Source organism: Serratia sp. J2 (assembly GCF_046269175.1).
Taxonomy (GTDB): Bacteria; Pseudomonadota; Gammaproteobacteria; order Enterobacterales; family Enterobacteriaceae; genus Chania; species Chania fonticola_C.
The window spans coordinates 56,568-171,910 of record NZ_JBKABN010000010.1 but is presented as its reverse complement, the minus strand read 5'-3'; the positions used below and the strand labels follow the sequence as shown (position 1 = coordinate 171,910).

At 54.6% G+C, this 115,343-nt stretch carries 99 protein-coding genes, 2 tRNA genes and 6 pseudogenes (2 of these 107 cut by a window edge); 57 read left to right on the top strand and 50 right to left on the bottom strand.

The annotated features are described in order from the left end of the window. Positions 1-668: the 3' portion of a hypothetical protein gene (locus tag ACKWMY_RS12965; protein ID WP_409486406.1), read on the top strand. The gene continues 205 nt to the left of window position 1, outside the view; the window shows 668 of its 873 coding nt (coding positions 206-873); its start codon lies off the left edge, out of view; its stop codon occupies positions 666-668. Here ACKWMY_RS12965 and yafC read toward each other — a convergent pair. Further along, on the bottom strand, positions 665-1,555 hold the full coding sequence (gene yafC / locus ACKWMY_RS12960) for a DNA-binding transcriptional regulator YafC (RefSeq protein ID WP_074031743.1): 891 nt from the start codon (positions 1,553-1,555) through the stop codon (positions 665-667). The genes ACKWMY_RS12965 and yafC overlap by 4 nt on opposite strands. A gap of 105 nt (positions 1,556-1,660) precedes the next feature. Here yafC and ACKWMY_RS12955 point away from each other — a divergent pair, with 105 nt between their 5' ends. Together ACKWMY_RS12955 and ACKWMY_RS12950 are read left to right on the top strand one after the other, a co-directional pair. Continuing rightward, positions 1,661-2,836: an MFS transporter gene (locus tag ACKWMY_RS12955; RefSeq protein WP_074031744.1), complete on the top strand. Its 1,176-nt coding sequence runs from the start codon at positions 1,661-1,663 to the stop codon at positions 2,834-2,836. 229 nt (positions 2,837-3,065) lie between these two features. Next, positions 3,066-3,860 (top strand): endonuclease/exonuclease/phosphatase family protein, encoded by a 795-nt coding sequence (locus ACKWMY_RS12950; protein WP_024483606.1) that lies wholly within the window; start codon positions 3,066-3,068, stop codon positions 3,858-3,860. A 55-nt stretch (positions 3,861-3,915) separates the two neighbouring features. Here ACKWMY_RS12950 and mltD read toward each other — a convergent pair whose 3' ends face one another. Together mltD and gloB are read right to left on the bottom strand one after the other, a co-directional pair. Beyond that, complete coding sequence (gene mltD, locus ACKWMY_RS12945; protein WP_037434951.1) at positions 3,916-5,289, bottom strand: murein transglycosylase D; 1,374 nt, start codon at positions 5,287-5,289, stop codon at positions 3,916-3,918. Positions 5,290-5,360: 71 nt separating this feature from the next. After that, on the bottom strand, positions 5,361-6,116 hold the full coding sequence (gene gloB, locus ACKWMY_RS12940; protein ID WP_074031745.1) for a hydroxyacylglutathione hydrolase: 756 nt from the start codon (positions 6,114-6,116) through the stop codon (positions 5,361-5,363). Positions 6,117-6,159: 43 nt separating this feature from the next. On the opposite strand from gloB, the gene ACKWMY_RS12935 reads away from it, so the two are divergent. Further along, complete coding sequence (locus tag ACKWMY_RS12935; RefSeq protein ID WP_024529025.1) at positions 6,160-6,879, top strand: class I SAM-dependent methyltransferase; 720 nt, start codon at positions 6,160-6,162, stop codon at positions 6,877-6,879. On the opposite strand, the pseudogene rnhA reads toward ACKWMY_RS12935, so the two are convergent. Further along, a pseudogene (gene rnhA / locus ACKWMY_RS12930) lies at positions 6,876-7,462 on the bottom strand (ribonuclease HI). The gene ACKWMY_RS12935 and the pseudogene rnhA sit on opposite strands and share 4 nt — an antisense overlap. Between rnhA and dnaQ the strand changes: the two are divergent. Beyond that, positions 7,416-8,162 (top strand): DNA polymerase III subunit epsilon, encoded by a 747-nt coding sequence (gene dnaQ / locus ACKWMY_RS12925; protein ID WP_021181966.1) that lies wholly within the window; start codon positions 7,416-7,418, stop codon positions 8,160-8,162. The pseudogene rnhA and the gene dnaQ sit on opposite strands and share 47 nt — an antisense overlap. A 154-nt stretch (positions 8,163-8,316) precedes the next feature. Beyond that, positions 8,317-8,393: transfer RNA gene (locus tag ACKWMY_RS12920), tRNA-Asp, on the top strand. 111 nt (positions 8,394-8,504) lie between these two features. Here ACKWMY_RS12920 and ACKWMY_RS12915 read toward each other — a convergent pair. The 6 genes from ACKWMY_RS12915 to ACKWMY_RS12890 form a co-directional block, all read right to left on the bottom strand. Further along, positions 8,505-8,654: a hypothetical protein gene (locus ACKWMY_RS12915; protein WP_161629486.1), complete on the bottom strand. Its 150-nt coding sequence runs from the start codon at positions 8,652-8,654 to the stop codon at positions 8,505-8,507. Positions 8,655-8,685: 31 nt separating this feature from the next. Further along, the gene (locus tag ACKWMY_RS12910) at positions 8,686-9,690 is read right to left on the bottom strand and encodes a LacI family DNA-binding transcriptional regulator (protein WP_074031746.1); all 1,005 of its coding nucleotides are present in this window, start codon (positions 9,688-9,690) and stop codon (positions 8,686-8,688) included. Between the two features lie 30 nt (positions 9,691-9,720). Next, positions 9,721-11,121, bottom strand: coding sequence for a sucrose-6-phosphate hydrolase (locus tag ACKWMY_RS12905; RefSeq protein ID WP_409486405.1), 1,401 nt, complete (start codon positions 11,119-11,121; stop codon positions 9,721-9,723). Continuing rightward, on the bottom strand, positions 11,121-12,491 hold the full coding sequence (locus ACKWMY_RS12900) for a sucrose-specific PTS transporter subunit IIBC (protein WP_074031748.1): 1,371 nt from the start codon (positions 12,489-12,491) through the stop codon (positions 11,121-11,123). Before ACKWMY_RS12900 ends, ACKWMY_RS12905 begins: the two co-directional genes overlap by 1 nt. A 137-nt stretch (positions 12,492-12,628) precedes the next feature. Next, a complete protein-coding gene (locus ACKWMY_RS12895) occupies positions 12,629-14,146 on the bottom strand; it encodes a carbohydrate porin (RefSeq protein WP_211136343.1) in 1,518 nt (505 codons plus the stop codon). A gap of 165 nt (positions 14,147-14,311) precedes the next feature. After that, the gene (locus ACKWMY_RS12890) at positions 14,312-15,235 is read right to left on the bottom strand and encodes an aminoimidazole riboside kinase (RefSeq protein ID WP_024529020.1); all 924 of its coding nucleotides are present in this window, start codon (positions 15,233-15,235) and stop codon (positions 14,312-14,314) included. Positions 15,236-15,731: 496 nt separating this feature from the next. On the opposite strand from ACKWMY_RS12890, the gene ACKWMY_RS12885 reads away from it, so the two are divergent. Beyond that, on the top strand, positions 15,732-17,054 hold the full coding sequence (locus ACKWMY_RS12885; RefSeq protein ID WP_409486404.1) for a condensation domain-containing protein: 1,323 nt from the start codon (positions 15,732-15,734) through the stop codon (positions 17,052-17,054). Between the two features lie 43 nt (positions 17,055-17,097). Here the strand turns inward: ACKWMY_RS12885 and ACKWMY_RS12880 are convergent, their stop codons facing one another. Next, positions 17,098-21,453, bottom strand: coding sequence for an amino acid adenylation domain-containing protein (locus ACKWMY_RS12880; protein WP_409486403.1), 4,356 nt, complete (start codon positions 21,451-21,453; stop codon positions 17,098-17,100). 188 nt (positions 21,454-21,641) lie between these two features. Between ACKWMY_RS12880 and fepB the strand changes: the two genes are divergently transcribed. The 7 genes from fepB to speD all read left to right on the top strand — a co-directional run bounded on the left by fepB (position 21,642) and on the right by speD (position 31,130). Then, positions 21,642-22,610, top strand: coding sequence for a Fe2+-enterobactin ABC transporter substrate-binding protein (gene fepB / locus ACKWMY_RS12875; protein WP_074031753.1), 969 nt, complete (start codon positions 21,642-21,644; stop codon positions 22,608-22,610). 1 nt (position 22,611) lies between these two features. Then, positions 22,612-23,607 carry a FecCD family ABC transporter permease gene (locus tag ACKWMY_RS12870; protein ID WP_409486402.1) on the top strand — a complete coding sequence of 332 codons (996 nt, stop codon included), beginning with the start codon at positions 22,612-22,614 and terminating at the stop codon, positions 23,605-23,607. After that, complete coding sequence (locus ACKWMY_RS12865; protein ID WP_409486401.1) at positions 23,604-24,590, top strand: FecCD family ABC transporter permease; 987 nt, start codon at positions 23,604-23,606, stop codon at positions 24,588-24,590. Before ACKWMY_RS12870 ends, ACKWMY_RS12865 begins: the two co-directional genes overlap by 4 nt. Before the next feature lie 305 nt (positions 24,591-24,895). Next, a complete protein-coding gene (locus tag ACKWMY_RS12860; protein ID WP_370505614.1) occupies positions 24,896-26,917 on the top strand; it encodes a TonB-dependent receptor in 2,022 nt (673 codons plus the stop codon). Positions 26,918-26,969: 52 nt separating this feature from the next. Continuing rightward, positions 26,970-29,198 (top strand): condensation domain-containing protein, encoded by a 2,229-nt coding sequence (locus ACKWMY_RS12855; RefSeq protein ID WP_409486400.1) that lies wholly within the window; start codon positions 26,970-26,972, stop codon positions 29,196-29,198. Continuing rightward, positions 29,195-30,355, top strand: coding sequence for a hypothetical protein (locus ACKWMY_RS12850; RefSeq protein WP_309047960.1), 1,161 nt, complete (start codon positions 29,195-29,197; stop codon positions 30,353-30,355). The genes ACKWMY_RS12855 and ACKWMY_RS12850 overlap by 4 nt, the downstream gene beginning before the upstream one ends. Before the next feature lies 1 nt (position 30,356). Continuing rightward, a complete protein-coding gene (speD, locus tag ACKWMY_RS12845) occupies positions 30,357-31,130 on the top strand; it encodes an adenosylmethionine decarboxylase (protein ID WP_024529011.1) in 774 nt (257 codons plus the stop codon). A gap of 72 nt (positions 31,131-31,202) precedes the next feature. Here the strand turns inward: speD and ACKWMY_RS12840 are convergent, their stop codons facing one another. The 11 genes from ACKWMY_RS12840 to ACKWMY_RS12790 all read right to left on the bottom strand — a co-directional run bounded on the left by ACKWMY_RS12840 (position 31,203) and on the right by ACKWMY_RS12790 (position 46,016). Then, on the bottom strand, positions 31,203-31,745 hold the full coding sequence (locus ACKWMY_RS12840; protein ID WP_308870533.1) for a hypothetical protein: 543 nt from the start codon (positions 31,743-31,745) through the stop codon (positions 31,203-31,205). A gap of 13 nt (positions 31,746-31,758) precedes the next feature. After that, entirely contained in the window at positions 31,759-32,877 is a 1,119-nt protein-coding gene (locus tag ACKWMY_RS12835) for a fimbrial protein (protein WP_409486399.1), read from the bottom strand. 29 nt (positions 32,878-32,906) lie between these two features. Next, positions 32,907-35,465 carry a fimbria/pilus outer membrane usher protein gene (locus tag ACKWMY_RS12830; RefSeq protein WP_409486398.1) on the bottom strand — a complete coding sequence of 853 codons (2,559 nt, stop codon included), beginning with the start codon at positions 35,463-35,465 and terminating at the stop codon, positions 32,907-32,909. A 49-nt stretch (positions 35,466-35,514) separates the two neighbouring features. Beyond that, complete coding sequence (locus ACKWMY_RS12825) at positions 35,515-36,249, bottom strand: molecular chaperone (protein WP_024529007.1); 735 nt, start codon at positions 36,247-36,249, stop codon at positions 35,515-35,517. 72 nt (positions 36,250-36,321) lie between these two features. Further along, positions 36,322-36,900, bottom strand: coding sequence for a fimbrial protein (locus ACKWMY_RS12820; RefSeq protein ID WP_051372359.1), 579 nt, complete (start codon positions 36,898-36,900; stop codon positions 36,322-36,324). A 123-nt stretch (positions 36,901-37,023) separates the two neighbouring features. Continuing rightward, the gene (locus ACKWMY_RS12815) at positions 37,024-37,479 is read right to left on the bottom strand and encodes a transcriptional regulator (RefSeq protein ID WP_024529005.1); all 456 of its coding nucleotides are present in this window, start codon (positions 37,477-37,479) and stop codon (positions 37,024-37,026) included. Between the two features lie 574 nt (positions 37,480-38,053). Then, positions 38,054-40,249, bottom strand: a complete 2,196-nt coding sequence (locus ACKWMY_RS12810) for a TonB-dependent siderophore receptor (RefSeq protein ID WP_261160948.1) — start codon at positions 40,247-40,249, stop codon at positions 38,054-38,056. Positions 40,250-40,271: 22 nt separating this feature from the next. Further along, positions 40,272-41,597 (bottom strand): lysine N(6)-hydroxylase/L-ornithine N(5)-oxygenase family protein, encoded by a 1,326-nt coding sequence (locus ACKWMY_RS12805; RefSeq protein ID WP_074031761.1) that lies wholly within the window; start codon positions 41,595-41,597, stop codon positions 40,272-40,274. Beyond that, the gene (gene iucC, locus ACKWMY_RS12800) at positions 41,594-43,342 is read right to left on the bottom strand and encodes an aerobactin synthase IucC (protein WP_308870537.1); all 1,749 of its coding nucleotides are present in this window, start codon (positions 43,340-43,342) and stop codon (positions 41,594-41,596) included. The genes ACKWMY_RS12805 and iucC overlap by 4 nt, the downstream gene beginning before the upstream one ends. Further along, positions 43,339-44,289 (bottom strand): GNAT family N-acetyltransferase, encoded by a 951-nt coding sequence (locus ACKWMY_RS12795; RefSeq protein ID WP_409486397.1) that lies wholly within the window; start codon positions 44,287-44,289, stop codon positions 43,339-43,341. Before ACKWMY_RS12795 ends, iucC begins: the two co-directional genes overlap by 4 nt. Then, positions 44,286-46,016, bottom strand: coding sequence for an IucA/IucC family protein (locus ACKWMY_RS12790; protein ID WP_409486396.1), 1,731 nt, complete (start codon positions 46,014-46,016; stop codon positions 44,286-44,288). Before ACKWMY_RS12790 ends, ACKWMY_RS12795 begins: the two co-directional genes overlap by 4 nt. Positions 46,017-46,149: 133 nt before the next feature. Between ACKWMY_RS12790 and ACKWMY_RS12785 the strand changes: the two genes are divergently transcribed. The 12 genes and pseudogenes from ACKWMY_RS12785 to ACKWMY_RS12730 form a co-directional block, all read left to right on the top strand. Continuing rightward, complete coding sequence (locus ACKWMY_RS12785) at positions 46,150-47,376, top strand: MFS transporter (RefSeq protein WP_409486395.1); 1,227 nt, start codon at positions 46,150-46,152, stop codon at positions 47,374-47,376. Position 47,377: 1 nt separating this feature from the next. Further along, positions 47,378-48,256 (top strand): siderophore-interacting protein, encoded by an 879-nt coding sequence (locus ACKWMY_RS12780; protein ID WP_409486394.1) that lies wholly within the window; start codon positions 47,378-47,380, stop codon positions 48,254-48,256. Positions 48,257-48,389: 133 nt separating this feature from the next. Beyond that, positions 48,390-49,229: a MurR/RpiR family transcriptional regulator gene (locus ACKWMY_RS12775; RefSeq protein WP_024528997.1), complete on the top strand. Its 840-nt coding sequence runs from the start codon at positions 48,390-48,392 to the stop codon at positions 49,227-49,229. A gap of 191 nt (positions 49,230-49,420) precedes the next feature. After that, the gene (locus ACKWMY_RS12770; RefSeq protein ID WP_024528996.1) at positions 49,421-50,662 is read left to right on the top strand and encodes a pyridoxal-phosphate-dependent aminotransferase family protein; all 1,242 of its coding nucleotides are present in this window, start codon (positions 49,421-49,423) and stop codon (positions 50,660-50,662) included. Further along, the gene (gene hpxK, locus ACKWMY_RS12765; protein ID WP_409486409.1) at positions 50,662-51,948 is read left to right on the top strand and encodes an allantoate amidohydrolase; all 1,287 of its coding nucleotides are present in this window, start codon (positions 50,662-50,664) and stop codon (positions 51,946-51,948) included. Before ACKWMY_RS12770 ends, hpxK begins: the two co-directional genes overlap by 1 nt. Positions 51,949-52,000: 52 nt before the next feature. Next, positions 52,001-52,075: pseudogene (locus ACKWMY_RS12760) on the top strand (reverse transcriptase); the annotation flags it as partial. After that, positions 52,075-52,269, top strand: a pseudogene (locus tag ACKWMY_RS12755) (group II intron reverse transcriptase/maturase); the annotation flags it as partial. The pseudogenes ACKWMY_RS12760 and ACKWMY_RS12755, both read left to right, overlap by 1 nt. Positions 52,270-52,668: 399 nt before the next feature. Further along, entirely contained in the window at positions 52,669-52,815 is a 147-nt protein-coding gene (locus ACKWMY_RS12750; protein ID WP_161629485.1) for a hypothetical protein, read from the top strand. Between the two features lie 75 nt (positions 52,816-52,890). Beyond that, positions 52,891-53,223 (top strand): STAS domain-containing protein, encoded by a 333-nt coding sequence (locus ACKWMY_RS12745; protein WP_409486393.1) that lies wholly within the window; start codon positions 52,891-52,893, stop codon positions 53,221-53,223. 34 nt (positions 53,224-53,257) lie between these two features. Beyond that, positions 53,258-54,421, top strand: a complete 1,164-nt coding sequence (locus tag ACKWMY_RS12740; protein ID WP_024528992.1) for a sugar phosphate nucleotidyltransferase — start codon at positions 53,258-53,260, stop codon at positions 54,419-54,421. Positions 54,422-54,519: 98 nt separating this feature from the next. Then, positions 54,520-54,621 (top strand): annotated as a pseudogene (locus ACKWMY_RS12735) (IS6 family transposase); the annotation flags it as partial. Continuing rightward, positions 54,604-54,903 (top strand): annotated as a pseudogene (locus ACKWMY_RS12730) (IS4 family transposase); the annotation flags it as partial. The pseudogenes ACKWMY_RS12735 and ACKWMY_RS12730, both read left to right, overlap by 18 nt. A gap of 42 nt (positions 54,904-54,945) precedes the next feature. On the opposite strand, the gene ACKWMY_RS12725 reads toward ACKWMY_RS12730, so the two are convergent. Continuing rightward, on the bottom strand, positions 54,946-55,719 hold the full coding sequence (locus ACKWMY_RS12725) for an amidohydrolase (protein WP_409486392.1): 774 nt from the start codon (positions 55,717-55,719) through the stop codon (positions 54,946-54,948). Further along, positions 55,707-56,864, bottom strand: coding sequence for a pyridoxal phosphate-dependent aminotransferase (locus ACKWMY_RS12720; RefSeq protein ID WP_409486391.1), 1,158 nt, complete (start codon positions 56,862-56,864; stop codon positions 55,707-55,709). Before ACKWMY_RS12720 ends, ACKWMY_RS12725 begins: the two co-directional genes overlap by 13 nt. A gap of 176 nt (positions 56,865-57,040) precedes the next feature. Here ACKWMY_RS12720 and ACKWMY_RS12715 point away from each other — a divergent pair, with 176 nt between their 5' ends. Genes ACKWMY_RS12715 through ACKWMY_RS12705 form a run of 3 tightly spaced genes read left to right on the top strand, consistent with a single transcriptional unit; the run spans position 57,041 to position 58,880 of the window. After that, positions 57,041-57,655 carry a methylthioribulose 1-phosphate dehydratase gene (locus ACKWMY_RS12715; RefSeq protein WP_409486390.1) on the top strand — a complete coding sequence of 205 codons (615 nt, stop codon included), beginning with the start codon at positions 57,041-57,043 and terminating at the stop codon, positions 57,653-57,655. Then, on the top strand, positions 57,652-58,338 hold the full coding sequence (mtnC, locus tag ACKWMY_RS12710) for an acireductone synthase (protein WP_409486389.1): 687 nt from the start codon (positions 57,652-57,654) through the stop codon (positions 58,336-58,338). Before ACKWMY_RS12715 ends, mtnC begins: the two co-directional genes overlap by 4 nt. Then, positions 58,338-58,880, top strand: a complete 543-nt coding sequence (locus tag ACKWMY_RS12705) for a 1,2-dihydroxy-3-keto-5-methylthiopentene dioxygenase (RefSeq protein ID WP_409486388.1) — start codon at positions 58,338-58,340, stop codon at positions 58,878-58,880. The genes mtnC and ACKWMY_RS12705 overlap by 1 nt, the downstream gene beginning before the upstream one ends. A 181-nt stretch (positions 58,881-59,061) precedes the next feature. Here the strand turns inward: ACKWMY_RS12705 and mtnA are convergent, their stop codons facing one another. Continuing rightward, complete coding sequence (gene mtnA, locus ACKWMY_RS12700) at positions 59,062-60,090, bottom strand: S-methyl-5-thioribose-1-phosphate isomerase (RefSeq protein WP_409486387.1); 1,029 nt, start codon at positions 60,088-60,090, stop codon at positions 59,062-59,064. 142 nt (positions 60,091-60,232) lie between these two features. Between mtnA and mtnK the strand changes: the two genes are divergently transcribed. Beyond that, positions 60,233-61,432, top strand: coding sequence for an S-methyl-5-thioribose kinase (gene mtnK, locus ACKWMY_RS12695; protein WP_309206038.1), 1,200 nt, complete (start codon positions 60,233-60,235; stop codon positions 61,430-61,432). Positions 61,433-61,507: 75 nt separating this feature from the next. Here the strand turns inward: mtnK and fadE are convergent, their stop codons facing one another. After that, positions 61,508-63,964, bottom strand: coding sequence for an acyl-CoA dehydrogenase FadE (gene fadE / locus ACKWMY_RS12690; RefSeq protein ID WP_024483640.1), 2,457 nt, complete (start codon positions 63,962-63,964; stop codon positions 61,508-61,510). A gap of 256 nt (positions 63,965-64,220) precedes the next feature. Between fadE and lpcA the strand changes: the two genes are divergently transcribed. Further along, positions 64,221-64,802, top strand: coding sequence for a D-sedoheptulose 7-phosphate isomerase (lpcA, locus tag ACKWMY_RS12685; RefSeq protein ID WP_021181931.1), 582 nt, complete (start codon positions 64,221-64,223; stop codon positions 64,800-64,802). A gap of 84 nt (positions 64,803-64,886) precedes the next feature. Beyond that, entirely contained in the window at positions 64,887-65,687 is an 801-nt protein-coding gene (locus tag ACKWMY_RS12680) for a class II glutamine amidotransferase (protein WP_024528984.1), read from the top strand. Here the strand turns inward: ACKWMY_RS12680 and dpaA are convergent. Continuing rightward, positions 65,625-66,395 (bottom strand): peptidoglycan meso-diaminopimelic acid protein amidase, encoded by a 771-nt coding sequence (gene dpaA / locus ACKWMY_RS12675; protein ID WP_024528983.1) that lies wholly within the window; start codon positions 66,393-66,395, stop codon positions 65,625-65,627. The two genes, ACKWMY_RS12680 and dpaA, sit on opposite strands and share 63 nt — an antisense overlap. A 673-nt stretch (positions 66,396-67,068) precedes the next feature. On the opposite strand from dpaA, the gene ACKWMY_RS12670 reads away from it, so the two are divergent. The 10 genes from ACKWMY_RS12670 to ACKWMY_RS12625 all read left to right on the top strand — a co-directional run bounded on the left by ACKWMY_RS12670 (position 67,069) and on the right by ACKWMY_RS12625 (position 76,715). Further along, positions 67,069-68,418: a Na(+)-translocating NADH-quinone reductase subunit A gene (locus ACKWMY_RS12670; RefSeq protein ID WP_409486386.1), complete on the top strand. Its 1,350-nt coding sequence runs from the start codon at positions 67,069-67,071 to the stop codon at positions 68,416-68,418. 3 nt (positions 68,419-68,421) lie between these two features. After that, positions 68,422-69,663 carry an NADH:ubiquinone reductase (Na(+)-transporting) subunit B gene (locus ACKWMY_RS12665; protein WP_024528981.1) on the top strand — a complete coding sequence of 414 codons (1,242 nt, stop codon included), beginning with the start codon at positions 68,422-68,424 and terminating at the stop codon, positions 69,661-69,663. Then, entirely contained in the window at positions 69,653-70,447 is a 795-nt protein-coding gene (locus ACKWMY_RS12660; protein ID WP_074030679.1) for a Na(+)-translocating NADH-quinone reductase subunit C, read from the top strand. The genes ACKWMY_RS12665 and ACKWMY_RS12660 overlap by 11 nt, the downstream gene beginning before the upstream one ends. Beyond that, on the top strand, positions 70,440-71,069 hold the full coding sequence (locus tag ACKWMY_RS12655) for an NADH:ubiquinone reductase (Na(+)-transporting) subunit D (RefSeq protein WP_024528979.1): 630 nt from the start codon (positions 70,440-70,442) through the stop codon (positions 71,067-71,069). The genes ACKWMY_RS12660 and ACKWMY_RS12655 overlap by 8 nt, the downstream gene beginning before the upstream one ends. 6 nt (positions 71,070-71,075) lie before the next feature. Further along, positions 71,076-71,672: an NADH:ubiquinone reductase (Na(+)-transporting) subunit E gene (gene nqrE / locus ACKWMY_RS12650; RefSeq protein ID WP_021181925.1), complete on the top strand. Its 597-nt coding sequence runs from the start codon at positions 71,076-71,078 to the stop codon at positions 71,670-71,672. Between the two features lie 15 nt (positions 71,673-71,687). Continuing rightward, a complete protein-coding gene (nqrF, locus tag ACKWMY_RS12645; protein ID WP_024483648.1) occupies positions 71,688-72,911 on the top strand; it encodes an NADH:ubiquinone reductase (Na(+)-transporting) subunit F in 1,224 nt (407 codons plus the stop codon). A gap of 24 nt (positions 72,912-72,935) precedes the next feature. Then, positions 72,936-73,949 (top strand): FAD:protein FMN transferase, encoded by a 1,014-nt coding sequence (locus ACKWMY_RS12640; protein ID WP_233169401.1) that lies wholly within the window; start codon positions 72,936-72,938, stop codon positions 73,947-73,949. A 5-nt stretch (positions 73,950-73,954) separates the two neighbouring features. Next, the gene (gene nqrM / locus ACKWMY_RS12635) at positions 73,955-74,182 is read left to right on the top strand and encodes a (Na+)-NQR maturation NqrM (RefSeq protein WP_074030683.1); all 228 of its coding nucleotides are present in this window, start codon (positions 73,955-73,957) and stop codon (positions 74,180-74,182) included. Between the two features lie 371 nt (positions 74,183-74,553). After that, positions 74,554-75,612 (top strand): DNA polymerase IV, encoded by a 1,059-nt coding sequence (gene dinB, locus ACKWMY_RS12630; RefSeq protein ID WP_409486385.1) that lies wholly within the window; start codon positions 74,554-74,556, stop codon positions 75,610-75,612. An 89-nt stretch (positions 75,613-75,701) separates the two neighbouring features. Then, a complete protein-coding gene (locus ACKWMY_RS12625) occupies positions 75,702-76,715 on the top strand; it encodes a hypothetical protein (RefSeq protein ID WP_199061379.1) in 1,014 nt (337 codons plus the stop codon). 37 nt (positions 76,716-76,752) lie between these two features. Here ACKWMY_RS12625 and pepD read toward each other — a convergent pair whose 3' ends face one another. After that, entirely contained in the window at positions 76,753-78,213 is a 1,461-nt protein-coding gene (gene pepD, locus ACKWMY_RS12620; RefSeq protein WP_024528974.1) for a beta-Ala-His dipeptidase, read from the bottom strand. Between the two features lie 336 nt (positions 78,214-78,549). On the opposite strand from pepD, the gene gpt reads away from it, so the two are divergent. The 5 genes from gpt to proA all read left to right on the top strand — a co-directional run bounded on the left by gpt (position 78,550) and on the right by proA (position 83,363). Further along, a complete protein-coding gene (gene gpt / locus ACKWMY_RS12615) occupies positions 78,550-79,008 on the top strand; it encodes a xanthine phosphoribosyltransferase (protein WP_021805588.1) in 459 nt (152 codons plus the stop codon). Between the two features lie 167 nt (positions 79,009-79,175). After that, on the top strand, positions 79,176-80,423 hold the full coding sequence (gene frsA / locus ACKWMY_RS12610; RefSeq protein ID WP_024528973.1) for an esterase FrsA: 1,248 nt from the start codon (positions 79,176-79,178) through the stop codon (positions 80,421-80,423). Between the two features lie 60 nt (positions 80,424-80,483). Next, positions 80,484-80,885, top strand: coding sequence for a sigma factor-binding protein Crl (gene crl / locus ACKWMY_RS12605; protein WP_024528972.1), 402 nt, complete (start codon positions 80,484-80,486; stop codon positions 80,883-80,885). A gap of 111 nt (positions 80,886-80,996) precedes the next feature. Continuing rightward, the gene (gene proB / locus ACKWMY_RS12600; RefSeq protein ID WP_024483654.1) at positions 80,997-82,100 is read left to right on the top strand and encodes a glutamate 5-kinase; all 1,104 of its coding nucleotides are present in this window, start codon (positions 80,997-80,999) and stop codon (positions 82,098-82,100) included. A 9-nt stretch (positions 82,101-82,109) separates the two neighbouring features. Continuing rightward, on the top strand, positions 82,110-83,363 hold the full coding sequence (gene proA, locus ACKWMY_RS12595; RefSeq protein WP_409486384.1) for a glutamate-5-semialdehyde dehydrogenase: 1,254 nt from the start codon (positions 82,110-82,112) through the stop codon (positions 83,361-83,363). An 87-nt stretch (positions 83,364-83,450) separates the two neighbouring features. On the opposite strand, the gene ACKWMY_RS12590 is transcribed toward proA, so the two are convergent. From ACKWMY_RS12590 to ACKWMY_RS12580, 3 genes are all read right to left on the bottom strand, one after another. Continuing rightward, complete coding sequence (locus ACKWMY_RS12590; protein WP_409486383.1) at positions 83,451-85,082, bottom strand: methyltransferase domain-containing protein; 1,632 nt, start codon at positions 85,080-85,082, stop codon at positions 83,451-83,453. Between the two features lie 10 nt (positions 85,083-85,092). Continuing rightward, complete coding sequence (locus ACKWMY_RS12585) at positions 85,093-85,350, bottom strand: YjhX family toxin (protein WP_024483657.1); 258 nt, start codon at positions 85,348-85,350, stop codon at positions 85,093-85,095. 305 nt (positions 85,351-85,655) lie between these two features. Then, entirely contained in the window at positions 85,656-86,228 is a 573-nt protein-coding gene (locus ACKWMY_RS12580) for a DUF1349 domain-containing protein (RefSeq protein WP_409486382.1), read from the bottom strand. 327 nt (positions 86,229-86,555) lie between these two features. On the opposite strand from ACKWMY_RS12580, the gene ACKWMY_RS12575 reads away from it, so the two are divergent. Continuing rightward, the gene (locus tag ACKWMY_RS12575) at positions 86,556-87,344 is read left to right on the top strand and encodes a glycoside hydrolase family 16 protein (protein WP_409486381.1); all 789 of its coding nucleotides are present in this window, start codon (positions 86,556-86,558) and stop codon (positions 87,342-87,344) included. Between the two features lie 107 nt (positions 87,345-87,451). On the opposite strand, the gene ACKWMY_RS12570 is transcribed toward ACKWMY_RS12575, so the two are convergent. Further along, the gene (locus ACKWMY_RS12570; RefSeq protein WP_024528966.1) at positions 87,452-88,588 is read right to left on the bottom strand and encodes an HlyD family secretion protein; all 1,137 of its coding nucleotides are present in this window, start codon (positions 88,586-88,588) and stop codon (positions 87,452-87,454) included. Positions 88,589-88,592: 4 nt separating this feature from the next. Next, complete coding sequence (locus ACKWMY_RS12565; RefSeq protein WP_024528965.1) at positions 88,593-88,916, bottom strand: DUF3302 domain-containing protein; 324 nt, start codon at positions 88,914-88,916, stop codon at positions 88,593-88,595. Positions 88,917-89,327: 411 nt separating this feature from the next. Here ACKWMY_RS12565 and ACKWMY_RS12560 point away from each other — a divergent pair, with 411 nt between their 5' ends. Then, positions 89,328-90,221 carry a LysR family transcriptional regulator gene (locus ACKWMY_RS12560; protein ID WP_024528964.1) on the top strand — a complete coding sequence of 298 codons (894 nt, stop codon included), beginning with the start codon at positions 89,328-89,330 and terminating at the stop codon, positions 90,219-90,221. 33 nt (positions 90,222-90,254) lie between these two features. Here the strand turns inward: ACKWMY_RS12560 and ACKWMY_RS12555 are convergent, their stop codons facing one another. The 3 genes and pseudogenes from ACKWMY_RS12555 to ACKWMY_RS12545 all read right to left on the bottom strand — a co-directional run bounded on the left by ACKWMY_RS12555 (position 90,255) and on the right by ACKWMY_RS12545 (position 91,969). Then, entirely contained in the window at positions 90,255-91,244 is a 990-nt protein-coding gene (locus ACKWMY_RS12555) for an aldo/keto reductase (protein ID WP_409486380.1), read from the bottom strand. Positions 91,245-91,270: 26 nt separating this feature from the next. Then, a pseudogene (locus ACKWMY_RS12550) lies at positions 91,271-91,348 on the bottom strand (aldo/keto reductase); the annotation flags it as partial. 78 nt (positions 91,349-91,426) lie between these two features. Next, on the bottom strand, positions 91,427-91,969 hold the full coding sequence (locus ACKWMY_RS12545) for a phospholipase D family protein (RefSeq protein ID WP_024528962.1): 543 nt from the start codon (positions 91,967-91,969) through the stop codon (positions 91,427-91,429). A gap of 233 nt (positions 91,970-92,202) precedes the next feature. Here ACKWMY_RS12545 and ACKWMY_RS12540 point away from each other — a divergent pair, with 233 nt between their 5' ends. Together ACKWMY_RS12540 and ACKWMY_RS12535 are read left to right on the top strand one after the other, a co-directional pair. Continuing rightward, on the top strand, positions 92,203-93,522 hold the full coding sequence (locus tag ACKWMY_RS12540; protein ID WP_409486379.1) for a hypothetical protein: 1,320 nt from the start codon (positions 92,203-92,205) through the stop codon (positions 93,520-93,522). 42 nt (positions 93,523-93,564) lie between these two features. Beyond that, a tRNA-Glu gene (locus ACKWMY_RS12535) sits at positions 93,565-93,637 on the top strand. 4 nt (positions 93,638-93,641) lie between these two features. Here the strand turns inward: ACKWMY_RS12535 and fadK are convergent. From fadK to ACKWMY_RS12510, 5 genes are all read right to left on the bottom strand, one after another. Next, entirely contained in the window at positions 93,642-95,327 is a 1,686-nt protein-coding gene (gene fadK, locus ACKWMY_RS12530; protein ID WP_409486378.1) for a medium-chain fatty-acid--CoA ligase, read from the bottom strand. A gap of 257 nt (positions 95,328-95,584) precedes the next feature. Beyond that, positions 95,585-95,878, bottom strand: a complete 294-nt coding sequence (locus tag ACKWMY_RS12525) for a ferredoxin (protein ID WP_024483667.1) — start codon at positions 95,876-95,878, stop codon at positions 95,585-95,587. Next, on the bottom strand, positions 95,875-97,164 hold the full coding sequence (locus ACKWMY_RS12520) for an FAD-dependent oxidoreductase (protein ID WP_409486377.1): 1,290 nt from the start codon (positions 97,162-97,164) through the stop codon (positions 95,875-95,877). Before ACKWMY_RS12520 ends, ACKWMY_RS12525 begins: the two co-directional genes overlap by 4 nt. Positions 97,165-97,223: 59 nt before the next feature. Beyond that, positions 97,224-98,174 (bottom strand): electron transfer flavoprotein subunit alpha, encoded by a 951-nt coding sequence (locus tag ACKWMY_RS12515; protein WP_065683857.1) that lies wholly within the window; start codon positions 98,172-98,174, stop codon positions 97,224-97,226. Positions 98,175-98,196: 22 nt separating this feature from the next. Beyond that, positions 98,197-98,961 carry an electron transfer flavoprotein gene (locus tag ACKWMY_RS12510; protein ID WP_409486376.1) on the bottom strand — a complete coding sequence of 255 codons (765 nt, stop codon included), beginning with the start codon at positions 98,959-98,961 and terminating at the stop codon, positions 98,197-98,199. 361 nt (positions 98,962-99,322) lie between these two features. Here ACKWMY_RS12510 and ACKWMY_RS12505 point away from each other — a divergent pair, with 361 nt between their 5' ends. Continuing rightward, positions 99,323-100,207: an AraC family transcriptional regulator gene (locus ACKWMY_RS12505; RefSeq protein ID WP_024528720.1), complete on the top strand. Its 885-nt coding sequence runs from the start codon at positions 99,323-99,325 to the stop codon at positions 100,205-100,207. A 70-nt stretch (positions 100,208-100,277) separates the two neighbouring features. On the opposite strand, the gene ACKWMY_RS12500 is transcribed toward ACKWMY_RS12505, so the two are convergent. The 7 genes from ACKWMY_RS12500 to ACKWMY_RS12470 all read right to left on the bottom strand — a co-directional run bounded on the left by ACKWMY_RS12500 (position 100,278) and on the right by ACKWMY_RS12470 (position 108,531). After that, on the bottom strand, positions 100,278-101,429 hold the full coding sequence (locus tag ACKWMY_RS12500) for an acyl-CoA dehydrogenase (protein ID WP_074030707.1): 1,152 nt from the start codon (positions 101,427-101,429) through the stop codon (positions 100,278-100,280). Positions 101,430-101,442: 13 nt separating this feature from the next. Continuing rightward, positions 101,443-103,038, bottom strand: a complete 1,596-nt coding sequence (locus ACKWMY_RS12495; protein WP_065683859.1) for an acyl CoA:acetate/3-ketoacid CoA transferase — start codon at positions 103,036-103,038, stop codon at positions 101,443-101,445. A gap of 178 nt (positions 103,039-103,216) precedes the next feature. After that, complete coding sequence (gene aroD, locus ACKWMY_RS12490; RefSeq protein WP_199061365.1) at positions 103,217-103,969, bottom strand: type I 3-dehydroquinate dehydratase; 753 nt, start codon at positions 103,967-103,969, stop codon at positions 103,217-103,219. A gap of 76 nt (positions 103,970-104,045) precedes the next feature. Next, the gene (ydiB, locus tag ACKWMY_RS12485) at positions 104,046-104,912 is read right to left on the bottom strand and encodes a quinate/shikimate dehydrogenase (RefSeq protein ID WP_065683860.1); all 867 of its coding nucleotides are present in this window, start codon (positions 104,910-104,912) and stop codon (positions 104,046-104,048) included. A gap of 62 nt (positions 104,913-104,974) precedes the next feature. After that, the gene (locus ACKWMY_RS12480; RefSeq protein ID WP_024528716.1) at positions 104,975-106,210 is read right to left on the bottom strand and encodes an MFS transporter; all 1,236 of its coding nucleotides are present in this window, start codon (positions 106,208-106,210) and stop codon (positions 104,975-104,977) included. 562 nt (positions 106,211-106,772) lie between these two features. Continuing rightward, positions 106,773-107,981: an MFS transporter gene (locus ACKWMY_RS12475; protein WP_308870550.1), complete on the bottom strand. Its 1,209-nt coding sequence runs from the start codon at positions 107,979-107,981 to the stop codon at positions 106,773-106,775. 193 nt (positions 107,982-108,174) lie between these two features. Further along, positions 108,175-108,531, bottom strand: coding sequence for a YdiL family protein (locus ACKWMY_RS12470; protein ID WP_409486375.1), 357 nt, complete (start codon positions 108,529-108,531; stop codon positions 108,175-108,177). Between the two features lie 350 nt (positions 108,532-108,881). Here ACKWMY_RS12470 and ACKWMY_RS12465 point away from each other — a divergent pair, with 350 nt between their 5' ends. Genes ACKWMY_RS12465 through arsC form a run of 3 tightly spaced genes read left to right on the top strand, consistent with a single transcriptional unit; the run spans position 108,882 to position 111,007 of the window. After that, entirely contained in the window at positions 108,882-109,232 is a 351-nt protein-coding gene (locus ACKWMY_RS12465) for a transcriptional regulator (RefSeq protein WP_024528714.1), read from the top strand. Positions 109,233-109,285: 53 nt separating this feature from the next. Then, positions 109,286-110,575 carry an arsenic transporter gene (locus ACKWMY_RS12460; RefSeq protein WP_024528713.1) on the top strand — a complete coding sequence of 430 codons (1,290 nt, stop codon included), beginning with the start codon at positions 109,286-109,288 and terminating at the stop codon, positions 110,573-110,575. Between the two features lie 12 nt (positions 110,576-110,587). Continuing rightward, the gene (gene arsC / locus ACKWMY_RS12455; protein WP_409486374.1) at positions 110,588-111,007 is read left to right on the top strand and encodes a glutaredoxin-dependent arsenate reductase; all 420 of its coding nucleotides are present in this window, start codon (positions 110,588-110,590) and stop codon (positions 111,005-111,007) included. Positions 111,008-111,046: 39 nt separating this feature from the next. On the opposite strand, the gene ACKWMY_RS12450 is transcribed toward arsC, so the two are convergent. Both ACKWMY_RS12450 and ACKWMY_RS12445 read right to left on the bottom strand, forming a co-directional pair. Continuing rightward, positions 111,047-112,579, bottom strand: coding sequence for a DHA2 family efflux MFS transporter permease subunit (locus ACKWMY_RS12450; protein ID WP_409486373.1), 1,533 nt, complete (start codon positions 112,577-112,579; stop codon positions 111,047-111,049). Between the two features lie 3 nt (positions 112,580-112,582). After that, the gene (locus ACKWMY_RS12445) at positions 112,583-113,752 is read right to left on the bottom strand and encodes an EmrA/EmrK family multidrug efflux transporter periplasmic adaptor subunit (protein WP_409486372.1); all 1,170 of its coding nucleotides are present in this window, start codon (positions 113,750-113,752) and stop codon (positions 112,583-112,585) included. Positions 113,753-114,261: 509 nt separating this feature from the next. Between ACKWMY_RS12445 and evgA the strand changes: the two genes are divergently transcribed. Both evgA and ACKWMY_RS12435 read left to right on the top strand, forming a co-directional pair. Then, entirely contained in the window at positions 114,262-114,876 is a 615-nt protein-coding gene (gene evgA, locus ACKWMY_RS12440) for an acid-sensing system DNA-binding response regulator EvgA (protein ID WP_024528709.1), read from the top strand. 4 nt (positions 114,877-114,880) lie between these two features. After that, positions 114,881-115,343 carry the 5' end (the start) of a transporter substrate-binding domain-containing protein gene (locus ACKWMY_RS12435; protein WP_409486371.1) on the top strand. It continues 3,134 nt past the right edge of the window, so only the first 463 of its 3,597 coding nucleotides appear in the window; it begins with the start codon at positions 114,881-114,883; its stop codon lies off the right edge, out of view.

Below are 115,343 nucleotides of genomic sequence, written 5' to 3'. Positions count from 1 at the left end.
TGCTTATCAACTGGCTGAGACAAAAATTACAGCTGCCGCTGGATGAGCTGGTGGTGGTGGTGGTTCAGGGTATGCAACAGCCGATCTCCCGTGCGGGCTTGGATCGCTATCTGCGCGGTGTGGGCCAGCGTAGTGAGGCAGAAAATAGGGCGCTACGAGGTAAAAAGGCGGTAAAAGCGGGTGAACTGCCGGGAACTCTCGCTCTTTTTTATCAACGAATTAGCCTATCGGCCGAAGATGGCGGCGAGCAACACCTCTTGTGGGCCGAAGAGAAGGTCAGCGGCTGGCTGAGTGCACGAGCCTTTGCGGGAGCCTCGCCGATGCTGGTGGTCAACTGGCTGAAGGAACTGTTACCGCACTGCCCGGGTGATATACAATCTATTGAGACTGAAAATAAAAAGCTGTTCGGCAATAGCGAGTCTCAGGCCCATCCCTTACAGCTATGGTGTCGGGAGCAGGGGATAAGGTTGCAACAACCCGCGCTACCGCAAATGGAGATTGTGCTGCGGCTCGAAAGCCAACTGGCGGACCTGTTACCAGTAGCGGAGAACTCTTCGCTGGATGTTGTGCTGCAAGCGCTCTGTGCCAGCTATAACCAACACTGGCCGCAGAAGAAGCTGGGTGGCCTGACTCCCACCACATTCTGGTTACAACATCGGACAGGTTAGCGAGGTGTGAGGCTTTCACTAAGAAAGTCGATAAAGCTGCGCAGGCGGTTGCTTACGGCGCTGTCGCTGTAATAAACCGCATTGACCGGCACGGCAACCGGCAGTGTCTCCTTGACCAGGATCTGCACTAAATCCCCACGCTGGATATCCTCATCGATCATAAAGTTCGACAGGCAGGCGATACCGTTGCCATGTAGGCAAAGGTGGCGCTGTGTTTCTCCGCTGTTGGTGGTCAACCCCGGAGTGATCTCCAACTGCCGGCCATCGGCGCAGGCTAATGGCCAACGGTTCAGGTTGGGCAGATCGTTGAAGCCGATGCAGCAGTGTTGCGCCAGATCCTCCACGCTTTGCGGGGTACCGAACTGCTGCAGATAGGCGGGTGACGTCACAATTTTTCGATAGCTGGTCATCAGTTTGCGGGCCTTCAAACTTGAGTCTGTCAGTTCCCCCACGCGGATGGCAATGTCGACCTTGCGCTCAATCAGGTTGATAAAGGTTTCTGAAGAGACCAGCGAGAGCGACATTTCCGGGTAGCGGGCACGAAACTCGCCAACCAATGGGGTCAGTACGTGCAACACGACCGGCGTTGCGGCATCCACGCGCAACAGGCCCTGGGGCCGCTGGCGGCTCTCCATCAGCGCATTTTCCGCCGCGGCCATATCGCTCAGGACTTTCTGCACCTGGCGGAAATAGTTTTCTCCCTCCTGCGTCAGGCTTATCTGGCGGGTGGTGCGATTGAGCAGCGTGACCCCCAGCTTGCTCTCCAGCTTTTTTACCGTACGGCTGACCACCGAGTTTGCCTGTTCCAAGTGCTCCGCCGCGCGGCTGAAGCTACCGCATTCCACCACGGTGACAAAGGTGATCAGTTCATCCGAATTTGCCTTCATTGTTGCTCCATCAGCAAAATTTATTTGAAATTTTGAGCATTTTTATCATTTAAGCACAGGCAGATAATCACCGCTATCAACCCGAACGCTATTTTGGAGTTAGCAATGCCTCTCGCTTTACTTGCCTTGACCATCAGTGCCTATGCCATCGGCACCACGGAGTTTGTGATTGTCGGATTGATCCCGACCATCGCCGAGCAGTTGAACGTCACTGTGCCCTCTGCAGGGTTGCTGGTGACCCTTTATGCCATTGGGGTGGCGATCGGTGCTCCGGTACTGACTGCATTAACCGGCCGAGTGCCGCGCAAGATGCTGCTGGTGGGCTTAATGGTGCTGTTCACCCTTGGCAATCTGCTGGCCTGGCAGTCACCGAGCTATGAGTCACTGGTGGTTGCTCGTTTACTGACTGGCCTGGCACACGGGGTGTTTTTCTCAGTGGGTTCAACCATTGCGACTAGCCTGGTAGCCAAAGAGAAGGCGGCAACGGCCATCGCCATCATGTTTGGTGGCTTGACCGTTGCGCTGGTGACCGGCGTGCCGCTAGGCACATTTATCGGCCAGCACTTCGGCTGGCGTGAGACCTTCCTGGCGGTGTCGTTGATTGGAATGGTGGCGATTATTGCCAGCCTGATCCTGATCCCGAACAACATCAAGAACCAGGCCAGTGCCAGCATCCGCGATCAGCTGCAAGTGCTGACTCACCCGCGCTTGCTGCTGATTTACGCCGTGACCGCATTGGGCTACGGCGGGGTATTTACGACCTTTACCTTCCTGGCACCGATGATGCAGGAGCTGGCTGGTTTTTCGGCTCCGGCCGTCAGTTGGATTTTGCTGGCCTATGGCATTGCGGTAGCTATCGGTAACATCTGGGGGGGCAAGCTGGCCGACCGTCATGGCGCGGTACGTGCATTGAGCTTTATCTTTGCCGCGTTAGCCGCCTTGCTGTTGGTGTTTCAGTTTACCGCCAGCCACAGCGTCGCTGCGCTGCTGACGGTGGTGGTAATGGGGGTATTTGCCTTTGGCAATGTGCCAGGCTTGCAGGTTTATGTGGTGCAGAAGGCTGAGCAGTACACGCCGAACGCGGTAGACGTTGCTTCTGGCCTGAATATTGCGGCTTTCAACGTGGGGATCGCACTGGGATCAGTGATTGGTGGACAGACCGTAGCCTCACTAGGGTTGGCGCAAACGCCTTGGATCGGCGCGCTGATTGTGGTGGGGGCGTTGTTGTTGATCGGCCTTAGTGGCCGTTTGGATAAACGCTACCAACAGCAGTTCGCCTGATCCCATCTAGCCCCTTTCTTCTTGGCCCGCATTAGTGGGCCTTTTCGCATTCAGCGCGAACCTTTACAGACACATACACAGCATTGATTGAAATCGGCCCGCCTTGCCCCTATAACTGGATCTCTAAAAGCCATGTTGGCAGAGCCGCTCAGGCGTATACTCAATTTAGTCTTGGTAGCCATGTTGCTATCAACGTGATTTTCATCCGAACGGGAAATAGGCGAATAACGTGCCGAAACGAACTTATGCAATGAGGTATGTTGCGGGCCAGCCAGTTGAACGGATTTTCCCTGGTGCCATCAATCAGCCGCTACCGCCGGGGGCTGCGTTGCCTACGTCTGGTGCGCTGCGGGTGATGGTATGGAATATTTTCAAACAGCAGCGTGCCGATTGGCTTTCGGTGTTGAAAGACTTCGGTAAAGATGCGCAGCTGGTGCTATTGCAGGAGGCGCAGACCACGCCGGAATTGGTCAGCTTTGCCACCTCTAACTATCTGGCGGCCGATCAGGTGCCCGCCTTTGTGTTGCCGCAACACCCTTCCGGTGTGATGACGCTGGCGGCCGCACATCCGGTGTATTGTTGCCCGTTGCGCGAACGGGAGCCGCTGCTGCGTTTGGCCAAGTCGGCGTTGATCACCGTCTATCCTTTATTAGATGGTCAACTGTTGATGGTCGTGAATATCCACGCGGTGAACTTTAGTCTGGGAGTGGATGTTTACAGCAAGCAGCTTGGCCCGATTGGTGAGCAGATCGCCCTCCATCGGGGGCCGGTGATCATGGCGGGGGATTTTAACGCCTGGAGCCGCAAGCGTATCAACGCGCTGTATCAATTTGCCAGCGATATGGCGTTGCACGAGGTCAACTTCGCCGACGATCATCGCCGCAAAGCTTTTGGCCGTCCGTTGGATTTTATCTTTTACCGCAACCTGGGCGTTACAGAGGCCTCGGTGCTGGTGACTCAGGCCTCAGACCACAATCCGCTGCTGGTGGAGTTCCATTCGCAAACCGATAAACCGGTCTGGTAGCGAAATTTGGCCAATAAAAAAGCATCCCGAGGGATGCTTTTTTTGTAGCGAAAACTTAGGTTTCCGGCGACGATTTGTTGCTGACAAACAGCGTCAGCTTCACACCGGGTTGCAGACTGCTGCCTTTGCCGAGCGTTGAGTTCCAACGCATCACGTCGTTAATTTCGACGCCGTGACGACGTGCAATGCTGGATAGCGAATCACCTTTACGTACTTGGTAGGTGATGCTGCTGTTATCTCTGGCATTGCTGGCCACTTGCAGGGTTTGCCCAACTTTCAGCGTGCTCTTGCCACGCAAATTGTTCCAACTCTGCAAATCGCTGGTCTTAACGTTCAACCGTTTGGCGATGGTGGATAACGTATCGCCGGAGCGAACCTTATACGCACTTCCGCCTGACAGGCCGCTGTTCTTCGCCAACTGGGTGGTTGGTAATGTCGCAGCTATCTGTCCGTCGGCCAACGAGTCTTTCAACTGTGCGGCATTCTTTTTGGGAACCATGATGTAATGGGGCCCATTAGGTGCCGTAACGCCTTTCTTGTAGCCAGGGTTATAAGCCTTCATCTTGGTGAGAGAAAGCCCAGACATCTCTGCCGCCTGAGTCAGCTGGATCTGCTGCCCGACATCAATACGCGCCAGTGCACGGGTTTCGTCAGTTTTTGGCAACTTGACGCCGTACTTTTTGCTGTGCTTGATGATATCGCTCAGTGCCAGCATTTTCGGGACATAGATTGACGTTTCACGCGGAAGCGACAATGCCCAGAACTCGGTGGACTTACCCTGACGTTTATTCGCCTTAACCGCCTGCATGACTCGGCCTTCACCACTGTTATAAGCAGCGACGGTCAATAACCAGTCACCGTCAAACATGCGGTTCAAACGCTCCATCATGTTAAGCGCAGCGGTCGTCGAGGCCACAACATCACGGCGCCCGTCATACCACTGATTGTTTTTCAAACCATAATTGCGACCCGTTTGCGGCACGATCTGCCATAGCCCTGCGGCATTGGCACTTGACGTGGCGTGAGGGTCAAAAGCGCTCTCCACTATGGGTAGCAGTACCAGTTCCATCGGCATATTGCGTTTCTTAATCTGCCCGACTATCCAGTACATGTACGGCTCTGCCCGTAATGTTACATCGTGGAGATAGCTCTTACTTTTTAAATATTTTCTTTTCTGTTCACGGATCCGGTCGTTTTCCGGAACCTCCATCTTCAGCTCGTCGCTAATGAAGTTCCACAGGTTCTGCTGAGCGGCGCTACTGTTACTGTCTAGCCACCGTGCCGAACTCGCTGTGTACTCTCCTGCTTCACTTTCTTGACCTGCCGAAGACAGACTCTGTGCATGTTGCTTTGGTGCCGGTACATCCTGCCAGGATGACTGGCAACCAACCAACAAGACCGAGGCGAGAAGTATCGCTTTAGCCTTCATGTGTGTGTCAATATAGTTGCTTAAAAGACGAGCAAGGATACTTTGCTTCGCCAAAAAACACAACTAAAAGCTTAGAAGGCATCCTTGCGCAGGCGTAATTCGGAAAAAACCGAATGAAGCTGGCTCGGTGGCGAATTAAAGCCTATTTCCTTTTGTAAATCAGTGTCATGGCAGCGTAAAAATAGATTAATTTTACGCTCTAATTGCAACGTTGTGGGCACGCTGGGTACGCCTTTTGCCCTTGATTGCTCAATTTGTTGCTGATATGTTTCAATTTGGCGGTCTTGCGGCAAAATTGTCCTGGCAAACTTAAGGTTTGAGAGCGTGTACTCATGTGCGCAACAAATTAGGGTTTCGTCGGGAAGTTGCGCGAGCCGTTGAAATGAGTGGTACATTTGTTCTGCAGTCCCTTCAAAAAGCCGTCCGCAGCCCGCTGAAAAAAGCGTATCTCCACAGAAAAGATAAGGTGCACTGTAGAATGCTACGTGTCCCAGGGTATGCCCTGGAACCGCGATGGTAGTGTAGCTACGCCCACCAATTTCCAGGATATCGCCATCCTGAACCAACCGATTTGCTCCCTTATTGGCGGTTTCCTGGGGGCCATACACCGGCAGATCCGGATATTGCGCAACGATTTCCGCTACGCCGCCGACATGGTCGTGGTGGTGGTGGGTCAATAATATGGCGTCGGGGGTCAGTTGCCGTTGGGACAACGCCGCCAATACCGGGCCAGCTTCGCCGGGATCGACGATCACGCATCGCCCTTGCTGGTTAGCCAATAACCAAATGTAATTGTCCTGAAAAGCGGGAATGCTGATAAGATTCATGGAACACCTCTCGTTGGCAATGGCTTGAAAGAGATACTAAACCATGAAACCAGCCCAGACTCTAGAAAAGCTCACTAGCCCTTACTCCTGGGCCGGGTTGCCGTGGGGCGAATACTATCGTGAGGGGTTGGAGCAGCAGTTGCAGCCCTGGTGGCCCAAGATGTTTGGTTTCCATCTGTTGAAGATCGGCAATCTCAGCGCCGAGTTGGATAGCGAAAAGTGCGCCATCTCGCATCAGGTTAACGTGGGATTGGCCGGGGATAACCTGCATGTTCAGGCCGATCCTTATCAACTGCCCTTTGCAGCCAAGTCCGTCGATGCCTGCCTGTTGGCCCATACGCTCTCTTATGCCGATGACCCACACCGTATGTTGCGTGAGGTCGATCGCGTCATGATTGACGATGGCTGGCTGGTGATCAGCGGTTTCAATCCTTTTAGCCTGCTAGGTCTGGGGAAGCTGATCCCCCGGTTGCGCAAACACCAGCCTTACGTCAGCCGGATGTTTACCCAGATGCGCCTGTTGGACTGGCTCAGCCTGCTTAATTATGAGGTGTTGGATCAGACGCGCTTCCATGTATTGCCTTGGCAGCGCAAGGGAGGGACTTTCTTGAGTACGCATTTACCGGCGCTTGGCTGTATGAGCGTGATTGTAGCCCGCAAGCGAACCTTGCCGCTGACGCCAACGCCGATGAAAGTGGGGGCGAGGAAACACTCTCTCAGCCGCGCAGTGGGCGCGACCAAGAGTTATCGCAAACTGCCTTAAGCTTCGGGCTTGTAGCCAACGTCGTCCTGCGTTGGGCTGCCTGCCGCATCACGTGCCAACACGTCACAACGTTCGTTTTCCGGGTGGCCGGCATGGCCTTTGACCCATTCCCAACGGATGGTATGGCGGGCAATCGCCAGATCGAGGCGCTGCCAGAGATCGACGTTTTTCACCGGTTTTTTGTCGGCGGTTTTCCAGCCGCGCTTTTTCCAGTTGTGGATCCAACTGGTGATCCCTTGGCGGACGTATTGGCTATCGGTGCTCAGCACCACTTCGCAGGGGGTGGTCAAGGCTTCGAGCGCCACAATGGCGGCCATCAGCTCCATGCGGTTATTGGTCGTCAGGTAATAACCCGCGCTGAACAGTTTCTCGTGCTGTTTATAACGCAAAATTGCGCCGTAACCGCCGGGGCCTGGATTACCAAGGCAAGAGCCGTCGGTGAAAATTTCTACCTGTTTAAGCATCTCTGGTAGACTCTTCCTATCAGTTTTATAAAAACCAAGTCTGACATAAACCAGCGCCATGAGCACAGCATTATGATCTCTACACCAACCAGACAGATCGTTCTCGATACCGAAACCACCGGTATGAACAAGCTAGGGGTTCACTACGAAGGCCACCGCATCATTGAGATCGGGGCCGTTGAGGTGATCAACCGTCGCCTGACCGGGCGCCATTTCCACGTTTACGTCAAGCCGGATCGGCTGGTGGATCCGGAAGCCTATGGCGTACACGGTATCAGCGATGAGTTCCTGGCGGATAAGCCTACTTTCGATCAGATCGCCGCTGAATTTATCGACTTTATCCGTGGTGGCGAATTAGTCATTCATAACGCAGCGTTCGATATCGGCTTTATGGATCACGAGTTCCGTATGTTGCAGCGAGATATCCCGAAGACGGAGACCTTCTGCACCATTACCGACAGCCTGTTGATGGCGCGCCGCCTGTTTCCAGGCAAGCGTAACAACCTCGATGCGCTGTGCAACCGTTATGAGATAGACAACACCAAGCGAACGCTGCACGGCGCTTTGCTCGATGCCGAGATCCTGGCGGAAGTCTATCTGGCGATGACCGGTGGCCAGACCTCGATGGCTTTCCAGATGGAGGGGGATACCCAGCAGACGGATTCAGCCCAGGATATCCAACGCATCCAACGCCCGGCTACGGCGATGAAAGTGATCTATGCCAGTGACGCAGAATTGCAGGCTCACGAATCACGTCTGGATCTGGTGCAAAAGAAGGGCGGTAGTTGCCTGTGGCGTGGTGGCGCAGCAGCCGAATAACAGCCTCTCGGGATAGAAATGACGCCTAAGCGGCATAATTAACGCGTGTTCGTTGAAAAACTGTGCAAACGACTCTTTTTATAAGAAAAGACGTTGACGGAATGGCGAGGCAACCGTAATATTCGCCTCGTTCCCCCGCAAGAGGGAACGTTGCGGAGCGGTAGTTCAGTTGGTTAGAATACCTGCCTGTCACGCAGGGGGTCGCGGGTTCGAGCCCCGTCCGTTCCGCCAACATTCAGGGCCATGTTATTAACTAACGTGGCCCTTTTTCTTTGCTAAAATTTCCACTATGCCATTGCCGTCTGGCTCGCATTCGCTTGTATCCTTTTTATTTGGATTCCTTCAGATTTTCATTTTGCCGCTTGGCGTGCTGACAGCATCGCAGGATACCCTCGTCGCCCCTCTGACGTCCGCCATCGAACGTAACTGCAAGGGATCGCCATTCAAAACCGCCTGCTGGCGGAAGACGAAGCCAGCAACATCGCTTTCCATCTAGTGAGGCATACTGGCCTTGATGCGTAAATTAACGATGGCGAATTTGCAGGGCTGCGGGCAGGTAGCGCTGTAGCGGCTCAGGCGTGTTGTCGTCGATAAGCTGGCTGATCAGATCGTAGCAGTGCCAGGCCAACTGGCGGTTGTCCTGCTGCACGGTGTCGATACGCAGCGACAGCGAATCATACAGATAGTGATCGTCAAAGCTCGCCAGATGGATGTCGCAATCGAGCAAATGATGTTGGCTCATATAGCGCAGCACCCCTTCCAGCAGCCCGCAGGCGGCGGTAAACAGCGCCTTTGGCGGACGGCCGAGACGGGCGCAGAGTGCGGCGAACATCTCATAGCCGGAACTGGGATGATAGTTGCCGTTGATCACCCATTCCGGACGCAGTTGAATGCCTGCCTGTGCCAAACCCTGAGTAAAGCCCGCCAGACGGTCGCGTGATGGTGAGAGCCGTGGCTGACCGCCTAAAAACCAGAACTCATCGCTATGCTGAGGTGCGATGCGAGAAATCAGCTCTGCCGTCGGGGTAATAGAATCGGTCATCACCAGCGGCAGGCCACTTTCATTCGGGCAACGGTCAAACAGCACCACCGGCAACTGCTCGCTAAGTTTCAGGTAGTCGGCGTCGTTATGCATACAGGACGCGACGATCAGTCCATCGACCTGACGAGCAATCATATTATTGACCACCATACTCTCCTGACCGGGGTTTTCGTCGGTACAGGAGATAAGCAGCTGGATGCCCGCCTCGCGGCACAGCATCTCAAGCTCGTGGGAAAAGACCGCAAAGCCGTAGTTGGTGATCTCCGGTACTACCAGCCCGATGGTGTGGCTGCGGTTATCGCGCAGCGAGCGGGCGTGAATGCTCGGCTGATAGTGCTGCTCGCGGGCAATTGCCTGCACGCGCTCGCGCGTTTCCTGCGCCACGCGTAGCTCTTTGCCACGCCCGTTAAGCACCAGGCTGGCGGTCGCTTTGGAAACGCCAGCCAGTTCGGCGATATCTTTAATGGTAACGCGTTTGGTTTTCATTACGACGCCATGAGCCTGAAAGCAAAACGCTTATTCTACCATGCATGTCCGCAGCGGCCAGTAACAGAATGCGCCGGGCATTTTGCCCGTGAAAATCAGCTGTGCCGGATAGTTCGGGAAGTAGCGGCTGCTCATCACCCCTTCACCTTCGTTGATGAAAATTTCCACGCTCGACTGGTCGATGAAAATACGCAGCGAGCGGATCGTACCGCGCCAGTAGCGATAGTGCGTTTCGTCGCTGGCGAGGCTGCGTCGCGCCAGGCGGATGCCGTTGGCATCGCACTCCAGGGTTAACGCGCCGCCGAAATCGATGTTTAACGCGTCGTGGCAGGTAGTTTCCAGGGTGATTTCCATCGGAACCAACGGCAGGGCGGCTTCCTGCCAGCCGTGCGCTTTGCCGCGCAGAGCGGTCAGTTCACGCAGTGGGCGCTGATAGAGCCTACCGTCGATAAACTCCAGCTCGCGCAGGCAGGTCATCTGATGGATCCAGCCGTTGGCACGCGTCGGCTGGAGCACCTCTTCGCCGTCCGGCACGCCCATCCAGCCGACCAGCAGGCGGCGGCCGTCGCTAGTCTGCGTAGTTTGCGGGGCGTAAAACTCGAATCCGGCGTCCAGTTCGTGCAGCTCATGGTGTTTGAAGGTGCCGCTGGCGTAGTCGAAAGCACCGGCCATCCACACCGCCGGGTAGGTATTGAGATAGCGCTCTTTCTCTTGAGCGATCCCCTGCGGGCAGCAAATCAGGACATGCTGGTCGCCGAGTGGAAACAGGTCCGGACACTCCCACATATAGCCCGCGTTACGCAGGCCATTGATGCCGCATCCGGCGATTTCACCTTTGGCCATCCACTGATGGAGGTCTGTGGAGCTGAACAGTAGCACCTTGCCGCGTTTTTGCAGATCCTGTGCTCCCAGCACCATGTACCAGCGGCCTTCATGCTGCCAGACTTTCGGGTCGCGCACGTGACCGGTATAGCCTTCCGGCAGCGGCAACACCGGGCCGAGTTTACTGAAGGTACCATCGGCGTTTTCCGTCGCCAGGCATTGCCATGCGGTTCGGCTACCATCGGCAAATTTGACGTTGCCGGTATAACACAGGGTTAGCGTGCCATCGTTATCCACCGCGCTGCCGGAGTAGCAGCCGTTGCGGTCATACTCTTCGTCAGGCATCAGCGCGATCGGTTCATGCTGCCAGTGCAGCAGATCGGCTGAACTCCAGTGCGCCCAACATTTGAACTTGTGATCGCAGGCGAGCGGATTCCACTGATAGAACAGGTGATAGCGTCCGGCAAATTCGACAAAACCGTTGGGATCGTTCATGAGCCCTGTCACGGGCGCAGGGTGCCAACGGGGGTAGTGGCTATCGGCCAGCGCGCGCGGCTGGCCCTGCATAACTGCCTGCAAAATTGCAGGCAAGCGTGATGGAAGTGACATTATTCGGCGTCCGTTTTGTATTTCAGTACCAGAGAGACCACAAAAGCGACGCCAAAGGCGATGGCCATCCCGATAATGTAGTTCAGCAGCGAGCTGGCCTGCACGATGGCCATGCCAGGGATTGCCGTAAGGCCAACCGCGGTCATGTAGACGTGCATTGACACCACCCAAGCGCCGCCCGCCGCGCCGCCGATCAGCGCGGCGATAAACGGCTTCACAAAGCGTAAATTGATACCAAAAATCGCCGCTTCGGTGATCCCCAGCATGGCAGAAAATGCCGAGGGCAGAGTAATGGCTTTGATTTTCGCATCTTTGGTTTTAAACCATACCGCCAGACAGGCGCCGCCCTGGGCGACGTTGGCCATGGCCCAAATCGGCAGCAAGAAATTGACGCCGATGGACGGGTTGCCCAGCAGCCCGGCTTCGATGGCGTGGAAACTGTGGTGAATACCGGTAATCACAATCACCGAATAAAGACCGCCAAACAGCAGCCCGGCCAGCCAACCGGCATGGCTAATCAGTGTGCTGAGGACAAACGAGATGCCGTCGCCGAGCGCGCGACCGGCCGGGCCGATAATCAACAGGGCGATAAAACCGGAAATGATCACCGTCAGGAACGGCGTCAGGATCAGATCCAGCGCATCGGGAATGACGCGACGAAGCTGTTTCTCAACGATGCTCATAAACCACACCGCCAGCAGCACCGGGAACACCGTGCCTTGGTAGCCGATCATGGCAATTTCAAGACCGAAGAAGTTCATGGTGTGGAAACCGGCAGCTACGCCCCAGGCATTGGTCAGCGCCGGGTGGGTCAGAATGCCGCCGAGCGTCGCGCCAAGATAAGGGTTACCGCCAAACTCGCGGGCAGCGGTAAAGCCAATCAGGATCGGCAGAATAATAAACGCCGCCGAGCTGCACATATCCAGTATGATGTAGATGGCGTTGTTTGGGTCAACCCAGCCGTAGGTTTTGACCATTCCCAGCAGGCCCATCAGCAGGCCGGAGGCGACGATTGCCGGGATAATCGGTACGAAGATATTCGACAGCAGGCGGGCGATACGCTGGAAAGGGTTCAGCTTTTTTGCCGCGATGTCGGCGGTTTCCGATTTGCTGGACTCACTAATACCTGCTGCTTGGATAAAGGCGGCGTAGACTTTATTCACCACCCCGGTGCCGAAAATAATCTGCATCTGTCCAGCGTTACGGAAGCAGCCCTTAACCCCTTCGATTTTACTGATGGCCTGCTGGTCGGCCAGTGAATCATCTACCAGCACCAGACGCAGGCGCGTGGCGCAGTGCGCGGCACTGGCGATATTTTCTTTACCTCCCAAAAGCGGAAGCAGCGAGTGGGAGATCTGTTTAAAATCCATAGTACCCTCTGAATGCGTATGATTTACGTGTTTTGTGCCCGTGGCGACGGGTGCGCAGTTTCTGCGTCATTATTGTGTTCGGGGCGACAAAATGCGCTTTGTCGCCCCGGTTGTTTCTGTCGTCAGGTTTTTAACCGTCAGAACCAGGTTTCCATCTGAATACCGAAATTCCACTCACCGCCAGCGGTGAAACCGCTGCTGCCGAAGGAGTCATCGCTGGCGTAGTTATCCAGCTTTTTGCTCCAATCCATCCAGGTGGCGAACAGGCGCAGCTCGGGACGGTTGAAGAAATCACCGATGTTGCCTGCTTTAAACGTCGGGGCGAAGGTGAGTTTATAGAAACTGCCGTTAACAGCGTTGCGATCTTTGTAGCCTTCGGGATGCAGATCCATGTATTGATAGCTGCCTTCGTAGGCGAGTGCGAAGTTCTGGGTGATCTCCTGGATCAGACGCATGTTAAAGGTGACCCATTCGTAGCTATCCCCTTTGACGTAACGGTCTTTGCTGCTCTGTGCCAGTACCGCCGGGGCGATATGCCAGCGTTCGCTAAGCGGCGTGGTGCCGTAGCTGGCAAAACGCCAGGTATTGGCATCAGAGAGGAGCGCACCGTCGGAGCCGATGCCTTTGACTTCCGCTCCCAGACCGTGACCATAGAGCAGCGCGGTTTTGCTGCTGCCTTCACGCAGACCGTAGAAACTGTCGTTATGCAAGCCAACCAGTGCATGCACGCCGTTATTGGCAGCGTCGGTCTGGATGGCATTGCCGTTGTCATCTTTACGGTCGTCGTTATCTTTAGCTCGCAGGCCGCTCACCATTACCTGCACCGGACCGATAAAGTGGTTCATGCTCAGAATGTAGTTCTGCACATTGTTATCGACATTCTCCAGATCGCCGAAGTTACGCCCATAAATAGAGAAATTGCTGCGAACGCTATCGTTCCACTTCACGTCGTAAATACCGCCACCGGTTCCCGCGAGGAACACCACGTCGGAATCGAGCCAGTGGATATCAAAGTTGTCGCGGTCGAAACGTTTACCGGCCCACAGCGTGGAGCCTTTAAACGGTCCCTCAAAGCTCGGTAAACTGCCGAGTTCGGCAAACGCCTGGCGGATATTCAGGTCGCTGGAGTCTGCCGACCAGTCGTTATAGGTTTTTTGTCCATCGGCCAGCATCGCTTTGAAGCGGGTGGTCGTGCCATTATCCAGCGTCTGTTTATGCTCGAGATTCAGTTCGACGTAGGTATCGGCTTCGTTGCCCAAACGGCCGATAGCGCCGCCGGTTTCTCCGGCTGGCGTCAGGTAAGGGCCGCTTTTGCTGCTGGAGGCTGCGTCGTTCATTAACAGACCGGAGCGGGCATAGCCGTGGAACTCAAAGCCGCTTTTCTCATCGGCCTTCTTCTCAAGCTTTGCGGTCCGCTGAGCGACTTCCCGCGTGGTGTCCTGGTTTTTTTGCTGCTGCGTCGTGAGCTGCTGGACTTTTTTCTCCGCCGACTCGGCGCGGTTTTCCGCCGTTTGCGCTCTGTTTTCAGCATCCTGCAGGCGTTTTTCCAGCGCTATCAGACGGGCTTCTATGGTACTGAGATCCGTTTGCGCGTGGGCTGAGCCGGTGCCGGTTAGCAAAGCGATAAGAACCGCGAGTGTGCTTTTTTTATACATGCTGGTCGCATCCCAAAAGTAAAATTGAAAGGTGTGTGTTTTTGCTAAACCGGTTTTATTGCTATGTTAAACATGACCTGCAAGATCTGGGAATATAATTTGCTAAACCGGTTTAATAAGTGTGATAGATGCAACAAAGTGGGCCGCGCAGGGCGGCCTGAAGGATCAACACTGGCGATTAAGATCGCGCTGGTAGGGGAGGGCGGTCATCGCACCTTTGGCCGTTGTGGCCAATGCACCACAGGCTTGTGCCAGAGTGAGCGTGGATTCCAGTGAGGCGATGTCCGTCGGCATCCCTTGCGTAGAAAGGCTGACGAGCAGGCCAGCGACAAAAGCGTCCCCCGCGCCGGTGGTATCCACGCTGGCAACGGGTTTAGTGCGGAAATGGGTGAACTGCTGCTGAAATGCGGCGAGTACCCCCGCTTTACCTTGAGTGACCAGCAACAATTCAGGCTGATAACGTTCAGTTACCTTGGCGATTCCCTGTGTTAGATCATCACTGCCGCTGATCAATACCAGCTCCTCTTCCGAGAGCTTTACCACGTTTGCCAGGCGCAGGGCGCGATCGAGGCAGGCGTGCAACAGGTCCTGCTCTTGCCAGAGGTCCTGGCGAATATTGGGGTCAAAGCTGACCCGGCCTCCGGCTCGTTTGATCTGCTCCATCGCCTTGAAGGTAGTGCTGCGGCTGGGTTCGGCGCTGAGCGCGATGGAACACACGTGTAACCATTGATTGGCGGCAAATTCCGGTAGATCTTCCTCTGTCAGAAACAGGTCTGCACTGGGACGCACCATAAAGGTAAACGTCCGCTCGCCCTGATCGTCAAGGTCGACTACTACGGTGGAGGTGCGGTGTTGACTGTCGAGCCGCATATTGCTGACGTCGACAAGCTCCTGTTGCAGAGTATGGCGCATAAAGCGGCCAAACGGATCGTCGCCGACGCGCCCGATAAAGCCGCTGTTGCCGCCAAGGCGGGCGACGCCTACCGCCACGTTAGCCGGTGCGCCGCCAGGGCATTGCAGCAGGCGGCCCTCACTTTCCGGTAGCAGGTCGACGACTGCGTCACCTAGAACCCAAACTTTTGTATTCATGCTGATATTTCTCTTTAGCTAAACTTAATTAAACCGGTTTAGCACATTAAAGCATAGTGGCAGAATGAGGGGAACGTCACATTCGAAAAATTGCGAGCCAGGGCAAAAATGAGTGGGTCGGCAAAGGGCTGGCATTCTGCAAGCAGGGGGAGCGCCAGCCCAGGCTTATAATCAGGTTCAAAGAGATGCTATCCAGTGGCAGATTCACAAAGCATACGGCTTTGTTTTTCTATTGTACCGTCTTCATCTTTCCTCCCTTCGTTGGTTTTAGCTGAAAATGCAGCAAAGATATTTCATTTTTTATTGATAATGATTACTATTTCCATCAATGGGTGGGCCACTCATCCTGTCAGATCGTGCAACCTATTCTTTTTATTTTCAGTGCTGAGCATGTCGTGAGCCATATATCGTTCTCTGAGGTGAAGCTGGGCGTTCACCGGGTGGTGAATAAAACGCCGCTGTTTCACAACACTGAAAAACTGAAAAGGGATGGAACATGTTGGAAACTGTTCAGTCAGTCCGTTGGTTGCCGCTGACACCGGCACAGTTTGATTTTTGGGAGGAGTTTAGCTTTCACCCGCATCAGCCCGTCTCTACCGTTGCCCACCGCATTACGCTACGCGGCGAACTTGATGAGCTGGGGCTGTTAGCGGCGTTGGAGCAGGTTGTTGCTGAAACCGATGTTTTTACCATCCAGTTTCAACTGCCTGACAATGACGAACTACCGCTACAGCGCTGTAATCCCCAACTGCGTCCTCAGGTACGTCTGCTTGAGTTACAACAGACCGATGTTGCCGAGTCGATGATGCAGGCCGACATCGAGCGTCAGCTCAATTTGCTGAGTCAGCCGCTGGCGGTCGTTTGGTTGATCCGCTTTGCACCTACGCATTACACCGTATATATCCGGGCACATCACATTATTATTGATGGTTTCGGCATGGCGCTAATCGAACATCGTCTCGCTGAGCTTTACCGCGCCCGCCTGCAAAAATCCACCGCTAGCCAACCTTTCCACGCGTTTTATGATTTTCTGGCTGAAGAGCAGCGGTACGCCAGTAGCGAAAAGTCGCGGCAGGACGCCGAGTATTGGCGGCGATATGTTACCAACGCGCCTTCGCTCCCGGTTCTGCAAAAGGGAGGGGAGGACTACGGTGCGGAGTGTCTGCACAGCGAAGCGGTACTACCTGAGCGTTTTAGCCAGCAGTTGAGCACCTTTTCCGAGCGCTGCGGTACAGGCTGGCCGGATTTGCTACTGGCACTTTCCGCTGCCTGGCTGACGTTTCGGCTTTATGGGGAAAACAAGGCTGAGGTACAGCCAATCTGGGTGCCCGTTATGAATCGCCGTGGGATGGTGGCCGCCAGCGTCCCAGCGTTGGCGGTGAATATTCTGCCGCTGTTTGTTCAGGTCGAGCCACTGGAGAGGGTTGTGGACTACGTCAAACGCACCGCGAAATCGTTGCGAGACCTGCGTGCTCACGGGCGTTATCGTATTGAGACACTGGCCGCCGATCAGGGGTTGGGAAAAGGAACGCGTTACTTTTTCTCACCGTTGATCAACGTGCTTCCTTTCGATCCTCCGCTGTTTGCAGGCTGTGAAGCAGAGCGGGAAGTCATGGCGAGCGGCCCAGGGGATGGTTTTAACATTACCTGGCGTGGCCGTACGGATGCGAGCGAACTGCATATCGACATCGATGCCGATCCTGCGATGTATGCTTCGCTGAATGTCGAGGAGATGTTCACACACCTGCGCAGCTTCCTGAGCAGGGCGATGATGCCCGAAGCGGGACAGCAGCCGGTTTACCAACTGCTAAACCAATAAGATCTTCCGCCAGCGGGCTGGTTCGCTGGCGGAGATTGGCTTTTTAACGCAGCAGCGAGCAAACCTCATCGGCGTTTTTGCACTTAATCAAGGTCGCAACTGGCAGTGAAACGCCGAGCTCCACGTTGATCCTCTCTCTAAGCGTGGGCATATGGCTGAGTTTCAGCCCCATGGCAAGAAACGGGGTCTGATGATGCCATTCAGGCCGCAGCGGCTGGCCCATCACGGCGCAATAGATTGCCAGTACCGTTTGCTGAGGTGTCGCCGGGGCGGCGAGCGTTGCCGAATGAGATAGTTCCAGTTCGGTACGTAGCGCATGGCGATCGACTTTGCCATTTGCCGAGAGGGGAAAGCGGGTTTGCACAATGAAGCGGCCAGGGATGTGAGTTGCGGGCAAATAGCGCTGTGCGAAGATGCGCAGCTCCGACATGCTCGGCAGGACCTTATGTGCTGATAGATAGACCGCACCCAACGACTTTTCTGGTGTATCGTCCACCGCGTAATCGAGCACCACAATATCCTCGATGGCTGGATGCTGGCGCAACGCTTCTTCGATTTCCGGCAGTGAAATCCGTACGCCGCGAATTTTAACGTAGCCATTAATACGGTTGGCAAACATGATGACGCCGTCAGGCCGGTAATAGCCAATGTCTCCGGTACGGAACGTTCGCTCGCTAATACCATCTGGAGTCATCACGTCAACAAAGTCGTGCTGCACTAACGCTCCATTCTCCAGATAGCCACAGGCCAGATTGGCCCCGGCTGTGTGGATGCGCCCAGCCACGCCGCAAGGGCAATGTTCACCGCTGTCATGACAGATAAAATACTGAGTACCCGCCAGCGGCTTGCCATAGGGAATTTGTTCCGTGTCGCTAGCGGTGATCTCGTGCCAGATGCTCCAGATAGTCGTTTCCGTCGGGCCGCCGAGTGATATCAGCCGCAGATGAGGATGCCTTGAACGCAATAACCGGATGGTGGCGGGCTTAATGTAATCGCCGCCCTGGGCTACTAGCCGCAGGGAGGAGAGCTGCTCTGGCGTTGCGCAGTCCAGCAGCATTTCCAGGATCGCTGGCACAGAGCACCACAGCGTGATCCGGTGTTGTGCCACCAGGCGGCCCCAACTGATGGCGTCTTTTTCCTCATGCCTGGCTGGCAGCACCAGCGTTGCGCCCACGCTGAGTGAGGCAAACACGTCAAACACCGACATATCGTGGTGCAGCGGCGTTACCGAGATAAAGACATCTCGCTCGGTGATCTGCCAGTGGGCGAGGGTTTGCCCAAGCACGTTGGCCGTTGCCCGGTTATTCAGCACGACGCATTTCGGCTTGCCCGTGGTGCCAGAGGTATAGAGATAATAGGCGGGCTGGCTGCTGTCGCTTTGAGCGCCAAACCGAGGTGGGCTGACGTTGGCGGATTTGAGCTCATCAGGCGTGACTGAGCCTGGGATTGCGGCGTCTTCATCGCATATCACCAGCTCGGGTTGGCAATTTTCCAGTAAAAATGCCGTCCGTTCTGTAGGCGAACTAATATCTATCGGCACCCGGATAATCCCTAACAGGGAGCAGGCTAGCGAGATACCGATATGCTCCAGGCCGCGTGGAAGATAAATTGCCACCACGCTCCCCGCCCTCAACTGACGTGCGAGCAGTCCGTTGGCCATGCTGGCGACGAGCTCACCCAGCGCCTGCCAGCGCAATTGTTGTTTGCCACAGATCACGGCTACCCCATCACGAGTGCCGGAAAACAGATTTTCTGCGATGCGGCCCAGAAAATCGTCGCTTACGGCTGTGCTGGCGGGAGTGTTAGCCCGGTAATGCGGGTAATTCATCGTTTCGTGGACGGGGATATTCAGCGAACCCTGAGAGACTATATGCAACATACGCTGGTGGATTGCATTCAGCATAGCGCTCACCTGTTCGGGCGCGAGAGCCTGCTCAACATAGTCGGCAATTATCAGTAAATTGCGCTGCTCATCGTACATTAGGCGAATATCCAGTGCGACCTGCGGCGTTTGGGTCAGACCGCTTTCGGTACGGATTGACGTGTTGGCCGGAAGCGTTTCCCAGCTCAGGCAGTTGGTCAGGATCACCGGCAGCGCGGGAGCATGTCCGGTTCGCGGTGACAATTGGCGAGCCAGATCCACACCTGACCAGGCAAGGTTTTGCAATCCGCCAAGAATGTCTTCTTGCAAACGTTGGGCATTGTCGACTAACGGCTTGTTATGACGGACGTAGTGAATGGCAATAAACGTCGATCGATTGGTGGCTTGCCCCTCTTTGGCCGGGAAGGCAACGGGGATGCCGACCGTGAGCGCTTCATCTTCCGACCAGAGCGCCAACGTATCGAGTACGATAGCCGACAGAGTAGTGTTGGCAAATAGCCCCCGGGATGCACCAAGGCGAGTGAGCAGCTTCAGGTGGCTGGCATCCAGAATTTGTTGTTCACGCCGCCAGCAGGGTTGCACGATCTCGCCCAAAGGTTGCTGCCAGGGAAGCCGGGAAGGAGTAACGACCTGCGCCAGCTTGTCTTGCCACCAGGCTTTTGCCCGCTCCCGCTCTTCTTCATCTGCTTCGCTCGGTGCAGTGTCATGCTCAAGTGCCGCAAGCGGTTGTTCATCAAATAGCCGGGCGATGATATGCGAGATCCCTTGGCCGTCGAGGATCAGCGCATCAAAGCTGGTGAAAATCTGGTGCTCCGTTGCGCCAGGCAAGGTAATCAGAATGATCCGCCAAGGGGGCGACGACGGATCGTGGCGGCTCTGTTGGTAATGCTGCCGTAGCTGTTGCACTTTTTTAGCTGCGTCTTCTTCACTGGCATCGCGTAGATCGATTTCTTCCAGATGAGGATCCAGCTCAGGCAGAATGTGCTGCTGCTGTGTTTCCTCCTCGATCCAGGTGCGTAACGCGGCGAAGTGATTAACCAACTCTGCCAGCCGACGGCGGAAGTGCGCAGGATCGATGAGCCCCCTAAAGGTCCTGAAATCGTGCATGGCAACGCCACCGAGCGGCCATTGCTCGCTGCTTCCCAGCAGATAAGCCTGCTGGAGCGCCGTTAATGGTTTCCCCATTCGCTTCTCCTTTTGCCGTACTGCCGCTGGAGGTGCCAACCAGCGGGAAACGCTGTCATCAATATGCTGCGGTGTCGCGGCCAGGCGTTCGGCGAGCCTGTGAAAACGCGTAAAGAGTTGATGCAGTTGGCCGGGGGGAAACGCATCTTCACGCACATCCCAGTTGATCAGAATTTCATCGCCAATCCAGGCTACCTGCGCGTCCAACGCGACTTGCGGCCCCTGAGAGATGACCCACGCCAGTTCACCCAATTGCCTGTCGACCCGCTCAGAGAACAGCACGCCACCGGAGATACCGAACCCGGCGGTAAAGACGATGGGGGAGTATTGCAGTTGGCCCTGCTGGCGCGAAAGGTCGCGCATCACGCTCACCCCTGAATAGCCGCCGTGACCCAGGATTTCGTGCAACTGCGTCATGGTGCGCTGGCAATAATGCAGCAGCGTTTCATCGGGTCGCAGCTCGGCGCTGAACAACAGCAGATCGGAAAAATCACCGACGATGTCGTCACCGCCCGCAATCTTGGGAGCGCGGAAAAAGGTCGGTACGTTGATGCGCAACGCGGGTTGCCTGAAACCTTCCATTATCGTCAGGCTGAACAAAGCAAGGAAAAGCGAGCTTAACGTCAGATGGTGGTGACGCGCGCAGCGCTGCAAGGCATGGCTGATTTGGGGATTAAGCTGGATTGCCATTCTGCGGGTTTGACACTGCCTGTCCGTATAGGGAATGGCGGGAGCAGGGGGAATATCCGCTAAACGCTGCCGCCACCAGGCGCGGTCTCGTTCTCTGGCGCTAAGCAGCAGCGGATCGTGAGAACGCTGTGCCAGATAGCGAAACCAGGCGACCTCCATCACTGGGGCGCACTGTGGCGGTGGTTGTTGGTAGAAGCGGGCGAGATCTTCCACCACGATCCGAAAAGAGAGGGCATCCGCGGCGATCATATCCAGATCGATATGCAGCCGGCTGGCCTGCCCTGGCAATATCGTCAGGCTGATTTCGCACGGGTAGCCTTGATCACGCAGCAACTGCTGGTTCTCCATGCGCCGCCGCTTGTCAGCCAGCAATCGTTGTACTTCGGCTGGTGGGTAATGACAAAAATCATCGATGCCCAGTGGTGGATGACTGGCAACCACATGCTGTAGCCCTTCTGCGGTGACATGAAGACGCAGCATTGGGTGCGTGCGATAGAGCGCGTCCACAGCGTGCCGAAAGCGGGGGATATCAGTGATGGTGCTATCGAATTCTGCGTACAAATGTGCGGCAACGCCGCCTAATGCCTGCTCAGAGTGCCTGCCTACCCATGAGGCCGCCTGCATTGGAGTCAATGATTTCATTGCATATCGTTCCTGATTGGCCAACGGAAGCCGCCTAAATATATAACAGAGCTTAATGCGAATGAAAATTATTCTTTTTTATGTTGTTGGCGATACATTGAGCAGGGTAAGGTTATACGAGGCACATAAATTCACTCCGTGGTCACTGAGATGGCACCCCGGGGCTATGCACAGGGAGCAAGCAGAAGATGAGGTTGTTACCGGGTAAACGTCGTCATCCCGTGTTGGGGTTTTTATTATTACTGGCCTTGCTGATGGGCAGCGGCCAGGGCTTTGCACAAGGTTGGCCCAGGGCGTTTCACAACGCGGATGGCTCCTTCACTCAGATCCCGTCCCCTCCGGGCCGTATTCTTTCTACTTCCGTCAGTGTCACCGGAACGTTACTGGCGATTGATGCGCCGGTTGTCGCCAGCGCGACGGCCGTGAACGGCCAGTTCTTTGGGCAATGGGTCAAGGTGGCCGAGCAGCGCAACATTGCTAAAGCCTGGCCTGCGGGCAGTGTTGATCTCGAACTGGCCTATGCCACCGCCCCCGATTTGATCGTCGTCTCAATCAATGGTGCAGACTCATCGCGTGCTCATTTGGCTGAACTGAGGGCCATTGCGCCGGTCATTATCGTGAATTATGGCAACCAGACCTGGCAAGCTCTGGCCCGTGAGCTGGGAGCCGCGCTGGGGCTTGAGGCGCAGGTTGAACGGCGGATCGGCAGCTTTGACTCGCTGCTTACCAACGCCCGCCAGCAAATCCATCTGCCTGATGGACAAGCCAATATTATCAATTTTAACGGCCCGGGAACGGTCAATCCCGTGGCAACACCGGCCAGCGTGCATGCCCGTTTACTCGAGTCGTTAGGGTTTTCGATCGAAGCGCCAAACCCGGCCTGGCAAAGCAATCTTACCCGCTCCGGCGACTTTATCTGGGCTGAATATGAGAATCTGACGCAGTTAACGGCGGGCACCACGTTTCTGTTGAGCGCAGGCGACGTCAGGATTAACGAGTTTCTGCATGACCCTCTGCTTCAGCGGTTGCCTTCGGTACAACAACACCGGGTTTACAGCCTCGGTGCACATGCATTCCGGGTGGATTACTACAGCGCCAGTGAGATGGTGGCAGACATTGTCCGCCATTTTGCCGGTAGCCCAACGCAGGAGCGGTGAAATGCGTGCTTGGCGACAGGCTGGCCTGGTCTCTGGGCTGGTTTTACTGCTGGTTCTCAGTTGCTTTAGCCTCTATTTCGGTGCTCGCCCCATTCCGCCTGCGGTGATTTGGCAGGCGATCACGCAGTTTGATCCGCACAATAGTGAGCATTTACTGGTCTGCTATCTACGGCTGCCGCGCACCTTATTGGCAATGGTGGTTGGGGCGGCACTTGGCGCGGCTGGCGTCATCATGCAGACGCTCACCCGTAATCCACTGGCGGATCCCGGCCTGCTCGGGGTGAATGCCGGTGCCACGTTGGCGATCGTCTTGTCAATTGCGCTGTTTGATGTGACGAATGTCTTTAGCAGTATGTGGTTTGGCGTGGCCGGTGCGGCGATAGTCAGCGTTGTGGTGTTGCTGGTGGGCGGCATTGATGGCAATAACCCGGTAAGGATTGTGCTGGCCGGAGCCGCGTTGACTATTGTGCTGCTTAGCCTGACTCAGCTCGTCATTATCAACAGTGAACCAGAGGCGTTCGATCGCTTCCGGCACTGGGTGATTGGATCGTTACAGGGAAGAGGGTTCGACGTACTGCTCCCGGTTGCCATGCTGGTGGGCGTGGGGCTGTTGCTGGCGCTGGCCAGCAGCAAAATGCTGGATATTGCGGCACTCGGCTCGGATGCCGGCCAGGCACTCGGCGTTAATCCGCGCTGGCTGGTGGTCATGTCCGCGCTGATTATCGTGATACTGGCCGGAGCGGCCACGGCGGCGGCTGGGCCAATCGTTTTTGTTGGCCTGACCGCGCCGCATTTTGCCCGTGCCATTGCCGGATTGCAGCATCGAACGCTATTGCCTTGGGCCATGCTGCTTTCCGCCATGCTGGTGTTGTTGGCTGATATTCTGGGGCGCATCGTTGGCTATCCCGGTGAAGTCAGCGTTGGCGTCATGGTGGCACTAACCGGTGGTCCTTGTTTTGTGTTGCTGGTGAAGCGTTGGCAGGGGGAACGGGTATGAGCGTCAACAGGACGGTGCTGGTATGCCTGGCTTTGGCCTCTCTGCTGTTGGTTGCTGCCGCTTTCGCTCTGACGGTGGGGCGCTTTACGTTGCCGGTATCGAGCGTGCTGCAAGCCATCACGGGGGAAGGAAATCCCATGGCGCAGCAAATTGTCAGGGCGATCCGTCTGCCGCGCGTGTTGACGGCGGTTTTCGTTGGGGGTGCCTTGGGCATCTCAGGGGCGATTTTTCAGTCCGTATCGCGCAATGCGCTCGGATCGCCAGACGTCATTGGCTTTACCACCGGTGCGGCAACCGGTGCGATTGTGCAGATTGTCCTGCTTAACGGTAACACCGTGGCGATTGTGCTTTCGGCCATGGCCGGGGGGCTGGCGACGTCGCTGCTGGTCTACTGGCTAGCCCATCATCACGGTGTGGTAAAGGGATACCGTCTGATATTGATGGGCATAGGTGTTGGTGCGGTACTCAGTGCACTCAATGGTTTGCTGCTGGTTAAAGGCGATATTGATAACGCCGTGATGGCCACTTTGTGGCTGGCGGGAACCACACAGGGGAGAAACTGGCTGCACGTTATCCCTGTGGCCACCAGCATCGCGTTGTTATTGCCGGTGGTGCTGATGTGTGCCAGGGCGTTGAACATCATGACAATGGGGGATGAGGTAGCCCACCAGTTGGGTGTCCGTGTTGATCTCATCCGCAAGATTATGACGTTTTGCGGCGTGATTCTGGCTGCGGTGGCAACCAGCGCGGCAGGGCCGATTGCCTTTATCGCGCTTATGGCCCCACAGCTGGCAATCCGCCTGACACGCAGTCCGAACCTGCCGGTGATCAGTGCGGGTCTGGTGGGCGGCTGCCTGTTGTTAGGGGCCGACATTGTCGCCCAGATACAGCCATCAGGGCTGATGATGCCGGTAGGATTAATGACGGGGATGATAGGTGGCGGGTACTTGCTGGCTCTGCTACTGCGTGGCGGCTGTCGCTAAGGCTAAGGGATGAGTGTCGCAAATATGATCAAATTGATTTGCATTCAATATTGTAAATGATTATCGTTTACGTGCGTTGGCTTACTTGTTTCTTGGCCGACGTACCTCGGGAAATCCTGGTGGATGACGAATAATAAGGTCGTAAAGACCAGCCAATTAAGCAGTGTGTTCTTTGTCGCTCAGTTGAAAAATAAAAATTTAGTGTGCATTTGGCAAAGGAGATATCAATGAGCGAACTAAAGGGTGATAAAAAATGCCCGGTTTCATTATGTAACAGGCCCCAACGTATTTATAAAAAATATCATATGCCCTCCGTCATGCTGGGGTTATGTGTTTTCGCCGCAGCGGATGCGATTGCTGCCGATGATGCTCCAATACGCAATGAGAATAACGAGCCTGATACCATTATTGTTACCGGGGAAAAAGTAAGACGTACTATTTACGATACCGGATCCAGTATTGAGGTGTTTGACGATGCGCGGATAGATTCACTGCCCGGTGCAACACAGGTATCCGATTTATTAAAAATGACGGCCAACGTCCTGGATACGGGCATTGGTAACGATATTCCAACCATTCGCGGTATTGATGGTTCAGGGCCAGCCAATGGCGCCAATGCCTTCCTCAGCGGTACGCGGCCACGTATGAACCTCTCGCTCGATGGGCGTTCCTTAACCTATAACGAATTAGCCGTCGGGCCGCAATCCCTTTGGGATATGCAACGGGTCGAAGTCTACCGAGGGCCGCAAAACTACATTCAGGGTCGTAATGCGATTGCCGGTGCGGTGGTTATGAGCAGCAAGGATCCGACGTTTGACTGGACTTCGGCGGTCAGGGCCGGGGGCGGAAATCAGGATTCTACTCAGGCTTCTGCCATGCTATCGGGGCCGATTGTTGAGGACCAATTGGCGTTTCGCCTGAGCGCCGATCGTCAGCGGCGGGAGAGTTTTGTCGATCTGATCTCCTACGAACCTGTGGGTAATCCACGCGAAATCGAAGTGACCAACATCCGTGGGAAGCTGCTGTATAACCCAGCTGGGCTACGTGATCTCACCACTAAACTTTCGATAAATCACTATGAAAGCCAGGCACCGCAGAATGAAGCGCTAAGCCCGGCTAACCATGCCAGCTCCCGTTTTGACCGGCGTCGCCCAGTCGTTGAGACCCAATCCACCAGTGGTATTTGGGATATTGCCTGGGAGCCGTCGGAGCAGTTAAGCGTCCAGAACAAGTTTGTTTATACCGATTTTAGTAACCATCGCCGTACCGCAGAAGCGCTGCCGTGGGCCGACATCGAAGGCAAAGAGTTCCAAATGGAGCCGCTGGTGCTTTTCGGTACACCAAACGATCGTTGGCGTGGCCTGGTTGGTGCGCGTTACTTCCATGCGTCGCAGGATGAGTTTGTTAACCTGTTCCCCGGCGGTAGCCCGTTCAAGGATAAAACAGATACCTACGCCGCCTTTGGCGAATTGACCTGGGCCGTGTTGCCACATATCGATATTACCGCCGCCAGCCGAGTGGAGAGAGAGCACCGTCAACGTAAGGGCGGCAAGGCGCGTAAGGTCGATTTTGATCAAACCTGGGATGTGTTCCTGCCCAAGCTGGATGTTGCGTGGAAGCCTTCATCGCGGCAAACCTTTGGTGCCAAGGTGGCTCGCGGCTATAACGGCGGTGGCGCTGGGATGACGTTTTCAGCCCCCCTTATCAACTATACCTACGATCCTGAATATGTCTGGAACTATGAGTTGTATAGCCGCCATGGCATTGAAGATCTTAATCTCGAGGTGATCACCAACCTGTTTTATAACGACTATAAAGACATGCAGCTGCCGTATTATCTGGACTCCACTATGAGCTCAATGATGATCCGCAATGCAGATAAAGTCGAAACCTATGGTGCTGAACTTGGGGCTATCTGGAAACCGACGGGGAATTTTGAGTTGAATAGCTCAGTAGGGTTATTAAAAACAAAAATCAAGAAATTCTCTGACAGCAGAATCGATGGGCATGAATTACCGCGCGCTCCGGCAGTCACCGCCAATATGGGGGCGAAATATAATCTTATGCCGGGGTTGGAGTTAAGCGGTAATGTAACGCTTTCCGATACCTATTATTCCCAGTACGACAACGATCCACGCGGGAAAATCCCTTCCAGAGTGATTGCCAATATGCAGCTGGCTTATACCTTCAAGCAGGGGCGCGTCAGCGTGTTTGCGCAAAACCTGTTTGATTCTGATAAACGCGTCATGGTGATGAATAACGACGTTTCTACCGCGGTTATTCAGCGGCCACGGCTGGTTGGCGCCGTTGTCCAACTGGATTTCTAAGGCCATCTATCGTCAATGAAAGGCGCAGCAGGTTTTTGCCTGGGAGGGAAATGTGAACACGAGTTTTAGCGAATTCAGCGGTGAAGAAGAAGCTGCTAGCGAGTTTGAGCAGCAGGCCTGGTTCGAACACCAGCAACAGCTACATGGGGAAGGCCAACAGGTGTTGGCCTGGCAGTTAACCGGTGCCGTGGATTATGGCCGCTTGGTCAACGTACTGGAACAAACCCAGCGGCAATTGCCAGGTATCAACGCCCGTTACGTTTATGGTGAGCGCGGGCTGATGCGCAGTGACAATACGTGTTCACCGCCAGCGTTGACCATCCAGACGATCCGCCATCCCCAGGAAGCTATTGACACCCTGTTAAGCGCCAAAGCGATACCTTTTGACCTGGAACAGGCTCCACCACTGCGCTTTATGCTGTTTTCCGGCGACAGGGGGGGCATTCTGGGGATGGTAGTGCATCGCATTCTGTCGGCATCGCTGGATTGGCGAGATATACCGCAAAAGGTCAGTGCACTGTATCAGCAACAAGTTCTCTCGCACTCCTCTGAGCCATTCATTATGGAGCGCTTGCCCCTGCCAGATTGTGCCGCTCGGCAGACCTCGGTGGCCGTATTTCCGGGGGCAGTGGCTTCCTCTGTCACGCCGGGATCTGATGCGGCAATACGGCAACATATCCTGCAAGCCTTCCGCGAGGCGCTCGCCGTGCCCACGATGGGAGAAGATGATGATTTCTTCGATTGCGGCGGGCACTCGCTGATTGCCACCCGCATTATTGGCCGTTTGAAGAGCCAGCAGCATATTGAGATCAATATCAACGATCTCTTCAGCTATCCCAGCGCGGCTCAACTGGCGCGCTATGCCTACATAGTTAATAACGTGCCCGCTTCGCCGGGTAAGCAAGCGGAGAGTTTGGCATTGCTAAGTCCGCAGGCTCCTTTATCGCTGGCGCAACGGTCATTGTGGAAAATCTATCAGGCGCTAGGCTGCGGTGAGGCCTTCAATATTCCCTTTGCGCTGCGCTTTCTCGACCCGATTGATGAAGGGCTTTTCTTCCAGGCCTTCCAGGATATTTTGCTGCGTCATCCAGCTCTGCGCACCCTGTTTGTCGACATTTCCGGCGAGGTTTATCAGCAGATCGTTCCGCCGGAGATGCTGTCTCAATACGAATGGTTTTGGCATTCACAGTCTCAGGATGTGCCGCTGGATCAGGCGCTACAACGCGCAGCCAGCCACCACTTTGAGCTCGATGATGAGTTACCGGTACGCATCACATTCCTGCAGGATGAGGAAAATGGCCAACAGGTGGTGTCGCTATTGTTCCACCATATTGTATTGGACGAGTGGTCGGTGAATATCCTGATGGATGAATTGGCTTTGGCGATGGCAAGCCGTTTCGCCGGATCGGCACCGGAGTGGCAGCAGACACCCGCGCCGTTCCACGCGTTCGCAATCCAACAGCAACAGGCCGGGGTCAACGATCGACATCTGCGGTTCTGGCTGGAACGTTTGCACCATGCACCGTCTTCGGCATCGATTTTTGCCAGCGAAGCGCAACAGGCCGATGCGGCTTCTCACTCCGGCAACTGGGTTGAGTTCAAACTGGAACACGCCGTCACCACTGGGCTTTACCGCCTGGCGAAACAGCAGGGTGCCTCACTGTTTAACGTGGTATACAGCGGAATTGCTGCGGCACTCCATCTGCTTGGTGGCGCGAAAGATCTGGTCATTGGCACTTCGGCCTCTGGGCGTAACGACGCGCAATTTTTCGATACCATCGGTTACTTCACCACCGTTGTCGCTCATCGGATCGGTTTTGCCGATGGCACCACGCTGAACGGGCTGATCGATGACGTGAAACGGCAGATAAATGATTCGCTGCCTTTTAGCGACATCCCGATCGATCTGGTCGAAGAGAGGCTGTTTGGTGATTGCGCACCGCGCGACAGCCATATGTTTGAGGTCTTCATTCAGCTCCATGCCAAAAATAAGCTTAACGGGGTATTTAGCTTGGCCGACGGCCAGCAGATCCGCTTTCGCCAGATCGATCCCGAGAAAACGGAATCGGTGCTGGGGTTGCAGTTTGAGGTGATGGAAGAGCAAATCGACGGCGAGCCTTCGGTTCGCGTCATGTTGAGCTATCGCACCGATCGCTATTCATGCGAGCAGGTGCAGCAGATCGTCCAAACGACACGTCAGGTGTTTGCCGTTATGGCCGATTCCGTTGGTCAACCAGCGCTACGGCTTGATGCATTACGCCATAACAGGAGTGTGTTATGAAGCAGGAGCCGTTGACCGATATTCAGCGCATCTACCCGGCTAAAACCCTGGTAGAGCTGGTTTATAGCGCCTCACAGCAGGCGCTGTTTGTCAGCTCTCCCGATTGGGAGGATGAGCGGCAATCCCGTGTACTGCGGATAAATCCGCGAACCCTGGCCGTTGAGGAAGAGATCCCGTTGCAAGTCAAAGGGTTTGGCGTAGCGCTGGACGATCGCCGTGGGCATCTTTACCTCTCCCAGGGGTTTAACGGCACCGTCGCCGTGGTGGATATCGCCGCCAATCGGCCGATCGCCACCATTGCGCTGATGCAGGAGATTGCTTTCAAGCAACTGTATCAACGAGAAGGGATTGTCGGCGAGCGGCAGGCTTTTTTATTACGGGAATTGGAGCGCTTTGGCGTGAGTGAAGGTTTTCCATGGAAGCTGCGGGAGCTGGTTTTCGATCCACGTAGTGAGCGCCTGTTCTTGCCAGGGCTGGGGTTGGGTATCGATAGCGTGCTGTTGGTGGTGGATACCCGCAAGCGTCAACTGGAGACGATTATTCACGGTTTCGGCTATAACGTAGTGGGGATCACGCTGGATGAAACGGGGCGCCGTGTCTTTGTATCTAACATGCAGGGCCAGCTGTTTGTGGTTGATCCAGATAGCTTGACGATCGTTTCCCGATGGGAGATCGAAGCCGATCAACTGCTTAATATGGTCTATGACCCACAGCAAAACCGGATCTTCGGTGTCGATCAGGGCATTGACCGTAGCGATTGGCGTAACAATCATCTGGAACGTGAATATGTTGCCCGTAGCGCGGGTCATCAGGTCTTTGCTCTGAACGCCGATAATGGCGACGTTATCGCACGTATGGCAACGGATGAAGTGCCGATCGGCCTGGCATGGGATGGCGAGCGGCAAAGGCTGTACGTCGCCAATCGCAAAGGCATTCGCGTGGATATTGGCGAGGGCACGCTAACGGTATTTGATACTGCCCGCTATTGCCTGCTACAGACCATACCTATGGCTCCGCATCCCAATAGCCTGGCATTTGATGAGGATAAGCAGTGCCTGTTTATCACCGTCAAAAATGATGAAACCATGATTAAGGCTGGGCTGCCGGAATGCGTTGCCCGTATGCAATTAGGTGAAGGGACAAGGGAGGCAAAGTAAATTGCCAAGGCTCAAGCTGCACGGATTCAATAATCTGACCAAGAGTCTGAGTTTTTGTATCTATGATATTTGTTACGCCGAGACGGCAGAGGAGCGCGACGGCTATATCGCCTACATCGACGAGCAATATAATGCTAACCGTCTGACCGAGATCCTGGTTGAAACCTGTTCGCTGATTGGGGCCAACGTGTTGAGCGTTGCCCGCCAGGACTATGAGCCTCAGGGGGCTAGCGTGACTATTCTCGCCAGTGAGGAGCCGGTAAACCCAAATGGCGTCAAACCTCTCCAGCCAGAGTCCGTTGTGGCGCATTTGGACAAAAGCCATATCTGTGTTCACACCTACCCGGAAAGTCACCCTGGGTGTGGGGTTTGCACCTTTCGTGCCGATATCGACGTCTCGACCTGCGGGGTGATTTCGCCGCTGAAAGCCCTCAACCACCTGGTCCAGCAGTTGGAGTCAGATATTGTGACGATTGATTATCTGGTCAGAGGTTTTACCCGGGATGTGCATGGGGTGAAGCATTACATCGATCATGAGATCACGTCGATCCAAAACTTCATTTCGCCAGAGATACAGTCGTTATACCAGATGGTGGATGTGAACGTTTATCAGGAAAATATCTTCCATACCAAGATGTTGCTGAAAGCATTCGATTTGCATAATTACCTGTTCAGCACCAGGTTGCATACCCTCAGTGAGGCCAGGCAACAGGAGATCGGCAAGCTGTTATGTAAAGAGATGCAGGAGATTTACTCTGGACGAAATATGCCATAGACGGGGTGGGGTGGGGGTGATGCCTGCTACCGGACAATCGCAGGCATCAATTTGCTTGGTGCACTGAAGAAATCAGTCATAGCTGATATTAAACAATACCGCACTCTTCACTTTTCCGGGGGTTGCGCGCCCGGTTGCATAATACTCATAGCCGATATCACACTGGCTCCGGTGATCGGCAATAACGGCACAGCCAACGCGTGGGCCAGTGCGTAAATCCAGCGGCTTGTCATTCATCAGAAGCCTGATTTCGACGTTTTCGGCCTCGCCGTTCAGCGTATTGACCAGGTTGCCGGTATCCCGACTGACCGTCGGCCCATTTCCCAGCGTAATATAGGGCGTGTAACCATTGGTACAATGTACCCCACCGATATGGATACTGCCTAGCGAACGGCCATGAGTCATACCGGCTGCGCGTAGGCTCCCCGCAGAGACCTGCGGCATCATCCAGTCGTAGTCCTTATGTTGTTGCCCCTCGACGCTGTCAAAATAACAGGTCGCGAGCTTAATGGAGCCAGTGACGTTCAGTATGCCAGTAGAGGCGCCTTCAACGCTGGTGCCGCAGCAAATCAGCACCAGCAGAGACAGTATTCTCTGCGTATTCGTTATCTTCATTCACCGCTCCCGATCATTGATAGGTGATCATAAACTCTATTTGGGCATCAGCCCTGCCCGCCCGGATAGGGGTTGAGGTTTGTATATAAGTCGCCTTGACGCCCAGGCTGTAATCGCTGCCGCGGTCTTCAAGGAAGGTGATGTAATTTGCCAGATTGATGTTCTGGTTGAATTTGGCCCATTGGTAGTTGCCGTTTTCCTGCCTGAAGCTCAGTTGGACACCTATCCCTGAGGCTGCGTCACCGGCGGTGGTATTCAGTTTCGAGATCCCGCGTTCAGCATCAATAAATCCGTTGCGCGGCGTCAGCTTGAGGCTGATAACGTTGGGCTTGAAAACGCCGTAAGAGGTTGAACCATAGAAGGCAGGGCAACCCGACAGCACAATCTGGGTCTCGGCGCTGCCTGCCGTGCTGCCGATACCGTTGAACTCATCAAGATAGTGCTCCCCGAGCGGCAGGTAATAATTGTTACCAACGTTGCAGGTCGCCGGGATCGCCGTCAGGTTGCCCACTATCCTCGCTTGTTGATAGACAAAACTTTCACCATTGCCATCGAATGAGGTTTTGAACCTGGGGAGATCGCTGCTGCTAATCGTTCCGCTGCCGATATTGGCGGCTATTTTAATCATTGCAATATTAAAACTGACTGCGGCATCGTCCTGACCGGTAAAGTTGAAAACGCTGTCGCGGCTGGGTGAAAAGAAGGCAGTAAGCCTACCTGGGAGCTGAAGATGGGAGCCGCTGTTACCATCTGGGGTACCTTGCCACAGGGCTACCCCGACGCCAGAAATATTGGTATTGAACACGGTGGGAAACGTTGCGTCACGGTAGCTGGATTGGCCATGGGGAGCACTGATGACGGTGTTAACCAGGTCATAAACCCCCGCGCGGCACAGCAGACTGGCGCCGTTGCCATTGGTCTGGATACGTTGGGAATAGATCACACTGCCGATGGGAAGATCCTCTCCCACGGTAACATAGCCGCCGATGGTCAATCGGGTATCAAGCGGAGCTTTGACTGCGGAGGAACTATCCCAATCACAACCCGCACTTGCTGCGAGCGCATTCTGTGCATACAGGCCGCCGCAGAGCATCAGTGATATCGCCGTTGCTGAGGCGAATATTCTTTTCATGTTGTTCCTCATTTCGTGTGGGCACTTCGTCATTGGCAGATGCCTTGAATCAACTGCCTGCCCTCTTCAGCGGTGCCTGGCTGTAGCGAATAATGGATACTGCAATGCTCTGCCTGACTATCCCCCCATCTCACTTGCAACACGCCTTTCAGGTCGAGATCGCGTGCCACCACCAGGCTGGCTTGGCCGACAACCCCTACGGCGTTGTTTCGCGCATCATAGACGTTGGCAGCGAAGGGCAGTGGGCTACCGTCCGGTCGCTTGGCTCTGATGTAGGTCACCTTGCCGCGTTTGGTTTCATAATCAAGCAGGACCAATGCACCAGCGCGGGGAGCGGTGGTATTGCGGGTAGACAGCAACTCCACGTCCTGTGAACTGCCCTTGGGGTCGATATCGATCTGATTGAGATAGTAGGGCCGCAGGTAAGGGACGATGGCATAACCAAAACGGTCGATCTGAACGCCGGGAGCGCTGGTGACGAGAGCGCCTTCAGCACCAGGTGCCCTTACCAGACCACCCGTTTCGCCAAGTGATTGCCCTAAAGTGATACCACCACGGTGGGCCACCAGAGCACCATCCATGCTTGCTGAAACCTGCCGGTTTCCCTGCCCATAGCTATAGTTTGCGCCCATACGGGCAAGGGATGAGCGGTAGCCAACGCCACCGTTGAAAAAGTTGCTATTGCCTTCAGTATTACGGCTGGTGCTGATGACATAATTAAACTGATTCTGTTCACCCGCATTGCCCGACAGGCCAATCAGGCCAGTGCTCCCCTTGTCGTCGGTAGTACCGGTAGCATTGAGCGTTGGTGCATGGAGGCTCGAGCCTAGCGGTAACGAGAGCGTCAACGCATATTGGGTTTCCCGCCGATTTGCCGTTGTCTCTTCTGTATTTCCTGTGAGTTGACCGCTCAGCGTTCGGTTGACCGAAAGGGTATAGCTAAGATTGCGCCAGAAGTTGCTATAGCCTAGCTGCAGGCCCTGTTGCGAACTGCTCTGGTTCCAATAAGTGGTATGATTGCCGACGGCATACAGGTTTCCCCAACCTTCTCCCAGCGGCTGGTTGACCGAAAGCGTAAACAGGCTACGTTGACGGCCATAGGCATCGATATTTCCATTACGCAGGGCCAGATCGCGCAGTTGGACGGCGTCATTTAAGCTCAGGAAACCGTCGGTTGAGTAACGATAAGCGGCCACGGAGAAGCTGGTTTGTGTTTCTGGATACATCTGGCTGAAGCCGATTCGATAGCTTTGCCCTGAACGCGGATGCTGGTCGGGCAAACGGGTTTTCGCCTGGGTGACATCCAATGAGAGGGCGCCGATGAACGTATTCATGGCACCACCCAATAAGGCCGAAAGGTACCCTTTGCTGGCGGTGGCACCGGTGTAGCCGGTAATGAAATTACTCAGGCCCAACTGGTAGGTCAGGCTGCCAAATTCAGGCTTGTGTGCCAACCCATCATTATTCACTTTACCCGCAGCCACTTCGTAGCGGCTTATCCCTGGCCGCAACATTTGAGTCACTGAAGCATATGGAACAGTGAAGGATCTGACTTGGCCATTAGCTTCTTCTACTTGTACGGTCAACTCCCCTCCATAGCTGGTGGGGTAGAGATCGTTGATCTCGAAAGGTCCCGGAGATACCGTAGTGGTATAGAGTGTGTAACCATTCTGAGTAATGATCACTCTGGCATTGGTATTGGCTATGCCCCGTACTACGGGGGCGTAGCCACGTAGGGCGTCAGGTAGCATGCGATCATCAGAATAAAGTCTGGCCCCTCGGAAACGTACGCCGTCAAACAGTTCGCCACTGGTAAAGGCGTCACCCAGGATCAATTGAGATTGCAGCGCGGTGACATCGCGGCTGATATAGGACGATGTGCTTTTGTAATCCCCGCCACTCTCTCCCGAGGACCAATTGAGGCTGCCGTTATTTCGCACGCGCCAAGGGCCGAAGTTCAGGCCGTTACGCAGCCCGAGATAGCCGTAGGTGTTGCTGTTTTCCCGCTGTCTTGACTGATAAACGTTGGCGTTGTAGTTCACTATCAAGGCGGTTAAGCCATCCTCCCACAGCTCGGGATTGACATAGCCACGCGTTGTCCTGTTGAGCAGCAACTGCGGTATCGTCAGCGTCAACTTTTGCTCGCCGACATCAAAGCTGACGGTGGCCCCGGGCAGGAGTTCACTGAGTGAACCGCAATAGCCCGCTTGCACTAATGGCGCCAATTGCACGGCAGGGATCTGGGCCAACAGTTTCTCTGCGCTCAAATTGAGCAACGAGAAGAAACTGCCCGGATAGCAGGGAAGGGTTTGCAGGTTATTGCCCGGCTGGGCCTTAAACTGGATTTTTTCATTGCCGATCCGCTGGCCGTTAAGTTCGATCGCCACGGTGTAGATACCTGGAACAACGACGTTACTGCGGCTGAATTGGGCCGGATCGAATGTTCCGACCTTACCGCCAGGGAAAAAACTGGGATCGAATGTCACTTCTTCGGGCGAGTCTGCCGCATAGCTGGAAGTCGCTGAAACCATGGCACATGAAAGAAACCACGTCAGCGCGGTTTTTATTGTCGGTTTACACCTAGTCATAGCATCCTTGATGACTCAGATAAGCCAATACTTCTGAAAAAGGGTTATGTCAGCGGCCTAACGGGTATATTTTTTCAATAAAAGCCCCATAGTCATTAATCGCCTTGGTGATTACGCTATTTGGCGGCACCGCAATAACCTTGTTATCGCGTTTTAGTTGAAAGGTTTGCTCAGAGAAGGGGGCGATCATGCCGCCATCAGTGCCAGCTACCGAGGCGGTGCCGTAGCCAGATACCTGCACGGAGGCATAGCTGATATGGTATGGCGTGGGGTTTTTAGCGAGCAGTTTTTCCCCTTGCCGTTGCCAACTCACCTTATCCATGGTTTCCAGTGATAGCCCTGGCAACGTTGAGGGGCGGTAAAATACCTTCAGGCGATTGCGATAGGCGATGGAGAGGTAATTCTGATCTCCTTTCGACTGGGGAGGGACTTCAAGCACGTTGATCCAATATAGCGTCTCGCGGTCGGTGGCGTGGCTTACCAACGGTGTTGCGGTAATACGTAAGGTTTGCGCCTTGGCGGGTTCAACTCGTGAAACCGGTGGCATGATTATAAAGGGGACATTGCTGTCCTCAGGCGCTGAATTCGCATCGCCTGCATCAATCCAGGATTGCACCAATAGTGGAAAACGGCTTTTATTTTCCAGTTTCAGCGAGACTTCTTTGGCATCACTTGGGTAGATCACGCGCGTACCAGATATGACAATACCGGCATACAAAGAGGAGGAAAAAAATCCGCTTAACAGCAGCGATAGCAGTGGCCAATATTTTTTAATCAAGCGCATAACAATCTCGTCAGTATAGACGTGGCAAATATGGCCCTGTGGTAACAGGGCCATAATCTATTCAGTCAGGTTTTATTGATAAACGATGCTGTATTTAACCGTTGAGGCAACTTGGCCCGGACCCGCCGCGCCACCTACAGCAACATACTGGCCAAAGTAGGTATATTCGGCAGTTTGATTGACGATGGTTTTCGGCGCATGGTTGTTATTGCCGGATACCAGGTTGATCGGGCTGTTGGTTTCGCCATTCAGGATTTGTACCTGAACATTTAACGCAGGATTGGTTGCTGAAGTATTTTTCAACCAACCGGTCGCATTATCGATAGCCGGGCTAGTTGGTTCAAAATACACTGAAGCAATCTTACCGTTGGTGCAGTTTAAATCAGAAGGGCCACCCAGTCTGATGGTAAATGGCGCAGGCTTTGCCGTGGCACCGGCAAAGCTTAACTCACTGGCACTGACCGTCTCTAAAGGCACGTTCAGATCAACAGCACCATTTGGCGTCTGGTCGTTGATCAGGCAAGTTGCGTCAGTGACTTCGCCGGTGAAATTAATGTTACCACCCGCTACGGTGATGGCAGCGGAAGCCGGAAGCGCAGCAAAGCCGCCGATAGCCAGTGAGAGAGCCATGACTAATGTGGTTTTTTTCATTGCATATGATCCTTGTTAATTATCCTTAAAATACTCTGAGTGTGACATGGAGTGACATCAGAGCCGTCATTTCACTATGGCAGTGAAAATGCTGTTCCCTTTTTTTGGCGATAAGCAATCAAATCATATTTTTTTTATATACAGCGGAGTTACAGAGGCTCCACGTAAGGTATATCCTTTTCCTCGCGAGCTTTTAATAAAATCATCAGCGATACCAATTTTACTTAGCCTTGCTTTTAGCTCGGAAATTACTTGGGTCAATCTGGTGGTTGAGGAGGAGAGGTTATGATTCTCCCAAACCTGTACCAGTAATTCCTGGTTGGAAACATAGCCACAGCTTGCGTGTGCCAATAGATACGTCAGCAACCGCAGCATCGTTTCACGCAGCTTTAGATAGTTGGTAAATCGTTCCTCACCCTGATAGTGATACTCTATCGTATTATAGAGTTTGATTACCGAACCCGATTTGATATCTACCTGATACTCATCATTGATAATATAGCCAAAAAGCAATAACCCACTCTCGCCCGCCTTGGTGATGGGGGCTGCTACATATTTAAATTGACTCGTATCATCCATTATCAACTCCGCCGCATCCGCTGCTAAAACTGTCTGGCTCCGACCTCATAAATTGGAACTGTCATTTCCACACATTGGCTTTATATATTATTGCCTGAAGAGTTAATGTCAATTCATAAAAATAAAAAAATAACCAGAATAAAAAGAATTTAAGTCTTATTGCTGCCTGATTTTTGGTGTTTTTGTTTGTTTTTATCGGATGATTGGCTGGTTTTTGATGTTTAATATCATTACTGTAGGAAATTTAATGCATAAGCATAATGTGCTGTTTTGGGGGCTTTATCGCCTATGGTTTTTGTTTTTTCTTTTAAAAAAACGCGTGAGTGAAGTTAAGGTTGAAATAATCAGTTATCTGACAGATTTGTATTCAGAGGAATCCTAATGACTTTTTATCTTATATTTTATTTTCGCCATTCGCAAGTGGGATGAATCGCAATAATAACAGGTATGTATAGATGTTAAACATATCTATGCTTTTTTATTTATGATTTTAGTCTTGGTGGGGCACGCATTCCTTGTGCGGATGATAAGCAGGCCGAATAGATTAATTCGGCCTGGTGATATCAGAGATGTCTCAGAACAGGACTGAGTAGTTCAAACCAAAGGTGCGGCCACGGCCTTTATAGCTGTACAACTCCGGCGCGCCGTAGGTTGGGCTATACAGGATTGGCGCACGTTGGCCCCACACGGTGGTGTAGTCTTTGTCCAACAGGTTCTCTACGCTGAAGCTGACCTTGCCTACCGGCAGGGCATAGCTGCTGAGGACGTCAATGGTGTTATAGCCGTCGAGCTTGCGGCCCTGGCTGTCGGAAACGTCGAAGGTTTGCTGCGACTGCACGCGCACCGTCCAGTCACCCGGTGCCCAGTTGACGTAGGCGGTGGCTTTCGACGGGCTGGCGGTGTCGACGGTCAACTTCTCCCATTTACCATCGGTCTTGGTTTCCGACTTGATCAGGTTGAAGGTGGCACCGGTGCTCCATTCGCTGTCATCAAAGAAGTAATCCACCGCGCCTTCCATACCATAAATCCGACGTTTGTCAGCGTTCATGTTGATGGTCATATCGGTTTTGTTGATGGTGATGGTCTTGTCTGACAGGGAATAGTAGGCCGCAACCTGGGTACGCAGATTGTCGCCATTGTAGCGCCAGCCCAGCTCGTAGGAGTCGACCTTGATGCCGTCCAGCTTGGAGTCATTGACGTTGACGCTTTTTTGCAGCTGATAGTGGCCGTTCACCAGCTTATAGGTGCCGGAGCCGTAGTACTTGGCCAGATCCGGGATCTCAAACCCTTGTGAGAAGTTGAACCAGGTCTGCTGGCGTTCTGTCAGATGGGCCAGCAAACCGGCGTTGAACAACGCGTTGTTGTAGTCGGTTTTACCACCGGGCACGGCATCGGCAGAGGTCGCCAGGCCGTTGGCGATCCCTTGTTGCTGTGCGTAGCCAACGAAATCATCCACCTTGTTTTCGGTGTACTGGTAGCGCACGCCGCCGCTCAGGGTAAACATCGGATCGATGTCGTAGCTGGCCTGCATGAACGGTGCCAGGTTAGTGGTGGTATAGCTCGGGTAGCGGCCGACGTTGTAGGCATTTTGCAGCGTCATCCCGCCAGACTGCTGGGCCTTCGCCAGATTGAAGAACTGCTGGTTGGCATTGAAGCTTTCATGGTCGGCATCGAAGCCGTAGGTCAACGTAAGGCTGTCGATCGGCTTGCTGTTCAGGGTCAGCTTGCCGCCGTAGAAATCGGTTTTCTGTTGCGAAGCGCCGATGCTGGTTACCTTGCCGCCGCTCAGGGTAGGGAACGGATAGAAGGTCAGCGACTCATCACGATAATACACCTGCGCCACCAGATCCTGGCCCCAGAAATCGGTGTTGGAGTATTGCAGGTTGATCAGATGGCGCTCGGTGCCTGGAATACGATCCGAATCCAGATTACCGCTGTTGTAGGCCTGCCCGCTGCCGGTCACCGCCGAGAAGTTTTGCCCCAGATACAGGCCGTGCTTACCGTCTGACTCGCTGTTGAAATATTGCGTGGTCAGTTGCAACTGCTGGTGATCGTCGATATTGATGGTGCCGGTGCCCATCAGGTCGATACGATCGGAGTATTGCAGGCCGGTTTGGGTGTTGTCGATCAGCACCTCGTCGCCTTTGCCGTCATACCAGCCGCCGTAACGCTGATAGGAAACCGACAGGCGGCCGGAAGCCTTATCGGTGCCACCGCTGACCGCTGCCGACACGTTTTCATCGTGATCGCTGCTGCTGTTAAAGCCGGTTTTACCGCCAAGCTGGAGCTCAACCTGTTTTTCTTCCTGGCCCTTCTTGGTCACGATGTTAACCAGGCCACCGGTGCTGCCGCCGCCGTACAGCGAGGTAGCCCCGGAAATCACTTCAATATGGGCAATGTTGAACGGATCGATTGAATCGAGCTGGCGGCTGTCACTGCGCGATGAGTTCAGGCGCACACCGTCGATCATCACCATCATCGAACGGCCGCGCAGGTTCATGCCGTAGTTGGTACGGCCCTGACTGCTGACGTCCATGCCCGGGATCAGCTGCGACAGCACATCCTTGATCTCTTTACCGCCCTGCACCTGTTGCTCAATTTCCTGGCCTTCGATCACCCAGGTGGTCTGGGCCATTTCCGCTACGCTGCGGTGAGAACGGCTGGCGGAAACCACCAGTTGGTCATCATTTTTTTGTTCTTCTGCCCAGGCCGTTGGTGCGAGCATTGCCAACAGGCAAGGGTTTAGTACCCAGAGGTGTCTGCGTTTCATTGTTGTTCAAACGTTTCCATGGTTAGTTAAAGTTAAAGATGGCGTCGTGTGCAGTTTGGGCGGTGACCGCTGCCTGCTGGCTACGCCATTGGATCACAGCCGGGGTGGACGTTAAGTCGAACCAATCGCGTCCTAATGCCCGGTTGAGAATACGGGCCGAACGCCAGGCCATCAGGCTGAGCTGGGGTTCGGCAATGCCATGACTGTGCATGCCGGCATTAACGGCAAACAGACAGTTTTCGCTCGGCCCCTGCCATTCCAGGGTGAAATCCGGCGTGATGCGATACTCATCGTTCGCCGTGGTCAGCAGGCGATTGGCCAGCGGTGTGAGAAACGCCGGGCGGTCTTGCTGATAGCCGGTGGCGAAGATCACCACGTCGCAGTCGAAGGTTTCCTTGCCCTGATCGAGATGGTGATGGGTGACCAGCTGATAGCCATTGCCGGATGCGTGCATCGCGGCCAATGAACGGCTAGGCAGCAGGTGGGCCCAAGGCTTTTCTCGTAATACTTCAAAGCGGTGATACATCGCCTGGTAAATCGCCAGCAGCGATCCGCTAGTGATGCCGTCCGACGTCATTTTCTGCTCGGTCAGCATGCGCTGCTTGGCGCTGTCGCTCAGGGTGTAGAAGCTTTCTACATATTCCGGCGTGAAGTACTCATTAGCGAAGGCGGCTTCGTCCAGCGCGTTGTAATTGTTGCGGCGTGAGATCCAGTTCAACTGCTTGGGCTGGCCCCATTCGGCGCGGAAAATATTCAAAAACAGATCGGCACCGCTTTGGCCGCCGCCGATCACGGTGACGCGTTTGCCGCTAAGATCCGGGTTACGCAGGCTCATTTCGCTGGCATGGAAGCAGCGATCGTTTTGCTCGCTGACGCAGTCTGGCAGTTTGGGGCGTTTACCGATGCCTAGGCAGATATGGCGGGCACGGTAGATATCGCGCTGGGTGGTGACAACAAATTGGCGTTGCTGGTCGTCAAAATCCACGCTGCGGATGTCTTGGCTGAACTCGAGCGTCTCCAGCCCGTTAGCCGCCCAGTCGAGATAGTCGGCGAACTCTTCGCGGGAGACCGTACGCTGCTCGGTGGTCAGGAAGCGGTAGAACTTCTTCCTTTTCACCAGGTAGTTGAGAAAGCTGTACGGGTTGGTCGGTGAAACCGCGCTGACCAGATCCTTGAGGAAACTGGTTTGCATATGGCAGTCCGGCACCATCATGCCGGGGTGCCAGGAGAAGTGCGGTTTACGTTCGAAGAACTTGCTGTTAAAGCCGGTAACCTCACTGCCGAGTGCGGCAATGCTCAGATTGAATGGGCCGACGCCGATGCCGATGAAATCCAGAGGCTGATTCATTGGGCAAACTCCTTGGAGACCAAATAAAGAGGGTTATCCAGATCTTGCAGATAGTTCGGCAACATGCGGCTGCCGCCATCCTGCTCTGAATAGGTGAGTTTCACCGGGTTGAGTACCACGCGAATAATCTGCGGCTTGAAAAGGTCGAACAGGGCAAAGCGGTCGGCCAACTGCGGATGCTGCGCCATATAGCGCTCCAGCACCTGTGCCAGCACTTGATAGAAACGCGGTTCGCTTATGCCGCAGCCGCTCATCAGCGGCGAAATAAAGCGCAAAACGGTGACGAAATGCCCGGTTTGCAGGTCATGGATCAGATAGTCGGCAGGCAGGCGCACCGTTACGTCTTTTACCACCTGTGGCAGTGAAGCGGCCTGTGGGAAGTCCTGATCTACCAGGCGCATATCGCCCTGGAAATCTTTTAGCAGTACCCGCTGCGGTACATGGTCTTTCATCACTAGTGTGATGTTCTGGCCGTGGGCGATCAGCGCCACCCCGTAGCAGCACATCAGGTGGTACATCGGCAGCACCACCGCCTGGAACATCTGCGCCAGCCACGCCTCTGCGCTCAGGCCGGAACGGGCAATGTAGGCAGCGATCAGCGGCTCACCCTGATTGTCGGTTTCCATCAGCGTAGCCATCAGGATCGCCTGCTCGCCCGGTTGCAGATAACAGGACGGGTTTTCACGCCAGATCACCCCGAGCATTTCCTGATAACGATAGGGGGCCTTGGACAGTGCGCCGTAGGTTGGGTGGGCCAGATAGCCCGCCGCCGGTTCACCCAGGATCTGGGCGCCGCTGGCCTGCAAGGTGCTGTCACTGGCGAAAATCTGCTGTAACCAGCGTGAAGCCGCAGGCCCGGCGCTGATGTACTTGCCCGGAATGCCGCGATAGCAGGAGGTGTTGTAAATGGTCAGCGGCAGCTTGATATCGAAGGGCACCCGGCGGCTGGTATTGGTCAAAGTGCGCAGGGACTGCTGAGCCAGATAGCGATCGCCAAACTCACCCAGCTCGACCAGTTCACCGCTGGCCAGTTGTGGCAGGAAATGCAGAGCGATTTTTTGCTGCCATTGCCATGGATGCAACGGCACTGGCAGCCAATCGTTATTCAACTTCAGGTCGTGCCAGCGGCGGTCAAAGCGCTGGCGCTCCCCGCTGTCCATCGCGCTGTTGAGCAAGTTTTCTAGCGGGAAGTCCTCGTCAATGCACCAGACAAAGCTGCTGCGTTTGGCGGCCACCCAGTGCAGCTGGAACTGGCCCTGATATTCTGGCGCATACTGTTGCAACGCCGTCAGCCCCCAGCCACGACGCCCCTTGTTGAAGACGAACTTCGGGTGACCTGCCAGCAGGCATTGCAGCGCGTCGGCATCCAGCGCAATCAGATCGTTGGCACTCATCCCGTGGCGAGCGGTGAGTAACTGCATGTCACCGCGTAACGTGGCATACAGATCTTCCAAATGTTCGGCGATCTGCGCATCGTCCATCTTCAGCACCTGCGCCAGTTGCCGCAGCGTTTGATCGGCGGCCAGCGGCAGGCCATCGCAGCTCAGGCTGTTGGCGTCGATGTGCAACCAACCCCAGATCCCGCGTTTGGCGCTGAAGCGGTAGGTAGCATCACCTAGCGCAATCTGCCATTGCCCGTCGTGCTCCTCGGCCTGCAAAGTGCGCTCATACTCCAGTTCCGCCAGGATCTTGGCGATCATCTGCAGGTTAACGCGTTGCCAATCGGCGTAATCGTGGCGGCTCATATCTGTCCCTCGCGGAAGAAGTTATCACGCTGGTTCATGATCAGCCGTGAACGCTTATGGGGGAAATCAAACTCTTTCAGCGTGTGGTAGCCAGCGGTGGGCAGATGGCGGAACAGCCGCTGATTGTCCGCGCGTGGCTCGGCCACGACGCGAGTGGTGCGAGGTTCATCCAGGTATAAATAGTGGGTCAGGCCACGTAGCCAACTGCGGATGTACTGTGCGCCACGCCAGTCTTCTTCACCGACCAGCATGTGCAGGCCGCGATCGAACGGCTGCCAGCGATAGTGGCGGCCAATGCGATCTTCGGGTGCCCAGTAAACTTCGAAATAGCCAAACGGCTGGTCGTCAAAGCAGCCCAGCAACGGGTAGCAATAGCTGGAATCCAGCTGGCGCTGTAAATAGGCGGCCTGGACCTCGAGTGGGCCGCTCATTTCCCAGAAGGCGTCAACGCGGGGGGAGTTCATCCAACGGGTGAACTGCTCGGCGTCGCGCTCCACTTCGGGCAAACGGAAGCTCAAGCTACGTTTGATTTGCGGATCGTAGCGGCGATACACCTCACCGCTGGGCCGTGCAGGGCGCTGCGGAAACCACAGCTCGCGCTCGGCATCGTATTGCATTTGGCCGCCAGCGGTATGGCGTTCGGCGATCAGCCACAGCGGCAGTTGGTAGAAGGTTTCACGGGCCAGGTAATCACCACAGGCCTGGGAGAACAGTGCCAGAGCCTGTGGCTCCTCACGCCATTCGGCATAGGGCAGGGCAATGCCGCTTAGCTGTGGAGCCGCGATCAGCAACTGATCCAACGCCTGAATCAGCCAGCCTGCTGGCAGTGAGCCTGGATAATGCAACGTAGCGCTGCCGTCCAATCCCAGGCTAAGGGACAGGTTTTTCCCCAGCAGTTCGCAGCGGAATCCGCTGGTGGCGTGGACAATCTTGGCAACGGGCATCATTGAGCGGCCTCCACGCGCAGCGGATTGGTGAAGTCAAAGTAGATCACCGCCGGATCGACAATGGTGTTCTCATTGTGATCGTGCAAATAGCAGAAGAAGTTGCCCTTGCAGTTCCAATGTTGGCTGTCGAGGACATAGTCCAGGCAACGGGTATTTTTCGCCGTGTTACGCAGCGTGGTTAACGCATCCCGTACTCGTCTCATCAGGCTCTCTTCACTGTCGAACCCTGCTGCTGCCATAGCGGCGGTAACGGCCAACGTCGAATTCACCAGCAGGTAGTAGGGGAAGTAGCGTAACAACTGCTGCTCGCTAAAGCGGTTCTCCGCTTCGGCTTCGCCGATTTCATCCAGCCAAGGCGTGGCATCGCGGGTAAAGCCGCTGCCCTGGCAATCGCGGTACAGCATGCCCACCGGCAAGTCCTGCTGCATTTCCACCAGAATGTTTTGCTGATGGGCCAGCAGTACCAGGCCGTAGTCGGCTTCGGCGCTGAACAGCGGTAGCAGCACCTGCTGGCAGTAAGCGTCCAGCCAGCAATGGGCGGCCTGCTGCAATGGCAAGTGCAGGCGGGCAGCCAGGCGGCGCACTGCCGCAGCTAACAGGCTATCGCCACCGTCTGGCGCTGCTTGCGTCAAGGTGACCAACACGTTGGTTTGATTCTGTGCCTGGCCGAACAGCAGGTTATCGCGCAGCGCCATCAGGCTCTCTTCCTGGATTGTGCCGTCTGCGGAGCGTAACCCGGCCCAGCCATCTTCCTGCATCACGCGCATCGTTGGATAACGAGCTTGCAGCTCCTGCCAGCGGGGGGTCTTTGCCAGACGTGCGAGACGCATGCCGCGTTTCACTTCTTTGACCGACAGGGTACGCACCGAGTTGGTTAGCCGTACGCTGAGGGAAAACTTGATCATGTCGCGGCTGCCCGCGTGATATAGCGAACGTGAAGAGCTGGTTGGCAACCAACGCTCACCGGCCTCACCCAGATCGCACAGCTTGTGCTGCTCGACCAACTCGCGGCACCAGCTTTGTGCCAGCAGATAATCGGCCTGCCATGGATGCATCGGCAGCAGCCAGACGTCATCGGTAAAATGGCCTAGCAACTGTGGTGCGCTTTCTGCGGCGAAGCGTTGCAGGCGCTGCTGTAACGTCAGATCCAGGCTGTCGCCACACAGGTGGCGCTTTTCTACCGCAAACCAGCGCAGGGGGAAGCTGCCAGCAAAATCTGGCAGATAGCGCTGTGCCTGCTGATGATCAAAGGGCTCATGGGATTTCGGAGCCGGGTGGAAGGCATGGCCAGCTAATAACCCCTGTTCCGCCTGGGCAAAATTCAGCGGCTGGTCACGTAGCTTTGGCCAGTCCAGCCGGATGGCGATCGCCAGTTGGGTATTGTCATGACTTTCCAGCACTCGCTGGAGAAAGCGTGCCAAAACCTCCTCACTCAGTTGGCCTTTTATCGCCGGTTTGGCCAGCAACAGCGTAACCAAACGCTCAAAACTCAGCGCTTCACCGTTGCCATTCAGGCAGGCGGGGAACTGATATTGATGATGTTGGGTTGGCGAGATATGCCGTAATGGAATGCGTATAAACTGGCTATCCGAAAGTGGGAGATGTAGCTGAGGAGGTTGGCTATTGGTTGCCGGCACGATGTGCCAGTCCCGAGTTTCACGCATTAGCGCGTTGAGGAAACATTGCGCAGCCACATCGGTTGCTGCGCTTGCTAACTGGATGGTCATGACCCTTGTCACTCTGGAGCGATTGAGAATGATTCTTATATCAATAGTTCTTATTATTATCAATCACTGCATGATACAATTTTTTGATTAATTACACACAAAAACATCATTTTCTTAACGGTTATTTCACTTGATGCGCTTATTTTCGGGTTCAAAAATCGTTGCAATTGGTAATGATTCTCCTTCAAACTGGCCGCTGGCGTTTTGTGCCGGGCTATTGGGCATTGGGCAAAATGGCTTGCTGGTTGCATTACCCGTGTTGGTCAGCCTGACTCAACTTTCGTTGTCGGTGTGGGCGGGGTTGCTAACGCTGGGATCGATGCTGTTTCTTGTCGGTTCTCCGTGGTGGGGGCGGCAGGCAGAAATTCGCGGCTGTAAATACGTGGTGGTTATGGCCCTGGCGGGTTACCTGCTCAGCTTTGCGTTATTGGCCTTGGCCGTGTGGGGGCTGGCTGCTGGCTGGCTGCCTGAAATGGCTGGGTTGGGCGGATTGATTGTGGCGCGCATTATCTATGGCCTGACAGTATCAGGCATGGTGCCCGCCAGCCAGACTTGGGCGCTGCAACGTGCTGGGTATGAACAACGTATGGCGGCGTTGGCCACTATCAGCTCTGGCCTGAGCTGTGGCCGGTTGCTTGGCCCGCTGTGCGCAGCCGTGGCGCTGTCTTTGCATCCGATGGCTCCGCTATGGCTGATGGCGATTGCGCCGCTGATCGCGTTACTGGTGATCTGCCGCCAGCATAACGACCCGCCACTGCCAGCGGTGGCGCATCAGCAAAACCGCCTGCGGCTGACGATGATGCCCTATTTATTTTGTGCGTTGCTGCTGGCGGGCTGCGTCAGCCTGATGCAGTTGGGCTTGGCTCCGCATTTGCAGCAGTTGTTCAGCCATTCGGCGACGACCGTTAGCCACCATGTGGCGGTATTGCTCAGCGTAGCGGCAGGTTGCACGCTGTTGGCACAGTTTCTGGTGGTGCGGCCACAGCGTCTCACTCCGCCGCAGCTGCTGATGGTTGCCGCTTTGTTGATGATCGCTGGCTTGGGGCTGATGTGTACCGCTCCGCTGGTGCTGTTTTATCTCGGCTGTGCGCTGGCTTCGTTTGGGGCCGCGATGGCGACGCCGGGCTATCAACTGATGCTGAACGATAAGTTATCTACCGGCAAAGGGGCGGGAGCGATCGCCACTAGCCATACACTGGGCTACGGCGCGAGCGCGCTGATGGTGCCGGTGGTGAGTAAATTTTACGGTGAGTCGCAGTTGGTGGCGGCGGCACTGGTAGCCGCCGTCCTGTTGGGCGGCATTAGCAGCTGGCTATGGTGCCAGCATCGAATGGCAGACATTGCGCGGGAGAGTCAGTGATATGTCCGCAAGCTATCGCATCTTTGATCTTACCTTGAAGCACAAGGAAAATGTTTCCCCCTCGCTGCTGCGCTGCGTGTTTACCGGCCCAGAGGTACAGCGCATGAAGCTGGAAGCCCCGGATCAACGGATCAAGCTGTTGTTCCCGGTAGCGGAAGGGCAAAGCTCGCAGTTGGCGAATAGCGACGATTGGTATCGTAACTACATGGCGATACCGAAAGAGCAACGGCCCGTGATGCGTACCTACACGTTGCGGGCACTGCGCGCTGCTGAGAATGAAATGGACGTGGAGTTTGTGCTCCATGGCATTAATGGCCCGGCCTCTGCCTGGGCAACGCATGCCGTTGCGGGAGATAAACTCCAGGTTGTAGCGCCAAATGCCGATTTTGCTGAGGATAGCGGCGGCTATGAGTGGGCCCCGCCAGCGCAAACCCGGCATGCGTTGCTGATCGCCGATGAAACGGCACTGCCAGCGGCGATGGGTATCCTCGAACAGTTGGCGCAGCAGGCTAACCCACCGCGTGTGCAGGCTTTCTTCGAAGTGCCGGTAGCGGGGGACTGCCTCGATATGGCGCACTTTCCGTTTGCCGAGGTTTACTGGCTGCCACGGGACGTTGGACACCAGCAACTGCATGGCACATTGCTGGTGGAGGCGGTGCGTCAGCGGGTTAATATTCCTTCCTCGGCGCGGGCTGAAGCGCAGTCTCTGGCAGAAAACAGTCTGGGTGGGGATTTGCTGTGGGAGCGTGCCGAAGGGGCTAAGACCTTTTACGCCTGGGTGGCTGCGGAGTCATCGGTGGTGAAAACGTTGCGCCGTTACCTGATTGGCGAACGCGATCTGGACCGTTCCACGGTGAACTTTATGGCGTACTGGTGTTAAGTTTCTGGGCCTACTAAATTGCTGTGTCTAATAGCGCTTCAGGTGGAAGTTATGCAGATCAATTTCAACTCTGGCGGCCGCTTTGGCTGCTGTGCTATGTTCCGCTGAAACAAAAGTTACAGCGGGAGTAGCGATGAAACAGATTGATGAACGCCTGCGCAGCGAATACCCGCAATTGGCCCCTCAAGAGCAGCGGGTAGCCGACTTTATCTTCGATCACTTTGACGACCTGATTAGCTATAACAGCACCGAGTTGGCGCGCCTAAGTGGAGTGTCCAAGGCCACGGTCAGCCGTCTGTTCAAGCGGCTGGGCTATGCCAGCTATCGCGCAATGCGTGACGAGCTGCGTACCCTACGCCAAAGCGGTATGCCATTGACCGACAGCCGTGACGCGGTGCAGGGCAACACCTTACTAGCTCGCCATTACCAGCAGGAAATGGCCAATCTGACGCATTGGGTAAAGCAGATTGATGCGGAACAGTTTGGTGCGGTGATCGCGGCCATGGGGAAATCCCGGCGGCTGCTACTGTTGGGGATGCGCAATAGCTATCCCGTCGCGATGCATTTGCGCCAGCAACTGATGCAGGTGCGTGAACAGGTTTTGTTAATACCGCAGCCGGGCCAAACCTTGGCCGAAGACCTGGTGGATCTGGGGCCGCAGGACATGGTGGTAGTGGTCGCATTTCGCCGCCGTCCACGCCTGGCGCGAGAGGTATTGCAACAGTTGCAGATCAAGCAGGTGCCAACGTTATTGATCTGCGAACCGCAGGCCCAGGCGCTGATCCCGCTGGCTAGCTGGCATTTGATGACGCCGCTCGATAGCGTCTCGGCGTTTGACAGCTACTCCAGCGCCATGAGCCTGGCGAGCCTGCTGAGCAATGCGTTGCTGCATGACAGATTGTCGCAAGGGCGGCAGCGTATTCATCAGGTGGCCAATCTGTTCAGCGATCTGGAGGAGTTGGAGCAGCGCTGAGGCATTGGTTATCACGCGGCTAAACGGGCGCTATTTGCTGCGTCCGTTGATTCTTTAGTTGCAGATAAATAATTTAAGAATCTTTTGTTTCATCCTTTCTCGCTTGGCGATAATCTAGCAATAACAAAAAACCGGCCGGTCGCAGACGTAGCAATCTCCGAGCTAAGTTATTAAGTTGACAAGGAATGAACATGCTAGCTATCAACCAATTCGATCAAATCAATCCTCCGCATCGCCTACTGATGGGCCCAGGGCCGATCAATGCCGATCCGCGCGTGCTGCGTGCCATGTCCAGCCAGTTGATTGGCCAATACGATCCGGCCATGACCGGCTATATGAATCAGGTGATGGAGCTGTATCGCGGCCTGTTTCGCACGCAGAACCGCTGGACGATGCTGATAGACGGGACTTCGCGTGCCGGTATCGAGGCAATGCTGGTTTCTGCCATTCGCCCTGGCGATAAAGTGCTGGTGCCGGTATTTGGCCGTTTTGGCCATCTGTTGTGTGAAATCGCCCGCCGTTGCCGTGCCGATGTGCACACCATCGAAGCGCCTTGGGGTGAAGTATTCAGTGCCGATCGGATCGAGGATGCGATCAAGAAAGTACGGCCACGCCTATTGCTGACGGTGCAAGGGGATACCTCCACCACCATGCTGCAACCGCTGGCGGAATTAGGGGATATCTGTCGCCGCCACGGCGTCTTGTTCTATACCGATGCTACCGCCTCGTTCGCCGGTAACGAGCTGGAAACCGATGCCTGGGGTTTGGATGCGGTATCCGCAGGGCTGCAAAAATGCCTCGGTGGCCCTTCTGGCAGTTCTCCAATCACCCTTAGCCCGCAGTTTGAAGAGATCGTGCGCCGTCGTAAGTGCGTTGAGGAGGGGATCCGTACCGTCGATCACACAGACGGTGACGACGAGATGATCTACTCCAACTATTTCGACCTCGGCATGATCATGGATTACTGGGGGCCGGAGCGCTTGAACCACCATACGGAAGCCACCAGCATGCTGTTTGCCGCGCGTGAATGCGCCCGGGTGATCCTGGAGGAAGGGCTGGATAACGCTATTGCTCGCCATAAACTGAATGGCGCGGCGATGTTGGCCGGGATCCAGGGGATGGGGCTGGAGGTCTTTGGCGATATCGCCAACAAGATGAACAACGTGCTGGGCGTGGTGATCCCGCAGGGCATCCATGGCGAGCAGGTACGCCAGATGATGCTCAATGACTTCGCCATCGAAATCGGCACCTCGTTTGGCCCGTTGCAGGGCAAGATCTGGCGGATTGGTACCATGGGGTATAACGCGCGGAAAGACTGCGTGCTGCAAACGTTGGCCGCGCTTGAAGCGGTACTCAACCGTCTCGGTTTTGTTAGCCCGCACGGGGAAGCTATGCAGGCAGCATGGAACATTTACGACGCCGAGCAGAACTGATGGCAATGCTGCTGACCCCTCTGGAAGCGGAACGAGCCGCGGCCAGAGTGATGGCTCGCTGCGACGAACTGGCGGCAATCAGCAGCACGCCAGGCCATCTGACGCGGGTTTATCTCTCCCCAGAACATTTACGTGCCAACCAGTTGGTAGGGAATTGGATGCGCGAGCTTGGGATGGAGGTCTGGCAAGACGGCGTGGGCAATATCTGCGGACGTTACGAAGGGCAGCAACCGGCCGCACCGGCACTGCTGCTTGGCTCTCATCTTGATACGGTGCGCAACGCGGGGCGCTACGATGGCATGCTGGGGGTCTTGACCGCGCTCGAGGTTGTCGCCTTGTTGCATAGCCACAATCGGCGTCTGCCGCAGGCGATCGAGGTGATCGGTTTTGCCGACGAGGAGGGCACGCGGTTTGGCATTACCTTACTCGGCAGCAAAGGGATCACTGGGCAGTGGGCAGAGGATTGGCTGACATGTACCGATGCTGAGGGCATCAGCGTGGCTGAGGCTATGCGTGACGCGGGGCTTGATCCTGCGGCGGTGAGTTCTGCCGAGCGTGCACAAGGCTCGATCTGCGCCTATCTCGAACTGCATATTGAGCAGGGGCCTTGTCTTGAAGCCGCCGATCTGGCGCTGGGAGTGGTCACGGCGATTAACGGTGCCCGCCGCCTCAACTGTACCTTTACTGGACATGCTGGCCATGCAGGGACCGTGCCGATGGGGCAGCGCCGGGATGCGCTGGCTGCCGCCGCTGAATGGATGGTCACGGTTGAGCGGCTCACCATGGAATACGATCCGCATGTGGTCGCCACGGTCGGTCAGATAGAAAGCTTTCCGGGGGCAGTGAATGTGATCCCTGGGCAGATCAGGCTATCCCTCGACGTTCGTGGCCCGCAAGATGAACCGCTAGACGCGTTGCTGGCCGAATTACTGTTGCAGGCGCAGAGCATTAGCGCGCGTCGTGGGGTCTGTTTCTACAGCGAGGAGTTCTACCGCATACCGGCTACCGCTTGTGACCCTCAGTGGCAGCAGCGCTGGCATGACGCAGTAATGCAGGTGCAAGGGAATTGCCTAATGCTGCCTAGCGGTGCGGGGCATGATGCCATTGCTATCGCCGTCCGTTGGCCGGTGGGGATGCTGTTTGTTCGTTGCGAGGGCGGCATCAGCCATCATCCCGATGAGGCCGTCACCGTGGGCGACGTGGCGCTAGCGATCCAGGCTTACTGCCTGGCTGTGGGTATAACAGACCCCTCACCCCAACCCTCTCCCAAAGGGAGAGGGAGCTGATAGCCCATGCTCTTTTAGAAGTAAAGCAGACCCGTCACGACGGGGGGAGTGGCTGCTGCGTCTGATAACACTGCCCACATGGCTGGCCGAAGCTGCGCGGATCACGCTGGCCTCAAAGGGGGCTCATATGCGGATGACTTTGTCCTCATAGGCAAAGGCAGTAAAGCACAGGCGGAGGCCATCAGGGAAGAATGCCGGCGCGTGTTGGAAGACAGCCTGAAACTGAGGCTGAACATGGACAATACCAGGATCACCTATGTCAATGATGGATTTATCTTCCTGGGGCATCGTATCATTCGCAAGCGTAGTCGCTATGGCGATAGCCTTTTTCATGCTCTCAAGAGTATCGAGGGTGGCAGGGCATGGGAAAAGAGCCTCGGCGTCAGCGTGCTCGCACCTTAGATGCGCTACGTTCATGGTTAGGACATTGTATTGTCAAATCGCAAGCTTCGCTTCCACTGGGGCTGCATCAAACCCCATCTGGGTCACGAATTGAAGGTCCTGAACTCTGTGCTACGCTTAATACCGTAATTGATAGTCAAAAGTTTGCACAGGGAGTGCTCAGGAATATTGGTTATCACGATGTTTATGGCCTGCGCTGGATGCTTTGCTGAATGAACGCTAATCGTGACAATGTGACATGGAGGGACCCCGCTGATGCCAGAAGCTCCTCGCGAAAAGTCTTCATCTACTGATTAGCAAATAAAGGATGGCTCATCGGTGACAGCAAAACTGCTGGCCGCTTGGCGCGGTTATATCTTCGGCCTATGTTACGTTTGCGGCAAATACAACGACCATTACATTATTGATATCCAACACAAACAGATGAACAGCACAGTGATACTCGGTATGGAACTGTGGCATTGAATAACGATATTTCTTTACTGGTGAGCTAACGTAATAGCTGTTTTCCCCTCCCAACGGTATTGTAAGGAAGAAAGAATGAACTTTGAAACTCAGTCAATTGGCAATGTCTTGGTTGTCACTCTTTTGGACAGGCGTTTGGATGCATCGGTTTCCACTCAGTTTAAGGAAGACATACAAGCCATGATTGCGCAGGGGACTCACCATATTTTACTGGACTTCGGTCAGGTCGATTTCATCGACAGCAGTTTTTTAGGCACTCTGGTCTCTCTTTTGAAATCCTTACATGGAAAAGGTGAGCTCGCGGTCTGCTCACTGAACAACAATATCCACAGTATGTTCAAGTTAACCCGGATGGATAAAATATTTATCATCGGCGCTGATAAAAGCAACGCATTACAGCAAATCTGATAATCATCTCATTGATTAAAAAGGAATGTTCATTATGAAAGCCATGATTCTTGCCGCAGGTAAAGGAACCAGAGCCAGACCGTTGACCACCATATTGCCAAAACCAATGATCCCATTAATTCGCAAGCCGATTATGGAGTCGATCGTTGAGCATTTAAGAGAGTATGGATTTAATCAGTTAATGGTCAATACAAGCTACCTTTCCGCAGATATCGAGAATTATTTTCGCGATGGCCATGCCTGGGGCGTGGAAATGGGTTACTCCTACGAAGGGGTGATGGAAGGTAATACCTTTGTTGATAACGTGCTGGGTTCCGCCGGTGGAATGAAGCACATCCAAAATTTCTCGGGATTTTTTGATGACACTTTTGTCGTGGTGTGTGGTGACGCATTAATTGATGTGGATTTTGATCAGGTATTGGCTTTTCATCGGGCCAGAAAAAGTGTCGCCACCCTGATCATGCGCCCTGTGCCAGCCGATCAAGTGAGTAAGTATGGGATTGTCGTCACCAATGACCAAGGCCGAGTCAGTCAGTTTCAGGAAAAACCTAAAGCAGAAGAGGCGTTATCAAACAATGCCAATACGGGTATCTATGTGTTTGAACCCGAGATATTCAATTATATTCCCGACGGTGTTGAATATGACATTGGTAGCCAGTTGTTCCCTAAACTTGCTGAATTAGATGTTCCTTTCTACGGCATTGTCTTGCCATTCCAATGGGTAGATATTGGCTCATTGCAGGACTTCTGGCATGTAAACCGCATGATCCTTAATCGGGAGTTACCTGATTATCCGATGCCGGGCATTCAGGTTGCGCCGCAAATTTGGTGTGGGCTGAACGTTAAAGCCGATTTTGCCAACCTGGATATTGAAGGGCCGGTCTATATTGGCAGCAGTACTGAAATACAGCCTGGAGTGACAATCAGAGGGCCCGCGATCATTGGCGCTGGTTGTTTATTAGAGCAAGGGGCCATGGTCGATCAAAGCTTTGTAGCTGATTACACCCGAGTCGGTGGGATTGCCCAGTTGTACCAGCAGATGATTTTTGCCGGTAAAGTGATCTCGCCGGACGGTACAGCCATTGATTTGTCTGATGCCGGTCTGAACTGGCTTATTGATGATAAACGGCGCACAGACATTATTACGGCGGAGAAGTCGTTATTCAAAGAGCTGCTCACCAAAGATACCTTTCTATAAGGGGTTCTACGCTGGAAGCGTCTAAATGGCTCTGTCGCATTAACGAAAATAAGTCAGCAAACGCGCACCGTTGCAAAAATACGGAGATGGTAAATTGATCTGCAGCGGCGTGCTTCTTTCGTAAGGTCATTCGACACTACGGAGAATCTGCGGTAGTGGCCATTGATCGAAGTGGTGCCAACATAGCAGCGCTGACGTTACGCCAGGGCGGGTTAAGTGAAGAGACGCTCAATGAAAGCTGTGAACGGGTACTGAGTCCAGTTGAATGGACGTTGCTGTGGGTGAAACAGGAAGGTAAAACCTTGCCAAAGATGCCGCCGAGTCTGAAGTGGGCGTGCCTGAATCTGGCGAAGCTGGGGCGTTGGTATGACAGTAAACGAACGGGACGAGCAGGATGGGTAGTGATGTGGGAGGGATGATTCAAGCTTCAGGATATCGTCGAAGGGTATAAACTGGCGAAGTCTCTTGATCAGGAGATCTGATCAAGAGACAGCTCCTTGGGGAGGTTAGGGTGGGGCATTGACTCAATCGTGCAGTTGGAAGCCATCTGCATCACGCCAGGCAGGGAACGCGGCGCGGTAGGTTTGCAGCGTTTCCAGCGAAAGCTCGGCATCCAGCCTCGCCGCCTGGCCCGGTTCTGCGCTGGCCAACCTTTCTCCTTGCGGGCTGATAATCAGGCTGTCACCGCTGTAATTCAGGCCATTGCCGTCCTCGCCCACGCGGTTACAACCCGCCACGTAAATCTGGTTTTCAATCGCCCGCGCCGCCAGCAGCGTTTGCCAGTGCAAGCTACGTGCTGCTGGCCAGTTGGCCACGTACAGGGCCAGATCGTAATCCTGCTGATAGCGTGACCACACCGGGAAGCGCAGGTCATAGCAAATCTGCGGCAGGATACGCCAGCCACGCCATTCGAAAATGGTGCGCTGTTTCCCAGCCTGATAATGCTGGTGTTCACCGGCCATACGAAACAGATGGCGTTTATCATAACCATGCACCTTGCCGCCAGGTTCCACCAGCAGGAAACGGTTAACTGCCCCTTTGGCAGTTTTCAACGCTACGCTGCCACCCACCAAGGCGTTGGTTTTCACCGCCCAGGTATGTAACCAGTCTATTACCTGTTGTTCAGGCAACGCGCTTTCCCCGGCATCCATAGCAAAGCCGGTGGTAAACATTTCCGGCAGCACAATCAGATCGCGGTCGCTAATCGAGGGTAACAAGGCATCGAACTGGCGCAGGTTGGCCTCACCTTGACGCCAGACCAGCGGTTGCTGCAACAGGGTAATTTTTAGAGTCGACATAGGCGCTCCGCAGCGGCATCCAGCGTGGCATCTTGCTTCGCGAAGCACAGCCGGATCAGTTTATAGGGGAACGGATCGGCACAGAAGACGGACAGCGGGATCGCCGCTACGCCTGCGTGCTCGGTCAGCCAATGGCAGAAGGCGACATCATCCAGATCGGAAATGGCGCTGTAATCTGCCAGTAAGAAGTAAGTGCCGTCACAGGGCAGAATTTCCAGCCTGCTGTTAGCTAACGCCTGCACAAAACGATCGCGCTTGGCACGGTAGAACGCGGGTAGCTGCTGCCAGTGTTCCGGCTCGTTGCGCAGCATATCGGCCAAGGCCAACTGGGCCGGGGTGTTGACCGAGAACGTCAGATATTGGTGAACCTTGCGCACCTCCGCGCTCAACGCTGCCGGAGCTATACAGTAACCCACTTTCCAGCCGGTCATATGGAAGGTTTTACCAAACGAGGAAACGGCAATCGCCCGCTGACGCAGTTGTGGATGGGCCAGCACGCTGGCGTGTCCCCCTTTGGCAAAGCAGATATGCTCGTAAACCTCATCGCTCAGAATATAGATTTCCCGATCGGCGATGGCAGCCCATAGCTGCTGCATATCCTCTGCCGACCAGGCCGTGGCGGAGGGATTCTGCGGAGTATTAAGGATCACCAGCCGTGTGTGCGGTGAAAGCTGTTCGGCGAACCGTTGCCAATCGACCTTGAAGGCTGGCGGCTGTAGGGCAATGCGCTTCAGAACGCCGCCGGAAAGCTGCACCGCTGGGGCATAGCTGTCGTAGCTTGGGTCGAAGCAAATCACTTCATCGCCGGAGCGTACCAGGGCGCTGATCGCAGCGAACAACGCCTCGGTTGCACCCGCAGTGATAGTCACTTCACTATTGGCATCGGGCTGCCAGCCGTAGAGCTGAGCAGTTTTTTCCGCAATGGCCTCACGTAACGGCGCTGCGCCCGTCATCGGTGCGTATTGGTTTGCCCCCTGGCTGACGTGCCAGTTCAGGCGCTGCTTTAAATACTCCGGGCCATCAAAATCCGGGAAGCCCTGCGACAGGTTGATCGCCTGATGCTGCTGCGCCAGGGCGCTCATCTGGGTAAAGATGGTGGTGCCGAGGTCAGGTAACTTGCTGGCTGGGACAGGTGCGGTGCTCATATCAGGCTATTTCTCCTGGCGCTTATGTTGCGAACAATATAACACGGTGTTAATATTTGGCAATCAAGACGTATAGACGTCTATCCTCGTCGCCTAGCTACCACTTGAAATTCTTAGTGGATACGTGAGTCACATTCAATCAATCGCCAAAAGCTACCTGCCAGGAAATAGAGAGAATGATGGAAAACCCGCAATTATCTGCCCTATTGGCCGCCTGCCACTGGATCGGTGAGAAAGGCTGGTGCCCGGCGACCGGCGGCAACATGTCGCTGCGCCTTGATGCCCAACATTGCCTGGTGACCGAATCCGGTAAAGACAAAGGCAGCCTGAGCGAACAGGATTTATTGCTGGTGGACACGGCAAACAACCACGTCCCCAGTGGCCGCACGCCTTCGGCGGAAACCGGCCTGCACACGCTGATCTACCGCCTCTATCCCACCGTCGGTGCCATCCTGCATACCCATTCGGTCAATGCCACCGTGCTTTCCCGCGTGGAAAAAAGTGAAGCACTGGTGCTGCAAGGGTATGAAATGCAGAAATCCCTTAGCGGCCAGAAGAGCCATCTGGACAGCGTCAGCATCCCCATTTTTGATAACGACCAGGATATTCCGGCGCTGGCTGCGCGTGTGGCCGCATTTGCCGAGGTAACGCCCTTGCAGTACGGTTTTTTGGTGCGCGGCCACGGCTTGTATTGCTGGGGCAAACAGGTGGAGGAAGCGCGCCGCCACCTTGAAGGGCTGGAGTTCCTGTTCCAGTGCGAACTGCAACGTCGTTTACTGGAGGCAAAATGATCCGCGCCATCGTCACCGATATTGAAGGTACCACCAGCGATATCCGCTTTGTGCATCAGGTGCTGTTCCCCTATGCCCGTGAGCGACTAGGGGAGTTTATCCGCAGCCATGCCAACGACGCCGAAGTTGCGGCTCCGCTGGCGGCATTGCGTGCAGAGATTGCGCAACCCGATGCCGATAATGAGCAGCTTATTACCACGCTTTATCGTTTTATGGATGAAGATCGCAAATCGACCGCGCTGAAGGCCTTGCAGGGCATTATCTGGCGTAGCGGCTACCTGAACGGCGATTTCCAGGGGCATCTCTACCCCGAGGTGGCCGAACAACTGGCCGCCTGGCAGCAGCAAGGGCTGAAGCTGTACGTCTATTCCTCCGGTTCGGTTGAAGCGCAAAAGCTGCTGTTTGGTTACAGCGATGCGGGAGATCTGCAACCGCGCTTCAGCGGTTACTTTGATACGCACGTGGGGGCCAAGCGTGAAAGCGCGTCATACCACAATATTGCCCAAGCCATCGGTCTGGAGCCAACTGAGCTGCTGTTCCTTTCTGATATCCATCAGGAGCTGGACGCGGCACGGCTAGCGGGCTGGCATACCTGCCAACTGATCCGTGATGCTGCCGATCTGCAAAGCCAGCACCGGCAGGTTAAGCGTTTTGATCACATCGAGTTAGGGGAGTTTGTCTAATGAGTGGATTGACCATTTTTAGCGATAAAGAGCCGCAGCAGCCGTTATGGCAGAGCCAGGATGCGCAGGCTATCCAGCAGCAGTTGGCGCAAATTGGCGTGCGTTTTGAGCGTTGGCAGGCCGATCGCGAGTTGGGCGAGAACCCACAGCCAGAAGCGGTTATCGCCGCCTATCAGCATGAGATCGACCGGCTGGTGGCGGAAAAGGGTTACCAGAGCTGGGATGTGATCAGCATGCGTCCTGACAACACCCAGCGTGAAGCGCTGCGGGAAAAATTCCTGGCCGAACATACCCATGGCGAGGATGAGGTGCGCTTCTTTGTCGAAGGTGCGGGGCTGTTTTGCCTGCATCTCGAAGGGAAAATCTTCCAAATCCTGTGTGAGAAAAACGATCTGATTTCGGTGCCAGCCAATACTCGCCACTGGTTTGATATGGGCTCGGCCCCCAACTTCACCGCCATCCGCGTCTTTGATAATCCGGAAGGTTGGGTGGCCCATTTCACCGGTGACAAAATTGCCGAGGCATATCCAAAGCTAGATTGAGTCCCCTCACCCTAACCCTCTCCCACGAGGAGAGGGAACCGATCGAGCTCGCTGATTTTTCTGCATTCTACCGCCATCCTCGTTGTTCTTGCTCCCAACTTCCCGACGTTGCACGATCCAACCACGCGCTCCGGGCAGCTCCCTCTCCCTGTGGGAGAGGGTTGGGGTGAGGGGCAAAAAGTTATGCCAATGCGCGCTGGAAAATCCCGTCGGCAACCTGCTCTGGCGTAATGACGCCGCTATCCAACACCCAGCCGCTGATTAGCGCCGCAGGAGTCACATCAAATGCCGGGTTGTAGGTTGGCGCATTGAGCGGTGCCCACTGGCAGGAACCAAAGCTGCCGCTGACGCCGGTGATTTCTTCGGCCGCGCGCTGTTCGATAGGAATGGCTGTGCCGTTGGGGCAGTGAGGATCGTGCGTGGTATGTGGGGCGGCCACGTAAAACGGAATACGGTGGTAATGGGCCAGCACCGCCAAGCTGTAAGTACCGATTTTATTGGCCACGTCACCGTTGGCCGCAATGCGGTCTGCGCCTACCCAGACGGCATCGACCTGGCCCGTAGCCATCAGGCTGGCGGCCATGGAATCGCAGATTAAGCGGTAAGGAATGCCCAGCTCTCCCAGTTCCCAGGCGGTAAGGCGGCCCCCTTGCAGCAACGGACGAGTTTCATCGACCCAAACCTGGGCGATCTTGCCTTGCTGATGTGCACGAAGCAGAACGCCAATCGCCGTGCCCACGCCCGCCGTCGCCAGTCCCCCGGTGTTGCAATGGGTGAGCAGGTGACTTCCCGGTTTCACCCACTCGGCCCCGTTATCGGCGATGCGATCGCACAGGGTTCGATCCTCCTCGACCAGGCGCAGCGCTTCCTCGGTCATCGCGCTCACCCAATCCGGCTGAGCCAAAGCCTGCTTCATACGATCCAGATTGTTCATCAGGTTCACCGCCGTCGGGCGTGAGGCGCGAAGTGTCTGTAATGCCTGCTCCAGCTCAGCCTGCGACAGGCCACGCTCGGCCAACAGGGCGAGCAGCAGGCTGGCAGATAGCCCGATCAACGGTGCGCCGCGCACCCGCAGGGCGCGGATATGCCCAACTAATTCGTCCACGCTGTCGCAGGGCAACCAGCACTTTTCCTGCGGCAAAGCTTGCTGGTCGAGGATTTGGAGGCGGCTGTCTTGCAGGCTCAGGCTGGTGGTGTTAAGTGCTTGCATCAGTGGTTAAATCCTTGTGTGTTTCTTATTGCATCTGTGAACCCATTCTGCCAACATGACATCCGGATGTATAGACGTCCAAACGCTTTTGCGGCTAAAAATAAAAAATCATCGCTATGGGAAAGAACAGAGGGGTTGGGGGATGTCACAATATCGTACGTTTACTGCTGCCGATGCCGTTGAATACGCGCGCCAATATGGGCAACTGGCCGATCCACAGGCGTTGGTAAGTGCCGATGAGATCGGTGATGGCAATCTGAACCTGGTCTTTAAAATCCGTGATGCTGACGGCGTCAGCCGGGTGGTAGTCAAACAGGCGCTGCCGTATGTACGTTGCGTGGGGGAATCCTGGCCGTTGACGCTGGATCGGGCGCGTATCGAAGCGGAAACGCTGCTGATCCACGGGGCGCTGTGCCCACGCCACACGGTGCAGGTGCTGCATCACGATCCTGAGCTGGCGGTGATGGTGCAGGAAGATCTCTCTGATCATCACATCTGGCGCAGCGAGCTTGTGAAGGGGCGCTACTATCCGCTGGCCGCCGGGCAACTGGCAGAATACCTGGCGCAAACTCTGTTCCACACCTCTGATTTTTACCAGACCGCACAGCTGAAAAAGGCAGAAGTCAGCCGTTTCACCAATCCGGAACTGTGCCAGATCACCGAAGATCTGTTTTTCAGCGATCCTTACCAGGATCATGAGCGTAATCAGTTTGACGAGGCGCTGTTGCCGCAGGTACTGGCACTGCGTGATGACGCGGCGCTGAAGTTGGCGGTGGCCGGGCTGAAACATCGCTTCCTGAGCAAGGCTGAGGCTTTGCTGCACGGCGATATTCACAGCGGATCGATATTTGTAGCTGAAGGCAAGTTGAAGGCGATCGACGCCGAGTTTGGCTTCTACGGGCCGATCGGCTTCGATATTGGCACTGCGCTGGGTAATCTGCTGCTGAACTATTGTGGGTTACCAGGGTTGTTCGGCCCGCGTGATGCGGCGGCCGGGCGTGAGCAGCGGTTGCAGGATGTGCGTGAGCTGTGGCTGATCTTTGCCGATCGCTTTCTGGCGTTGTGCCATCAACATAGCCGTGACGCAACGCTGGCGCTGCCGGGCTATGCCGAGCAGTTCCTGCAACAGGTATGGACAGATGCGGTGGGTTACTGCGGTACGGAGCTGATACGCCGTACTATCGGGCTGGCGCACGTGGCCGATCTGGACAGCATCACCGATGCGGAAATGCGCGCCGAGTGTCAGCGCAACGCCCTTAATCTGGGGCGCGCGCTGATCGTCAACGCGCCGCACATAGAACACATCGATGCCTTGCTGGCGCGTATCCGCCAACATGGTTGAGCCAATCTGAATCTGCAATGAGAAAGGGGCGATCCTTAACGGTATCGCCCCTTTGGCATTTACGGCCGCTGAACGTTATGCAGCTTCAGTCTGCTGCTGGCGTTTTTCCAGCTTTACTGGCTTTACCGGCTGCTGCGCCGCCAGCGCGTCTGGCGCAAAGTCATCAACGTTGATTGAACGCAGACGGCTCTCTTCCGCTTTCACCAGGATCTTGGCTTCGTCGGCGCTGATTTTGCCTTCATCCAGTGCACGCTGTGCCAGACGGTCCAGACGGGTGAACGGCAGGTTCTTACCGGCTTGCTTGCACAGGCGCTGGTGGATAGGTTCTGCGGCAATCACGTCCAGCAACGCGGCTTCCAGCAGGCCAACCGGGTTATGCTCGCTTGGCGTCAGGTATTGACCACGGCCAAGGCGGCTACGGGTGGCTGAAGGCTGTTGGATAATCTTCGCCAACTGGTGGTCCAGCTTATCCGAAGGTGCGGTATGCACGCGGCCGAATGGGAACACCACCAGGCGCATCACCCCGGCGATAAAGCGGTTCGGGAAGTTGCGCAGCAGGTCGTCCAGCGCTTGCTCTGCCTGATTCAGGCTGTCTTGTACGCCCCAGTGAACCAGTGGCAGATCTTCTTTCTGACGCCCTTCATCTTCAAAGCGTTTCAGCGTGGCCGAGGCCAGGTACATCTGGCTCAGCACGTCACCCAGGCGGGCAGAGATACGCTCGCGGCGCTTCAGGCTACCGCCCAGCACGCCCATGGAAACGTCAGACAGCAACGCCAGGTTGGCGCTCAGACGGTTTAGCTGCTGATAGTAGCGGCGTGTAGCGTCTTTGGTTGGCGTGCTGCTGGTGCGGCCATTGGTCAGGCCGAGCCACAGGCTGCGCATTTTGCTGCTGCCGACGTGGCCGAGGTGGCCGAACAGCGCCTGGTCGAAGCTGTGCAGATCGTTGTTCTGAGCGGCTGCCATTTCGGTCAGTACATAAGGATGGCAGCGGATCGCCCCCTGGCCGAAGATCATCATGGTACGGGTCAGGATATTGGCACCCTCTACCGTGATGGCGATCGGTGCGCCCTGGTAGGCACGGGCCAGGAAGTTGGCTTCGCCCAGCATGATGCCTTTACCGCCGGTGATATCCATCGCATCAATGATGGCCTGTTGGCCACGGTGGGTACAATGGTATTTGACGATGGCGGACAGCACCGCAGGTTTTTCGCCCTGCATCAACGCATAGGTGATCAGCGACGCGGCGGCATCCATCACGTAGGTGTTACCGGCAATACGTGCCAGCGGCTCTTCAATCCCTTCCATCTTACCGATAGAGATTTTGAACTGGCGGCGAATATGGGCGTAAGCGCCTGTCGCCAACGCCACGGATTTCAGGCTGCCGGTGGAGTTGGACGGCAGAGTGATACCACGGCCAACCGACAAGCATTCAACCAGCATCCGCCAGCCTTGACCGGCCATTTTTGGCCCGCCAATGATGTAATCGATCGGCACGAACACGTCGTTGCCGCGGGTTGGGCCATTCTGGAACGGCACGTTGAGCGGGAAGTGACGGTTGCCGATCTCTACCCCTGGGGTGTTGGTTGGGATCAACGCACAGGTGATGCCGGGGGATTCGTTATCGCTCAGCAGGCGGCTTGGGTCATGCAGCTTGAAGGCCAGCCCCAGCACGGTGGCAATCGGTGCCAGGGTAATGTAGCGCTTGTTCCAGGTCAGGCGCATGCCCAGCACCTGTTTGCCTTGCCATTCGCCCATGCATACGGTGCCTACGTCCGGGATGGCCCCGGCGTCGGAACCCGCTTCTGGGCTGGTCAGTGCGAAGCAAGGAATTTCGTCGCCGCGCGCCAGGCCTGGCAGGTAGTGATCTTTCTGCTCTTCAGTGCCGTAATGTTGCAGCAGCTCGCCTGGGCCGAGGGAGTTAGGCACGCCGACGGTGATCGCCAGAATACCTGAGACACCCGCCAGCTTTTGCAGGACGCGGGCCTGAGCATAAGGGGAGAATTCCAGCCCGCCGTACTCTTTTTTGATGATCATCGCAAAGAAGCGGTGTTCTTTCAGATAGGCCCACAGCTCCGGCGGCAGATCGGCCAGTTCGTGGGTGATCTCGAAGTCATTGGCCATGCGGCAGGCTTCTTCTACCGGGCCATCGATAAAGGCTTGCTCTTCTTCCGTCAGCTTAGGCTGCGGATAGTTGTGCAGCTTGTTCCAATCCGGTTGGCCACGGAACAGATCGCCTTCCCACCAGGTGGTCCCGGCATCGATGGCTTCTTTTTCCGTGGTGGACATTGGCGGCATCACTTTGCGGAAGGCGCGCAGTGCTGGGGCAGAAAGCAGCGAGCGGCGCAGCGAAACGATGTTCAGCGGCAGCAGCACGATTGCCAGCGGTACCAGCATCCAGTAGGTCCAAAGGCCGATAGCGCCCATGGCCGCCGTAAAGGCCAACAGCAGCAGACTGCTGAGAGCCAGGTTCACTCGGTGATAAAACACCACACCAATGAGTGCGAGTAGAACAACGATACTAAGAACCATCATAAGAAGCTCCGAAGTAGTAAGAGGTCTGACCTGTTGTGTATATCTAATGGTTTTAGTTCATACCCATTTTTTTATCAATGTATTTACACTTTAATTACAACTTAAGTCACAAACTGACAGCATCAATTGTCAAAAAATCGCCGGGGCGGTTCACACTAGCGCTGTTTGCGTCGCAACGCTTCTAGGTTTTTCTGCAATCCGTTACACTGCGAGACGAAAGATTGACGATGCCACCGCAAAACAAGAGGCGATCTCTATGTACCACGATTTAATTCGCAGTGAACTGAATGAAGCGGCTGATACTTTGGCGAAATTCCTCAGCGATGATGCCAACATTGATACCATCCAACGCGCGGCAGTGCTGCTGGCGGATTCCTTTAAAGCCGGCGGGAAAGTGATCTCCTGCGGTAACGGTGGCTCGCATTGTGATGCGATGCACTTCGCGGAAGAGCTGACTGGCCGCTACCGTGAGAATCGCCCGGGCTATCCGGCCATCGCGATTTCTGACGTTAGCCATCTGTCCTGCGTCAGCAACGATTTTGGCTATGAGTACGTGTTTTCCCGTTATGTAGAATCCGTAGGCCGCGAAGGCGACGTGCTGTTGGGGATCTCTACCTCGGGCAACTCTGGCAACATTATCAAAGCCATTGAGGCGGCTCGCGCCAAGGGGATGAAAGTGATCACCCTGACCGGCAAAGACGGTGGCAAAATGGCCGGTAGCGCCGACGTGGAAATCCGCGTACCGCACTTTGGCTACGCCGACCGTATCCAGGAAATCCATATCAAAGCGATCCACATCTTGATCCTATTGATCGAAAAAGAGATGGTTAAGGCTTAACGGCGAGATCAGCATTAAATATAGGGCGTGGCATCAAGCTGCGCCCTTATACCAATGTCAGTAGTCCTCAAGGGGTGGCAATCGATGTGTGAACTGCTCGGGATGAGCGCCAACGTACCAACCGACATCTGCTTTAGCTTTACCGGGCTGGTACAGCGCGGTGGCCGAACCGGGCCACATAAAGATGGCTGGGGCATTACCTTCTATGAAGGCAACGGTTGTCGCACATTCAAGGATCCCCAACCCAGCTTTAATTCACCTATTGCCCGCCTGGTGCAGGAATACCCGATCAAGTCCTGTGCCGTGGTCTCCCACATCCGCCAGGCTAATCGCGGTGAAGTGGCACTGGAAAATACCCATCCCTTTACCCGTGAACTGTGGGGCCGCAACTGGACTTACGCTCACAATGGGCAACTGAAAGGCTATCGCCAACTGGCGACCGGCAACTTCCGCCCGGTAGGGCAGACCGACAGTGAATATGCCTTCTGCTGGCTGTTACATCAGTTGGCGCTGAAATACCCTCGCACTCCCAGCAACTGGCCAGCCGTGTTTCGCTATATAGCGTTATTGGCCGATCGGCTCAGAGAGAAAGGGGTGTTCAATATGCTGTTGTCAGATGGGCGCTTTGTGATGGCCTATTGCTCCACCAATCTTTATTGGATCACCCGGCGAGCACCGTTTGGCAAAGCCACCTTGCTCGATCAGGATGTAGAGATTGATTTTCAGCGGCAGACCACGCCGGATGACGTGGTCACGGTCATTGCAACCCAACCGCTGACGGGCAATGAAACCTGGCACAAGATAGCACCAGGCGAGTTTGCCTTATTTCACTACGGTGAGCGGCTGGCTACGGGCGAACGGGTTGGTGTTCGTCTCAAGCGTTGAGGCATATTGAGTCGGCTGGGCGCTATTCATGACCGGCTGTGCCATCACGTATTGGCCGTTGGCCACGCTAACCATCGGTGGCTGGCGGTTTTTGACGAAGTAGTCATACCCCGGTTTCAACTGACGCCAGAAGCTGATGTAGGTTGAAGAACGGTGGCGTTGCAGGTTCTGTTCGGTCATGCGGAACGGATAAATGCTGATATCCACCCGGCTTTGTCCGTGAGCAAACGCCGCTTCAACGTAACGATAGATATCGTCCATATAGGCGTTGGTCATCGCGTAGCAACCAATCGATTTACATTCCCCGTGGATCATCAGATAGGCACCGGAATATCCCTGCGCTTTATCGTAATCATTAGGGAAACCGATGTTGATGGCGCGATAATATTTGCTGTCTGGTTTCAGATGGCGGGTGTCGACGCTATAAAAGCCTTCGGGGCTTTTAAAATCCCCTTCACGGCGCTTTGGGCCAAGCCCTCCGGAGAAGTTACAGATAGAGAAACTATTCACCAGGCGGAATTCGTTGCCCATCTTGGCGTACAACTCCAGCTTGCGCTCTTCTTTGAATATCTGGATATAGACCGGTGAACCTAATAACTGCTGTGCAACCAACGGGGCCTGGGGAGCCGGGGCTGGCTCACTGGCGCTGCACGCCGTGATCAGCGGCGTACAAAATAGCATCGCAAACAACAGCGCGATTTTGCTCATTATTAATTTATCCTGCTTATATTTATTTGCTGGCATATCCCCGTCGCCTTTCAAGCTGCAGCGTTGTTACCTGCGCTTGTTCACCCCAGTCACTTACCTAAGTAAGCTCCTGGGGATGAACAAGCTAGTCGCCTAGCTGCAGCTTGAAATTCATAGGGGATAAAAACTAATGTAGCCAGCATGCCACTGACGAGATTTCGTATTTAACCCCGTCAGATTACCAGCGTGTTGTTTTTTAGCAATATGCGAAGTGTATAAAAAAACTACAATCCTCGGTAAAAGTGAAATGAACCCACGTTTTTAACGAGTAGTGTCAAGAGATAACAGGTGTTTAATTGCATTTCCTCGACTCAGGTCACTAGATAGCACGGAAAAATTCTGTCGAAAATGTTAATATCTTGCCCATGCTGCATCGTTATTAATCGGTAATCAGTACAGGGATATTGTGTGAAATAGCAACAATTCCGCCATCGTTGATAGCAATGTTTTAACAATATGCGGTATTGGCTTAATCATTGGCCTGGATGTCGGCGGTCAGTGTGAATATTCAAGTTGGGCATGAGGTCATCGTGTTCATCCGGAGGGGGCTAGGGCCACCTCATCATCCTGCATGCTTTGTGCCTGCCTCTGGGTTGGTTAGGCGTGTGAAAATTAAAAACATCGTATAAATCCTATGATCAAAATAAAAAAAGGGTTAGATCTGCCAATCGCTGGGGCGCCTTCGCAGGCGATCCAGGATGGTCCAGCGGTCACGCAAGTGGCGCTGCTAGGCCAGGAATATGTTGGTATGCGCCCCTCCATGTTGGTACAGGTTGGCGATCGCGTTAAAAAAGGCCAGGCGCTGTTTGAAGACAAGAAGAACCCTGGGGTTTTCTTCACGGCACCGGCCAGCGGGCAAATCGCCGCAATCAATCGCGGCGAACGCCGCATGTTGCAATCGGTGGTGATTGACATCGACAACGGCGGCGAAGAGCAGGTGGAACTGGCCTATTATCAGCAGGCCGATTTGCCGATGTTGGAGCGCCAACAGGTTGAAAGCGATCTGATCGCCAGCGGCCTGTGGACCGCACTGCGTACTCGCCCATTTAGCAAAACCCCCCGCCCAGGTACCTCACCGCGCGCTATTTTCGTCAGCGCTATCGATACCCAGCCGCTGGCAGCGGATCCGTTGGTGATTATCAACGAGCAATTGGCGGCATTTAATGCCGGGCTGACGGTATTGGCACGCCTTACAGACGGAAAGGTACGCGTCTGCCACGAAGCGGGTACGCGGCTGGATACGGCTGCTGGCGCGCAGATTGATTACAGCGAGTTTGCTGGCCCGCACCCTGCGGGGCTGGTGGGCACGCATATTCACTTCCTGGAGCCGGTTAGCCTGAAGAAAACCGTTTGGCATATCGGTTATCAGGATGTGATCGCCATCGGCACCCTATTTACTACCGGCAAGCTGGATACCCGGCGCGTGGTCGCTCTGGCGGGGCCACAGGTGGAACAGCCGGTGCTGCTGCGCACCCGTTTGGGGGCTAGCCTGGATCAACTGACAGCGAGCCGCCTGAAGGCCGGTGAGAACCGTGTGATTTCCGGCTCGGTGCTGAGTGGTTTCCATGCCAGCGGCCCGAGTGCCTGGCTTGGCCGTTTCCACAACCAGGTGTCGGTATTGCTGGAAGGCCGGGAGAAAGAGTTGTTCGGCTGGATTGCTCCGGCATCGGACAAGTTCTCCATCACCCGCACCACGCTGGGCCATTTCCTCAAGCACAAGCTGTTCGCTTTCTCCACCACCACCAACGGCGGTGAGCGTTCGATGGTACCGATCGGCAATTACGAGCGGGTGATGCCGCTGGATATTCTGCCGACCCATCTGCTGCGCGATCTGCTGGCGGGCGATACGGACAGTGCCCAGGCGCTGGGCTGTCTGGAGCTGGATGAAGAAGATCTGGCGTTGTGTACCTTCGTTTGCCCCGGCAAGTATGAATATGGCCCGGTGCTGCGCGAAGTGCTGACCAAGATTGAGCAGGAAGGATAACCGATGGGCCTGAAGAATTTTTTTGACAAGATTGAGCATCACTTCACGCCGGGCGGCAAGCTGGAAAAGTGGTACCCGCTGTTTGAAGCGACGGCGACGGTGTTCTATACCCCAGGCACAGTAACGCGCGGGGCTTCGCACGTTCGTGATGCCATCGATCTGAAACGCATGATGATCCTGGTGTGGTTGGCGGTGTTCCCGGCCATGTTCTGGGGCATGTATAACGTTGGGCAGCAGACCATTCCTGCATTGCACCATCTCTACAGCGGCGATCAGCTGCAACAGGTGCTGGCGGGGGACTGGCATTACTGGCTGGCTCAGATGCTGGGGGCAACGCTCGGCACCGATGCTGGCTGGATCAGCAAGATGGTGCTCGGTGCGACCTACTTCGTGCCGATCTACGCCGTAGTATTCCTGGTGGGCGGCTTCTGGGAAGTGGTGTTTGCGATGGTGCGCAAACATGAGATCAACGAAGGCTTCTTCGTTACCTCCATTCTGTTCGCCCTGATTGTGCCGCCAACCCTGCCGTTATGGCAGGCCGCGCTGGGCATCAGCTTTGGTGTCGTGGTCGCCAAGGAGATCTTCGGCGGTACCGGGCGTAATTTCCTCAACCCGGCGTTGGCGGGGCGTGCCTTCCTGTTCTTTGCCTATCCGGCGCAGATTTCTGGCGATCTGGTGTGGACGGCGGCAGACGGCTTTTCCGGTGCGACACCGTTAGCGCAATGGAGCGTCGGCGGAGTTCACAGCCTGACCAACGTCACCACCGGCCAGTCCATCAGTTGGATGGATGCATTTATCGGTAACATCCCTGGTTCGATCGGGGAAGTCTCAACCCTGATGATCCTGCTAGGCGGGGCGATTATCCTGTTTGGCCGTGTCGCTTCCTGGCGCATCGTGGCCGGTGTGATGATCGGCATGATCGCCACGGCATATCTGTTCAATGCCATCGGCTCTACCACCAATCCGATGTTTGCCATGCCTTGGTACTGGCATCTGGTGCTGGGCGGCTTTGCCTTCGGTATGGTGTTTATGGCTACCGACCCGGTTTCCGCCTCGTTTACCAACAAAGGGAAGTGGTGGTACGGCATCCTGATCGGCGTGATGTGCGTGCTGATCCGGGTGGTCAACCCGGCCTATCCGGAAGGCATGATGCTGGCGATCCTGTTCGCCAACCTGTTCGCACCGCTGTTCGATTACCTGGTGGTGCAGGCTAACATCAAGCGGAGAAAAGCACGTGGCGAATGAATCTAAAAATGACAGCATTGGCAAAACGCTGCTGGTAGTGCTGCTGCTGTGTCTGGTGTGTTCTGTAGTGGTCGCGGGTTCTGCCGTTGGGCTGCAATCCAGGCAGCAAGAACAGCGGTTGCTGGATAAGCAGCGCAACATCCTGGACGTAGCCGGTTTACTGCAACCGGGGATGACTGGCGAACAGGTGAAAGCCACCTTTAGCAAGCGCATCGAACCGCGTTTGCTGGATCTGGACAGCGGCGAGTTTGTGCCTGGCGATGCGGCCGCCTTCGATCTGGCCGCCGCGCTACGCAGCGATGCCAAGAGCCGGGCGTTGACCGCCGAGCAGGATCTGGCCGGCATCCGCCGCCGTAGCAATGAGGCTGAAATCTACCTGGTGCGCAACGAAAGCGGCGCGGTGGACAAGATTGTGCTGCCGGTTTACGGCACTGGTCTATGGTCGATGATGTACGCCTTTGTTGCGCTGGATGCCGATGGCAATACGGTACGCGGGTTGAGTTTCTACCAGCACGGCGAAACCCCGGGCCTGGGCGGCGAGATCCAGAACGCCAGCTGGCGCGCGCAGTGGATCGGCAAGCAGCTGTTTGATGACAACGGCAACCCGGCTATCCGCATTGTGAAGGGCGGAGCGCGGCAAGGTGATATCCACGGTGTGGATGGCCTGTCCGGCGCGACGCTGACCGCTAACGGCGTACAGCATACGTTTAATTTCTGGTTGGGCGAGTATGGCTTTGGCCCATTCCTGCAGAAAGTCCGTGAAGGAGCGCTGAAAAATGGCTGATTCCAAAGAGGTTAAACGGGTCCTGTTGGGGCCGCTGTTTGACAATAACCCGATCGCGCTGCAGGTGCTTGGCGTCTGTTCGGCGCTGGCGGTGACCACCAAGCTGGAAACGGCGGTGGTGATGACGATTGCGGTCACCCTGGTCACCGCGTTTTCCAGCTTCTTTATTTCGCTGATCCGCCACCATATCCCCAACAGCGTGCGCATTATCGTGCAGATGACGATCATCGCCTCGCTGGTGATCGTGGTCGATCAGTTGCTGCGTGCCTATGCGTTTGAAATCTCCAAACAGCTTTCGGTATTCGTCGGGCTGATCATCACCAACTGTATCGTGATGGGTCGCGCCGAGGCGTATGCCATGAAGTCACCGCCGATTGAGAGTTTCATGGACGGTATCGGCAACGGCCTGGGCTACGGCGTGATCCTGATCCTGGTGGGCTTCCTGCGTGAGCTGGTCGGTTCGGGCAAACTGTTTGGCATTACGGTGCTGGAAACGGTGCAGAACGGCGGCTGGTATCAGCCCAACGGCCTGTTCCTGCTGGCGCCGAGTGCGTTCTTTATCATCGGCCTGCTGATTTGGGGACTACGTGCCCTCAAGCCAGCGCAGATAGAAAAGGAGTAACCGCCGATGGCTCACTATATCAGCCTGTTTGTGCGTGCGGTGTTCGTTGAGAACATGGCGCTGGCGTTCTTCCTGGGGATGTGTACCTTCCTGGCGGTGTCGAAGAAGGTCTCGACCTCGTTTGGCTTGGGGATTGCCGTGACGCTGGTACTGGGGATCTCGGTACCGGTCAACAACCTGGTCTATAACCTGATCCTGCGTGACGGGGCGCTGGTGGAAGGCGTCGATCTGAGCTTCCTCAACTTCATCACCTTTATCGGCGTGATTGCGGCGCTGGTGCAGATCCTGGAGATGATCCTCGATCGCTTCTTCCCGGCGCTTTACAACGCCCTGGGGATCTTCCTGCCGTTGATCACGGTGAACTGTGCCATTTTCGGCGGCGTGTCGTTCATGGTGCAGCGTGATTACAACTTTATGGAATCCGTGGTGTATGGCTTCGGCTCCGGCACCGGCTGGATGCTGGCGATTGTTGCCATGGCGGGGATCCGTGAAAAACTGAAGTATGCCGATGTGCCAGCCGGGTTGCGTGGCCTGGGCATTACCTTTATTACCACCGGATTGATGGCATTGGGCTTTATGTCGTTCTCCGGCGTCCAGTTGTAAAGGCAGGAAGCATTTATGGAAATTATTTTAGGCGTGGTGATGTTTACCTGCATCGTGATGGTGCTGGCGTTACTGATCCTGTTTGCCAAATCCAAGTTGGTGAACACCGGTGACATTGCCGTTGAGGTTAACGGCGATCAAGACAAAAGTTTTACCGCCCCCGCAGGGGACAAGCTGCTGAATATGCTGTCCAGTCAGGGGATCTTTGTTTCCTCAGCCTGTGGCGGCGGCGGTTCCTGCGGCCAGTGCCGGGTGGTGATCAAAGAGGGCGGCGGCGATATTCTGCCAACCGAGCTTTCTCATATCAGCAAGCGTGAAGCCAAAGAGGGCTGCCGCCTGGCGTGCCAGGTTAACGTGAAGCAGAACCTGAAAATCGAGCTGCCGGAAGAGATCTTCGGCGTGAAGAAATGGGACTGCGAGGTGATCTCCAACGATAACAAAGCCACCTTTATCAAAGAGCTGAAGCTGCGCATTCCTGACGGGGAAGATGTGCCTTTCCGCGCCGGGGGCTTTATCCAGATCGAAGCGCCCGAGCATGAAGTGAGCTATGCCGATTTCGACGTGCCGCAGGAGTACCGTGGCGACTGGGATAAATTCAATCTGTTCCGCTATCGTTCGGTCGTCAAAGAACCGACGGTGCGCGCCTATTCGATGGCCAACTATCCCGATGAGAAAGGCATCATCATGCTCAACGTGCGTATTGCTACGCCGCCGCCGAGCAACCCGGACGTGCCGCCGGGCATTATGTCTTCCTATATCTGGTCGCTGAAGGCGGGGGATAAGGTGACCATCTCCGGGCCGTTTGGTGAGTTCTTTGCCAAAGACACCGACGCCGAGATGATCTTTATCGGCGGAGGGGCCGGCATGGCGCCGATGCGTTCCCACATCTTCGACCAGTTGAAGCGCCTGAAGTCGAAGCGCAAAATCACCTTCTGGTACGGTGCGCGTTCCTTGCGCGAGATGTTCTACGAGGACGACTTCAACCACCTGCAGGAAGAGAATGAAAACTTCACCTGGCATGTGGCGCTCTCCGATCCGCAGCCCGAAGATAACTGGACGGGCTACACCGGCTTTATTCATAATGTCCTGCTGGAAAATTATCTGCGTAACCATCCAGCGCCGGAAGATTGTGAATTCTATATGTGTGGGCCGCCGATGATGAACGCGGCGGTGATCAAAATGTTGAAAGATTTGGGTGTGGAAGATGAAAACATCATGCTCGATGACTTTGGCGGTTAAATGCGAGCAGCAGGCGGCGATGGAATGAAGGCTTGGATGATGGTGGTGGCGCTGGCCACCGCAGTGTTACTGACCGGTTGTGAGCCGAAACAGGAAAACCTCAAGGGTAAAACCATGGGGACGTCGTACTCGATCAGTTATCTCCCTGGGGACGGAACGCCTTCGCTGGCAACGCTGCAAGCGGAGATCGACAAACGGCTGGTACAGGTCAACGATCAGATGTCGACCTATCAACCTGATTCCGAGTTGAGCCGCTTTAACGCCAGCCGGGAAGTGGGCAAACCTTTCCCGGTTTCTGCTGCCACCACGGAAGTGGTGCTGGAAGCGCTGCGCATTAACCGTGTGACCGACGGCGCGCTGGACGTGACCGTCGGGCCGCTGGTGAACCTATGGGGTTTTGGCCCAGAAGGGCGGCCTGATAAAGTGCCGAGCGTCGCCGAGCTGGAACAGCGCCGCAACTGGACGGGGATCGACAAGCTGTCGGTAGAAGGCAATGCGCTGGTGAAACGTATTCCTGAGCTGTATGTCGACCTCTCTTCCATTGCCAAAGGCTACGGCGTTGATGCGATTGCTCAGTATCTGCAATCACAGCACGTCGCAAACTACATGGTTGATATTGGTGGGGAGGTCCGCACCCGTGGCCATAACGGCGAGAAGAAACCCTGGCGCATTGCCATCGAACGGCCAAACGCCGGGGGGGAGCAGCAGGCGCAACTGGTGATCGAGCCGGGTGAGATGGCGATGGCCACCTCCGGGGATTACCGAAACTACTTCGAGCAGGACGGAGTGCGCTATTCTCATACTATCGATCCGCTCACCGGTAAACCGATCCACCACAATTTAGTGTCGATCACGGTGATCAGCCCGCTGTGTATGACGGCGGACGGCCTTTCTACCGGGTTAAACGTGATGGGGCCGGAGCGGGGTATGGCGCTGGCCAACCTGCTGGGGATCCCGGTGTTTATGATCGTGAAAACCGCCAAGGGGTTTGAAGAACGTTATTCCGATGCGTTCAAACCCTATCTGAAGAAAGGGTAGACGCTATGTTGACGATGTTTGCTGCATCCTTTGTGCTGTTTCTGCTGGTGGTGGGCGGGATGTCGCTGGGCTATGTGTTCAAGCGTAAAACCTTGCAGGGTAGCTGTGGTGGCATTACCGCGCTGGGGATGGAGAAGGTCTGTGACTGCCCGGAGCCTTGCGATGCGCGCAAAAAGCGCATGGCCAAAGAAGCACAGCGCCGAGAAATGCTGGAAAAACATCGGATCCTCTAGCCACACAGGTTTTCCATGTAGGGGCTCTGCACGGCCCCTCACCCCAACCCTCTCCCAATGTACATACCGAGTGCCTCATGAACACTTGTTTGGGGAGAGGGGGCTAGTGCGGAGTTGTGGTCAGGTGCCGGAGCTAATTTGTGGCACGTTCGGTCCCCTCTCCCAATGTACATACCGAGTACCTCATGAACACTTGTTTGGGGAGAGGGTCTAGTCCGGAGTTGCGGTCAGATGCCGGAGCTAATTTGTGGCACGTTCGGTCCCCTCTCCCTGTGGGAGAGGGTTAGGGTGAGGGGCGTCACTAGTCTACACTCTCCATATTGAGCTTTTAATAATTGGCTGTATACTTATACAGTGTTATTGGAGGCGCGATGCGTAAAATCATTCATGTCGATATGGACTGCTTCTTCGCAGCGGTAGAAATGCGCGACAACCCCAGCCTGCGCGATATCCCGCTGGCTATCGGTGCCAGCGCCGATCGGCGTGGCGTGATCAGCACCGCCAACTACCCGGCGCGCCGTTATGGCGTGCATAGCGCCATGCCGACCGCCACGGCGCTCAAGCTCTGCCCGCACTTGACGCTGTTACCGGGCCGCATGGCGGCCTATAAAGAAGCCTCGCAGCATATCCGTGAAATCTTTGCCCGCTATACCCCGCTGATAGAACCGCTCTCTCTGGATGAAGCCTATCTGGACGTGACCAACAGCACCCAATGCAACGGCTCTGCCACCCTGATCGCCCAACAGATCCGCCAGGACATTGCCGCTGAATTGAACCTGACCGCCTCGGCGGGCATTGCCCCGATCAAATTCCTCGCCAAGATAGCCTCCGAGTTGAACAAGCCAAACGGCCAATACGTCATCACACCGGCCCAGGTGCCCACTTTCTTGCAGCAACTGCCGCTGAGTAAAATCCCCGGCGTGGGCAAGGTCACCGCCAAACGGTTGGAAGAGGTTGGATTAATCACCTGCGCCGATGTGCAGAACTATAATCTGGCCGATTTGTTAAAGCGCTTCGGCAAATTTGGCCGGGTGCTGTGGGAACGCTGCCAGGGTATCGATGAGCGTGAGGTGTCTCCCGATCGTTTACGCAAGTCGGTAGGGGTCGAGCGAACGTTGGTAGCCGATATTCATGAGTGGGAAGATTGTGAGGCGTTGATCGTTGAAAAGCTCTACCCAGAGTTAGAGATGCGGCTGCGCAAGGTCAAACCGGATCTGCATATCGCTCGCCAAGGGGTAAAACTGAAGTTCCAGGATTTCCAGCAAACTACCCAGGAGCACGTTTGGCCAGTGCTCAATATTGAGGATTTGCTCAACGTTGCCCGTCAGGCATGGCAGGAGCGGAGGGAAGGGCGTGGTGTGCGCCTGGTTGGCCTGCATGTAACGCTGCTCGATCCTCAGTTGGAACGGCAGTTGGTACTGACGTGGTGATATTAAAATCGGGTGTGTTTAGTGCACAGCCGTAGGTACAATCGTTGGCAGTTCTTTGGGATTAAGACATTCAACGGGAAGAGTTAAAAATGGACGTGATTCAGCAAAAACCGGCCAAAAGATGGACATGGGCCGATTTACAAAGCAGCTATCGATTTTGGGGCCTGGTAGTTTATTTCACCGCGATTGTGACTAGCCAATATCTCTTTAATGCCTATTCGGCACTCTATATCCGGCAAACTGCAGATTTACCGATCTCGATGATTGGGGTCGCAGTTGGATTACAACAGGTTGGCATGCTGTTTGGAGCTTTGTTGGCCTGGATGGCCAGCCGGATGAAAAGTTATTATTTACTGTATCTCTTTAGCGGGTTGTATTTGTTTGGCCTGTTTTTGTTCTGCTTTCATACCAGCAATCACTTTTTGATGATAACGGGAGAGGTCCTGATAGGGATGGGGCTTGGGGCTATCATGCTGATCGTTCCGGCCTTTATCGCGGGGGCAGTTGGCAGCGTAGAGGCATTTGTGCTGTCATTTGGCCTGATGGTGACGTTAAAAATGGTGTTTGGCTCATCCATGATGGCGATAGCCGGATGGCTTTTTGATATGGAGCGGTTATTTTCCAGCCCTGAGAACTTCTTTACCCTGCTATTGGTCCCCGTCATTATCGGGACTCTGTTCCTGCTGCCGATTAAGGCCTGTTTATTTAATTGCGAACCGCCTGTGCGGCAAGCAATACCACAGCCGGTCAAATACCGCGATCCTGCCGTGACTTTCCTGCTGTTCTTGGTGCCGTTTTACAATATCTACTGGTTGGTAAAAATCCATGGGGAGATCAGAAATTACACCCAGTCCGCGGCTCTGCTAACGCCCAGAGGGGCTGGATGGTCAGCTTTTATTACCGCCTTTGTCACGCCGGTGATATTTTCCACACTTAACGACAATCTACGCGCCATCATTGAAAGCCATGGGCAAACCGCAAGGTATAAAACCTGGCTGATTATCCTGTTTGCTTTCCTGTTACCACCTGTTAGTGCGGCGTTGATACAGTCGCAGATGAATGAAATCAACGGCAATCTGAAGCGAGAAGAACAACTGTCATAAGGAAAAATGGGCCCAGCTTTTAACCGGGCCCAATAACTTATCCGCGCTCAGGGATCGCTTTTAGCAGAGCGGTCAGCAGCGTCCAGTATTGGCCAACGCTGGCGATATGCACCTGCTCATCCGGCGAGTGAGGCCCGGTGATGGTCGGCCCAATCGACACCATATCCATCTGTGGGTAAGGTTTCTTGAACAAGCCACACTCCAACCCGGCGTGGATCACCATGATGTTTGGCGTCTTGTTGAACAGCTTTTGGTAGGTTTCACGCACCAACTGCATCACAGGAGATTTGGCATCTGGCTGCCAGCCTGGGTAGCCGCCTTTCGGTGCTACTTTGGCGTTGGCCAGTTGGCCTAATGCGGTCAGCATATCCACCACATAGTCTTTACCGCTGTCGAGCAGGGAGCGGATCAGGCAAATGATCTCGGCTTCATGCTCGCTGGTGGTCACCACGCCGACGTTCAGCGAAGTTTCTACCACGCCTTTCACTTCGTCACTCATGCGGATCACGCCGTTAGGGGTACCGTTGAGCAGTGCCACAAAGCGGTTCTGGCTGTCTGCGGTTAGCGCCTGCAAAGCGGTGGTGGCTGGTTCGAGCAGAACGGTAATGTTCTTCTCTTTGGCAGACAGTTCGTTTTGCAGCGTTGCCAGGAACTGCTGGCTCAGGGCTTTCAGCGCATCGGCTTTGGCGGCCGGAACGGCTACTACGGCAGAGGCTTCACGTGGGATGGCATTACGCAGCGTACCGCCGTTCAGCTCCAGCAGGCGCAGGTTCAGCTCTGGCGTGTGGGCAAACAGGAAACGGGCCAGCAGCTTGTTGGCGTTGCCCAGGCCGTGATGGATATCGGCACCGGAGTGGCCGCCTTTCAACCCTTTCAGGGTCAGCTTCAGCGTTTGGTAACCGGCTGGCAGTGCTTCACGTTGCAGTGGCAGGGTGGTGATGAAATCGATCCCCCCTGCGCAGCCCATATAGATTTCGCCTTCCTCTTCGGAGTCGGTGTTGATCAGGATGTCGGCTTGTAACCAGTTTGGCTGCAGGCCAAAGGCACCGTCCATACCGGCTTCTTCCGTCATGGTCAACAGGACTTCCAGCGGGCCATGCTCTACGCTGTCATCGGCCAGCACCGCCAGCGCAGAGGCCATACCGATACCGTTATCGGCACCCAGCGTAGTACCGCGTGCCTTGATCCATTCGCCGTCGATATAAGGCTGGATCGGATCTTTGGCGAAATCGTGAACCGTATCGTTGTTCTTTTGCGGCACCATATCCAGGTGCGCTTGCAGCGCTACCGGCTTGCGGTTTTCCATACCTTTGGTGGCAGGCTTGCGCAGCAGAATATTGCCAACCTGGTCGCGCTCGGCATGCAGGTTCTTTTCTTTGGCCCAGTCGAGGATGTGCTGCGCTAGCGCTTCTTCATGGTAAGAAGGGTGCGGAATTGAGCAGATTTTGGCAAAAATATCCCACAGCGGCTGTGGCGAAAGTTGAGACAATTCAGACACTATAAGTCTCCTGTGACAGCATTTTCAGCAGGGAGTGAATGCTGTGCGGTTAGGGTGAGTGGCTATCTGTGCTTCAGGCACGTGAGCCTGAGAATATCATTTTATTTGCGGCTGTGCGCGCCCCGTATAACGCTGTTTATCGGCTTGGGCTCCCCGTTTTACGGGCGGTTGCGCAGATAAGCCACGCGGCTCGCCGCAAAGATAATCACAGGAAAAATGCATCAACTCCTCGGTTCAACTGGTATTCGTGGCGCGCAGTCTCTATAATCTCGCGCAACCTTTTTTCCCCCTGAACTACTGAGTAAGCCACATCATTGCTGGCTGGGACACCATTCTATGAGCGAAAAATACGTTGTTACCTGGGATATGTTGCAAATGCAAGCGCGCAAACTGGCTCACCGTCTGCTGCCTGCCGATCAATGGAAAGGCATCATTGCTGTAAGCCGTGGCGGCCTGGTACCTGCTTCACTGCTGGCACGTGAGTTGAGCATCCGTTATGTGGATACCGTCTGCATCTCCAGCTATGACCATGACAACCAACGCGAAATGAAGGTGCTCAAGCGCGCCGAAGGCGATGGTGAAGGCTTTATCGTCGTTGACGATTTAGTGGATACCGGCGGCACCGCCAAAGCGATCCGCGACATGTACCCGAAAGCCCATTTCGTGACCATCTTCGCCAAGCCTGCTGGCCGCCCACTGGTTGACGATTACGTGGTGGATATCCCGCAGGACACCTGGATCGAGCAGCCTTGGGATATGGCGGTGACCTTCGTGCCACCGATCGGCGGCCGTTAATCAGCCTCTGCTTCAAACGCCCGGCAATACCGGGCGTTGTTGTTTATGCAGCGGTTTCGTCAAATTCGGTAAATTCCCCGCCTTATCCCCCCAGAGTTAGGTACACTAGCACCTAGATATCCCGGCTATTCAAGCCTTGATGTAAGTCTCAGGAGGCTGTTGTTACCATGGCACAGGCCAACCTTTCCGAAGTACTGTTCAAACCTTCATTTAAACATGTCGAAACCTCGACGTTAGTCACCCGTGCCCATCATGCGGTAGGTGCCGATATGCACTCCGCCTTGGAGGGGGACACCGATGGCAACTGGTATCGCATGCTCAACCATCTGCTGTGGACCTGGCGCGGGACCGATCCGTTGGAGATCAGCGAAGTGTTGGCGCGCATTGCGGCCTCCAACGCAGAACATAGCGACGATCACCTGCTGGATACCGTGGTCGGTTACCGAAACGGCAACTGGATCTACGAATGGGTGCGCCAGGGGATGCTGTGGCAACAGCGGGCATTGGAGCAAAAAGATCCGCTGGTCGGCGGGCAATATTGGCTGAATGCCGCCAATCTATACAGCATTGCCGGTTATCCGCATTTAAAAGGGGATGAGCTGGCTGAACAGGCAGAGGTGCTCTCAAATCGTGCCTATGAAGAAGCTGCATTGCTGTTGCCATACCAGCTTAAAGAGTTGGAGTTCGCCATTGAGGGGGGTAGCTCCATCACCGGCTTCCTGCATATGCCCGATAACGGCCAGGCACCGTACCCAACGGTGCTGATGTGCGGTAGCCTGGATACTTTGCAGACCGATTATCACCGCCTGTTCCGTGATTATCTGGCGCCACACGGTATAGCGATGCTGACCATCGATATGCCGTCCATCGGTTCATCCTATAAGTGGAAGCTGACGCAAGATTCCAGCTTCCTGCATCAGCAGGTGTTGGCTCAACTGCCTTCCGTGCCTTGGGTTGACCATACGCGTGTCAGCGCCTTCGGCTTCCGCTTTGGTGCCAACGTGGCGGTGCGCCTGGCCTATCTGGAGTCGCAGCGTTTGCGCGGCGTAGCCTGCGTAGGGCCGGTGGTGCACAGCCTGCTGTGTGAGTTGAAGTGCCAGGACCACGTGCCGGATATGTATATGGACGTGCTGGCCAGCCGCATGGGCATGGCCAACGCCTCTGACAGCGTGCTGAAAACCGAGCTGAACCGCTATTCCCTGAAAACCCAGGGATTGCTGGGCCGCCGCTGCCCAACGCCGATGCTGGCCGCCTACTGGGATGACGATCCGCTCAGCCCAAAAGAAGAGTCGCAGCTGATCGCGTCTTCTTCACTGAACGGCAAACTGATCGCCATCCCGCGTACGCCGGTTTATCAGAGTTTCCATCAATCCTTACTGCAAATTTGTGATTGGCTAAGAGATAAAATGCGCTAACCAGTTGCTAATTTTTAACAGTTTGTTAAAAAGGGTGGACTACATTGTGGAGGTTGAAAAATGACGCTACCGAGTGGCCACCCTAAAAGCCGACTAATGAAACGCTTTGCCAGCCTGGGCCCTTATCTGCGCGAAGGGCAATGTGAGAACGACCGCTTTTTCTTTGACTGCCTGGCGGTCTGCGTCAACGTCAAGCCCGCGCCGGAAAAACGTGAATTCTGGGGCTGGTGGATCGAACTGCAGGCCGATAATTCCCGTTTCACCTATAGCTACCACTTTGGTCTGTTTGACAAGGAAGGGCGTTGGAACGAAGAAAAGATTAAAGATGCTGAAGTGAAAGAGAAGCTGGAAACCACGCTGCGCGTGTTCCATCGTCGGCTGGGTGAACTGCTGGCCACCATGGAGCTGAAGCTGGAACCCGCCGATGATTTCATCGAGCAGCCGATAAAACTCTCCGCCTAAATCAATTCCCCCGCAAATTTACGCCGAAATCGCGTTGTGCCTGTTGGCATAACGCGTCTCTCCTGTTACAACGTCCTTTGCATTCCTTTTAACTCCAACGGCAGAACTATTATGAACGGCAGCCAGACATTGGTTGTGAAATTGGGCACCAGCGTGTTGACCGGCGGTTCGCTGCGTCTGAACCGTGCCCATATTGTCGAACTGGTGCGCCAATGCGCCCAGCAACATGCAGCGGGTCACCGCATCGTTATTGTTACCTCCGGGGCGATCGCTGCCGGGCGGGAACACCTGGGCTACCCCGAGCTGCCTGCCACCATCGCTTCCAAGCAGTTGCTGGCGGCAGTGGGGCAGAGCCGGCTGATCCAGCTGTGGGAACAGCTGTTCTCGATCTATGGCATTCATATCGGGCAGATGCTGCTGACGCGTGCCGATCTGGAAGACCGCGAGCGCTTCCTCAACGCGCGTGACACCATGACCGCGCTGCTGGATAACCGCATTGTCCCGGTGATTAATGAGAACGATGCGGTTGCCACCGCAGAAATCAAAGTCGGCGACAACGATAACCTGTCTGCATTGGCTGCCATTTTGGCCGGTGCCGATAAACTGCTGCTGCTGACCGATCAGCAGGGCCTGTATACCGCCGACCCGCGCAATAACCCGGAAGCCGAGCTGATCCGTGAAGTGCACGGCGTTGACGATGCGCTGCGTGCCATTGCCGGTGACAGCGTTTCCGGTCTGGGTACCGGCGGCATGGGCACCAAACTCCAGGCGGCCGACGTGGCTTGCCGTGCGGGCATTGATGTGATTATTGCTGCCGGTAGCAAGCCGGGCGTAGTGGCCGATGTGATTGAGGGCAACCCGGTAGGCACCCGCTTCCATGCGCTGGAAACCCCGTTGGAGAACCGCAAACGCTGGATCTTCGGTGCGCCGCCTGCAGGCGAGATCACCGTTGACGATGGGGCGGTAGAAGCGATGATGGCCCGTGGCAGTTCACTGCTGCCGAAGGGCATCCGCGATGTTAAAGGTGATTTCTCACGCGGTGAGGTGATCCGCATCCGCAATCTGGCGGGGCGCGATCTGGCTCATGGCGTCAGCCGTTATAACAGCGATGCCATGCGCATGATCGCCGGGCACCACTCGCAGCAAATCAGCGAGATCCTGGGCTATGAATATGGCCCGGTGGCCGTGCATCGCGACGATATGATCGTAAGTTAAGGAGTGAACATGCTCGAGCAGATGGGGAAAGCCGCTAAACAGGCTTCCTGGCAGTTGGCGGTACTGAGCACGGCGAAAAAGAACCAGGTGTTGGCGGTAATGGCCGACATGCTGGAGGCTCGCAGCGAAGAAATTCTACAGGCGAATGAGCAGGATATGGCGCAGGCGCGTGCCACCGGGATGAGTGAAGCCCTGTTGGATCGCCTGTTGTTAACCCCAGCGCGTCTGGCTGCGATCGCCAACGATGTGCGCCAGGTCTGCCGCCTGAGCGATCCGGTTGGTCACGTGTTGGACGGCAATCTGCTGGACAGCGGCCTGAAGCTGGAGCGCCGCCGTGTGCCGCTCGGGGTGATTGGTGTGATCTATGAAGCGCGCCCCAACGTCACCATCGACGTCGCCAGTCTGTGCCTGAAAACCGGTAATGCGGTGATCTTGCGCGGCGGTAAAGAAACTCACCACACCAATCAGGCGACGGTGAAAGTGATCCAGCAGGCGCTGGAACAGTGCGGCCTGCCAGCGGCGGCGGTGCAGGCGATCGAAAGCCCGGATCGTGAACTGGTGAATGAACTGCTGCGAATGGATCGCTATGTCGACATGCTGATCCCACGCGGCGGTGCCGGGCTGCATAAGCTGTGCCGTGAGCAATCGACCATTCCGGTGATCACCGGCGGTATCGGCGTGTGCCATATCTATGTAGACGACAGCATAGACTACGACAAGGCGCTGACCGTCATCGAAAACGCCAAGATACAGCGGCCAAGCGCCTGCAACTCGGTCGAAACCCTGCTGGTTAACCGCACTATCGCTAACAGCTTCCTGCCTGCGCTGAGCGCGCGTATGGCCGCCGTTGGGGTAACGTTGCACGCCAGCGATAACGCCATGCCGTTGTTGCAGGAAGGGCCCGCGAAGGTGGTTGCAGTGGCCGCGGAAGATTACGATGACGAGTGGCTATCGTTGGATTTGAACGTGACGCTGGTGGACGATATCGATCAGGCCATCGATCATATTCGTACCCACGGCACCAGCCATTCCGATGCCATTCTGACGCGCTCGCTGAGCAACGCCGAGTATTTTGTCCGTGCGGTAGATTCCTCTGCGGTATACGTCAACGCCAGCACCCGCTTTACCGACGGTGGCCAGTTTGGCTTGGGCGCGGAAGTCGCGGTCAGCACCCAGAAACTGCACGCCCGCGGCCCGATGGGGCTGGACGCGCTGACCACCTATAAGTGGATTGGCTACGGCGACGATTTGGTGCGCAGCTAGGTTCAGGTTTAAATGATGCTAAAGGGCGCAGTGTGTAGATACTGCGCCCTTGTTGTTTCTGGCTATTGGCTCACTCGCCGCTTTGGATCATCGAGCCATCAAAGCAAACACCCCCCAGCCAAGGTATTCACGCGTGAACGCCACGTGGCGTTTTGGCGCTGTCGTCAACTGTGTCCGGACTTCCTCCGCCATGTCATCGTCGGGGTTTGCCTCTAACCACCGGCGCATCGTCAACCACATGGCTGCTACGTACCTGTCCCAACCTTCCTGATCTGCCAACACCATTTCTACGACGTCGTAACCGAGCGTGTCGAAAGAGGTGACAAGATCTGCCAGGGGGAGAAAGTCTGAGAGGGCATTGGCGCCACACTCTTTAGCGATTTCTTCCGTCGGCGGCAACAGACGCCAGTAAGGCTCACCGATTAGCAGGAGCCCGCCAGGTTTCAGGCTTTTACTCAGCAGCTCGAGAGTCCCGGCGACGCCTCCAGCAATCCAGGTGGCACCGACGCAGGCCGCCACGTCACATTTTTCATCGGCTACGTAACCGGCAGCGTCGTTATGGATAAAATCGACGCGATCGGTGACACCGAGTTCCTCTGCGCGCAGTTTGGCCTGTTGAGTAAATAACGGGCTCATGTCGATGCCAGTACCGGTGATGTTGTAGTCGCGCGCCCAGGTGCAGAGCATCTCCCCCGAACCGCTGCCGAGGTCGAGCACTCTCGTGCCTGGAGCCATACGTAATACTGCGCCGAGAGTGGCGTACTTCTCGGGCGTGAACGGGTTATGGATGCGGTGAGCACTTTCGCAGATAGTGAAAATACGTGGGATATCCAATGCAGAATTCCTTTCATTGATTTGTGTAGTGTCAGAGGTTGCTGTGATTGCTTTTTCTGCCAGCAGGGCAATCAGTTTTCCTTCGAACGTTTCGCTGACTGGCCATGCTGCACTATCCGGGCCGGGGAGCACGGTGAGGCCGCAATCACCGATCAGGTGGAGATATTCTTCATCGTGCCAGGCCGTCATTTGGTTACCAAAGCGGATAGCGTCACCATTTTCTTCGATGGCCCAGAACAACGTTGAGCTGGTCTGCGCCGTTTCATCCCAGGCGTGTTCCGTCAATAACAAGTGAGGCCTGGCGAGAAACAGTCCTTGCGGACAGCGTTGCCAGCTCGGTGCAGCCATGCCCTGACGCTTTATTTCATCAAAGGTATGCACTTCTGCCAGCAGCTTGCCTCCTGGAACTAACCACTGTGCGCAACGGCTAAGCAAGGTATGGGCGTCCACCGCGCTGAAGACATTCAGTTCACCAAAGGTCATCATGATGAAATCGAACCGCTTCTCCGGGGAGTACATCCGTACATCCTGTTCGATATATTCAATGACCAATCCTGCCGCCTGTGCTTGCTGACGGGCATAGGCGATAGATGCTGGAGAGAAATCCACGCCGGTACAGTGAAAGCCTTGCTCTGTAAGCATGCGGGTGTAAAAGCCGGGGCCGCAGCCGAGATCGAGAATGCGTGCGCCTGCTGGGAGCTGGCTGGTGATCCATGCCACCTGCCGTTCAATGACCGGTAGTTTCCGGCTGGCCCAGTCGTGCTCCTGCGACAAGTGGTTCTCCAGCATGCGTTGGCTAAACGCCGGATCGTTCCAAGGGATTTTGCTTTCATCTGGCGACAGTTTTATGGGGTGGGAGCCAGAAATAATCGTGTTGATGTCCATCACACTCTCCTTAGCGGTTGTCCAACTGGGCGCGAACGTTGTTCAGCCCGCTGGTATTGATGCGGTACGGTTGTCCATTGACGGACTTGATCAGCTTTTTGGTTTTGAGTTTTTTGAATACGGCGAGCGTGCAGTCGCTGAGCAGCAGCCCTTCACGGCTGTAGCATTCAACGGAAGTGACGCGGCCGGATGTATCGCGGACGTGCGCAATACGTCCACCTTTGGCGAGAACGTGTAAGGTACGTTGTTCCTGACGGGATAAATTCATGCTGAAAAACCTGTTAATCATCATGTGCAAAACGTGCAAACACACAGCGGTGTCCGCATTCGATTTCGGCGCATTGATAATCAGTCCGGCCTGAAAAGGTCGGGAAGCTGATTATCGGATGATTACATTCTCCAGCATCAAAGCCTCGGTATGAGTTGAAAGGGTTTTACGCAACGATGTTAACACATGTTTTTTGTATGGGAATAAGCAGCCACTTAAAAGTGTGATCCTTGATACATCAACGCTAATGTTGTCGGGCGAGAGTGAAGGCGATCCAGCATACTGAATCGCACAGACTCGAACGATTAACTTAGGTCATGTAATGTTTTATCCACCGGCGGAGTTAGCGTGATATTCAGGAAATCCACCGATAACCCGCGACGTTCAGGCGTACAGCACATCACACCGATTTTCGCTGGGCCCTGCGGAAAATAACACAAGCGTAGCAGCGGCCAGTGATGACCCTCCGTTGAGTATTGTAACCGCAGGCTGTTGCCTTTGCGGGTCAAGCGAAGCCAGAATTCACGCGGATCATCCGTAAAGGTGCCGGTTGCCCAGTCTGAATTCTCCAGCGTCAGCACGCTGCCGATTGCGGGAGCGCCGTCGTTAAACTCAATGCCGGCTTTAAGCCAGTGTTGGTCATCGGTCATGAACATGAGCCCGGCCTGGTCATACAGCGTGGTGAAGTCCGCGCAGACCTTAACCTGAAAGGTGAAGTCTTCACTGACGTCGGTGGCGAAGATGTGCCCTGAAAAACGCTCAAACCCGTACCAGGTTTTTTGCCAGAAGTCGGTTTTGTCATTTGTGACAATGCTTAACTTGCCGCTATCGCACTGCCATTGTTCGGGTTCATTAATCCAGTAAAAGGAATCAAGCATCGGTCCTCCCAGGGCCAAAAAATACACCTTTGTCTACAGGAAATCAGTTTATGCCTTTGTTGATACAATGACCTCCCCCCGAAGCCCATCGTCTTTCAGCGCTTTGATGCGCCAGACCAGCGTCAAAAATGGGGCTGTCGGTATCATTATCGCCTTGGCTGGTGGTTCCAGATTAAATAATTCTGCAAGCAAGCCCACAAATATTGATTGAGCGCAGATAGCGACTCGTTTCAAGTTTGATAGTCTCTGATCGCCCATTGGTTAACCGGCATCTTTAACCAACACATAAATTCTAAAGCAACATTGTTATATTTCAGGTGGGTAATAATGAAAATTGCAAGCCAAAAATTCATTGACGGGGAAAGATACCAGCTGGAATTTTATGACGGGTTTGATCGCGGTTATCTCGATGAGTCTCATTGGCTTCCCTACTATCTACCGCAGTGGAGTAGCCGGGAGTTATCCTCACCCAGATTCGAATTTTCTGAAAACGGCTTTTCACTTAATATCGAGCAAGATCAACAGCCCTGGTGCCCGGAGTTTAATGGGGAAGTCAGAGTATCTTCTCTGCAAACCGGTGTTTACTCTGGCCCGGAGGGGTCACTACTTGGTCAGCATCGCTTTTCGCCAGACTGCCGGGTGCGTCAGGCACAGGTGGCTGAGAAAAAATATCTGCCAAAATATGGCTATTTCGAACTGCGAGCCAAATGCCTTATTGCAGCAAACAATGTCGCTGCACTCTGGATGATAGGTTACGAAGATCTCCCCGAGCGGTCTGCGGAGATTTGCCTCTTCGAGCTTAAGGGTAAGAATATCCGTAACGGCTACTCTCTGATTGGTTATGGGGTTCATCCCTTTGGCGATGCCCGCATTAGGGACGAATTCTATGAGGAGCCTGTTGAGATTGATGTCACTCTATTCAACACTTACGCCATTGCATGGACGGAAAGCAAGATTGATTTCTTTATCAATGATCGAAAAGTGAGAACCATCAATCAATCACCCGATTATGAAATGCAGCTGATGTTAAATATTTATGATCTTGAAAATAACAACGCAGAACATATGCGTTTTTATATCGACTATGTTGCCGGGTTCCGCTGTAACGACTTGTGAAGCCAAGCCCCATCGCCCTGTCCTCAGGGCGTGGTTTGCCTTTGTAGAAACAAGCGCTGCAACAAGGTCCGCTCTTGCTGTCCATTCATCCGCCCGCTTTGTTACGATCAATGATCAAGATAGAGATAGTGCATCCAGCTTGTCATGCGTAACAGCACCTTACGCATCACGGAGACATGGGTAAAGTGATCGGAATACACCGCCACCTGGGCAAATATCCCGTCTGGCAAGGCATCAACATCCGCATTCGGCTCTAACTCAATCACCGCCAGCACGCCATCGGAACCCGGTATCATGCTTAATGATTGCAGGGTTCCCTGCGCCTGGTATGTCCCGCTGGGAACGACGGGAAGTATGCTGGTCAGTCTCCCCTGAAATACCTGGCCAGGTAGCGCATTGAAGACGATCTCGGCTTGATCGCCCGATTTCAGGCGTAACAGCGAATTTTGTCTGAATTGCGCGACGATTTGCCGTTTTTGTTGCGGGATAAACACCATTACCGGGCGCAATGGTAGCGCCGCCGCGTAAGTTCCTGGGCGGATAAGCACCTGGGTTACATAGCCATTACTGGGGGCGCGAACCACGGTTTGGTCGAGGTTGTATTTGGCTTCTGTCAACTGGGCTCGTAGGCTGACTATCTGCGACTGTTCTCCGTTGACGACGCTGTTTAGTTGGCTTTTAATCTGTGCCTGTTCAGCCAATGAACTTTTCACCAGCGCATCCTGTGCCAGAAAATTTTGCCTGGCGTTATCAATGTCGCTTTCGGAGAACGGGTTTACCTTGGCCTGGCTTCCTTTAATATAGCGCTGGTAGTCTTTATATAAACGATCGCGTTCGGCAATCACCCCAGAGGTATGGGCGACGGCTTCATCTAATTGCCCCTGAAGCACCTGGATGCTATGGATTGCCGTCATTAAATCGGCCTGTAGCCTATCGACACGTGCCTGATATCGGGTCGGTTCTATTTTAAAAAGCACGTCACCTTTTTTGATAAAGGTATTCTGCTTATCAGTGACCTCACTGACGATGCCAGTCACCTGCGGGGTAATGGGAATGGAAATCACGGCCTTTTGCGCTTGAAAGGTATAGGGGTGGTTATAATTCATTAATAAAATCAGTGCACCTACTAAAACCACACCACCCAATGCTGCGGTGGGGACCGTCCATTTGTTTACCGGGATTTTAAATATTTTGAATATGCCATAGGCCAACGCAACATAGGTAAGAATAATGAGCAAGTCCATGGAGTTACTCCGCAGAAGGTGTTTTGGTTTCGCTGATGCTTTGTTCCAGCTCGGTTATTCTTTGCTCTAAGCGGACAAATGGATCTTGCTGGCCTTGCATGCCCCAACCGCGCTCAGGCCGATACAACGTGGCCCATATCCATAAAAAAGGCCACATCACATGCAGAGTAAACAAACTGACCCAACCTGCGACATGGATCGCGTCCGCATGCGGATGATTGCGCGATTTTGCAATCAGATAAGGAATGTCATGGAGAATAATGATCCCATAAAAAATGACGAGGAAGACAACAATGAGTACGCCTAACGCAAAGTAGTTTAGGAACATGGTGGCCTCGGCTAAGTAAACTCACCCGACGGATTAGGAAAGTGCGCTATTGGTTGCGCCACCTTGTCTGTTAGGCGTGTATTAGTGGGTTATCATTGACTGTAGTGGATAATGATTTATGAATATTGATATTTTTCATCTACTCTGGCAGTGCCCGCCGAAAATGACATGTCGGTAGATAAAACACCTATGGCAACGCTAAAAGGATGTTTCTTCATATATCGTCTCGGTGGGGAGAGGTCAGTTCATAAAATATAGCACCATCCAAAAAATCTGGCGGTATGAGAACATTTTTGTTGGCGAGTTATCAGCAACCTTTGTCGATAACGGCGCTAAAATGGTAGTGTCTATGAACTAGTTTCATAAGTTCTGTCCGAACAGGCAAGGTTTACGTCAACCAAGGGAATACGCATGCTGAAAGAAAACTTCAATGAGCTACAGGTTTTTCTCGTCGTGGCGAGGGAGAGAAGTTTTACCAAAGCGGCGGGTAAGCTGGGTGTTTCACAGTCTGCACTCAGCCACGCTATAAAGGCGCTGGAGGAGCGTTTAAACCTGCGTCTGCTAACTAGAACCACTCGCAGCGTTGCCCCCACGGAGGCGGGTGAGCGGATCATTGCCTGTCTCGAACCCCGTATTGCAGACCTTGAACAGCAGTTGGAAGCTCTCGTTCAACTGAATGGTTCCGCTTCCGGTAATATTCGGCTTTCGGCGGGCGAACATGCGGTGCGCAGCCTGCTATGGCCAAAGCTAAAGCCGTTTCTACGGCAATACCCGGAAATCAACGTTGAGCTGGTGGTAGATAACGGATTTATCGATATTGTGGATGGGCGTTTCGATGCCGGAGTTCGCCTTGGCGAAAGCGTCGATAAGGACATGGTTGCCGTGAAGATCGGCCCGGATATGCGTATGGTGGTGGTTGGCGCGCCAGCGTATTTCGCCACCAACAGCATTCCGCAGACACCACATGAACTGCAGGATCATCAGTGCATTAATATGCGTTTACCTACCGCAGGCGGCTTATATCACTGGGAGTTTGAGAAAGCAGGCAAGCCGCTGCGCGTCAGGGTTGAGGGCCAACTGACGTTGAACTTGTTGTCGGAGAGAATCGACGCGGTGCTGTCAGGGTTTGGCCTCGCCTGCGTGCCAGAGGATATGGTCCAGGGCTTGGTCAAATCCGGCGAACTTGTTCAGGTGCTGCAAGAGTGGTGCCCCTCTTTCCCGGGTTACTATCTCTATTACCCCAGTAGAAAGCAGCATCCTCCCGCGTTTGCTCTATTGATTGATGCGTTGCGCTGGGGTGATTAAATGGCTTGCGGGAAACCGCAAGCCAGAGAAACCTTAACGACCCACGCGCGCCTGTAAGGCGGCCGGATAACGTTCACCCACGATTTTCACCTTCTCCAGCGCTTGAGTCATCTTGAGCAAATCATTCTGGGAAAGAATGAGATCTGCAGCCCCCAGATTCTCTTCCAGCCGATGCAGTTTGGTTGTCCCTGGGATGGGCACAATCCACGGTTTTTGTGCCAGTAGCCAGGCCAGAGCAATTTGCGCTGACGTCACGCCTTTCTCTGTGGCAAGTATTGTCAGCAGGCTGACTAACTGCTCATTCGCTTCCAGCGCCTCTGCGGCAAAACGCGGCACCTTGCTGCGGAAATCATCTTCACCGAACGTCGTGCCGGTCTTGATGGCTCCGGTCAAAAAGCCTTTGCCCAATGGGCTGAATGGCACGAATCCAATCCCTAACTCTTCCAGCACCGGCAGGATTTCCTGCTCAGGTTGACGCCACCACATTGAGTATTCACTCTGTAGGGCGGTAACCGGCTGTATCGCATGAGCGCGCCGAATGGTTTGCACGCCAGCCTCTGACAGGCCGAAGTGTTTGACCTTACCTTCAGCAATCAGATCCTTCACGGTACCCGCAACGTCTTCAATGGGAACATCGGGATCGACGCGGTGTTGATACAGCAGATCGATCACGTCGGTTTTAAGCCTGCGCAGTGAGCCTTCCACTGCCTGGCGGATATGCTCTGGTCGGCTGTTTAAAATCTGCTGTTTGTTGTCATCACCAAAGGTAAAGCCAAATTTAGTGGCGATAACGACCCGATCGCGCAAGGGTTTTAAGGCTTCGCCGACCACTTCTTCATTCAGATACGGGCCATACACTTCGGCGGTATCGAAAAAGGTCACGCCACGCTCAACGGCTGCGCGGATAAGTTCAACGGCCTGACGGGTATCCGTTGCCGGGCCATAGCCGAAGCTCAACCCCATACAGCCCAGGCCCAGCGCTGACACTTCCAACCCGGATTTACCGAGATAACGTGTTTGCATTCGGGAATTTCTCCAATTTTATGTCGTTAAACGTCGAGTTTGCGGCCGGTCAGCCGTTCCACCATGGCCGGATCGCGATGCGAGAAGAAAGCACTGGTCGCGCTTGCAGATGAACTTATGTTAGCGGGTAAAGGCAGGGAGATAATCACGGATAATAGGATAGGCACTATGAGTAGAATTCATCAATGTGGCCGTTTCGTGGCTTCAAGCCTCACCTTGTAAGGGAGGCCCAAATCCCAGCGGCTTTGCCAGTGTGCGATGAACTGCCTGGTAACGTCGGGCATATGGCGCAGTACCACTACGTTTTCGCTATTTAGTGTCTCAGCTGAGGGAGCATAGTTAAACGAGCCGGTTTCCACCGTCTTGCCATCGACAATAATCGTCTTGTCGTGCTGAATATGATAATGCCCATCGATGCGCATCTGTATGCCGTGAGTGGCCGCGAAGTTAATCGCGGTCTGGCTGGTTTTGCCCTGATTCCGGCGTTTGTCGACTACCACGCGCACCTCCACTCCCCGATTGTGCGCCGCTACCAGCGCCTGGGTGATATCGGGTGCCTGGAAAGAATAACCTATCATTTGGATGGACCGATGTGCGTGGCCGATAATGTTGAGCACCAACGCCCGCGCCGAGCCCTCAGGCGAAAACCCCACCTGCACGTTAGGAGCCGCATTGGCAGCGGCAGGCAAGGCGACGGCAGCGATCAGCACTAGCCGATTTATCAGGTTTTTAAACAATTCTGTGCTCCAAGGTGAACGCGGTAGGAATAACAAAGCAGCAGGCTCTGGGCCAGGTTCGGTGAGTTTAACTTGGTCGCAGGGGGCATTTCACGACTAAACTGGTTGATCAATTGACCTCTATCAAAATAGTCAACAGTATGTCATTTGGATGATGCTCAGGCTGAAGCCTGTATCAACTGACCCCCTTAAGATTTTAACTTTTTAATGGATTAACCCTGATGGATAACCTCGCTCGGCTGTTCTCCTCACTGCAAGCCCGCCTTCGCCCGGAAGACGTGGCTGAACTGATCCTCACGCAATTGGGGGACTCCCTGACACCCGTAGAAACGGCTCTGCTACGACAGGCGGCAGCTGGGTCACTGAAGTCCGGCCTGGTACAGATGACCTCGATGATGCAGGAGTTTCGTCAACCGATTGCTCCAGAGAAACAGGTGGCGAAGGCAGGGGAGTTGTTTGCTGGTGCCCCGGTGTTGGACAGCATTGATTGCAGCGATATTCAACAGGTTCGCCAACTGATTGAGCAACTATCGGTGGAGATCCAGAAAGCCCCAGGCAGTAATAATTTTATGGCCGACCGTTTCAGCCGTGCGCAGCGGCAGCAGGCGGGCATGGATATCTCCAAACGGCGCTATAACAAGCTGTTCCGTTTTCTGCAGCGTTTTGAGAGCAAGCTGGCGACCTACCAACTGGAAACGCAAAAATACCAGGCGACCCGGATGGCCAAATCTGGGCTGGCGATGATGATCCGCTATGAGGATTTTGCCTCCACGCCGGACGTTGCCTGCTTTATTGCCTGGCTTTCCGCCCGCCTGAACCGCCGCAGCGTGTTTACCAACCAGGCACAGGATCGTGCTTTTGACCAGATTGGCGAGATGCTGCTGGCGCGGGTACAACAGGCGCCGACATCGGCAGGCTGGTACGCCATTGCCCATATCATGCCGGATCGTGACATCGTAAAGCACCTCGACGATCGGCAAAAGCTGAGCCTGTTCACTCTCTATCTGGCACAGCTCAATGAACTGGCCGGATTGCTACAATTGATTTGGCAACGCAATACCTTCAATCGCCAGACCATGATTGTGAAGCGTGGCGACGACTCCTCTACCTGGAATGCCTTGGCCGGAGCCTGGAACAGCGCCCGGCAAGGGTGGCTTGCGCTGGCTGTCGTATTAGGGATGGAGGAGATGGTCGAACAGATGTGCCTGGGCAAAGTGCTGCGCCTGATGGCTGGGGACGTCGCCGCCTGGCACTATCAGACGGGCGGTGGGTTGGAGCCGGATACTCAGGTGTGGGCGCATCTGCCGTTGCCTTGGGAAGTGTTTTCTGGTGCCAGCAGTTGCACCAAAGCCGATGTGCAGCGGGTTTGCGAGCAGTTTGGCGTCGATCCTTATAACAAGGGGTGGATCGGCCCACGCCGCAATCGGCAGGCGGTGGCGTTTGTGCCAACGCCGGAGCTGGTTCATGGCGTGGTGGTCGATAAGCCGGAGATCGCCCTGATACTGCGCAAGGCGGGCTATTTTTCCGGGAAAGGCGGTTAGCCCGCTTGACCGGGCTGACGGCTCGTAGATAATAGCCCTAACTCTGGTATAGCTCAGTGGTAGAGCAGTCGGCTCTCCATCCGACTGGACACAGGTTCGAGCCCTGTTGCCAGAGCCTTTCATTTTGCTTGTTCCGTAATGCGAACATCGTCTCTTTTCCCCATAGCCGCCTGTTTAACCTCTTCGCCAAGACGCTGGATAATATCCTGACGCAGCAGGAATTTTTGTATCTTGCCCGAGGCGTTACGCGGCAGGCTGTCCACCATCACCAGATGTTCCGGGTATTTGTATTTGGCGACCCGCTTGCGCCCGAAGAACGCGATGACCTCCTCCAGGGTGAGTGAACCGTAAGCGGCCTTTAGCACCACGTAGGCACAGGATCTTTCCCCTAATCGTTCATCCGGCATGGCAACAATAGCGGCATCATGGATACGAGGATGTTGCATCAGGATATCCTCCACTTCGCGGCTGCTGATATTTTCCCCGCCACGCACGATAATATCCTTCTTGCGGCCAGTAATTTTAATGTAGCCGTCAGCGTCCATGCGGCACAGGTCACCGCTGTAGTACCAGCCATCCTCATCCAGCGCACGGGCGCTCAGCTCGGGTTCATCCAGATACCCCATAAATACGTTGGGGCCACGTGAGGCTTCTTCACCTTCTTCGCCGTAGGGGAGTGGATTGCGGTCTTTATCTACCACTTTGATTTCTACCCCAGGTGCGGCAAAACCGTCGGTGTTGAGCACGCGGGAAAGGGGATCGTCCAGGTTGACCACCGCGTGGGGCGAACTTTCCGTTGAGCCATAGACGCTGAGCAGTTTAATGCCCATTTGCAGGCAGTCCTGGGCAATTTTTTTCGGGATGGTGGTGCCGCCGCACAGGAAGAAGCGTAGCGATGAGATGTCGTGCGGCTGCTGTTGCAGGGTGCATAACAGGTCATAGACAAAAGGCGTTGCTCCGAGTACGCAAGTGCAGCGCTCTTGTTGCAGCAGGGCAAGGCAATCGAGCGGATTAAAGATATCGAGCAGGACGCTGCGTGCGCCAATCAGAAAGGGGGCCGTCACGCCGTGCAAGAAACCGGTCGCATGCCCCAGCGGAGCGGGCATCAGGAAGGTATCCAGCCAGGTAAGATTGAGTCGTGCGCAGTAGGCACGCTCGCTGGCCAGAATATTGTTGTGCGTCAGCATCACGCCTTTGGGCTTGCCTTCGGTGCCGGAGGTGAACAGTACGGCGGCCAGTTCATCGCCATGCACGCTGATCGGCGTGGTCAGTGGCGGAGTATCCCGCAGCAACTGGCTAAGTGCAGGTGTTGTGGTTGCGGGGGAAAGCTTGTCGACGGCAACGACCTCTAGCAGATCGGGAAGCTGATCCCGCAGCGGCAGGATGAGGTCAATTGGCCGGGTGTTTCTGAACGAGGTCGGCGCGAACAGCACCCTGGCCTGGCATTTGTTCAGCACCCAGACCAGCTCGGCCTCTCGCCAAGAGGGGAGCAGGGGAACGGAAACTGCCCCCGTTTTCAGGCAGGCCAGGTAGATCACGGTAAACTCACACCAGCCGGGAAGCTGAAATGCGACGCGGTCACCCGGTTGGATACCGCAGGAGATCAGCCATGTTGCCAAGCTACTTGCTGCGCGGTCGAGGGAGGCATAGGTGTAGGATGTTCCCCGATTGTCGATCACGGCAATCTTTTCCGGCATGGCCTGCAGCGTTTGATGCCAGTAATCGGCAAGCGAGGCATCGCCCCAAAAACCTTGCTGCCGGTATTTGGCCCGGCGTTCGGGATTGAGTTTTATCGTGACACTCATTGTTTATCTCTATTCATTATTTCTGGGGGGATGGTGAACTGTTCTGGTCCGGTAAACATTGCCCCTCACCCTAACCCTCTCCCATAGGGAGAGGGACCGATCGAGCGTGTTTGAAATTGTAGTGACCCACCTTTGATCAGTGACGAGCGGTTTGCTGATAGGGTCTCTTTACTGCCAAAAGTGCAAGGGCTATCAGCTCCCTCTCCCTACGGGAGAGGGTTGGGGTGAGGGGCTGGCACGCTCTTTCAGGCAGACGCTCACCCGTAGCGAAACTCAACGCCAAACGTCCCCAGAGGATATTCCCACTGCTTAAGAATGGTGTCGCCGCACAGCACGCGGCAGGTCCCGCATTCCAGACAACCGGCGGAATCGAAATGGATATTGCCTGCGCTGTCTTGCTTATACAGCCCGGCAGGGCAGGCCAGCATCAGCTTACGGAACTCGTCCATATTGGGGTTATCCACCAGAATGATGTGCGGATGGCCTTCATTGACATGGAACTTGTTGATGCCCAGTTTGACGTCTACGTTGACCGGATTTTCGCTGCTCATAGCGCTGTTGCCCCCTTGATGCCGTCTTTCAATAAATTCATCAGCCCAATCTGTTTCACCCTTTTCATCAGAGCCTTACGCACGGGCTGAGTGGGGCTGCCATCGATGGTGAACATATCCCCCATGATGTCCGCGACCATGCGCGGATACTGGGTAAACAGGCGCGGGTTTTCCATGAGCGCAGGGATTTTGCGAAAGTGGTGCACCTCATGCATCACGCAGTTTTGCTCCAGGGCGTGCTTATATTCCCCCAGGCTGCTGGCGGAAAAGTTCTGCCGCTGCTTGGCCGCGATGGCCGTATTGGCGGCGGCCTGTGCCGATGCAATAGCGAGATCCATGCCACGTATGGTAAAGCCCAGGTTCAGGCAGAATCCTGCCGCGTCGCCGACGATCATCACGCCGCCGTCAGCCAGCGTTGGCACCATGGCCTTGCCGCCTTCCGGAACCAGATGCGCGCCGTACTCCAGCAGTTTTCCTCCCTGGATCAGTGGGCGAATGGAGGGGTGCTGTTTAAAGTCCTCCAGCATCTGGGGTACGCTTTTCCCCGCGTGGCCAATCTCCCCCAGGCCGCATACCAGCCCTAAAGAAATGGAGTCCCGGTTGGTATAGAGAAATCCGCCCCCCATCAGGCCATTGGACGGGGAACCGGCAAACAGCCAGGCGGCTCCGTCATTGCCAGAGAGGTTAAAGCGATCTTCGATCACCGAGGGGGATAAACCGATAAGCTCTTTGACGCCTACCGCATAGTGATGCGGTGAAGAGGGGGGCACCAGGTTAATCGAGCGGCCGAGCATGGAATTCACGCCGTCAGCCAGGATCACTATGTCAGCCTTCAGGATATCGTCGCCCGCCTGCACGCCGGTGACTTGATTACCTTCCCGTATCAGCGCGTCGACGCGGACACCCGAGATAAACTGTGCTCCGGCCTGTTCGGCTTTTTCCATCAACCAGGGATCGAACCGGTTGCGCAGCACGGTATATGATGCCTGGGCGGCAATGTCCGGTTTCTCGCTGTGAAAATCGAGCGTGACGGCGCTTTCTTCCGTCATGAATGAGATCTTTTCGCGGGTGACTTTACGTTCTACCGGCGCTTCCTCAGCGAACCCGGGCATAATGCGTTCCAGACTATGGGCATACAGGCGCCCCCCGGTCATGTTCTTACTGCCAGCGCTGTTGCCGCGTTCGATGACCAGTACATCCAACCCGGCCTGCGCCATCACGTAGCTGGCTATGGCACCAGCGACGCCAGCACCGACCACGATGGCATCAAATTTATCATCCGACATGCTTATGCTCCCTATCCCGCCGCGGGTGTGCGGCGAGATGCGTGCGGTGAATCAAAGGGTTAATGACCTAATTGGTCGATCAGGGCTGGGACCACTTTGTAAATGTCGCCCACCAGGCCGTAGTCGGCATAGTTGAAGATCGGGGCGTTTTTGTCCTTGTTCACCGCGACAATGATCTTGGCACCGTTGCCGCCGACCATATGCTGGATCTGCCCGGAAATGCCCAGCATCAGGTAGAGATCGGATTTCAACTGCACGCCAGATACCCCGATATAGCGCTCGCGTTCCATCCAGTTTTCGCCCTCGGCGATAGGGCGAGAGCAGCCAACCTCTGCTCCTAACAGGGCTGCCAACTCATGGACCATTTTCAGGTCGTCCTGTGCAGCCAGCCCACGTCCGACACCAACCACGCGTTTGGCCTTGCTGAGATCGACGCTGCTCAGCGCTTTGGCACGGCGCTCCTTGCAGAGGATTTCCTGACGCGGGGCAACATAGCTGAGCTGAGTGACCAGGCAGTCATGCGCCGGGTCGGCAGCGGCAGGTTCCACCACACCGGGAGCCAGGGTGATGATGGCGGTGGTGGAGTTGATCTTTTCTTTACCGAAGGCCAATCCGCCATACATACGGTGTTCGGCGATGAAATCAGCCCCGTCGACGTGCACGGCGGTCACATCGTTCACCACCGCTGCGTTCAGCAGTACCCCCAGGCGGGCGGTGAGTGCTTTACCACGTTTGGTGGCAGCCATCAGCACCAAGGCTGGAGTTTGTTCGCCGTTCACCTCTTTCAGGATATCCGCCAGGGTCTCAGCATAATTTTCAATACGCTGCAGTGCAGAGGTTTTCTCCAGCACGTAGATGCCGTCTGCCCCCAGAGACTTGAGCCGGGCAACCTGTTCGCTGTCCTGCACGAGGGCATAAACATGCTCGCCCCACTGGCGTGCACCTGCCATCAGTTCACCGTAGCGCTCAACGTTGTCGCTGAACACCCATACGTTTGTCAGTTTACTCATGATGATTTTCTCCAGTCGTGGGTTAGTTCAGCACTTTTTTCAGATGGTCCGCCAGCTCGGCAATGGCTTCCGGCGAGTCGTTTTCCAGAATGATGCGTTGGCGCTGTTTCTGCGGCGGTACGGTGATCTCGACCAGCTTGGCCAAAGGCGGCGTCTGGCTCCAGGCGATATCATTGGCTTGCCACTGATTGACCGGTTTTTTCCCGGCGCCGAGGATCGCCTTCATTGTCGGAATGCGGGGAACGTTAATATCTGAGGTTACGCAGATCACCGCTGGAAGCGGCAGTTCAAGCACTTCTACTTCTTCTTCGAGCGTGCGCTCAACCAGCACACGGTCACCGGCAAACTGGATTTGGCTGACGGCATTAACGGTAGGGAGCTGTAAGATCTCCCCAACCAACAGGCCCACCTGTTGTGCATACAAATCCCCGGAACCTTCACCAAACAGCATCAGGTCAAAGCCGATTTTATCTGCGGCGGCGGCCAGTGCGTGTGCGGTATCCATCGGCAGCGCGTTTTCCAGTTGCGCATCCTGCACCAGATAAAGCTCATGAGGGCCGCGCGACAGCACGTCCTTACGCACCTTGGAGTTTTGCAGCAGCGAGCCGCCCACGCAGAGCGCGGTAATCTGATCGTTCTCGGTGGCCAGTTGGGTGGCGGCCTCGATCGCATTCAAATCGAACTGGCTGATTTTGGCTTCGGCGTGATCGAAATCGAGCGTACGTTGTGCGGTAACCACAATATCTTGCTCTTCGGGGACCAGCTTAAAGCAGGTTATTATTTTCATGATATCTCCTGTGGGTCGCTCGCTGGCGGCAGAGAGCGTTCTATCAGCGGAAAGGACAAAAAGCATGACAATATATTGCGAGTGCGCAGGGGGATTTACGACTGGATAATCTGTTTTTGTTGCTAACAATCTTGCAAAAAAATGGCTAACAACGGATGGATTGCCGTGCGGGAAAATGGTTTGCCAGTGAGTAAGGTAAGCCGGCGGCGCGAACGTCGTGATTTTATTTTCGTGCCATCTTGCATGCGGGGCAAACTATCTTGTTTTAGTCGTCTGGGCTCATATTGTATATTGTTTTCTGTCGCTCTATTTTAGCCACTGATCATTTTGCCAAAGCCAACTGTATTGTGTGGAGGTTGCCATGTTTCAGCGCTGTTTCGATAATAAAAAAGAAGCCCTTTTTGCGCAGGGGATGACGCCAAAACTCTCGCGGTTCGTCATCAGTGACGATCCCAACTGGGAGTCTGGGCATCATGTGCATAATGATGAGAGCGAACTGATTTACGTTAAGCAGGGGGTGGCCAGGCTGGTCATCGACTCCTCTTACTACGTGGCACACGCTGGTGATATCGTGGTTATTGAGCCTGGCCGACTCCATGCGGTAGCATCTGACTGCACCTCTCCGGCTACCACCTATACCTGTGCCGTCCATGGCTTCAAGTTTCAGGGCTGGGAAGAGAATCAGATTTTACAGCCTCACTCCTGCCCGGTAGTTTCCGTTGGGCAAGGGGGAGAGGTGATAAAAACGATCCTTCATGAACTCGGCGTGAGGCTACCCCAGCAGAAAAACGAGTTAAGCTCATCGATTTACGATGCTTATGGTTATGCCCTCACCGCACTGTTTTATGAGAACTTTAAAAACGCTTACCGTTCAGAGTTGGGATACATAAAGAAAGATGTGCTGGTGAAGGATGTACTGGTTTATTTGAATAATAACTATCGTGAAAAGATCACTCTCGAACAGTTAGCTAAAAAGTTTCGCGCCAGCGTCAGCTATATTTGCCATGAGTTTGCCCGCGAATATCATATATCACCGATTAATTACGTTATTCAGCGCCGGATCACCGAGGCCAAGTTTACGCTGACCAATACCGATAATAGCCTCAATGAGATCGCCTGGCGGGTAGGGTACGAAAACGTCGACCATTTTGCCAAATTATTTATGCGCCATGTCGGTTGTTCCCCAAGTGATTATCGTAAACAGTTCAATAATAACTTGGCAGAACCGGCGTGTTTGCCGGGTTGAATTAGCTGGTGGTTTATTGATAACTCGCCAGGAGGTTGGCTTATTGGCTGCCTCCTGGCGTTTTATTACCTTATTTGCTCTGGTAGTCTTTCAGGATCTGGCGGCCAGCAATATAAATCATGATTTCATCGGTGCCACCGCCAATCCTTTCGCAGCGCACGTCACGCCAGAAGCGGGAAACGCGAGCCTCATCCGTATAGCCCAGCCCGCCCATGATCTGGATGGCGTCATCAATCACTTCCATCGCCGTACGGGCGCAGTGGAGCTTACACAGCGCGGCGCTGGTGCGCAGTGACTGTTTTTGATCCGCTTGCCAAGCGACTTTCATCACCATATTACGCATGTTGTCGACCTTGATCGCCATCAGCGCCAACTTTTCCTGGATCATCTGGTTATGGCCGATCGGCTTGCCGAAGGCGATACGCTGGTTGGCGTAACGGGCGGCATCTTCAAACGCGCACTCGGCGAAACCGGCGCTGCGTGCGGCGTTGATCAGGCGTTCCATTTCAAAGTTGTACATCACATTGAGGAACCCCATGCCTTCTTCACCCACCATATCGCTCTCATCCACCTCAACGTTATCGAGGTAAACTTCGCAGGTGCTCAGCATGTGCCAGCCGATCTTGTGCAGCGGATTGACCTTAATGCCCGGCTTGTTGGATTCCATCCACCACAGGGTGAAGGCCTTCTTCGGATCTTTGGGCTCAGGATCGCGTGCCAATACCAGCATGTACGGGTATTCTTTCGCACCGGTGATAAAGGTTTTTTGCCCGTTCAGATACACCTTGCCGTTTTTACGGGTGTAAGTGGTGGTCGCGGCGCTATTGTCCGAGCCTGCGCCGGGTTCGGTCAGGGCCAGTGCATAGGCGGGATCGCCGGTGGCCAGCGTACTTTCTGCCGTCTTGCGCAGCTGTTCGGGTGAGCCGAAACGGCGCATGCTGTGAATACACTGGCCGTTGGTGATCAGGAACGCCGGTGCGCCACATTTGGAGACTTCCATCAGTGCCAGCATCTGGGTGACATAGTCCGCCGGTATGCCGCCGAACTCTTCTGGCACACCTAACAGAGAAATACCGCTATCGGCGAGCGCGCGCATAAACTCGGTAGGGTAGGTTGAGGTCTGATCGCAGGTGCGGAAATACTCTTCCGAAAAGTTATTGCCGATCAGTTCCCGAATACTGGCAAGCAGCAGTTCCTGCTCTTCAGTTAAAGAAAAGTCCATAGCCTTACTCCTTTTAATATACCGCTTCAGGTAAAGTGAAACCCATTACGCCGTCGATAAACAGTCTCTTGTCCATCAGTGTTAACTGCGGGGAAATAACCGGGGCGAAATCCATTTTTGCCAGAATGTCTTTTTCCAGATCTACTCCGGGGGCAATTTCAACCAGGTGCAGGCCGTCAGCTTTGAGCGTAAAGACGGCACGTTCGGTGATGTAGCGCACGTCTAATCCCCGCTCGAGCGCGATTTTGCCGCTAAAGGTGATTTCCGGTAATTGCTTGATAAATTTTTTGACGCGTCCTTCCTGCACAATATTCAGCTTGCCGTCGGTGATGTCGGTTTTTAAACTGCCGGCGGTGAGGGTGCCGCAGAACACAATCTTTTTTGACGTCGCGCTGATATCGATAAAGCCACCGGTCCCCATGATTTTGCCGTTGAATTTATGCACGCCAACGTTGCCCTGTTGATCTACCTCGGCAAAGCTCAGGTAACAGACATCCAGCCCACCTCCGTGGTAGAAATCGAATTGGGAGGTCATATCCAGGATGGCTCGGGTGTTGACGTTCGCACCGAAGGCCACACCCTGAGAGGTAATGCCGCCGATGGGGCCAGTTTCGACCGTCAGCACGAAATCATCGGCACACCCCTCTTCGCGGGCGACCAGGCCGATGCCGTCGGCAATGCCCACCCCAACGTTGCCCACCGCCCCTTTACGCATCTCAAATAGTGCACGTCTCGCTACCAGTTTGCGCTGGTTAAGGGGCAGGGCGATTTGGGTGCTGTCATCGAGCACGAAATCGCCGGAAATAAAGCGGTTTACCGGGGCGCCGCCATACAGCTGCGTCTGCTGTGGATCGACCACCACGATATCAACCAGATAGCCAGGGATACGCACCGATTTCGGGTGTAGCGTCGCCTTCTTGACCATCTTTTGCACCTGCATCATCACGATGCCGCCGTTGTTGTGCACCGCTTGGGCAATCACCAGCGCATCCAGATACATCACCTCGTCTTCGAACGAGGCATAACCTTCGCTGTCGCAGGTGGTGGCGCGAATAAAGGCGACGTTGGGCGCAATGGCCTTGTAGTAGAGATATTCCTGGTTATCGATCTCGACCAACTTGATAAGATCTTCTGTGGTCACCTCATTGAGTTTGCCGCCTTGCTGGCGCGGATCGACGAAGGTACCAATACCGATATCGGTTAAAATCCCCGGCTGGTGCGCCGCTGCGGCCCGTAGGGTCTGGGTTAACACGCCTTGGGGATAGTTGTAGGCCGCAATTTTGTTCTGTTCGGCCAGATCGGAGATGCGTGGGGACTGTCCCCAATGCCCGCACAATGCCCATTTCACCAGCCCAACCTGTGCCAGCGGGCTGATGCCGCGATCGGCCCGGTCACCTAACCCTGTCGGGCTGATTAATGACAGGTCACGCGGGGTTTGCGTGGTTTGATATTTCTCTGCCAGCGCGGTAATTAAGGTGGTGGCCTCCAGAATACCGCCACCGGCCCCTAATACGCACAAGGTGGCTTCGTCAGGAATATAATTTACCGCCTCTTGTGCCGATAATACCGGGACTCTGCCATTGATTCTTTTCGGTTTTACCAGATCCATAACTACTCCTGTTGATGACCGATGCATTTATTTTATTTTGCGGGCAACTCAACCCGCACGCATGCGTGCGGATACCGCAATTAAGCTGTATTAAAATTGAATGCTCTTTTTAGTGACTGGTTTTATTTTGCGGGAATACCATTATTCCCGCCGACAGTAATATCAGTGCACCACTGAATTAATGCAGTATCGTTAATATGGTGCGTAAATCCGTGACGGAGATTTGCCCTGGCGCGGAGGCTTTCTTGACCGCGCCAAAGGTGGCCGCTGAGCCGAAGGTTTCGCCCGCTAACCGGGACACAATGCCGGTTTTGGCCATCGACATGGTGATTATCGGCCCGTTGGCATGTTTTTCGTGCATTTCCAGCGTCGCGGCCAGCAACGTCAATACGTCACTCTTGTTTTGCGGCATCAGGGCGATTTTCGGAATATCGGCTCCCAATTCCTGCATTTTGCACAGGCGCTTGACGATTTCCTCCTGCGGCGGCGTTTTATGGAAATCATGATTCGACATGATGACTTTAACGTTCTTGGCGTGGGCATGGGCCACGGCCTCTTTGACCAGTTCGTCACCGGTAAACAGCTCCAGATCGATCATATCGACCAGGCCGCTGTCCACCGCAGCCAGATTGAGCGCGATATAGGCCTGTGGGGGCAACGCCTGCTCACCGCCTTCCTGGGCGCTGCGGAAGGTGAACAGCAGCGGCTTGTCGGCAATGATCTCTTTGATCTGACGTGCGGCGGCTATCACGTTGCTGAGCGTGGCGACATCCTCAAAATGATCGACGCGCCACTCCAGAATATCGAAATCGGCGTGACGATAATCCTGCGCTTCAGCCACCACACTAGGGATATCTTTACCCATCAGCGAGACAATGATTTTTGGCGCGCCTTCGCCGAACACAATGTTTTTTACGGTTATGGTTTTCATTTTTACCTTTTGCATGCTCTTTTGCCGCAATCAATAAGGTGGTGATTCAAGCCCATCACCACGCGCTACGGGAATGCTACGCCTCGAATCCCATCACCTGCTTAACGTATTCCAGTGGGAAATCCTTGCCAGTCCACAGCTTGAACTGTTCGGCGCCTTGCCATAACAACATGCCGTAACCGTCCACCGTTTTGCAACCTGCCTGTTGGGCCATTTGCAGCAACTTGGTCATGTGTGGGTTATATACGCACTCCGTCACCAGCAGTTCCGGGCGCAGCAGGGTGATGTCGCTGACGATACTCTCGTTTTCCAGCGGCTTCATCCCGACCTTGGTGCCGTTAGTCAGGATGTCCGCGCTGGCGATGGCGCGGGCAAACGCTTGCTGGTCTGCCAGATCGGTCACGGTCACTTTACAATCGGTGTTATCGTTGACCCGTTTGGCAAAGGCGAGCGCCTGATCAAAGAACTCGTCCTTACGATTAAACAGCTTGATCTCTTTGATGCCTTCAACGGCCGCCTGCGCGCCGATAGCGGTAGATGCGCCGCCCGCGCCGACCAGCACCATGGTTTTACCCTTGATATCAAAACCGGTTTCCTTGATGGCCCGAATATGCCCGGTGCCGTCGGTGTTATAGCCGCGCAGGTAGCCGTCGTCGTTGACGATGGTGTTGATAGCACCAACCAGTTTGGCCGCTGGCGTTAATTCATCGACATACTGACAGGCAAACTGCTTGTTAGGCATCGAAACGCCGGTGCCGCGCATTTTTAACGCCTTCAGCCCTTCAATCGCGCTGGCGAAGGTGGTGGTATCGACTTCGAAAGCCATGTAGGTAAAAGGTAACCCGACTTTTTCCAACGCTTTATTTTGCATCTCTGGCGATAAGCTGTGTCTGATCGGATAGGCCATCAGCCCGATAAGCTCATATTTTGCGGTTACATCCATTCTAAACTCCTTGTCTAACCATGTTCGTGTGGGGCGCAAACCTGCGTAATCGTTGTTTTGGGTTATTGGAAAAAGCGCTCGCCCAATCGCAGGTCACTTTGCGGGACTTTGAATACTCTGTAATAGCGAATGAAGACGATGATGGCGGTAACAAATGCCAGCAGGGCAAAGGCAATATCCAGCAGGATGATGTATTGCAAGCCAATATTGGAGAGGTAGCCGGTAATCAACGGGATCAAGAAGTTGGCTAACCCGCCCATCATCATATAAACGCTGGTGACCTTGGCTTTGCTTTTCGGGAAAAACTCCGACATGACGGAGACGCCAAGCTGCAATATCCCACCGGCGGCAGAGAAACCAATCGCAAAGGCGCCAAGGTTACAAACCAGCGGTGAGGGATACAGATAGATAATGGTTGCCGCGATCACCGAGACACCGGCGTTAAACACATTTGCCCATACCGGGCGCACGGTGCTTTTTAACAGCAGGGCGAAGATAAACACGCACAGCAGCGAGCCAAGGCTATACCAGGAGATGGTTTTCAGCGCATCGGCCTCCGCCATACCGGCAAATGCCATTGCGTATTTCGGCATCCAGACCACGATCACGTAGAAGGTAGAGAATGCAGCCACGCCGAAGATAACGGACGAGACACCCTCCAACCAGGCCAGCGGCTTACTGTTCATCTGCGGCAATTCTTTAGCCACGGAGGCATCAACCAGCTGGCTGGGGAATTTGCTTTTAAGCAGCAGTAACGTGATGAGGACGAACAGGATCCCCGGGATAACCATCGCGTAGCCGTACCAGATGTGGCTGACCAGCAGGTAGCTGACCAGCATCGGATAGAACATCTGGCCGAAAGAGACCATGGCTTTCACCAGGATCACCGCCGAGCCGGAAGTCTTGGGATAGCTCTCCATCAGGGCAGGATAGCCGCCGGTATCAAGCGCCGCATTGGCAACGCCAACGCAAACCGCCAGGCCAAAGGCGACAATCAGATTAGGGCTGGCCGGGATGCCAAAGAAGAACAGAATATACAGGGCGACGCCGATCAAAATGGCGGCGCGGCGGCCAAACTTATCCGATATCACGCCAAAGAACAGAATGCTGACTAGTCGACCCAACCCAATACCGGATATCAGGTAGGCAATGCCCGCGTTGTCGGTGCCGAACTTCTCGGCCAGTGGGGTCATGTTTTGTGCCAGCGTAATGACGCTGGCACCGTGGAGAAAATAACTCAAATAGATACTGATGACCGCTAACAAAAATGGCGCTTTGAAGGCCTTGCTCTGGCTCATACTGTTCTCCGCTTGTCGCTAATTTTTACGTTATCTAGATCCAGGGGACTTGTTGTTCTGGTGGCCTTTCTTTTTCATTAATCATTGCGGGAAAATAATGGGTGAAAATATCCCGATAAGTCACGCTGCGGTAAATAACTTGGGTCATGGGTAACCGCCAATACACCGGCAACCTGACGTGTGCTGAGTATAGGTAATGCAGTAGGTGATAAATACGTAATATGCCGTTTTAGTTTTCAACTTTATTGCAGACAAAGATGCTGAGGCGGCGTTTGATGGTGTTACTGAATTGTGCCGAAATTTCGTCGGCTAAATTAGGTCTGGAGGACTGTTATCAGGGGCTGGCCATTTAGGAACGACGTATACCTACGGTAATTAACAAGCTATTTACTTTGTCTGGGGAGCAGCCGCTTGCGGAATACTGTCTCATATTGCACGGGGGCATAATAATATTGTATCTGGTGTGGGGTAGAGGAATAACAGCACATTCCTAAACCGGCTCACTATACGTAGGGGCGCTGCATGCAGCGCCCGTTTAACGACATGTTTGGGGTGTGTGGGATCAGTTGATCACTTGGGCTATCTTGAAGGGATTGTTGGCCTCTTTATGGCTACGGTAGCCAATGAACAGCGCCAACAGAAAGCCACAGGCCGCGATACCGGTATCGAACCACATAATGTTGGCAATACTGGTTTCGGAAATCTTGGCGGTAATCAAAGGAATGGTGAACGTTGCCAGGCTGCCGGCGCTGTAATAAATGCCGGTGGCTTTGCCTTTCGCGTGGGGAAGGCGGGTCGCCATCAGCGTTAGCCCTAGTTGCATGACCCCACCTGCGGCAGAGAAGCCGATAACAAAGGCGAAAACCATCACGACGTACATGTTGGGATACAGGCAAACGGTGAGTAAGGTAATGAAGGAGATAAAGGTATACAGCATCAGAAAGGTGGTTGATTTAAACCTTTTCTTTACCAGCCCGGCGGTGATGAACACGCACATCAATGATCCGATGGTGTAGATACTCAGCAGCTTGATCGACATCGTATAGCTCATACCCGCCACAAACTGCCCATACTGCGCCAGCCACTGGCTGATCAGGTAAAAGGTGGCCATGGCGACATAGCCATATAAGGTATAGCTGATGAGATCCACGATGGAACAGTGATGGTTTTCATCTGCATTTTTATCGGTCCTGGTGGCTATGCGTTGCACCGGGTGAGCGGGGAATGGGCAGCGCAGCAGGAACAGGCCGTTGAGCAGCATAATGCCAGCAGCGATCAGGAAGGACCAGCCAAACCAGACCTCAGCCCAGACCAGTAGGCTGATGACCATCGGTAACAGAAACTGGCCGCCGGAGACAAAGGCTTTAATCAGGATATTGGCGGTGCCTGGCGACTTGGGGAATGCCTCCATCAGCGTAGGGTAGGTGCCCGAGTCGAGAAAACTGTTGGCAACGCCGGCTAAAAAACCAAATACATAAGCGATAATAATCGTGGGGCTGAGAAGAATGCCGAAAAAGAAGCCTAAATAGCACAGGATCCCCAGAAAAATAAAGGGCCTGCGGCCAAAACGATCGGATAACATGCCGGTGATTAATAACACACTGAGCCTGCCAATGCCCAAAGAAGAGATGACGATCGAGATGCCAGCGGCATCGGTGTGCCATTGTTCTGCCAGATAAGGCATATTCAAGCTGATTAATATTACCCCCATACCGTGCACCAGATAATTCAGATACAGCCCCAAGGCTGTTGGTACATACTTGTTTTCCATAGGTTGTTGCTCAGAAACTCGTTCATAATAAATTATTCGTGCCGGGAAAAACGGCTGGGCACGAGATTGTTACAGGCGTTAGCCTGCTGTCAGGGGTGATAGTCAGTCAAAACGATGGGCAGGTGGTGTTGATAAACCTTCCTTATATAATCCCGTCAAGGTTAACGAGCGCGATGTGTCCTATTAGTTTGGGTTAACATAGCCGCTCTAGATCATAAGCATAAAGCTGTGCGGCGACCGACTGATAAATTTTCCATTCCAGATAATCACCTTGGGCATAGACAGCCAGGAAGGACGCATAATCGGGGAAGAAGCGCATGGTGTTATTACCAATGCGATTGTTGATCTTGTCGATGATGGCGTTGATGTGGTTTTTTCTTTTTTTAATCATTTTTGTGAATGTATCAATAATAGCGGCCGGTATTTCACTTTCACCACGCTCCCATTGCTGCCATGTAGCTAAAGTGTTGTCAGGTGAAATATAGGCCGCACATTCTTCGACCGTCATAAAAAAAAGCTGACGCAGTGCCTGCAGTTCTAAATGATTCATGATGACGCAGATCCACGTTAGAGAAAACCATGCAGAATAAATAGCATTATTGGTTTTTTTTCGTCTTGAACAGGCTCACACTATTGGGTGCAATATTATTTGTTGCCGGGGTGTGAATATATTACCGCATTATGGCTTTTAAATTGGCTTAAATGTAAAGCCGTATTGCCGGACGCATCGGGTGGCCAGGGGGCTTTCTGGCCACCGTTGCTACGCGACGTATCGACACAACGTTGAGCGCTTTCTGGGGCAAGGGAAGAGAGAAAATACATATATGAAAATTCAAATGTGTTATTGACTTGAAAGCGCCTGCGGGTATGCTTTATCCACCGATCGTAACGGAGAGACCGATGACCCTGACTTCCTTGCAACTGTTCAAAATCCTGTCGGACGAAACCCGCCTGGGTATCGTGTTGCTGCTCAAACAGTTGGGTGAACTGTGCGTTTGCGATCTTTGTACTGGGCTGGAAGAGTCGCAACCCAAGATTTCACGCCACTTGGCAATGCTCAGAGAGTGCGGATTGCTGCTGGATCGTAAGCAGGGGAAGTGGGTGCATTATCGTCTTTCCCCGCATATACCTGCCTGGGCAGCCCTGGTTGTTGAACAAGCCTGGTTGAGTCAACAGGACGAAGTCCACACTATGGCACGTAAGCTGGCAGCGGCGAATTGCTCCAGCGAGGGTAAAACCCTGTGTAGCTAAATTTTTTGTGCAAACACATATGAAAATACATATATAAATGTGAGGTGGTAAGTATGTTATTGGCTGGGGCGATATTTATCCTGACCATTGTGCTGGTGATCTGGCAGCCGAAAGGGTTAGGGATTGGGTGGAGTGCCACACTTGGTGCGGGGTTGGCCTTGCTCACCGGCGTGGTGCAGATTGCCGATATCCCAGCGGTATGGAATATTGTCTGGAATGCTACGGCGACCTTCATCGCCGTGATCATTATCAGCCTGTTGCTCGATGAGTCTGGTTTTTTCGAATGGGCTGCGCTGCATGTCTCCCGCTGGGGAAACGGGCGGGGGCGCCTGCTGTTCACTTACATCGTTTTACTAGGCGCAGCCGTGGCGGCTTTGTTTGCCAACGATGGTGCAGCGCTAATCCTTACCCCCATAGTAATAGCCATGCTGCTGGCACTGGGATTCAGCAAAGGCACCACGTTGGCGTTTGTCATGGCTGCCGGGTTTATTGCTGATACCGCCAGTCTGCCGCTGATTGTGTCCAATCTGGTCAATATCGTTTCGGCAGACTTCTTTGATCTGGGGTTCACGCAATATGCTTCGGTGATGGTGCCTGTTGATATCGCTGCGATTATCGCGACGCTGGTGATGCTGCATCTGTTCTTTCGCAAGGACATTCCGCCGACCTATGATCTCGAACGACTGAAACAACCGGCGCAAGCCATTAAAGATCCGGCCACGTTCAAAACTGGCTGGGTGGTATTAATCCTGCTGTTGGTGGGTTTCTTCGTGCTGGAGCCGCTCGGCATTCCGGTCAGCGCTATTGCTGCCGTGGGGGCGATGATCCTGTTTGCGGTGGCCAAAAGAGGTCATGCCATCAACACCGGGAAGGTGCTGCGCGGTGCGCCCTGGCAGATCGTCATTTTCTCGCTGGGGATGTATCTGGTGGTTTATGGCCTACGTAATGCCGGATTAACGGAATACCTTTCCGGCGTACTTAACCTACTGGCGGATAATGGCTTATGGGCCGCCACGCTTGGCACTGGCTTCCTGACCGCATTCTTGTCATCCATTATGAACAATATGCCAACGGTATTGATTGGCGCGCTGTCTATTGAGGGGAGTGCTGCGTCAGGGGTGATTAAGGAGGCCATGATTTACGCCAACGTTATTGGCTGCGATCTGGGGCCCAAAATCACGCCGATTGGCAGCTTGGCAACGCTGCTCTGGCTGCATGTGTTGTCGCAGAAAAATATGACGATCACCTGGGGATATTATTTCCGTACCGGAATCATCATGACCGTGCCCGTGTTGTTGGTCACGCTGGCGGCCTTGGCGTTACGTCTATCCATCACTTTGTAGCGAGGAACATCCATGATCACGATTTACCACAACCCTGCCTGCGGCACTTCGCGTAATACGCTGGCGCTCATTCGCAACAGCGGTACAGAGCCAACGATCGTCCATTATCTGGAGACACCCCCCAGTCGCGCTGAACTGGTGAAACTCATTGCAGACATGGGGATCAGCGTGCGGGCCTTACTGCGTAATAACGTGGAACTCTACGAGCAGTTAGGGCTGGCAGCAGACGTCTTCACCGACGAGCAACTGATCGATTTTATGTTGCAGCACCCGATTCTGATTAACCGGCCGATTGTAGTGACGCCGCTGGGGACCCGCCTATGCCGCCCCTCCGAAACGGTGCTTGATATCCTGCCCAATCCGCAAATAGGGGCATTGGCCAAAGAGGACGGCGAAAAGGTTGTTGATGGCTCCGGTAAACGGATCAAGTAAATCAGGAGGCGCGTCAGCGCCTCTCTATGTTCCCGTTTATCACCCCGTCTTGGCCGTATTAAACGGGGGTTTGGCGAACCACACCAGTAGGGTCAGCATCAGGAACACCCCGGCAGAGAGATAGAAAATATCGTTGGCCGACATCAGCAGGCTCTGTTGGGTAATTTGATCGTTGATATAGGTCGCGGCTTGCTGCTGATTGAACCCCAGATTTTGCAGATGGTGATCCAGGTTGATCGCCGCCGGGTTGAATGGCGTCACTGACTGCGTCAGTTGCGCATGGTGAAATGACTCCCGGTGGCTCCACAGGGTCATGGTGAGTGACGTACCGATCGAGCCAGATAACGTCCGGAAAAAGTTGCTCAGGCTGGTGGCCGCAGCGAATTTTTCTGGTGCGAGCCCTGACAATGAAATGGTGGTCAGCGGCAGGAAGAAGCAAGCCACGGCGAAGCCTTGCATCAGCTGCGGCAGCACCACGGCAGTAAAATCAATCGCCGGATTAAACGTCATCGCACGCCAGTAGTAGCAACCGGCATACACGATAAAGCTAAAGGTCACCAATACCCGCATATCAACACGATCGCCGTAGCGGCCAATCAATGGCGCGATCAGCAGCGGCATCAGCCCGATGGGAGCATAGGCCAGCCCTGCCCACACCGAGGTGTAATCAAACACCGTCTGTAGCAGCTGCGGCATCAGCACAATGGCTCCGGCATAAATCAGATACGCGCAACTGATGCACAGGATGCCGATGCTGAAGTTACGTGAGCGGAACAGGCTCAGATCGATGATCGGGTTATCGTTGGTGGCTTCCCAGATAATCAGCAAAATCAGCGCGACCACGGCGATCACGGCCAGCACGATCACGGTGGTAGAGCTAAACCAATCGAGGTCTTTGCCTTTATCCAACATGATTTGCAGGCTACCCACACCTAGCACCAGCAGGCTCAGGGCGAACAGGTTGATTTTTACCGGCTCGGTGGGTGTTTCTCTTCCTTTCAGCATCCATGCGGTAATGGCAACGACGATGATACCGAATGGAACGTTGATTAAAAATATCCAGCCCCAGTCGTAGTTATCGCAAATATAGCCGCCAATAATCGGGCCAAAGATCGGGGCGATAATCACCGTCATCGACCACAGCGCCAGCGCGATATTACGCTTCTCCGGCGGGTAGTTACGCAGCAGCAGGCTTTGCGATAGTGGGATCAACGGGCCTGCGACCAATCCCTGAATGACGCGGAAAAAGATCAGCATATCGAGATTGGTGGAGAAACCGCAGCACAGCGACGCCAGTGCAAACAGCGTCACCGAAGCTAAAAACAGCTTACGCTCGCCGAACCGTTGCGCCAGACGCCCGGTTATCGGGATGGAGATCGCATTGGCGACGCCAAACGAGGTGATCACCCAGGTTCCTTCATCCGTAGAGGCACCCAGGAACCCGGAAATGGTTGGAATGGCGACGTTGGAGATGGTGGAATCCAACATCTGCATAAAGGTCGCCATCGACAGCGACAGCGTCACCAGGATCAATGACCAGCCTTTTAACGGCAGCAGTGTGTTGTTGCTCATAAGTCACATCGCATTGGCTTTGATGATGTCTTGGATTTCCTGGTCGATACTGGAGGTATCGAGCACCAGCGCCTGGCTTTGGTAAGCCGGTTTCTGGCGTTGGGTGGTAGATAGGGCTGGGCCATTGGTATTGTTTTCGCGCAAGGTCACCGTGGTGGATAAGCCAATCCGCAGTGGGTATGCCTTGAGCTGTTCCGCATCCAGGGTAATACGCACCGGCAGGCGTTGAACCACTTTGATCCAGTTACCGGTGGCATTTTGCGCGGGCAGCACCGAGAACGCGCCGCCGGTCCCCATATTGATCCCTTCAACCACGCCGTCGAACACCACATTGCTGCCATAGAGATCGCTCACCACGCTCACCTTTTGCCCAATGCGTACACCGCTGAGCTGGGTTTCCTTGAAGTTGGCGTCAATCCACAGCTGATCGGCCGGGACGATGGATAACAAGGCCTGGCCAGCGCTGAGCGTTTCGCCCACCTGCACATTGCGTTGAGCAACATAGCCGGTCACCGGACTGCGAATTTTGGTGCGCTGTAGCGCGAGCCAGGCTTCGCGCATTTGTTCTGCCGCCAACAGGATGGCCGGCTGCTGTTCTAGCGTGGAATTCTGGATCAGGATACGATTGCTGCGATATTGCTCGATAGCGACGTCCAGTGCCGCTTTGCTGCTGCTAACGGCATTACGCGCATGTTGCAGGTCTTCTTTTGAAAAAGCCCCCGCTCCCATCAATTGGGTTCGGCGCTGATAATCGGCCTGCGCTTGCTGATAAGCGATTTTAGCCTGGGCAATATTGGCATTATATTGTGCGTCGTTGACATAGATCTGTTTGGTTTTTCTCACCGTTTCCGCCAGCTTATTTTTGACTTTTTTAAAGTTGAGGTTGGCATCGGTATCATCTAAATTGACCAAGACATCCCCTTGCTGGACTAAATCGGTATTGGTGTAATTCACGCTGACCACGCTACCGTTAACCTGCGAAGAAATAGTGACCTGATTGCCCATTACATAGGCATCATCGGTGCTTTGCACATTGCGCGAATTGAAATACCACCAGGTTGCACTGGCCATAGCCGCAATAACAATCACCATTAGAAAAATGAGCAGCCATTGCTTTCTTTTTTCTAATGGTGTTTTCACCTGGTTACTGTCTGGCTGCGGTAAATGTGGCATGGAAAAACCCTTGCTTGTCTGTTTTAGGAGCAATAGCAAACCATTACGCTGCTGTGGGTAATAAGCTCAGCGCGTAATTTATTCATTGAATGGCTTGGTTAATCACCTTCAGCTTAAAGCGGCATAGGCTTACGGGAAGAAACGCTGAAGGTTCGTAGTGATTATAAAAGCGGGCGTTGCCGTAACACAGCAGAGACATCGGAAATCGTTGCAGGCAGCGTCCTACAGGTGAAGTCCACCCCGCAGCTACAGGAGCAGGGAGTGGGGGCTGAATGTGCCACAGATTGACTTCTGCACCTGACTTAGGCTCCGTACAGCACCCTCTCACGGTGTGAGAGGGTTGGGGTAAGGGGGCCAAAAGCGAATTAGAACTATAAACAGGGTTATGCTATAAGCTCGTAGATAGCTTGAAATCCTTAAAATAGAGCGTGAGCGAAGAAACATCGCTGACCAACGCTGCCCGTGTTTTTTATATGACCCAGGAAACGACAATGAGTAAAACCAAGTCTTTGAGCGCCGTAATTGTGGACGACCATCCTCTGGCTCGTATGGCGATCAAGAACCTGCTGCAAAGTGAAGGCATCAGCGTCATTGGCGAGGCAGGGGATGGGGCAGAGGCGCTGCTACAGGTGGCGCAGCAGCAGCCAGACGTGGTGATTGTCGACGTCGATATTCCCATCATGAGCGGCATTGAGGTGGTTGAAAAGCTCAGAAAGCAGCAGTTCAGCCAAATCATTATCGTGGTCTCCGCCAAAAACGATCTGTTCTACGGCAAGCGTAGCGCGGATGCCGGGGCCAATGCTTTTATCAGTAAAAAAGAGGGCATGACCAATATCATCGCCGCGGTGCATGCTGCCCAGAATGGCTACAGCTATTTTCCTTTCTCACTGAACGGTTTTGTCGGCAGTCTTTCTTCGGAACAGGAAATGCTGGCATCGCTCTCCAGCCAGGAGATCAAGGTGATGCGTTCCCTCCTCAGCGGTGCAGATAATATGCAGATTGCGGCGGCGATGTTTATCAGCAATAAAACGGTCAGCACCTATAAAAGCCGTTTAATGGAGAAGCTCGGCTGTAGCTCGTTGGCCGATCTGTTTGCTTTTGCCAACCGTAATAAAATTGGGTGAAGGCATGTTAAAACGGGCGCTGGGGTTTTGGCTGGTTTTGCTGTTTCTGATGCTGCCTGCACGGGCGGTGAGCAACGGGCCGATCACGTTAACGCTGGCGAGTAACCACCTGGTCACGCCTCCGGCCATCTACTTGGACCATGATGACTTTATCTGGCTGGCGCAAAAGCGCAGTCTTAACATAGCGGTGTATGGTGTTGAATCCCAACCGTTGAGTATGAATAGCGTCACCGGGCGCTATTGGGGGATGAATGCGGATTATCTTGCGCTGCTGAGAAAGACTCTGAATATCGGTGTGAACATCAAGCTCTACGCCGATGAGCAACAGGCATTGGCAGCACTTCTTGCGGGCCGTGTCGATCTTGTTCTCAGTACGCTCGGTGGGATTAGCCAGCCAAAGGCTCCCGTTATTGCCAGCTTGCCGTTGGTGCAAGGCTATCCAACTCTGGTGACCCGGCTTGGCGAGG

Coding starts and splice junctions, on each gene's coding strand:
- ACKWMY_RS12570 (WP_024528966.1), bottom strand. CDS start 88,588: ATGGACTTGCTCATTATTCTTACCTATGTTGCGTTGGCCTATGGCATA.
- ACKWMY_RS12895 (WP_211136343.1), bottom strand. CDS start 14,146: ATGTATAAAAAAAGCACACTCGCGGTTCTTATCGCTTTGCTAACCGGC.
- ACKWMY_RS12705 (WP_409486388.1), top strand. CDS start 58,338: ATGAGTGGATTGACCATTTTTAGCGATAAAGAGCCGCAGCAGCCGTTA.
- mtnA (WP_409486387.1), bottom strand. CDS start 60,090: ATGCAAGCACTTAACACCACCAGCCTGAGCCTGCAAGACAGCCGCCTC.
- ACKWMY_RS12825 (WP_024529007.1), bottom strand. CDS start 36,249: ATGCGCTTGATTAAAAAATATTGGCCACTGCTATCGCTGCTGTTAAGC.
- nqrF (WP_024483648.1), top strand. CDS start 71,688: ATGGAAATTATTTTAGGCGTGGTGATGTTTACCTGCATCGTGATGGTG.
- dnaQ (WP_021181966.1), top strand. CDS start 7,416: ATGATCTCTACACCAACCAGACAGATCGTTCTCGATACCGAAACCACC.
- ACKWMY_RS12880 (WP_409486403.1), bottom strand. CDS start 21,453: ATGAAATCATTGACTCCAATGCAGGCGGCCTCATGGGTAGGCAGGCAC.
- ACKWMY_RS12565 (WP_024528965.1), bottom strand. CDS start 88,916: ATGTTCCTAAACTACTTTGCGTTAGGCGTACTCATTGTTGTCTTCCTC.
- ACKWMY_RS12720 (WP_409486391.1), bottom strand. CDS start 56,864: ATGAGCACCGCACCTGTCCCAGCCAGCAAGTTACCTGACCTCGGCACC.
- ACKWMY_RS12860 (WP_370505614.1), top strand. CDS start 24,896: ATGCCCTCCGTCATGCTGGGGTTATGTGTTTTCGCCGCAGCGGATGCG.
- ACKWMY_RS12955 (WP_074031744.1), top strand. CDS start 1,661: ATGCCTCTCGCTTTACTTGCCTTGACCATCAGTGCCTATGCCATCGGC.
- fepB (WP_074031753.1), top strand. CDS start 21,642: ATGAGGTTGTTACCGGGTAAACGTCGTCATCCCGTGTTGGGGTTTTTA.
- ACKWMY_RS12830 (WP_409486398.1), bottom strand. CDS start 35,465: ATGACTAGGTGTAAACCGACAATAAAAACCGCGCTGACGTGGTTTCTT.
- aroD (WP_199061365.1), bottom strand. CDS start 103,969: ATGAAAACCATAACCGTAAAAAACATTGTGTTCGGCGAAGGCGCGCCA.
- ACKWMY_RS12475 (WP_308870550.1), bottom strand. CDS start 107,981: ATGGAAAACAAGTATGTACCAACAGCCTTGGGGCTGTATCTGAATTAT.
- mtnK (WP_309206038.1), top strand. CDS start 60,233: ATGTCACAATATCGTACGTTTACTGCTGCCGATGCCGTTGAATACGCG.
- ACKWMY_RS12580 (WP_409486382.1), bottom strand. CDS start 86,228: ATGCTTGATTCCTTTTACTGGATTAATGAACCCGAACAATGGCAGTGC.
- ACKWMY_RS12935 (WP_024529025.1), top strand. CDS start 6,160: ATGAAACCAGCCCAGACTCTAGAAAAGCTCACTAGCCCTTACTCCTGG.
- crl (WP_024528972.1), top strand. CDS start 80,484: ATGACGCTACCGAGTGGCCACCCTAAAAGCCGACTAATGAAACGCTTT.
- ACKWMY_RS12905 (WP_409486405.1), bottom strand. CDS start 11,121: ATGTCACTTCCATCACGCTTGCCTGCAATTTTGCAGGCAGTTATGCAG.
- ACKWMY_RS12655 (WP_024528979.1), top strand. CDS start 70,440: ATGGCTGATTCCAAAGAGGTTAAACGGGTCCTGTTGGGGCCGCTGTTT.
- ACKWMY_RS12520 (WP_409486377.1), bottom strand. CDS start 97,164: ATGTCGGATGATAAATTTGATGCCATCGTGGTCGGTGCTGGCGTCGCT.
- ACKWMY_RS12640 (WP_233169401.1), top strand. CDS start 72,936: ATGAAGGCTTGGATGATGGTGGTGGCGCTGGCCACCGCAGTGTTACTG.
- ACKWMY_RS12885 (WP_409486404.1), top strand. CDS start 15,732: ATGTTGGAAACTGTTCAGTCAGTCCGTTGGTTGCCGCTGACACCGGCA.
- ACKWMY_RS12680 (WP_024528984.1), top strand. CDS start 64,887: ATGTGTGAACTGCTCGGGATGAGCGCCAACGTACCAACCGACATCTGC.
- ydiB (WP_065683860.1), bottom strand. CDS start 104,912: ATGGATGTAACCGCAAAATATGAGCTTATCGGGCTGATGGCCTATCCG.
- ACKWMY_RS12820 (WP_051372359.1), bottom strand. CDS start 36,900: ATGAAAAAAACCACATTAGTCATGGCTCTCTCACTGGCTATCGGCGGC.
- gpt (WP_021805588.1), top strand. CDS start 78,550: ATGAGCGAAAAATACGTTGTTACCTGGGATATGTTGCAAATGCAAGCG.
- ACKWMY_RS12805 (WP_074031761.1), bottom strand. CDS start 41,597: ATGAATCAGCCTCTGGATTTCATCGGCATCGGCGTCGGCCCATTCAAT.
- ACKWMY_RS12780 (WP_409486394.1), top strand. CDS start 47,378: ATGTCCGCAAGCTATCGCATCTTTGATCTTACCTTGAAGCACAAGGAA.
- mtnC (WP_409486389.1), top strand. CDS start 57,652: ATGATCCGCGCCATCGTCACCGATATTGAAGGTACCACCAGCGATATC.
- ACKWMY_RS12775 (WP_024528997.1), top strand. CDS start 48,390: ATGAAACAGATTGATGAACGCCTGCGCAGCGAATACCCGCAATTGGCC.
- gloB (WP_074031745.1), bottom strand. CDS start 6,116: ATGAATCTTATCAGCATTCCCGCTTTTCAGGACAATTACATTTGGTTA.
- ACKWMY_RS12665 (WP_024528981.1), top strand. CDS start 68,422: ATGGGCCTGAAGAATTTTTTTGACAAGATTGAGCATCACTTCACGCCG.
- ACKWMY_RS12745 (WP_409486393.1), top strand. CDS start 52,891: ATGAACTTTGAAACTCAGTCAATTGGCAATGTCTTGGTTGTCACTCTT.
- ACKWMY_RS12500 (WP_074030707.1), bottom strand. CDS start 101,429: ATGGACTTTTCTTTAACTGAAGAGCAGGAACTGCTGCTTGCCAGTATT.
- ACKWMY_RS12725 (WP_409486392.1), bottom strand. CDS start 55,719: ATGTCGACTCTAAAAATTACCCTGTTGCAGCAACCGCTGGTCTGGCGT.
- ACKWMY_RS12900 (WP_074031748.1), bottom strand. CDS start 12,491: ATGGATTTTAAACAGATCTCCCACTCGCTGCTTCCGCTTTTGGGAGGT.
- ACKWMY_RS12540 (WP_409486379.1), top strand. CDS start 92,203: ATGGATAACCTCGCTCGGCTGTTCTCCTCACTGCAAGCCCGCCTTCGC.
- ACKWMY_RS12785 (WP_409486395.1), top strand. CDS start 46,150: ATGCGCTTATTTTCGGGTTCAAAAATCGTTGCAATTGGTAATGATTCT.
- ACKWMY_RS12495 (WP_065683859.1), bottom strand. CDS start 103,038: ATGGATCTGGTAAAACCGAAAAGAATCAATGGCAGAGTCCCGGTATTA.
- ACKWMY_RS12585 (WP_024483657.1), bottom strand. CDS start 85,350: ATGAATTTATCCCGTCAGGAACAACGTACCTTACACGTTCTCGCCAAA.
- ACKWMY_RS12835 (WP_409486399.1), bottom strand. CDS start 32,877: ATGAAAAGAATATTCGCCTCAGCAACGGCGATATCACTGATGCTCTGC.
- ACKWMY_RS12560 (WP_024528964.1), top strand. CDS start 89,328: ATGCTGAAAGAAAACTTCAATGAGCTACAGGTTTTTCTCGTCGTGGCG.
- ACKWMY_RS12790 (WP_409486396.1), bottom strand. CDS start 46,016: ATGACCATCCAGTTAGCAAGCGCAGCAACCGATGTGGCTGCGCAATGT.
- ACKWMY_RS12625 (WP_199061379.1), top strand. CDS start 75,702: ATGGACGTGATTCAGCAAAAACCGGCCAAAAGATGGACATGGGCCGAT.
- ACKWMY_RS12460 (WP_024528713.1), top strand. CDS start 109,286: ATGTTATTGGCTGGGGCGATATTTATCCTGACCATTGTGCTGGTGATC.
- ACKWMY_RS12870 (WP_409486402.1), top strand. CDS start 22,612: ATGCGTGCTTGGCGACAGGCTGGCCTGGTCTCTGGGCTGGTTTTACTG.
- ACKWMY_RS12865 (WP_409486401.1), top strand. CDS start 23,604: ATGAGCGTCAACAGGACGGTGCTGGTATGCCTGGCTTTGGCCTCTCTG.
- ACKWMY_RS12515 (WP_065683857.1), bottom strand. CDS start 98,174: ATGAGTAAACTGACAAACGTATGGGTGTTCAGCGACAACGTTGAGCGC.
- ACKWMY_RS12715 (WP_409486390.1), top strand. CDS start 57,041: ATGATGGAAAACCCGCAATTATCTGCCCTATTGGCCGCCTGCCACTGG.
- lpcA (WP_021181931.1), top strand. CDS start 64,221: ATGTACCACGATTTAATTCGCAGTGAACTGAATGAAGCGGCTGATACT.
- ACKWMY_RS12740 (WP_024528992.1), top strand. CDS start 53,258: ATGAAAGCCATGATTCTTGCCGCAGGTAAAGGAACCAGAGCCAGACCG.
- proB (WP_024483654.1), top strand. CDS start 80,997: ATGAACGGCAGCCAGACATTGGTTGTGAAATTGGGCACCAGCGTGTTG.
- ACKWMY_RS12810 (WP_261160948.1), bottom strand. CDS start 40,249: ATGAAACGCAGACACCTCTGGGTACTAAACCCTTGCCTGTTGGCAATG.
- ACKWMY_RS12910 (WP_074031746.1), bottom strand. CDS start 9,690: ATGAAAACCAAACGCGTTACCATTAAAGATATCGCCGAACTGGCTGGC.
- dpaA (WP_024528983.1), bottom strand. CDS start 66,395: ATGAGCAAAATCGCGCTGTTGTTTGCGATGCTATTTTGTACGCCGCTG.
- ACKWMY_RS12470 (WP_409486375.1), bottom strand. CDS start 108,531: ATGAATCATTTAGAACTGCAGGCACTGCGTCAGCTTTTTTTTATGACG.
- ACKWMY_RS12670 (WP_409486386.1), top strand. CDS start 67,069: ATGATCAAAATAAAAAAAGGGTTAGATCTGCCAATCGCTGGGGCGCCT.
- ACKWMY_RS12575 (WP_409486381.1), top strand. CDS start 86,556: ATGAAAATTGCAAGCCAAAAATTCATTGACGGGGAAAGATACCAGCTG.
- ACKWMY_RS12840 (WP_308870533.1), bottom strand. CDS start 31,745: ATGAAGATAACGAATACGCAGAGAATACTGTCTCTGCTGGTGCTGATT.
- ACKWMY_RS12505 (WP_024528720.1), top strand. CDS start 99,323: ATGTTTCAGCGCTGTTTCGATAATAAAAAAGAAGCCCTTTTTGCGCAG.
- yafC (WP_074031743.1), bottom strand. CDS start 1,555: ATGAAGGCAAATTCGGATGAACTGATCACCTTTGTCACCGTGGTGGAA.
- fadK (WP_409486378.1), bottom strand. CDS start 95,327: ATGAGTGTCACGATAAAACTCAATCCCGAACGCCGGGCCAAATACCGG.
- ACKWMY_RS12480 (WP_024528716.1), bottom strand. CDS start 106,210: ATGAGCCAGAGCAAGGCCTTCAAAGCGCCATTTTTGTTAGCGGTCATC.
- ACKWMY_RS12445 (WP_409486372.1), bottom strand. CDS start 113,752: ATGCCACATTTACCGCAGCCAGACAGTAACCAGGTGAAAACACCATTA.
- frsA (WP_024528973.1), top strand. CDS start 79,176: ATGGCACAGGCCAACCTTTCCGAAGTACTGTTCAAACCTTCATTTAAA.
- ACKWMY_RS12525 (WP_024483667.1), bottom strand. CDS start 95,878: ATGAGCAGCGAAAATCCGGTCAACGTAGACGTCAAACTGGGCATCAAC.
- ACKWMY_RS12450 (WP_409486373.1), bottom strand. CDS start 112,579: ATGAGCAACAACACACTGCTGCCGTTAAAAGGCTGGTCATTGATCCTG.
- ACKWMY_RS12850 (WP_309047960.1), top strand. CDS start 29,195: ATGAAGCAGGAGCCGTTGACCGATATTCAGCGCATCTACCCGGCTAAA.
- ACKWMY_RS12555 (WP_409486380.1), bottom strand. CDS start 91,244: ATGCAAACACGTTATCTCGGTAAATCCGGGTTGGAAGTGTCAGCGCTG.
- proA (WP_409486384.1), top strand. CDS start 82,110: ATGCTCGAGCAGATGGGGAAAGCCGCTAAACAGGCTTCCTGGCAGTTG.
- fadE (WP_024483640.1), bottom strand. CDS start 63,964: ATGATGGTTCTTAGTATCGTTGTTCTACTCGCACTCATTGGTGTGGTG.
- ACKWMY_RS12510 (WP_409486376.1), bottom strand. CDS start 98,961: ATGAAAATAATAACCTGCTTTAAGCTGGTCCCCGAAGAGCAAGATATT.
- ACKWMY_RS12795 (WP_409486397.1), bottom strand. CDS start 44,289: ATGATGCCCGTTGCCAAGATTGTCCACGCCACCAGCGGATTCCGCTGC.
- ACKWMY_RS12465 (WP_024528714.1), top strand. CDS start 108,882: ATGACCCTGACTTCCTTGCAACTGTTCAAAATCCTGTCGGACGAAACC.
- arsC (WP_409486374.1), top strand. CDS start 110,588: ATGATCACGATTTACCACAACCCTGCCTGCGGCACTTCGCGTAATACG.
- ACKWMY_RS12590 (WP_409486383.1), bottom strand. CDS start 85,082: ATGGACATCAACACGATTATTTCTGGCTCCCACCCCATAAAACTGTCG.
- dinB (WP_409486385.1), top strand. CDS start 74,554: ATGCGTAAAATCATTCATGTCGATATGGACTGCTTCTTCGCAGCGGTA.
- ACKWMY_RS12915 (WP_161629486.1), bottom strand. CDS start 8,654: ATGGAAAGCGATGTTGCTGGCTTCGTCTTCCGCCAGCAGGCGGTTTTG.
- nqrM (WP_074030683.1), top strand. CDS start 73,955: ATGTTGACGATGTTTGCTGCATCCTTTGTGCTGTTTCTGCTGGTGGTG.
- iucC (WP_308870537.1), bottom strand. CDS start 43,342: ATGAGCCGCCACGATTACGCCGATTGGCAACGCGTTAACCTGCAGATG.
- ACKWMY_RS12770 (WP_024528996.1), top strand. CDS start 49,421: ATGCTAGCTATCAACCAATTCGATCAAATCAATCCTCCGCATCGCCTA.
- ACKWMY_RS12890 (WP_024529020.1), bottom strand. CDS start 15,235: ATGAATACAAAAGTTTGGGTTCTAGGTGACGCAGTCGTCGACCTGCTA.
- mltD (WP_037434951.1), bottom strand. CDS start 5,289: ATGAAGGCTAAAGCGATACTTCTCGCCTCGGTCTTGTTGGTTGGTTGC.
- ACKWMY_RS12815 (WP_024529005.1), bottom strand. CDS start 37,479: ATGGATGATACGAGTCAATTTAAATATGTAGCAGCCCCCATCACCAAG.
- nqrE (WP_021181925.1), top strand. CDS start 71,076: ATGGCTCACTATATCAGCCTGTTTGTGCGTGCGGTGTTCGTTGAGAAC.
- hpxK (WP_409486409.1), top strand. CDS start 50,662: ATGGCAATGCTGCTGACCCCTCTGGAAGCGGAACGAGCCGCGGCCAGA.